At 38.2% G+C, this 115,343-nt stretch carries 108 protein-coding genes (2 of these 108 cut by a window edge); 42 read left to right on the top strand and 66 right to left on the bottom strand.

Annotation, left to right across the window (positions count from 1 at the left end; genetic code table 11):
- Positions 1-510, bottom strand: partial view of a DMT family transporter gene (locus AAEY62_RS03785; protein WP_101216735.1) — the 5' portion only. The gene continues 360 nt to the left of window position 1, outside the view; the window shows 510 of its 870 coding nt (coding positions 1-510); the start codon lies at positions 508-510; the stop codon falls past the left edge of the window.
- A gap of 515 nt (positions 511-1,025) precedes the next feature.
- Between AAEY62_RS03785 and AAEY62_RS03780 the strand changes: the two genes are divergently transcribed.
- The 4 genes from AAEY62_RS03780 (at position 1,026) to AAEY62_RS03765 (ending at position 4,102) form a co-directional block, all read left to right on the top strand.
- Entirely contained in the window at positions 1,026-2,390 is a 1,365-nt protein-coding gene (locus AAEY62_RS03780; protein WP_350634608.1) for a COG3014 family protein, read from the top strand.
- Between the two features lie 8 nt (positions 2,391-2,398).
- The gene (locus AAEY62_RS03775) at positions 2,399-2,824 is read left to right on the top strand and encodes a YcfL family putative periplasmic lipoprotein (protein WP_007582549.1); all 426 of its coding nucleotides are present in this window, start codon (positions 2,399-2,401) and stop codon (positions 2,822-2,824) included.
- Between the two features lie 11 nt (positions 2,825-2,835).
- The gene (lpoB, locus tag AAEY62_RS03770; protein WP_007375407.1) at positions 2,836-3,456 is read left to right on the top strand and encodes a penicillin-binding protein activator LpoB; all 621 of its coding nucleotides are present in this window, start codon (positions 2,836-2,838) and stop codon (positions 3,454-3,456) included.
- A 178-nt stretch (positions 3,457-3,634) separates the two neighbouring features.
- Positions 3,635-4,102 carry an outer membrane lipoprotein gene (locus tag AAEY62_RS03765; protein ID WP_008134100.1) on the top strand — a complete coding sequence of 156 codons (468 nt, stop codon included), beginning with the start codon at positions 3,635-3,637 and terminating at the stop codon, positions 4,100-4,102.
- Between the two features lie 73 nt (positions 4,103-4,175).
- Here AAEY62_RS03765 and AAEY62_RS03760 read toward each other — a convergent pair whose 3' ends face one another.
- Both AAEY62_RS03760 and AAEY62_RS03755 read right to left on the bottom strand, forming a co-directional pair.
- On the bottom strand, positions 4,176-5,393 hold the full coding sequence (locus AAEY62_RS03760) for a pyridoxal phosphate-dependent aminotransferase (protein ID WP_024608138.1): 1,218 nt from the start codon (positions 5,391-5,393) through the stop codon (positions 4,176-4,178).
- A gap of 105 nt (positions 5,394-5,498) precedes the next feature.
- Positions 5,499-5,843, bottom strand: a complete 345-nt coding sequence (locus tag AAEY62_RS03755) for an Hpt domain-containing protein (protein ID WP_002959674.1) — start codon at positions 5,841-5,843, stop codon at positions 5,499-5,501.
- 137 nt (positions 5,844-5,980) lie between these two features.
- Between AAEY62_RS03755 and AAEY62_RS03750 the strand changes: the two genes are divergently transcribed.
- Together AAEY62_RS03750 and AAEY62_RS03745 are read left to right on the top strand one after the other, a co-directional pair.
- Positions 5,981-6,577, top strand: a complete 597-nt coding sequence (locus AAEY62_RS03750) for a tRNA-uridine aminocarboxypropyltransferase (protein ID WP_350634607.1) — start codon at positions 5,981-5,983, stop codon at positions 6,575-6,577.
- A 24-nt stretch (positions 6,578-6,601) separates the two neighbouring features.
- Entirely contained in the window at positions 6,602-7,387 is a 786-nt protein-coding gene (locus tag AAEY62_RS03745; RefSeq protein WP_350634613.1) for a CLCA_X family protein, read from the top strand.
- Between the two features lie 16 nt (positions 7,388-7,403).
- On the opposite strand, the gene dcd is transcribed toward AAEY62_RS03745, so the two are convergent.
- A complete protein-coding gene (gene dcd, locus AAEY62_RS03740) occupies positions 7,404-7,988 on the bottom strand; it encodes a dCTP deaminase (RefSeq protein ID WP_007582539.1) in 585 nt (194 codons plus the stop codon).
- A gap of 6 nt (positions 7,989-7,994) precedes the next feature.
- Positions 7,995-9,071 (bottom strand): iron-sulfur cluster carrier protein ApbC, encoded by a 1,077-nt coding sequence (gene apbC / locus AAEY62_RS03735; RefSeq protein WP_350634606.1) that lies wholly within the window; start codon positions 9,069-9,071, stop codon positions 7,995-7,997.
- A 187-nt stretch (positions 9,072-9,258) separates the two neighbouring features.
- Here apbC and metG point away from each other — a divergent pair, with 187 nt between their 5' ends.
- Positions 9,259-11,280, top strand: a complete 2,022-nt coding sequence (gene metG, locus AAEY62_RS03730; RefSeq protein ID WP_350634605.1) for a methionine--tRNA ligase — start codon at positions 9,259-9,261, stop codon at positions 11,278-11,280.
- Between the two features lie 121 nt (positions 11,281-11,401).
- Positions 11,402-12,049: a bifunctional 4-hydroxy-2-oxoglutarate aldolase/2-dehydro-3-deoxy-phosphogluconate aldolase gene (locus tag AAEY62_RS03725; protein WP_101163616.1), complete on the top strand. Its 648-nt coding sequence runs from the start codon at positions 11,402-11,404 to the stop codon at positions 12,047-12,049.
- Positions 12,050-12,130: 81 nt separating this feature from the next.
- Here the strand turns inward: AAEY62_RS03725 and lepB are convergent, their stop codons facing one another.
- Entirely contained in the window at positions 12,131-12,781 is a 651-nt protein-coding gene (gene lepB, locus AAEY62_RS03720) for a signal peptidase I (protein ID WP_007582535.1), read from the bottom strand.
- A gap of 183 nt (positions 12,782-12,964) precedes the next feature.
- On the opposite strand from lepB, the gene AAEY62_RS03715 reads away from it, so the two are divergent.
- Complete coding sequence (locus tag AAEY62_RS03715; RefSeq protein WP_007582534.1) at positions 12,965-13,465, top strand: fasciclin domain-containing protein; 501 nt, start codon at positions 12,965-12,967, stop codon at positions 13,463-13,465.
- An 81-nt stretch (positions 13,466-13,546) separates the two neighbouring features.
- Here AAEY62_RS03715 and AAEY62_RS03710 read toward each other — a convergent pair whose 3' ends face one another.
- The 3 genes from AAEY62_RS03710 to aceK (AAEY62_RS03700) all read right to left on the bottom strand — a co-directional run bounded on the left by AAEY62_RS03710 (position 13,547) and on the right by aceK (AAEY62_RS03700) (position 16,660).
- A complete protein-coding gene (locus AAEY62_RS03710) occupies positions 13,547-13,798 on the bottom strand; it encodes a DUF2999 family protein (RefSeq protein ID WP_024590429.1) in 252 nt (83 codons plus the stop codon).
- Between the two features lie 62 nt (positions 13,799-13,860).
- The gene (locus AAEY62_RS03705) at positions 13,861-14,823 is read right to left on the bottom strand and encodes a zinc-binding dehydrogenase (protein ID WP_350602735.1); all 963 of its coding nucleotides are present in this window, start codon (positions 14,821-14,823) and stop codon (positions 13,861-13,863) included.
- Positions 14,824-14,887: 64 nt separating this feature from the next.
- Positions 14,888-16,660 carry a bifunctional isocitrate dehydrogenase kinase/phosphatase gene (gene aceK / locus AAEY62_RS03700; protein WP_350634604.1) on the bottom strand — a complete coding sequence of 591 codons (1,773 nt, stop codon included), beginning with the start codon at positions 16,658-16,660 and terminating at the stop codon, positions 14,888-14,890.
- Between the two features lie 381 nt (positions 16,661-17,041).
- Here aceK (AAEY62_RS03700) and AAEY62_RS03695 point away from each other — a divergent pair, with 381 nt between their 5' ends.
- From AAEY62_RS03695 to AAEY62_RS03670, 6 genes are all read left to right on the top strand, one after another.
- Positions 17,042-17,989, top strand: coding sequence for a LysR family transcriptional regulator (locus AAEY62_RS03695; RefSeq protein WP_008138369.1), 948 nt, complete (start codon positions 17,042-17,044; stop codon positions 17,987-17,989).
- Between the two features lie 306 nt (positions 17,990-18,295).
- Complete coding sequence (locus AAEY62_RS03690) at positions 18,296-18,628, top strand: hypothetical protein (protein ID WP_155945820.1); 333 nt, start codon at positions 18,296-18,298, stop codon at positions 18,626-18,628.
- Positions 18,629-18,715: 87 nt separating this feature from the next.
- On the top strand, positions 18,716-19,165 hold the full coding sequence (locus tag AAEY62_RS03685) for a hypothetical protein (RefSeq protein WP_350634603.1): 450 nt from the start codon (positions 18,716-18,718) through the stop codon (positions 19,163-19,165).
- Complete coding sequence (locus tag AAEY62_RS03680; RefSeq protein WP_024590424.1) at positions 19,149-19,592, top strand: GNAT family N-acetyltransferase; 444 nt, start codon at positions 19,149-19,151, stop codon at positions 19,590-19,592. Before AAEY62_RS03685 ends, AAEY62_RS03680 begins: the two co-directional genes overlap by 17 nt.
- Positions 19,593-19,621: 29 nt before the next feature.
- Positions 19,622-19,828, top strand: coding sequence for a hypothetical protein (locus AAEY62_RS03675; RefSeq protein WP_008169332.1), 207 nt, complete (start codon positions 19,622-19,624; stop codon positions 19,826-19,828).
- 436 nt (positions 19,829-20,264) lie between these two features.
- Positions 20,265-20,696, top strand: coding sequence for a hypothetical protein (locus tag AAEY62_RS03670; protein WP_007582519.1), 432 nt, complete (start codon positions 20,265-20,267; stop codon positions 20,694-20,696).
- Positions 20,697-20,708: 12 nt separating this feature from the next.
- On the opposite strand, the gene icd is transcribed toward AAEY62_RS03670, so the two are convergent.
- The gene (icd, locus tag AAEY62_RS03665) at positions 20,709-21,977 is read right to left on the bottom strand and encodes an NADP-dependent isocitrate dehydrogenase (protein WP_024590423.1); all 1,269 of its coding nucleotides are present in this window, start codon (positions 21,975-21,977) and stop codon (positions 20,709-20,711) included.
- Between the two features lie 187 nt (positions 21,978-22,164).
- On the opposite strand from icd, the gene AAEY62_RS03660 reads away from it, so the two are divergent.
- Positions 22,165-22,968: a M61 family metallopeptidase gene (locus AAEY62_RS03660; protein WP_197101918.1), complete on the top strand. Its 804-nt coding sequence runs from the start codon at positions 22,165-22,167 to the stop codon at positions 22,966-22,968.
- Here AAEY62_RS03660 and AAEY62_RS03655 read toward each other — a convergent pair.
- Entirely contained in the window at positions 22,965-23,516 is a 552-nt protein-coding gene (locus AAEY62_RS03655; RefSeq protein WP_350602725.1) for a hypothetical protein, read from the bottom strand. The genes AAEY62_RS03660 and AAEY62_RS03655 overlap by 4 nt on opposite strands.
- Positions 23,517-23,886: 370 nt before the next feature.
- Between AAEY62_RS03655 and AAEY62_RS03650 the strand changes: the two genes are divergently transcribed.
- Positions 23,887-24,054, top strand: coding sequence for a hypothetical protein (locus AAEY62_RS03650; protein WP_002961566.1), 168 nt, complete (start codon positions 23,887-23,889; stop codon positions 24,052-24,054).
- 139 nt (positions 24,055-24,193) lie between these two features.
- Positions 24,194-25,036 carry a transporter substrate-binding domain-containing protein gene (locus AAEY62_RS03645; RefSeq protein WP_101163609.1) on the top strand — a complete coding sequence of 281 codons (843 nt, stop codon included), beginning with the start codon at positions 24,194-24,196 and terminating at the stop codon, positions 25,034-25,036.
- An 84-nt stretch (positions 25,037-25,120) separates the two neighbouring features.
- Here the strand turns inward: AAEY62_RS03645 and AAEY62_RS03640 are convergent, their stop codons facing one another.
- The 5 genes from AAEY62_RS03640 to rnm form a co-directional block, all read right to left on the bottom strand.
- The gene (locus tag AAEY62_RS03640) at positions 25,121-25,702 is read right to left on the bottom strand and encodes a YceI family protein (protein WP_007582505.1); all 582 of its coding nucleotides are present in this window, start codon (positions 25,700-25,702) and stop codon (positions 25,121-25,123) included.
- 1 nt (position 25,703) lies between these two features.
- A complete protein-coding gene (locus AAEY62_RS03635) occupies positions 25,704-26,255 on the bottom strand; it encodes a cytochrome b (RefSeq protein ID WP_101163608.1) in 552 nt (183 codons plus the stop codon).
- Between the two features lie 145 nt (positions 26,256-26,400).
- On the bottom strand, positions 26,401-27,237 hold the full coding sequence (locus AAEY62_RS03630) for a segregation and condensation protein A (RefSeq protein WP_101163607.1): 837 nt from the start codon (positions 27,235-27,237) through the stop codon (positions 26,401-26,403).
- A gap of 6 nt (positions 27,238-27,243) precedes the next feature.
- On the bottom strand, positions 27,244-27,864 hold the full coding sequence (locus AAEY62_RS03625) for an L-threonylcarbamoyladenylate synthase (RefSeq protein WP_024590418.1): 621 nt from the start codon (positions 27,862-27,864) through the stop codon (positions 27,244-27,246).
- On the bottom strand, positions 27,861-28,715 hold the full coding sequence (rnm, locus tag AAEY62_RS03620; protein ID WP_350602724.1) for an RNase RNM: 855 nt from the start codon (positions 28,713-28,715) through the stop codon (positions 27,861-27,863). The genes AAEY62_RS03625 and rnm overlap by 4 nt, the downstream gene beginning before the upstream one ends.
- A 463-nt stretch (positions 28,716-29,178) precedes the next feature.
- Between rnm and AAEY62_RS03615 the strand changes: the two genes are divergently transcribed.
- Genes AAEY62_RS03615 through trpA form a run of 6 tightly spaced genes read left to right on the top strand, consistent with a single transcriptional unit; the run spans position 29,179 to position 35,767 of the window.
- Positions 29,179-30,747 (top strand): anthranilate synthase component 1, encoded by a 1,569-nt coding sequence (locus AAEY62_RS03615; protein WP_101163605.1) that lies wholly within the window; start codon positions 29,179-29,181, stop codon positions 30,745-30,747.
- Between the two features lies 1 nt (position 30,748).
- Positions 30,749-31,351, top strand: a complete 603-nt coding sequence (locus tag AAEY62_RS03610; protein ID WP_350602721.1) for an aminodeoxychorismate/anthranilate synthase component II — start codon at positions 30,749-30,751, stop codon at positions 31,349-31,351.
- Positions 31,352-31,362: 11 nt separating this feature from the next.
- Positions 31,363-32,400 carry an anthranilate phosphoribosyltransferase gene (trpD, locus tag AAEY62_RS03605; protein ID WP_350602720.1) on the top strand — a complete coding sequence of 346 codons (1,038 nt, stop codon included), beginning with the start codon at positions 31,363-31,365 and terminating at the stop codon, positions 32,398-32,400.
- Positions 32,393-33,757 carry a bifunctional indole-3-glycerol-phosphate synthase TrpC/phosphoribosylanthranilate isomerase TrpF gene (gene trpCF, locus AAEY62_RS03600; RefSeq protein ID WP_350602717.1) on the top strand — a complete coding sequence of 455 codons (1,365 nt, stop codon included), beginning with the start codon at positions 32,393-32,395 and terminating at the stop codon, positions 33,755-33,757. Before trpD ends, trpCF begins: the two co-directional genes overlap by 8 nt.
- A gap of 7 nt (positions 33,758-33,764) precedes the next feature.
- Complete coding sequence (gene trpB, locus AAEY62_RS03595; RefSeq protein WP_024590412.1) at positions 33,765-34,949, top strand: tryptophan synthase subunit beta; 1,185 nt, start codon at positions 33,765-33,767, stop codon at positions 34,947-34,949.
- Positions 34,946-35,767 carry a tryptophan synthase subunit alpha gene (gene trpA, locus AAEY62_RS03590; RefSeq protein ID WP_024590411.1) on the top strand — a complete coding sequence of 274 codons (822 nt, stop codon included), beginning with the start codon at positions 34,946-34,948 and terminating at the stop codon, positions 35,765-35,767. Before trpB ends, trpA begins: the two co-directional genes overlap by 4 nt.
- A 106-nt stretch (positions 35,768-35,873) precedes the next feature.
- Here the strand turns inward: trpA and AAEY62_RS03585 are convergent, their stop codons facing one another.
- Together AAEY62_RS03585 and AAEY62_RS03580 are read right to left on the bottom strand one after the other, a co-directional pair.
- Entirely contained in the window at positions 35,874-36,452 is a 579-nt protein-coding gene (locus AAEY62_RS03585; RefSeq protein ID WP_007582489.1) for a type 1 glutamine amidotransferase domain-containing protein, read from the bottom strand.
- Positions 36,453-36,751: 299 nt separating this feature from the next.
- The gene (locus AAEY62_RS03580; protein ID WP_007375441.1) at positions 36,752-37,021 is read right to left on the bottom strand and encodes an HU family DNA-binding protein; all 270 of its coding nucleotides are present in this window, start codon (positions 37,019-37,021) and stop codon (positions 36,752-36,754) included.
- Positions 37,022-37,212: 191 nt separating this feature from the next.
- Here AAEY62_RS03580 and AAEY62_RS03575 point away from each other — a divergent pair, with 191 nt between their 5' ends.
- Together AAEY62_RS03575 and AAEY62_RS03570 are read left to right on the top strand one after the other, a co-directional pair.
- Entirely contained in the window at positions 37,213-37,788 is a 576-nt protein-coding gene (locus AAEY62_RS03575) for an inner membrane-spanning protein YciB (protein ID WP_165742907.1), read from the top strand.
- Between the two features lie 66 nt (positions 37,789-37,854).
- Positions 37,855-38,496 carry a CPBP family intramembrane glutamic endopeptidase gene (locus tag AAEY62_RS03570; protein WP_350602716.1) on the top strand — a complete coding sequence of 214 codons (642 nt, stop codon included), beginning with the start codon at positions 37,855-37,857 and terminating at the stop codon, positions 38,494-38,496.
- 78 nt (positions 38,497-38,574) lie between these two features.
- Here the strand turns inward: AAEY62_RS03570 and AAEY62_RS03565 are convergent, their stop codons facing one another.
- The 8 genes from AAEY62_RS03565 to AAEY62_RS03530 form a co-directional block, all read right to left on the bottom strand.
- Positions 38,575-40,455, bottom strand: coding sequence for a hypothetical protein (locus tag AAEY62_RS03565; RefSeq protein ID WP_350602714.1), 1,881 nt, complete (start codon positions 40,453-40,455; stop codon positions 38,575-38,577).
- Between the two features lie 9 nt (positions 40,456-40,464).
- Positions 40,465-41,556 (bottom strand): hypothetical protein, encoded by a 1,092-nt coding sequence (locus AAEY62_RS03560; RefSeq protein ID WP_024590407.1) that lies wholly within the window; start codon positions 41,554-41,556, stop codon positions 40,465-40,467.
- Between the two features lie 62 nt (positions 41,557-41,618).
- Positions 41,619-44,651, bottom strand: coding sequence for a hypothetical protein (locus AAEY62_RS03555; protein WP_350634602.1), 3,033 nt, complete (start codon positions 44,649-44,651; stop codon positions 41,619-41,621).
- Positions 44,652-45,133: 482 nt separating this feature from the next.
- Positions 45,134-46,300, bottom strand: coding sequence for a 2-methylaconitate cis-trans isomerase PrpF (prpF, locus tag AAEY62_RS03550; protein ID WP_350634601.1), 1,167 nt, complete (start codon positions 46,298-46,300; stop codon positions 45,134-45,136).
- A gap of 11 nt (positions 46,301-46,311) precedes the next feature.
- Entirely contained in the window at positions 46,312-48,921 is a 2,610-nt protein-coding gene (gene acnD, locus AAEY62_RS03545; RefSeq protein ID WP_350602710.1) for a Fe/S-dependent 2-methylisocitrate dehydratase AcnD, read from the bottom strand.
- A 130-nt stretch (positions 48,922-49,051) separates the two neighbouring features.
- Positions 49,052-50,176: a bifunctional 2-methylcitrate synthase/citrate synthase gene (gene prpC / locus AAEY62_RS03540; protein ID WP_101163594.1), complete on the bottom strand. Its 1,125-nt coding sequence runs from the start codon at positions 50,174-50,176 to the stop codon at positions 49,052-49,054.
- A gap of 46 nt (positions 50,177-50,222) precedes the next feature.
- A complete protein-coding gene (gene prpB, locus AAEY62_RS03535) occupies positions 50,223-51,101 on the bottom strand; it encodes a methylisocitrate lyase (RefSeq protein WP_101163593.1) in 879 nt (292 codons plus the stop codon).
- Positions 51,102-51,233: 132 nt separating this feature from the next.
- A complete protein-coding gene (locus AAEY62_RS03530) occupies positions 51,234-51,926 on the bottom strand; it encodes a GntR family transcriptional regulator (protein ID WP_002962362.1) in 693 nt (230 codons plus the stop codon).
- A 265-nt stretch (positions 51,927-52,191) separates the two neighbouring features.
- Between AAEY62_RS03530 and rsmF the strand changes: the two genes are divergently transcribed.
- Complete coding sequence (gene rsmF, locus AAEY62_RS03525) at positions 52,192-53,643, top strand: 16S rRNA (cytosine(1407)-C(5))-methyltransferase RsmF (RefSeq protein ID WP_101163592.1); 1,452 nt, start codon at positions 52,192-52,194, stop codon at positions 53,641-53,643.
- Between the two features lie 209 nt (positions 53,644-53,852).
- Here the strand turns inward: rsmF and AAEY62_RS03520 are convergent, their stop codons facing one another.
- The 22 genes from AAEY62_RS03520 to galU form a co-directional block, all read right to left on the bottom strand.
- Positions 53,853-54,554: a VpsP family polysaccharide biosynthesis protein gene (locus tag AAEY62_RS03520; protein ID WP_024590399.1), complete on the bottom strand. Its 702-nt coding sequence runs from the start codon at positions 54,552-54,554 to the stop codon at positions 53,853-53,855.
- Entirely contained in the window at positions 54,547-55,275 is a 729-nt protein-coding gene (locus AAEY62_RS03515; protein ID WP_024590398.1) for a tyrosine-protein phosphatase, read from the bottom strand. The genes AAEY62_RS03520 and AAEY62_RS03515 overlap by 8 nt, the downstream gene beginning before the upstream one ends.
- A gap of 14 nt (positions 55,276-55,289) precedes the next feature.
- Positions 55,290-57,497 carry a GumC family protein gene (locus tag AAEY62_RS03510; protein WP_024590397.1) on the bottom strand — a complete coding sequence of 736 codons (2,208 nt, stop codon included), beginning with the start codon at positions 57,495-57,497 and terminating at the stop codon, positions 55,290-55,292.
- 22 nt (positions 57,498-57,519) lie between these two features.
- A complete protein-coding gene (locus AAEY62_RS03505) occupies positions 57,520-58,038 on the bottom strand; it encodes a polysaccharide biosynthesis/export family protein (RefSeq protein ID WP_010554202.1) in 519 nt (172 codons plus the stop codon).
- The gene (locus AAEY62_RS03500) at positions 58,038-59,252 is read right to left on the bottom strand and encodes an outer membrane beta-barrel protein (protein WP_350634600.1); all 1,215 of its coding nucleotides are present in this window, start codon (positions 59,250-59,252) and stop codon (positions 58,038-58,040) included. Before AAEY62_RS03500 ends, AAEY62_RS03505 begins: the two co-directional genes overlap by 1 nt.
- Complete coding sequence (locus tag AAEY62_RS03495) at positions 59,236-60,639, bottom strand: undecaprenyl-phosphate glucose phosphotransferase (RefSeq protein WP_350634599.1); 1,404 nt, start codon at positions 60,637-60,639, stop codon at positions 59,236-59,238. The genes AAEY62_RS03500 and AAEY62_RS03495 overlap by 17 nt, the downstream gene beginning before the upstream one ends.
- A 220-nt stretch (positions 60,640-60,859) precedes the next feature.
- Entirely contained in the window at positions 60,860-61,258 is a 399-nt protein-coding gene (locus tag AAEY62_RS03490; RefSeq protein WP_350634598.1) for a 3-phosphoshikimate 1-carboxyvinyltransferase, read from the bottom strand.
- A gap of 102 nt (positions 61,259-61,360) precedes the next feature.
- Complete coding sequence (locus AAEY62_RS03485) at positions 61,361-63,577, bottom strand: choice-of-anchor A family protein (RefSeq protein ID WP_101162732.1); 2,217 nt, start codon at positions 63,575-63,577, stop codon at positions 61,361-61,363.
- A gap of 700 nt (positions 63,578-64,277) precedes the next feature.
- Positions 64,278-65,006: a WecB/TagA/CpsF family glycosyltransferase gene (locus tag AAEY62_RS03480; protein WP_101162733.1), complete on the bottom strand. Its 729-nt coding sequence runs from the start codon at positions 65,004-65,006 to the stop codon at positions 64,278-64,280.
- 39 nt (positions 65,007-65,045) lie between these two features.
- Complete coding sequence (locus AAEY62_RS03475) at positions 65,046-66,224, bottom strand: glycoside hydrolase family protein (protein WP_101162734.1); 1,179 nt, start codon at positions 66,222-66,224, stop codon at positions 65,046-65,048.
- Positions 66,225-67,304: a glycosyltransferase family 4 protein gene (locus AAEY62_RS03470; protein ID WP_101162736.1), complete on the bottom strand. Its 1,080-nt coding sequence runs from the start codon at positions 67,302-67,304 to the stop codon at positions 66,225-66,227.
- A 22-nt stretch (positions 67,305-67,326) separates the two neighbouring features.
- A complete protein-coding gene (locus tag AAEY62_RS03465) occupies positions 67,327-68,382 on the bottom strand; it encodes a glycosyltransferase family 4 protein (RefSeq protein ID WP_350634597.1) in 1,056 nt (351 codons plus the stop codon).
- Between the two features lie 12 nt (positions 68,383-68,394).
- A complete protein-coding gene (locus AAEY62_RS03460) occupies positions 68,395-69,507 on the bottom strand; it encodes a sugar-transfer associated ATP-grasp domain-containing protein (RefSeq protein ID WP_350634596.1) in 1,113 nt (370 codons plus the stop codon).
- Positions 69,508-69,517: 10 nt separating this feature from the next.
- A complete protein-coding gene (locus tag AAEY62_RS03455) occupies positions 69,518-70,849 on the bottom strand; it encodes a phenylacetate--CoA ligase family protein (RefSeq protein WP_101162804.1) in 1,332 nt (443 codons plus the stop codon).
- Entirely contained in the window at positions 70,849-71,280 is a 432-nt protein-coding gene (locus tag AAEY62_RS03450; protein WP_101162805.1) for a serine O-acetyltransferase, read from the bottom strand. The genes AAEY62_RS03455 and AAEY62_RS03450 overlap by 1 nt, the downstream gene beginning before the upstream one ends.
- Entirely contained in the window at positions 71,267-72,478 is a 1,212-nt protein-coding gene (locus AAEY62_RS03445) for a VpsF family polysaccharide biosynthesis protein (RefSeq protein WP_350634595.1), read from the bottom strand. The genes AAEY62_RS03450 and AAEY62_RS03445 overlap by 14 nt, the downstream gene beginning before the upstream one ends.
- Positions 72,471-73,889 (bottom strand): oligosaccharide flippase family protein, encoded by a 1,419-nt coding sequence (locus AAEY62_RS03440; protein WP_232785083.1) that lies wholly within the window; start codon positions 73,887-73,889, stop codon positions 72,471-72,473. The genes AAEY62_RS03445 and AAEY62_RS03440 overlap by 8 nt, the downstream gene beginning before the upstream one ends.
- Positions 73,886-75,037: a VpsD family glycosyltransferase gene (locus tag AAEY62_RS03435; RefSeq protein ID WP_101162913.1), complete on the bottom strand. Its 1,152-nt coding sequence runs from the start codon at positions 75,035-75,037 to the stop codon at positions 73,886-73,888. The genes AAEY62_RS03440 and AAEY62_RS03435 overlap by 4 nt, the downstream gene beginning before the upstream one ends.
- Positions 75,030-75,575, bottom strand: a complete 546-nt coding sequence (locus AAEY62_RS03430) for a serine O-acetyltransferase (RefSeq protein ID WP_232785082.1) — start codon at positions 75,573-75,575, stop codon at positions 75,030-75,032. The genes AAEY62_RS03435 and AAEY62_RS03430 overlap by 8 nt, the downstream gene beginning before the upstream one ends.
- Before the next feature lie 5 nt (positions 75,576-75,580).
- Complete coding sequence (wecC, locus tag AAEY62_RS03425; protein WP_101162911.1) at positions 75,581-76,831, bottom strand: UDP-N-acetyl-D-mannosamine dehydrogenase; 1,251 nt, start codon at positions 76,829-76,831, stop codon at positions 75,581-75,583.
- Positions 76,832-76,854: 23 nt separating this feature from the next.
- Positions 76,855-77,991: a non-hydrolyzing UDP-N-acetylglucosamine 2-epimerase gene (wecB, locus tag AAEY62_RS03420; RefSeq protein WP_024609260.1), complete on the bottom strand. Its 1,137-nt coding sequence runs from the start codon at positions 77,989-77,991 to the stop codon at positions 76,855-76,857.
- 30 nt (positions 77,992-78,021) lie between these two features.
- The gene (gene galU, locus AAEY62_RS03415; protein WP_350634594.1) at positions 78,022-78,921 is read right to left on the bottom strand and encodes a UTP--glucose-1-phosphate uridylyltransferase GalU; all 900 of its coding nucleotides are present in this window, start codon (positions 78,919-78,921) and stop codon (positions 78,022-78,024) included.
- Between the two features lie 297 nt (positions 78,922-79,218).
- On the opposite strand from galU, the gene AAEY62_RS03410 reads away from it, so the two are divergent.
- The 5 genes from AAEY62_RS03410 to AAEY62_RS03390 all read left to right on the top strand — a co-directional run bounded on the left by AAEY62_RS03410 (position 79,219) and on the right by AAEY62_RS03390 (position 84,675).
- On the top strand, positions 79,219-79,914 hold the full coding sequence (locus tag AAEY62_RS03410) for a transglutaminase-like cysteine peptidase (RefSeq protein WP_024590376.1): 696 nt from the start codon (positions 79,219-79,221) through the stop codon (positions 79,912-79,914).
- Positions 79,898-81,901: a bifunctional diguanylate cyclase/phosphodiesterase gene (locus AAEY62_RS03405; protein ID WP_101162910.1), complete on the top strand. Its 2,004-nt coding sequence runs from the start codon at positions 79,898-79,900 to the stop codon at positions 81,899-81,901. The genes AAEY62_RS03410 and AAEY62_RS03405 overlap by 17 nt, the downstream gene beginning before the upstream one ends.
- A gap of 23 nt (positions 81,902-81,924) precedes the next feature.
- Entirely contained in the window at positions 81,925-82,476 is a 552-nt protein-coding gene (locus tag AAEY62_RS03400) for a hypothetical protein (RefSeq protein ID WP_101162909.1), read from the top strand.
- Between the two features lie 99 nt (positions 82,477-82,575).
- Positions 82,576-83,892: an O-antigen ligase family protein gene (locus AAEY62_RS03395; RefSeq protein WP_198551838.1), complete on the top strand. Its 1,317-nt coding sequence runs from the start codon at positions 82,576-82,578 to the stop codon at positions 83,890-83,892.
- A 411-nt stretch (positions 83,893-84,303) separates the two neighbouring features.
- Entirely contained in the window at positions 84,304-84,675 is a 372-nt protein-coding gene (locus AAEY62_RS03390; protein WP_024590372.1) for a GxxExxY protein, read from the top strand.
- A gap of 591 nt (positions 84,676-85,266) precedes the next feature.
- Here AAEY62_RS03390 and AAEY62_RS03385 read toward each other — a convergent pair.
- From AAEY62_RS03385 to yceD, 14 genes are all read right to left on the bottom strand, one after another.
- Positions 85,267-87,126 (bottom strand): alkaline phosphatase D family protein, encoded by a 1,860-nt coding sequence (locus AAEY62_RS03385; protein WP_101162996.1) that lies wholly within the window; start codon positions 87,124-87,126, stop codon positions 85,267-85,269.
- A 4-nt stretch (positions 87,127-87,130) separates the two neighbouring features.
- Positions 87,131-87,910, bottom strand: coding sequence for a TatD family hydrolase (locus AAEY62_RS03380; RefSeq protein WP_024590370.1), 780 nt, complete (start codon positions 87,908-87,910; stop codon positions 87,131-87,133).
- 115 nt (positions 87,911-88,025) lie between these two features.
- Complete coding sequence (locus AAEY62_RS03375; protein WP_002962367.1) at positions 88,026-88,352, bottom strand: PilZ domain-containing protein; 327 nt, start codon at positions 88,350-88,352, stop codon at positions 88,026-88,028.
- Between the two features lie 11 nt (positions 88,353-88,363).
- Positions 88,364-89,278 carry a DNA polymerase III subunit gene (locus tag AAEY62_RS03370; RefSeq protein WP_024590369.1) on the bottom strand — a complete coding sequence of 305 codons (915 nt, stop codon included), beginning with the start codon at positions 89,276-89,278 and terminating at the stop codon, positions 88,364-88,366.
- A gap of 1 nt (position 89,279) precedes the next feature.
- A complete protein-coding gene (gene tmk, locus AAEY62_RS03365) occupies positions 89,280-89,906 on the bottom strand; it encodes a dTMP kinase (protein ID WP_007585737.1) in 627 nt (208 codons plus the stop codon).
- Positions 89,907-89,912: 6 nt separating this feature from the next.
- On the bottom strand, positions 89,913-90,899 hold the full coding sequence (gene mltG / locus AAEY62_RS03360) for an endolytic transglycosylase MltG (protein WP_350634593.1): 987 nt from the start codon (positions 90,897-90,899) through the stop codon (positions 89,913-89,915).
- Positions 90,893-91,708, bottom strand: a complete 816-nt coding sequence (gene pabC, locus AAEY62_RS03355; RefSeq protein ID WP_024590367.1) for an aminodeoxychorismate lyase — start codon at positions 91,706-91,708, stop codon at positions 90,893-90,895. The genes mltG and pabC overlap by 7 nt, the downstream gene beginning before the upstream one ends.
- 59 nt (positions 91,709-91,767) lie before the next feature.
- Positions 91,768-93,006, bottom strand: coding sequence for a beta-ketoacyl-ACP synthase II (gene fabF / locus AAEY62_RS03350; RefSeq protein ID WP_007585731.1), 1,239 nt, complete (start codon positions 93,004-93,006; stop codon positions 91,768-91,770).
- A 216-nt stretch (positions 93,007-93,222) separates the two neighbouring features.
- Entirely contained in the window at positions 93,223-93,459 is a 237-nt protein-coding gene (gene acpP, locus AAEY62_RS03345) for an acyl carrier protein (protein WP_002962377.1), read from the bottom strand.
- A gap of 250 nt (positions 93,460-93,709) precedes the next feature.
- On the bottom strand, positions 93,710-94,456 hold the full coding sequence (gene fabG / locus AAEY62_RS03340; RefSeq protein WP_007585730.1) for a 3-oxoacyl-ACP reductase FabG: 747 nt from the start codon (positions 94,454-94,456) through the stop codon (positions 93,710-93,712).
- A gap of 11 nt (positions 94,457-94,467) precedes the next feature.
- Complete coding sequence (gene fabD / locus AAEY62_RS03335; RefSeq protein ID WP_007585729.1) at positions 94,468-95,394, bottom strand: ACP S-malonyltransferase; 927 nt, start codon at positions 95,392-95,394, stop codon at positions 94,468-94,470.
- Positions 95,395-95,446: 52 nt separating this feature from the next.
- Positions 95,447-96,487, bottom strand: a complete 1,041-nt coding sequence (plsX, locus tag AAEY62_RS03330; protein ID WP_197120176.1) for a phosphate acyltransferase PlsX — start codon at positions 96,485-96,487, stop codon at positions 95,447-95,449.
- A gap of 12 nt (positions 96,488-96,499) precedes the next feature.
- Complete coding sequence (gene rpmF, locus AAEY62_RS03325) at positions 96,500-96,670, bottom strand: 50S ribosomal protein L32 (protein ID WP_002962381.1); 171 nt, start codon at positions 96,668-96,670, stop codon at positions 96,500-96,502.
- 9 nt (positions 96,671-96,679) lie between these two features.
- Positions 96,680-97,204, bottom strand: coding sequence for a 23S rRNA accumulation protein YceD (gene yceD / locus AAEY62_RS03320; RefSeq protein ID WP_007585727.1), 525 nt, complete (start codon positions 97,202-97,204; stop codon positions 96,680-96,682).
- A gap of 131 nt (positions 97,205-97,335) precedes the next feature.
- On the opposite strand from yceD, the gene AAEY62_RS03315 reads away from it, so the two are divergent.
- Complete coding sequence (locus AAEY62_RS03315) at positions 97,336-97,935, top strand: Maf family protein (protein ID WP_350634592.1); 600 nt, start codon at positions 97,336-97,338, stop codon at positions 97,933-97,935.
- A gap of 9 nt (positions 97,936-97,944) precedes the next feature.
- Here the strand turns inward: AAEY62_RS03315 and AAEY62_RS03310 are convergent, their stop codons facing one another.
- A complete protein-coding gene (locus tag AAEY62_RS03310) occupies positions 97,945-98,607 on the bottom strand; it encodes an HAD-IA family hydrolase (protein WP_198551842.1) in 663 nt (220 codons plus the stop codon).
- Positions 98,604-99,563 carry a 23S rRNA pseudouridine(955/2504/2580) synthase RluC gene (rluC, locus tag AAEY62_RS03305; RefSeq protein ID WP_024590364.1) on the bottom strand — a complete coding sequence of 320 codons (960 nt, stop codon included), beginning with the start codon at positions 99,561-99,563 and terminating at the stop codon, positions 98,604-98,606. Before rluC ends, AAEY62_RS03310 begins: the two co-directional genes overlap by 4 nt.
- Before the next feature lie 772 nt (positions 99,564-100,335).
- On the opposite strand from rluC, the gene rne reads away from it, so the two are divergent.
- A complete protein-coding gene (gene rne, locus AAEY62_RS03300; RefSeq protein ID WP_024590363.1) occupies positions 100,336-103,467 on the top strand; it encodes a ribonuclease E in 3,132 nt (1,043 codons plus the stop codon).
- Positions 103,468-104,538: 1,071 nt separating this feature from the next.
- Here the strand turns inward: rne and yejK are convergent.
- A complete protein-coding gene (gene yejK / locus AAEY62_RS03295; protein ID WP_024599121.1) occupies positions 104,539-105,555 on the bottom strand; it encodes a nucleoid-associated protein YejK in 1,017 nt (338 codons plus the stop codon).
- 62 nt (positions 105,556-105,617) lie between these two features.
- On the opposite strand from yejK, the gene AAEY62_RS03290 reads away from it, so the two are divergent.
- The 8 genes from AAEY62_RS03290 (at position 105,618) to AAEY62_RS03255 (ending at position 113,466) form a co-directional block, all read left to right on the top strand.
- Entirely contained in the window at positions 105,618-105,830 is a 213-nt protein-coding gene (locus AAEY62_RS03290; protein ID WP_002961475.1) for a YejL family protein, read from the top strand.
- A 5-nt stretch (positions 105,831-105,835) separates the two neighbouring features.
- A complete protein-coding gene (locus AAEY62_RS03285) occupies positions 105,836-107,332 on the top strand; it encodes a DUF3413 domain-containing protein (protein WP_024590451.1) in 1,497 nt (498 codons plus the stop codon).
- An 86-nt stretch (positions 107,333-107,418) separates the two neighbouring features.
- On the top strand, positions 107,419-107,898 hold the full coding sequence (locus AAEY62_RS03280; protein WP_024590452.1) for a DUF4124 domain-containing protein: 480 nt from the start codon (positions 107,419-107,421) through the stop codon (positions 107,896-107,898).
- Positions 107,899-108,001: 103 nt separating this feature from the next.
- On the top strand, positions 108,002-109,720 hold the full coding sequence (gene aceK, locus AAEY62_RS03275) for a bifunctional isocitrate dehydrogenase kinase/phosphatase (RefSeq protein ID WP_024590453.1): 1,719 nt from the start codon (positions 108,002-108,004) through the stop codon (positions 109,718-109,720).
- Positions 109,721-109,739: 19 nt separating this feature from the next.
- Positions 109,740-110,678 carry a LysR family transcriptional regulator gene (locus AAEY62_RS03270; protein WP_002961484.1) on the top strand — a complete coding sequence of 313 codons (939 nt, stop codon included), beginning with the start codon at positions 109,740-109,742 and terminating at the stop codon, positions 110,676-110,678.
- 177 nt (positions 110,679-110,855) lie between these two features.
- Complete coding sequence (locus AAEY62_RS03265; protein ID WP_002961486.1) at positions 110,856-111,299, top strand: ferritin-like domain-containing protein; 444 nt, start codon at positions 110,856-110,858, stop codon at positions 111,297-111,299.
- Positions 111,300-111,613: 314 nt separating this feature from the next.
- The gene (locus tag AAEY62_RS03260; protein WP_024590454.1) at positions 111,614-112,009 is read left to right on the top strand and encodes an ExbD/TolR family protein; all 396 of its coding nucleotides are present in this window, start codon (positions 111,614-111,616) and stop codon (positions 112,007-112,009) included.
- A gap of 128 nt (positions 112,010-112,137) precedes the next feature.
- Positions 112,138-113,466, top strand: coding sequence for an IS4 family transposase (locus tag AAEY62_RS03255; RefSeq protein ID WP_010554630.1), 1,329 nt, complete (start codon positions 112,138-112,140; stop codon positions 113,464-113,466).
- Between the two features lie 53 nt (positions 113,467-113,519).
- Here AAEY62_RS03255 and AAEY62_RS03250 read toward each other — a convergent pair whose 3' ends face one another.
- On the bottom strand, positions 113,520-115,343 hold the 3' portion of the coding sequence (locus AAEY62_RS03250; protein ID WP_350634612.1) for a TonB-dependent receptor plug domain-containing protein. Its footprint extends 1,095 nt past the window's final position; the window shows 1,824 of its 2,919 coding nt (coding positions 1,096-2,919); the start codon falls outside the window, past its right edge; its stop codon occupies positions 113,520-113,522.

Below are 115,343 nucleotides of genomic sequence, written 5' to 3'. Positions count from 1 at the left end.
GCGAATACTGTAAATACCCCATGCCACACCACTGAGTGCCATAAGTGATGCACCTAATAATGACGGTACAGCAGCAGATGGCAGCATTAGATATACAAACCCACCTAGCGCTACTATAAACGCGCACCACTGAAGCACACTCAACTGCTCTTTTTGATATATGCCCCAGCCAATCATAGTGAGTTGCACGGCTGAAAACAAAATCAATGCACCGGTGCCTGTATCCAGCTCTACGTATGCAATCGAAAAACAAAGTGCATAAACTAAAAGGCTTATACTGCTTCGCCAGCTTCCTTTATCACTTAAAATAGCGGGGTTAAATGTGCCTTTTCGTTTTAAATTATGAGTATAGATAGCCATTATAATACCCAAACACGCAGCACCACTGAGTAAGCGAATAACTGTAAAGTTCCAAGCATCTATATAGCCTTCGGCTAAAGCCATTCTGCAAAAAAGAGAGTTTGCAGCAAACGCAATTAAAGCAATGATTGTGTACAACGTAGCTTTCAAAAAAATTCCTTAGCAATAAAAACAAATTACAGCGTTATTTCAATTAATTAACTAATTAACCTACTAAGCTCAAAACATTGTCATAAGCGCCAATAAAACAGCTTACTGAGCAGCACATTTAAACAGGATTGGTATAACTGTGCAAAGAGAGTATTTAGTTTTAATAAATTAGATCATTTATACTCAAACCTTAGCCGCATTTGCAAAATACGGTGTCTACAACACAAGATATCCTTTTAGTATTTTTCGTATACGACTTAGTGAGTAGCAATTACTTCATTTAAAAAATTCATTTATCGTTACGCTTTAGGGATCATTGTATTCAATAAGACCAATAAAGTACCTTAAGCATTTCAATATTGTTACCCAACAAGAAAATTCACACTTTGTTCACCAATGTCATTTTATATTTCTTTATTAGCAGGCAGTTTTACTCTACGATTTTTTACAATATTTCACACATTTAGCTAAAAACAATATGTTAATGTATACAGGTGAATTGAGAGGAGTGCGCAGTGCGCCTAAGTATAATTTTAAGCTTTTGTTGTATTTTAAGTGGGTGTAGCACAATGGGCTTTAATGACCTATTTAATGACTATGCCACGCAAATGACACCAATAAGAAATGCGATCGAGAAAAATAACATCGAAGAAGCGCAATCCCTTATTGCCGATAATAGCACCATGCACAGCAGCTACTTACTCAACCAACTTGAGCAAGCTCGCTTAAACGACTTAGCCAATACGCCACAAGAGGCACAAAGTAAATTTGAGAACGTGTATACGCAAATGCAAAAAAAACGTGAAGCCGCCAAAATACAAGTAAGTGCGGGGCTTGAGCAAAGCAATGCGTTATTTACTAACGACTCAGCCATAACTTATGTGCCACCGGCTTACGAAATGAGTATGCTTCATAGTTATAAAGCACTTAACTACGTGTATAAAAATGATGTAGAAGGCGCTTTGGTCGAAATTCGCCGCGCTAATAAAGTACAAGTTGATGCACTAAGCGAAAATAAAACAGATGGCGACTCAACAGTTAAGGAAGCGCAGCAGCACTACCCTAGCATGGGCAATGTGACCAGAGATGTAAAAAATGGCTTTCAAAATGCCTACACATTTTATTTATCTGCTTTGCTTTACCAAAGTGCTAAACAGTATGACGATGCTTATATTGATTATAAAAAAGCACTGGCTATACAACCTAACAATATTTATTTACAGCAGGACGTAATGCGCCTTGCTAAAAAACAAGGGTTTGACCAAGACCTAAGCGAATTTAAAAAACGTTTTAGTGATGCACCCACTATTTCTGCAACACAAGGCGAAGTAATTGTTTTATTTGAACAAGGCTTAGTACCAAAACAAGATGAATTTAAACTGCGCTTACCAATTTATTCATCACGCGGCGATGCACGCTTTTACAGCCTTGCAATGCCAGTATATAAAGATAATGCCTATGTGCACCGCCTTAATAATATAAACATAGATGCACAAAGCTTAGAGCTGAGCCCATTAGTACACATTGAAGCTCTTGCAGCAAAAACATTAGAAGATCAAATACCTGCAAAAGTAGCTCGCCAAGTACTTAGATTAGTAGCTAAAGAGAAAGTGCGTGCAGAACTTGCTCGCAGTGCCGGTGATGTAGGTAACATACTTGCTAATATTTATAATTTGGCGTCTGAGCAAGCTGATACACGTAGCTGGCTTACACTTCCAAATCAAATAAGTGTTGCAAGGCAAAGCCTAAATACAGGTGAGCATTCTCTGCATATAGGCACACAAGCACCTATAAATTTTACCGTTAGTAAGCAAGGGTTAACGTTAATTTACTTAACCTCCGCTAATAACTACTTTAATTACCACGTAGTTCAACTTTAGGAGCCATCATGAAATACATAGCGCCATTATTAGCAGTTTTAATGCTCAGTGCATGTTCCAGCAAACCGGTTACATCGGGTATTTCTGTTGAACAAAATAAAAACCAGTTTAATGAGCAATTACGTGTAGATAACCCAGAGCTTGGTAAAAAGCTGGCCATTACTGATGTGAAAACACGTCAAACCAACCAGTTAACCGATGTAGTAGTGACACTTTCGAGCCAGTATAAAAAATCACAATATTTGCAGTATCAGTTTAATTGGTTTGATAAAGACGGCTTTGTTATTAAAGGCAATCATTCACCTTGGCAAGCACTCACCTTATTTGGTTTTGCAAAAACACAATTACCGGGCTTAGCACCGAGCTCTGATGCGGTTACCTTTTCTTTAGCAGTAAGAGAAGTGTCTACCGAATCACAAGAATTTAAAGATTAAAGGAAACAACCATGATAATCAGTAACAAATTTAAAACAGCATCAACTTACGCTTTAGTTGGCCTAAGCGCTTTAGTATTAAGTGGCTGTGCTAATAAAGCCGTAGTAAGTTATGGCGATGCACAAGCAGTAGAAACAACAGATATTAATTTTGGTTCTACCGACTTACAAAAAGTAGCGAGCCAAATGACCGACTCATTACTCAGCTCACCTGTTGTTGGCACAATGACCGCTAATAAACGCCCTGTAGTATTTGTTGAGCGTATTAAAAATAAAACCAGCGAGCACATTGATACAGAATCAATCACCGATTCAATCTCAACACAAATGCTACGCAGCGGTAAGTTCCGTTTTGTAGATATGACCCGTGTTGAGTCAGTACGTGAGCAATTAACGTTTCAAAATGAAGATGCTCTTGTTAACCCTGCAACAGCCGTTGCATTTGGTAAACAAATTGGTGCGCAATATATGTTATATGGAAACTTATCAAGTATTGTTAAATCAAATGCCGATAAATCAGACGTATACTATAAATTTACAATGCGTTTAATGGATATGGAAAGCGGCCTAGTTGAGTGGGCCGACGAAACTGAAATTCGTAAAACGAAAGAAAAATCAACCTTTGGCTGGTAGCTAATACCAATCTGCTTATATATGGGGTCTATTTAACGTTAAGAAAATTACGCTAGTACTAGGCAAAAATTTTTGTATCTAGTTGTTCAAAATAAAAAATTTTTAACGACGTTATAGCGCAATTTAATTCGTTAAATTGATCAAAGATTTATGCAGGTTGGTATAAAAGGAGCAAGTTATGAAAGCAATTACTGTAATTATGTGCGCTTTACTTACAATAAGCGCGCCTACGTTTGCTAAATACGAGCGCAATAAAGCAGTCCCTGTGCAGCAAGTTTTATTTGGTGACGTAAAATCGGTACGCAATATTACCGAGCAAGAAATCATTCAAGACAAAAACAACGGCTGGAAAACCTTTGGCGGTGCATTACTCGGTGGCGTAGTAGGCAACCAGTTTGGTGGTGGTAGCGGCCGTACAGTAGCAACAATATTAGGTTCGGTAATTGGCGGCAGTGTTGCACATAATAGGCAGCAGCAAAGTCATTATCAGCAAAATCACTTTGTAGAGTTATTAATACAAGTTGAAAATGGCGACCAGTTTATGGTTGTTCAAGATCAGGACCAATCAATGCGCTTTAGCAAAGGCGATAACGTAAGATTAGTGTACTTGAACGACAACACAGTGCGTGTAGATAAAGCGTATTAAATAGTTATGTCTATTGACGTTTAAAACAAAAACGAGCCAAATTTGGCTCGTTTTTTTATTATTTTTTTAATAACTATACTTGGCGATAGTCTTTAAAAAAGCGCTTCATTTTTAACATCGCATCGGATAAATCATCTTTGCTTGGTAAAAATACCAACCTAAAATGATCCGGCTCGGGCCAATTAAACGCCCTGCCATGTACAAGTAATATTTTTTCGGCTTTTAGCAAATCGTACATCATCTTTTCATCATCTTTAACGTTAAAAAGTGCTGTATCAACTTTAGCAAACGCATAGAGCGCGCCTTTAGGTTTTTTACAACTAATGCCTTCAATAGCATTTAATCCACGCCATGCAATATCACGCTGCTCATATAAGCGCCCACCCGGGTTTATTAGACTATCAATTGATTGCACGCCACCCAACGCCTGTTGAATTGCATATTGTGCAGGTACATTTGCGCACAAACGCATAGATGAAAGTATTTCTAGGCCTTTGCGTAAATCATCCATTACCGAGGTACGACCGCTCAAAACCATCCACCCCATTCTCAGCCCCGCTGCACGGTATGTTTTTGCTAAACCATTAAAAGTAATAATAGGCACATCGTCGCAAAGTGAGCCGATTGAAGTATGCGTTATACCATCGTATAAAATCTTCTCGTAAATTTCATCGCTCAATAACAGTAATTTGTGTTCGCGTGCGATATCGATTAATTGCATTAACAAGTCGTCGCTATAAACCGCACCGGTTGGATTATTAGGGTTAATTAATACCAATGCTTTTGTTTTTGAAGTGATTTTACTTTTTATATCTGCAATGTCCGGAAACCAATCTTGCTCTTCATCACATAAATAATGTACCGGATTACCACCCGATAACGTGACCGAAGCAGTCCAAAGTGGATAATCTGGAGCAGGAATAAGCACTTCGTCGCCATTATTTAATAGCGCTTGGGTGATCATCTGAATAAGTTCGCTTACGCCATTACCAATATAAATGTTATCTACATCTAAATTATGTAATCCACGTTGTTGGTAGTGTTGATAAATAGCCACGCGGGCTGAATAGAGGCCTTTAGAGTCACAGTAACCTTGGGCTGAATATAAGTTGCGGATAATATCGCGGTGCATGTCCTCTGGCATATCAAAACCGAAGGCGGCCGGATTACCTATATTTAATTTTAATACTTTTTGACCTTCGTCTTCCATTTTTTTAGCTTGTGCTAAAACCGGCCCACGAATGTCATAACATACACCTTCTAATTTGTGACTCTTTTTAATATCAGACATTTTTACCTCGACTAGTGAATCTTTAGACTAACCTAGTAAAGGCATAAAATGCCAGTGTATTTAAGCGCTTAATACTGAAATAAATTCACGTTTCAGTTTCAATAATTAACGAGATGCTAACCATTCATTTAGCTTAGCTTGAGAGCCTGTTACTTGAGCCATTAAGCTATTAGATGCGTCGATGGCTTCAGCTAAGTTATCTAGGTTTAAATTTTGTTCAATAACGCGAGATACCTCAGCAAGGCTTGAAGCCCCAAACTGCGCTGCGTTAGATTTTAAGCTGTGAGAGTGGCGAATAGCCGCTTCTTTGTCTTTACCAATGGTTGCTAAAACTTCTGAGCCTAAACGTTCAAACTCTGAGCAGCAAAAATCAAGTGTATCAGCAAACTGCTCACCCAATAACGATTCCATACTCTCTAATGCTGATGTATCTATATTTATTTCTGTCATATTTTAAGCCCTTGAAACAATCCATGTAAATTACAGTTTAATAGTACTACTTTATATTGATGCGTAAAAAAAACCAACTTAATTACCTTATAAATGTATAATTATGAAGATCATACTGGCAACAAAAAGTTTATTAAATGGCACGCACACTTTGTAATCATTGTAACTTTGCACTAAACACCTGTATTTGCAGCGCAATTACAAACATAAACAACAACGTTACGGTTATTATTCTACAGCACCCAAGCGAAGAAAAAATAGCAAAAAATACCGCTAAGCTACTCAATTTATGTCTAACTGATTGCCAAATAATCAAAGGTGAAAATAATGATGACTTTACTATTCTTAAATCACTGCCAGTAAGCTCAACTGTTTTGCTCTACCCTAACGAACATGCTGTAAATTTAGACGATAGCGCTGAGCAATCTAATATAAAAAACATCACCCATTTAATCGTGGTTGATGGTACATGGAAAAAAGCCTACAAAATTTTGCAGCTCACCACATTGCTAAATCAATTCAAAACGGTCAGTTTTAAACAGTTACCTAAAAATCGTTATGCTATTCGTAAAGCCCCTAGGGCCGACAGCCTATCCACACTTGAAGCCTTAGCGCATAGTTTGTTTTTAATAGAGCAGTTAAATCCTGCACCACTTTATAATGTGCTTGATGAATTAATACAAAAACAAACCCAACACATGCCCGAGCACGTAAAAGCACGTTACTTAGATTAAATTCGTTACTATATGAAACTTGCAATGCGTAACTACCCTAACAGGCTAAAACGTGGCTTTACTCGCCAAGGCCCCGACTATCGCTTTGACGACCAAGTCGACTTTAGCGATATAAGAGATACCTTTGGCTTTAGGTCAATGGTCGTCGGTAAATGGGTAACTAAAGAAGAGCGCTACATTAGCGCTAATTTAATTTACGATGCACTGGCCGACCTTGCACAAATACTGCATTTACCGCCCAAAGCTATTGGTCTTCGTGGCAAACTTAATTTTGCATTTGGTCATGGCGGTCAAAAAGGTGTACAAGCGCATTATAATGCAGCCTCTCAAACGCTTGCCCTTGCAAAAAATGCAGGCGGTGGTGCACTTGCTCACGAATGGTTTCATGCGTTTGATCATCATATAAGCGAGCATTTATTTGCAGCAAAACCACGATTTGGTTTTGCCTCCAAATTATGGCTTTCAAACACGCCTAATTTATCGCACCCACTTAATAATGCTTTGAACAGTTTTTATAAAAATGTATTTTTAGATGAGCACGGCGTTGATGCAAATAGCTTTGTACAAACATGCATAGAACACGATAAGGCTCACAATATGAATTATATGAGTATGCCAGAGGAGTTAGCAGCACGTTGTTTTGAAGCCTGTATTGAACGGCATTCAAGTATAAAAAATAGCTTTTTGGTAGGCGGCTTACAAAGTAGTAATTTAATATACCCAAATATTGAGCATATTAATAAAGCAAATGAAGCGCTTAACCAGTACTTTGAACTACTGGGTTATGCGCTTCATAAGATAGACGAGTAAAGTCTATATTTGGTGATTACTTATCGTCACTAATACGACTTGCTACTGCGCTGTTTTGATCTTTATATTTGGCATCTTTACGGATGTTGTATGGGTTTTCGCATGGACCTGATAGCATTTCAAAGCTCATAGCACCAATTTTCATCAGTGGGCGAAGCGCCAGTGGTAATTTACCTGAGTTGTAAAACTCTAACACAATATTACCACTCCAACCTGGGTCTATTCGGTGCGCCGTTACATGCACCATTAAACCTAAACGCGCAAGCGATGAGCGTCCATCTAGCCACCCTACTATGTCTGCTGGCAGAGTTACTTTTTCGTGTGTTATAGCAAGTGCAAGCTCGCCTGGGTGTAAAAAGAATGCTTCACCTTCATCAAGCACTATTTCTTCACTCATGATTGATTCCATGGCTTTATTTAACTGATCTTTTGGGCCACTTAAATCAACGTATGCTGCGTTGTGCGCATTAAAGGTTCTAAATTTATTACCTAAACGTAAATCTGCAGTAACACCTGAAATCATATCGCTTGTTGGCGCAGGCTCAATAACAATGCGACCATCGCTTAGGTATTCATTAATATGTGTGTCTGAAAGTCTCATTATTTACTAATCTTCTGTAATCACAATTTCAATCGCATTGTGATGCTGTTGATAATAGAGCGTGCTGGCTATAAGCCTCGCTGCTGCGCTGTATGTTTTGCTTATTGCCGCGTCGTTATCGTTGGCAATAAGTTTTCCTTGCTCAGAATACTCGCGTATATCTATTGCAAGAGGAATATGGCTAAGTACAGGTACGCCGTGCTTGTGCGCAAGTTTTTGTGCGCCGTCTTTACCAAATACGTGGTTAGCTTCACCGCAGTGGCTGCAAATGTAATAACTCATGTTTTCAATTAAGCCCAACACTGGCACGTTTACTTTATTAAACATAGCAATGCCTTTTTGCGCATCGGCAAGGGCTAAGTCTTGCGGCGTAGTGACAATAACAGTGCCGCTCGCGGGTACTTTTTGGCTCATTGTAAGTTGAATATCACCAGTGCCCGGTGGCATATCTACAATTAAGTAATCAAGCTCGCCCCAATCAGTCTCGTTAAGCAATTGGCTAAGTGCGCCTGACGCCATTGGCCCGCGCCATACTGTGGCATCATCGCTTGGGACTAAAAAGCCAATTGACTGCGCTTTAATGCCGTTTGCATCAAAAGGCTGTAGCTGTTTGTTATCTTTAGTGACGGGCTCTGCGCCCACCAAGCCTAAAAGCATTGGAATAGATGGGCCATAAATATCAGCATCTAAAATACCCACCTTTGCGCCTTCGTTTTTAAGGGCGCCCGCCAAGTTAACAGCAGTAGTCGATTTACCTACTCCGCCTTTGCCTGAGGCAATAAGCACAATATGTTTAATCGCCTTAAACTTAGCTGCCTCTTTAATGATAACCTTGGCGCTAATTGTTACAGGCACATTTAAGCTTTCACTTACGTGTTGCTCAACTAAAGGTATTTCTGATTGCCCAGCAAATGGCAGGGTTAATTTAATGTGTAATGATTTATCGTCATTTTGAGTAATAGTATCAATGAAGCTTTCGTCAATACCGACGGCAAAAGCCGCACTACGATATGCCGCTAAGGCAGTAATAATCGGTTGTTTTTGCACCGATTTAGAAGAGAATAGTTTCGACAGTCCAAACATAGCAATTAAATAGCGTTTCTTTGATGAAAAGTGCCACGGAATTATGTAACATTCAGGGCATTAACACCAGTCAATTAATAAAAATCCATAAGCTGTGCGCACTCTAAGCAGATAGCTTGTAGATAAATTAATGATAATTGCCGTTTGTATAATAAAAACGGCGTTTTATCCTCAATTCGGAATGATTATGACGCAGCGAAAGATCCTGATTACCAGCGCATTACCTTATGCAAATGGCCCTACTCACTTAGGTCATTTATTGGAATATATTCAAACTGATATTTGGTCACGTTTTCAAAAACTACAGGGCCACGAAGCTTATTATGTTTGCGCAGACGATGCCCACGGCACACCAATTATGCTTAATGCGCAAAAGCAAGGGATCACGCCTGAAGAAGCGGTAAAACAAGTCAGCATAGAGCGCCAACGCGACTTTGCTGACTTTAATATCAAATTTGATAACTACCACAGCACACACAGCCAAGAAAATAAAGAATTAAGCGAGCTTATTTATAACCGCCTAAACGATGCCGGTCATATTAAAAAGCACACTATTTCGCAATTATTCGACCCTGAAAAAGGTATTTTCTTACCCGATCGTTTTGTAACAGGTACTTGCCCAACGTGTAAGTCTGAAAACCAAAACGGCGACAGTTGTGATTCGTGTGGTGCTACATACAGCCCTACAGATTTAATCAACCCACGTTCTGTAATGTCGGGCGCTGAGCCTGTACTTAAAGATTCTGAGCATTACTTTTTTGACCTGCCAGCATTTGAAGGCATGCTAAAAGAGTGGTTACACTCGGGCACTATTCAACAAGAAATGGCTAACAAGCTAGACGAATGGTTTACCGATGGCCTGCAGCAGTGGGATATTAGCCGTGATGCGCCTTACTTTGGTTTTGAAATTCCAAATGCACCGGGCAAATACTTCTACGTTTGGTTAGATGCACCTATTGGTTACATGGCGAGCTTTAAAAACCTATGTGATAAAAAAGGCATCAACTTTGATGAGTTTTGGGCTGAAGGTTCAGACGCTGAGCTTTATCACTTTATTGGTAAAGACATTATCTACTTCCACAGCTTATTTTGGCCAGCAATGTTAGAAGGCGCTAACTTTAGAAAGCCAACTAACGTATTCGCTCATGGTTTTGTTACTGTAAATGGCGAAAAAATGTCTAAATCAAAGGGTACGTTTATTAAAGCGCGTACTTATTTAGATAACTTAAACCCAGAGTACTTACGTTACTACTACGCAGCAAAATTAAGCAGCGGTATTGTTGACCTTGATTTAAACCTAGAAGACTTTGCACAACGCGTAAATTCGGACCTAGTAGGTAAAGTAGTAAACATAGCGAGCCGTTGTGCTGGCTTTATTACTAAAAAGTTTGATGGCAAGCTAAGCAGCACAATTATGCAACCAGAGCTGTTAGCAGAGTTTCAAGCGGCTGCACCTAGCATTACAACACACTACGAAAACCGCGATTACAGCCGTGCAATTCGCGAAATAATGGCGCTTGCCGACAAAGCAAACCAATTTATTGATGGCGCAGCACCTTGGGTATTAATTAAAGACGAAACTAAGCAACAAGAAGCACACGAAGTGTGTTCTCTTGGTCTTAACTTGTTCCGCGTTTTAATTACTTACTTAAAACCAGTGCTACCAGAAATGGCCGACAACGTACAAGCATTTTTAAATGACGACCTTGCATGGGACGGCGTTCAAAGTGCACTCGTAAGCCACCCTATCAATAAATTTAAACCGTTAATGCAGCGTGTTGAAATGGATAAAGTAAATAAAATGGTTGAAGAATCTAAAGAAAGCTTAGCGCCAAAAGTAACTATTGACCCTAACAGCCCACTTGCAAAAGAGCCGATTAGCGACGAAATAGAATTTGATGACTTTGCAAAAGTAGACTTACGCGTAGCTAAAATTGCTAAAGCAGAGCACGTAGAAGGCGCTGATAAACTACTTAAGCTAACACTTGATTTAGGCGGCGAAACTCGCCAAGTGTTTGCAGGTATTAAATCAGCTTACGCACCAGAGGATCTTGAAGGTAAGTTAACCGTTATGGTCGCTAACCTTAAACCTCGTAAAATGCGCTTCGGTATGTCTGAGGGCATGGTATTAGCAGCAGGTCCTGGCGGAAAAGAAATTTATATTCTTAACCCAGATGACGGCTCAGAGCCTGGTATGCGCGTAATGTAATATTACTCATACAATAAAAACCGCTGATACATCAGCGGTTTTTTTATGGGCTTCCCTATTTGCTTTATAAGCATTATTTAAATAATATCAGTGTATTAAAATATTTTTTAGATCAACAACCATGACCAGCAACCTTGATACCCAAAGACTAAATACCAGTGCGCTAATCAAGCAATATAAGTTACTCGCAATCTTACGCTTAAAACAACAAAGCGACGTAGCACCATTAATTGATTGTTTAGTTAATGCGGGCATAAACGCACTCGAGATCACCTCAAATACACCGGGCTTTGAGCAAGAAATAGCAAAAGCACGCGCAGCTCATAAAAACGCACTTATTGGTGCAGGCACAATAATTAACACCACCCTTGCTCAGCAAGCAATTGATGCAGGCGCGCAGTTTATTGTAACGCCAAATACCAACAAATCGGTTGTCGAACTTGCCCACCAGCACGGGTTGCCAGTATTAATGGGCGCGCTAACACCTACCGATGTAGCAAATGCAATTGAATATAAGGCAGACATTATTAAGGTATTTCCTGCAGGCAGTATGGGCGTTGGTTACTTTAAAGCATTAACAGGTCCATTTTCAGAAGCACAATTAATACCTGTTGGTGGTGTGAATTTAGATAATTTATCACAATGGTTTGAAGCAGGTGCTTGTGGCGCGGCAGTAAGTGGCGATTTTTGTAAGGTATTAAATACCGAACAAGAGCGTAGCCACCTTACCAAGCTTGTAAAAAAATATATAAGTAAACTGCCTAAATAGGCAGTTTATTTTATTTATAAAATAGCCAAATGTGCGCTCATAAAATTTGATTGGGCGCTATACAAAATTAATTACTACTAATTAATTCAGCTTTTTCAATACGCGATCTTTTCTTGGTAGGTAATAATTATCGTAATCAAGTGACACTATAACGCGCTCTGCTTTTCCTAATAACTCGTTACGCGGAATTAAACCTATGACACGCGAGTCAGCGCTATTGTCGCGGTTATCGCCCATTGCTAAGTAATAATCATCAGGAATTGTAATTGCATCAAACCCCGATAAACGTGAAGGAATATTTGCCACTCTTATCGAATGCTCTAATCCGTTTAAATCTTCAATTTTATCAAGCGAGTCTATGTTGCTTCGCTGATCTGCATAATTAAGTTTTTTACCATTAATAATGAGCTCATTATTTTCAAGCGCAACGGTGTCTCCTGGCACACCAATTACACGCTTAATTAAACGGTTATCGGCAGCTTGTGAGTCAAAAACAATAATATCACCAGCTTGTGGATCCGCTAATTTAAGTAATTTTATGTGCGTAAATGGGACGCGAATATCGTAGGCCATTTTATCGGTAAGTATTCTGTCACCTTCTTGAATGGTCGGTTTCATTGAGCCTGTTGGTACTTCGTACCAATCGGCAACAGCGCTTCTAAATACGCTCATCAGTGCAATAAATACGATAAGAGAGCGGTTATTTTTCCAAAACTTATAAACTAATTTCATGCCTATTCCCTTCAATTGAACAAGTCTTTAATTAAGTAACTGTTTATATGACTTTGCTAATTAGCTGCAGTTCAATCAATGATGTAACAAAACATGTTGACTACTAATTTTAATTGATCGATTAAATTTAGAGCGTCGTAACATTTAACGAAACCAACGGGTATTAACTTAAAGGAAAATAAAATGTTTAAGAAAATTACTACTGCATTATTGTTTACAACTGCAAGCCTTGGATTTACTACAATGGCTTATGCTGATCATCATGGTATGAAAAAAGACGTTGTTGAAGTAGCCGTTGAAAATGGTTCGTTCACTACTCTTGTTGCTGCTGTTAAAGCCGCAGGTTTAGTTGAAACACTGCAAGGTAAAGGACCCTTTACTATTTTTGCACCAACAGATGCTGCATTTTCTAAATTACCTGAAGGCACTGTAGAAATGTTACTCAAGCCTGAAAACAAAGATAAGCTAACGGCGGTATTAACTTATCACGTAGTGTCTGGAAAAGTGATGGCAGCCGATGTAATGAAGGTAGATAGTGCGAAAACACTACAAGGCCAATCAGTTATGGTTAAAGCCGACAGCATGGGCGTAATGATAAATGACGCTAAAGTTGTAAAAGCTGATGTAAAAGCAAGCAACGGCGTAATTCATGTTATCGACACAGTACTACTTCCAAAAGAGTAGTCATAAAAGAATAAGCCAACTAAAAAAGCATAAGTAAATACTTATGCTTTTTTATTTATTTTTGTTTCATGACATAACAAATTATTGATTTAGTTTTTCTTTCGCTTCTCTTACTTTTTCAAAATCTAAACCAAGTTCGTCAGTCGCTTCTTTAATAAGGTGCGGTTGAGTCATTACGACTGCCATTAGTTGCTGTAGTTTTTCTGGCGGAATACCAAGCTCTTGAACAAGCGCCATTGCCATCATTGGGTTTTGAGTAAACGCTTCAAACAATGCTTTTACTTTTTCGTCGCTTACATTGTGCTCTTTAAGTATTGCTAGTATTGGATTCATTATTAAACCTTAAGTGTTTTTTATAGGGCTTAGTATATGGGCTAAACCCTAAAATTAAAGAGTTACTCTACAAGTAAAACAACTTTACCAGCATTTTCATTACGCTCTAAAATAGCATGAGCTTCGTTTGCGTCGCTCCAAGGCAATGTTTTATACAGGTTAAAGTCGTACTTTTTAGTGGCAATATCATTGTAAAAACGCGCTACAAAGTCGTCGCGCACCTGGCGTTTAAACTCAATACTACGATTTCTAAGCGTTGAGGCATGAAACGAAATACGTTTGCGTAAAAGCGCGGCAAAATCAACCTCTGCAAAACGTCCATCTAAAAATGCAAGCATCACAATTTGGCAATCCATCGCTGCAATAGCGGCATTTTTATTTAAGTAACTACCCGAAACAGGATCTACAATTGCATTTGCTGTTAACTCATTTGCTTTCATATATTCTACAAAGTCGGTGGTTTTGTAGTTAATTGCATGATCGGCACCGAGTTCTTTTGCGTGTTGGCATTTTTCATCCGTACCGGCAGTAATAACTACGGTAGCACCTGCGCTTTTAGCCATTTGAATTGCTGCACCGCCCACACCACTGGCACCTGCATGAATAAGCGCTGTTTGCCCTTTTTGCAATTTACCAAGCTCAAATAACGCGCCAAATGCTGTTAGGTACACTTCGCTTATTGCAGCGCCTTCAGCCATTGTTACATCATCGGGTAATTCCATAAGCTGTTTTGCATCAACGGCTACATATTCACTGTAAGCGCCACCAGAACACAAGGCAAAAACACGTTTATTAAGCCAAACTCTATCGACTTTACCGCCAATATCGCTAACAACACCGGCACACTCTAAACCTAAAATAGGGCTATCTCCCGCAGGGGCCGGGTATTTACCTTGGCGCTGCATACTGTCTGCACGGTTTACACCTATTGCTGCAACTTTAACAAGTACTTCATGGCTCTTTAAAACCGGTTTTTCGGTTTCACTAAATGCAAGATTACCATCTTCATGAGAAATATATTTCATTGTTGCTCCAAGTTTAAAAACTGTAATAACATATAGATGGGGATGAACACAGATCCAAACAACCTCAAAAGCGCCAACTTTGTTTGTAAGGATAAACATCGGGTAGATAACCATTGTGTACTTGTTGCTGACAACCTTGCCAAAACTTCGCTAAAAACAAGTTACTGTGCTCATTATTAAAATAATTAAACGCAATCTCGTTGGCGCTAAAAAATACCTTAAATTGGCTCGGAAATATATCGTTTTCAGCTATATCAAAATACGAGTTACTACTTAGCTCTTCAAGTGCATTTTGGGTTTGTGGCACCTCTCTAAAGTTGCAATCGGTTAGTGGGCAAATTTCGTCAAAGTCGTAAAACACCACTCGCCCCCATCGCGTTACGCCAAAGTTTTTCATTAGCATGTCGCCCGGAAATATATTAGCACCGGCTAATTCTTTAATTGCTTTACCGTAGTCATGCATCACTCTCTCTAAGGTTTTGTTATCGCATTGGGTAATATATAAATTAAGCGGGGTCATTTTACGCTCAACATAAACGTGCTTTAAAATAAGTGCCTTGCCCGATATAACCATGCTGCTACCAATTTGGCTTTTCATCTGCTCAAGCAGCTCGTCGCTAAAACGGCTTAAATCAAACGCTAAATATCTAAATTCGTGTGTGTCTACCAAACGACCAACCCTATCGGCTTGTTTTACAAAGTTATACTTTTCTTTCACTTGTGCTTTGGTGGCTGTTTTTGGCGCACTAAATTTGTCTTTAATTACTTTATAAACGTAATCTAGCCCTTCAATAGTAAATACCAGCATTACCATACCTGGCGTCCCTGGTGCTGTGACATACTTGAAGTTGGCTGGACTATTTTTAGTCGTATCAACCTTGTGCCGATAAAACTCAGTTTTGGCGTGCTTTATAAAACCAATGGCGTTAAATAACTCAAAGCGTTGTTTGTGTGGCATTAACACACTTAAGTAATCTACATAACGTGCGGGCTTATCGGTATCAACCATAAAATAGGTGCGTGCAAAACCAAATAATAAACTTAATTGATCGGCGCCCATCATTACAGCATCAAGCTTTAGTCCCTCATCGGTATTTAAAATAGCGATAGCAAAAGGCATATTGTCGCCATTTTTAGCAATGCAGCGCCCAATTAAATAACAGGCTTTGTTTCTAAAAAATAATGAGTTGGCGTATTCAATATACCCATCGTTTAAATTTATAAGTTCGTACACCTGTTTGCATTGCTGCTTAGCGCCTTGCATTAACGTACTTTGTAATGTGGCTACATCGCGTTCTAAATGACTAAACGGCACTCTAAATACTTGATTAGTAATAAGCGTTTTAACGGCGTTATTAAACCCATTATGTAGCGATACCCTGCTCACTAAGCTTTCATAAGAGCGTGGCTCACTACGATACTTTGCTTTTAATACAAACAAATGCACAGTACGAATTTTTTTATCGTCCCAAATTGCCCCAAACGTTGAGTTAAAAAAGGTATGCGCAATGGGTTTATTTTCGTGATTTTGTACCATATCGCCGTAAATATTTTTAGCTAACTGCCACGTTTGCGGGCAAGTAAGTTCAGCGTAAGCAATAACTCTCACGGCTTCACTCACGTTTTTTACTTCGCGCTCATACACTTGTAAACGTTCACGCATAGCACTTTGTACACTGTGATACTGTCGTTGCTCAAACCGGCTTTGTGCACCCAGTGTAATATTTAAAAATTGCGAAAACATCGCCTCAAATCCAGCAAAAACAGATCGTGCAAGCTTACTGGCTACAACGTGTTGTAGCGCATTATTAGATTGATTTGTTAGCCTATTTTGCATAAATACAGCACTTATATTGATGCCAGTTATGGCGGTTATTTTTTATTAATTGTTTACACCTTAGCAAGCAGGCTTTAATTTAGATAATTAATAAAGCATATAAATAGAATTTATTGGGCGTATTGACCTTTCGAGGTTAATTTTTCAGCCGTGTATTTGGTTTTTAAGCAAGGCAAAGTACATGTAGTGTTGTGACTCCCCATAAATGTACTTTAACGCTGTATAAAGGCCAAATACACACTGCCCATAGGGTTCTTTCTAGGGACAATTAACTCTTTGTTGCTCGATTTTTACTTAGCCCACTAGGTGGCAAACCTCACGCCGCGATTAAATCGCCCCTAGATTGAACAAATTTCAACCCTGAAAGGCCAACACGCCCATATGAATATAAGAAATGTCGATCTTAACCTTCTCGTTTATTTAAATGTGTTAATAGATGAAAAAAGTGTGTCAAAAGCTGCAAATAAACTTGCTCTTACGCAACCGGCTATGAGTAACGCATTAAAACGTTTGCGCGATTTATTTGACGACCCGCTACTTGTGCGTGCCGCAGGCTCTATGACGCCAACGGCAAAGGCACTTGCATTAAAGCCCGAAGTTGAGGCCCTATTAAAAATGGCTGAAGCTATTACGCAGCCTAGTGAGCAATTTAACCCTACAACCGCTGAAGTTACCTTTAGAATAATGGCAAACGACTACATAGAGTCGACCTTAATAGCCCCTTTTATAACTGCGCAGCTTAGTAAAAATCCAGGTATTAATTTTGATGTATTAAGCCCAAGCGACGTAAACCTGCAAGACATGGAAAAAGGCACTATTGATTTAGCAATAAACCGCTTTAATGGCCTACCACGCTCGTTTCATCAAGCCAGTGTATGGCGAGATAACTACTGTTGTTTAACCCATCCTAAAAATACATTTTTACAACAATCAGGGTTAGACGACTACTTACAAAAAGAACATATTTGGGTAAACCGTGCAGGTTGGGGGCCGGAGGCCGCTGTTACTAATAAATCGGGAAAGCAAAAATTAGGCTGGGTAGACGAAGCGCTTTGGCAACTAGAACAAACCCGTAAAATACGTGTTTTTACTCGCCACTACATGGTCGCAAGCCTGCTTTGCCAATCAGAGCAACTTATTGCCACCCTACCGCGCAGGCAAGCTAAGCTATTAACCTCTCATACTGATTTAGTAATCAGCCCTGTACCATTTCAAATAGTGCCTATTGAAGTAAAAATGATATGGAGCCCACTGCTGCACCATGCCCCTGCACACCAATGGTTAAGACGTGAGTTATTAGCGTTTGCTAAAACGATTGCAGATAGGTAATTAAGAGCAAACCTTTAATTAGCACTCAAGAGCCTAATGCGAGTGCCTGTGCTATGTACTGAATCATCTGATTTTGAGCTAATAGCTTGGTTAGCATTTTAAATACATTGAGTTAAAAACTACCTAATGAAAAAGCTAGAACTCAAATACAATGTTCGCTAAAGAATTGAATCAAAATAGGTACTGCGTTATTCTTAATTAGTAATATAAAGCCAATAACTTTAGATACTCGTTATCAAGAACCTACGACATATTAAAAAATGGAATTATATGTACCAATACTTATATTTAAAGTGTTCACTTATAATGAGCAAGGCCACTAAAATTAGCTTTCTTCCTTTCTCTAAAGTTGAAACTGATAATTTAAAAACCCTCTTATTTACTGCACGACTTTTTGTTTATATAGCTCTTGCATACTTTTTGAATGGGTTAGGTACTTTTTTATATGATGTTCATGAAGTTGTTAATTTATACAACTTTGAACAAACTTGGAGCGTAATATTTACAAATATTCATCAGACTCTACTATTGAAAAAATTATTATGGGAGATGTTATTTAGCGCTGCTATATTAGCGACTGGAGGTATATTGGCTGCAATAGTTTCATTCGAGCTTAAATATGAAAGTAAAAGTGACTAACCTCAAGTCTTTGCTACATTAAAATAAACTTAATCGGATTATAAAAATACCATTAAATAACAACAACTTAAAAATCTTGCTGTGTAAATGTTATTTAAGAGCCTTTTAAGGAAGATTATTATAAATATTGATTACTCTGCTTATTCACTTAGTGAATTAAACGAAGCACTTGAAAGTATTGACTCACATAAATATCCAGAGAACTATAAACGACTTAAAGATGAATTAGCTAAACCAAATCGTAACGAGCCGAAATCTGCGCAACAAATAGTAATAGCTGAAAATAACACTAAGAAAATAAGTAAAGCGCTCCTGTGTATTGTTTTAGGTTTGTTTATTCTTTTACGCAGCTATTTTAATTACGAAAGTGGTGTCATTTATAAGAGATACAATGAGCCGGCAGTGGCATCTTTAGAAAGTAACCCGAAAAAGTTTTATTTATTTCTTTTTTTCACAATTGGTGCCGGAGGTTTTATTACGGCATATGGTATTCATACTTTATTTTCTAAAAAAGAAGACAATGATAAACAAACTTAATAATAAGAATACTGCAAATATAATTTTTGCTGTCTTTCAAAAATCCTATGCTATTGAGGCTAAACTGATCGGCGCGCATAACTTTCCTCCTTTAACACGTAATACTGAAGATATTAAAAAGTCAGAAACAACCTTTTATGGCTACAGCGAAAATGAATGCTTAGCAGCAGTTATAGAAGTAGATATAAACAACGAGTTTTTAGATATTTGTAGTTTAACCGTTGATCCTAGCTATTTTAAAAAAGGTATCGCAAGTAAGCTAATAAATTATGTTCTAGCAATGGGTGATTTATCTCATGCAAGAGTTGAGACTGCAGTTGCTAATACTCCTGCAATAAATTTATATAAAAAGCATGGTTTCGTGGAATTCAAAAGATGGACTCCTTCACATGGTATTGAAAAGCTGGCTATGTCGGTTGTAATTTAAATCAGTATTTCAAAATAGGTAATTTATAAATGGATAGTGCATCAATAATTGCGTGGAGTGTTTTGTTTGGCGGCATAGGTATTGGCTACCTTACTTACGGGCGAAGAAAAAAAGCCGTAGTGCCACTTTGTATTGGTTTGTCGTTATTGGTTTTTCCGTACTTTATGACCAGTGTTAGTATGCTGCTGATTGTAGGCGCTATTTTAGTGGCTATTCCCTACTTTATTAAAATTTAACATTGCTATTGCTATTGTTATTGTTATTGTTATTGTGACGGCTAAATAAAATACACGCGAAAAATAAAAAAGCGCCACGGTATTCAACTTTGGGAAAATACCGTGGCGCTTTTGGAAATCGTCGATATAGGAATCTACCTACAGTGTATTATTAGCAAGCTTAGTACCAACTTCATAAAATAATTAAAATTCAATGAAAACAATTAACTAAGATTCCTTCTTTATTCCTCAACTCCTCCCCTTGTTCCAGTTTTGTGCACACCTTCACCGCATTGCACCAAATTAATTAGTATTATTTAGATATGTTTTCTATTTTTTATTTAGTTTTTAAACTTACTATTGATAAAATCAATATCAGTTATTGAAAACAACAATTTTATTAATAATACACTTAGCGCTAGAGTGAAGTTAAGCCAACAAACTAAGAGTAATTATTATGACAACAACTTCTTTCACACGCCAAGACGGATTATTCATCGATGCTAACTTACATCAGTTCATTGAAGAGCAGTTATGCACTAAAGCTAACACCACTGAAACTTACCAAGCGTTAGCTACTTTAGTTGATGAGTTTGGTTGCAAATGCCGTAAAACAAAGCACCAACCAGATGATGTATTAGAAGTTGATACATTATTAAACGCATACCAACTTAAAAATCATCCACTTTGCCATGTTGATGCACAAACTACGGAAGCCGTTTTAGACGAATATTGCTGCCAGGTTCCTGCAATTATTGTTGTTGCGTTAATGGATACGCTTAGTGGTACGCAGTGCGATGAACCCCAAGCACATGAGATTTACCATCGTGCAGCGCAGTTAACCAACCGCCCTTGTATGCACAGAGTAAAAACTGCCTCAGCAGCTTAATAATGAATGTATTTAAAAGTGCTCGATAACCTTCTTTGCAAAGCCAGTACAAGTTAAGGTTGTCGAGTTATGAATACTTGAGTTATCGCTCTGCTCTTGCGCTAAATCAAAGGTTACTTCACCGCTTTTAAATGTTTGCTCTAACGCATTTTCTATGAGTAATGCGGCTTCGTCCCATCCCATAAATTTAAGCATTAATACCGCACTTAAAATACTACTGCTGGGGTTTGCTTTATTTTGCCCTGCTATACGTTCAAACGTGCCATGTGTAGGCTCAAAAAATGCGACATCGTTATTTAAATTTGCAGCGGGCATTATGCCAACACCGCCAACTTGTGCACTGAGCATATCCGCTAAAAAGTCACCATTTTGGTTAGTAGTCACCACTACATCAAATTGCTCTGGATGCATTAAACATTGTTGCAGCATGTTGTCGGCTATGACTTCTTTAATAATTAAGGGCGCTTGGTGTGTTCGCTCTATTTGCAACCAACGCCCATTTTCATGTGCGGTGGCATTAAACTCGTTTTGTGCAAGTACAAACCCCCAACGCTTAAATGCCCCATCGGTAAATTTAAGTACATTACCTTTGTGCACTAGTGTTAATGATTCATTATCGTTTTTAAGTGCATAGTTAATTGCAAAGCGCATTAGTCGCTCAGAGCCTTCTTTAGATATATTTTTAATACCAATTCCGCACTCTTGTGAAAACCTTAAGCGGGTTACGCCCATTTCCTCACATAAAAAATCGAGCATTTTTTCGCTTTCTACACTGCCTGCTTGCCACTCAATACCTGAGTACACGTCTTCGCTACTATCACGAAGCACTGTTATGTTTGTTAAAAAAGGGTTTTTTAAAGGAGAAGGGAGTGCACTAAAGCCTTTTATAGTGCGCATATTTACAAACAAATCCATTTCTTGCCTGAGTGCAACATTAAGAGATCGAAAGCCACCACCCAGTGGTGTGGTTAACGGCCCTTTTATGGCAATTTTACAGGCACGTACCGCGTTAATTGTTTCTTGCGGAAACCAATCACCGTCATACAGCTTTGCGGCCTGCTCGCCATTATAAACCTGCATCCAATGAATTTTCCGTGCACTTTTATAACAATACTCAATTGCACTATCAACAACATGGCGCATTACAGGCATAACATCTAGACCCACGCCATCGCCATCAATAAAGGCAATTATAGGTTCTAACGGTATTTGCCAATGTCCTTGTGCATCAATAGTGATATTTTGGCCGTGCTCAGGAACGTGAATATGCTGATACGTCATGGCTAAACCTAACTTAAAATAACGATTAATTGATTAAACCATGCTTAGCTAGGAGTGTCTGTATTTGTACTTTTATAGTTACTATCATTTTAAAAAATAAAGAATTAGGCGTGATTATTTATCCATTTAGTTGGTCTTGTATATTAAGCCTGGCGTACCAGTTATTAAATTACAGTGGAGCATTTTAATGAAATTCTTTTTTGTACTGCTACTATCAATCAGCTCTTTTAACGTATTAGCCGTTGAAGTGGTCATACATAACCTTAGCTCGCTCTCAAGTAATGCTCAAAATACGGTGTCTACATGGGTTAATCAAAGTGTTGAAAAAACACAAAATACACTGGGACCTTTAAAACAAACCACATTGCCTATTTATTTAAAACCGCAATACTTTGCTTTTGAGCCTGTACCTTGGGCTACAGTTAAGCGCAATAACCCCGATGGGCTTGAACTACATATAGATCGCTATGCCAGTTTAAATGCATTCACTAAAGATTGGACGCTATACCATGAACTTTCGCATTTATATTTGCCGCTACTTCCTTACTCCGGTTTTTGGCTAAGCGAGGGTTTTGCCAGTTATATGCAAAACGTAATAATGCGTGACAGCGGTATAATTACCCAGCCGCAATTTGTACAACGTTTAAATGCTGGATTTGATCGTGCCCGCCTGCAAACTAAAACTAAAACACAGCCACTTAATGAGCTCTCTGCCGATATGTGGAAACAACGCGCCCAGCAACGTGTTTATTGGACGGGTGCGGCTTTTTTTGCACAGGCCGATTTGGAGCTACAAAAACAAGGTTTATCTGTCGCGGGTATAATAAAACAATATCAAGTATGCTGTAGACCCGCTCGTTCTAGTGCGAAAACCTTTATAAAAGAGTTAGATAAGCTATCCGGTAGTAGCGTTTTTACAACGCTGTATGCAAAATATAATACCCGCACCGATTTTCCTGATATTAGTAAAGAGCAGCTAAACACGCTTTAACGGCTGCTCTGCTTTATATAGTTACTATATTCAACCAGCCCTTGCGCATCAAAATTGGTTGAGTACTCGTTCATAAAACCATGCAAAAAATTGGTTTTATAGCACTTAACATCCGCTTTGGTGCTTAAAGCTTTAATAACTTCATCAACATTAAAGTGACTCTCACTTGCTGGAAATATGAACTCACAGGGTACTTTTGCGCTTAAATTTAAATTATGTCTAATTTGCGACGGGTAAAAGCCAATTAACTTTTTAAGGTGTGTATTGCCTGTTAATAACTGTGCCCGCCATGCTGCACTTGCCCCTGCACTAAACGCAATACACGTCGTTGGCAATTTTAAACTCTCAAAGCATTTTTGAAGTTTGTCGGTGTATTTATCATGGCCACAGTGCTGTATGAAATTATTGTAACTATCTTGTTCACTTTCAATAGCTTGAAACTTGTTATTGTAAGGGTCAATAATCACTAAATTTGAACTAATTGCCTGTGATAACTTCCTTAAAGCAGGGGTTAAACCATAAATATCACTCACTATTAGGTAATTCATACTTATCCTTTGGTAACTAAAAATGGGCTTTGTAAGCAGTTGATAAGATTTATTATAAATATTTTTACAAAAATAGCTTGCACACAATTTATATATAAGTTACCTTCCCTCTCTGGTTTAAAGAAACCGCCGCGGTTAACCATTTACCCTGATCCAGTAAGCCCCGCAAAACGTATATTTGAAAGCTAAGTTATTGTACGGCGAGAACCCCTTGAATAATACCGAGATGATTTTTTACTATCATCGCAAAAGTGTCATAAAGATCGTCAACACTGTAATGAAGCTAAACACAACATCGTTAATTTATTAACTGCAATTTGCTATAAAAATATAGCGCAGAATAAATAACAAGAATAAAGTGAGTTTTATTATGTCTTATAAATATAATGGGTCTATGATCCAAATCGCACATCCAGTGCAATCAATTTCAGTAAACAAACATCGTGTAATCTTTAGTGATACACAAGGTTTAAAAAATGCATTGTTTCAAAAAGCGAGTGATGCACGCCAGTTTGTTAAGTGGCTAAAAGCTAACTAAGCAACACATAACTTTAATTGCCCTTTTATTATTGCAATTATTGATAAGATATTATGCCAGCCTCGTTGCTGGCATTTTACTTTTTAGCTCTTTATTGGTTACAATAGTTTTACAATAATAATTACTGGCAGCTGTTGTAATGCTCCGTATATTTTTAACTTTCTTACTTTTTTTCTGTCTGACCTCAATAGGCAATGCTAGAACCATAAACTGGCTAGCGCACGACTTTGCACCCTATTATATTTTAAATGGTCAATATCAACACCAAGGCCGTGACGAAAGCATAATTTCATTACTTGAAAAACAACTTCCTAATATTACCTTTAACCGCATGCTTATCCCTTCAGGTAAAGTAATCCAAGAGCTATCTAATACTTCAAATAATGTTTGTGCGTTATCGCTTTATAAAAATGATTACAGAAAAGAGCATATTTATTTTACAGAGGAGAGCTCAACAACGGGCCTCTCGCCTTCAATAGCAATGCACAAAAGACTCGCCAAAGCGCTAAATATAGCGGAATCAAAAGAAGTATCACTATTAGATTTAATACAAGATAAAAAACTAACTCTTGGGATCTCTATGAGCCGCTCTTATGGCCAAGAGATAGATACATTGATAAACAGTACGCCTAATATAGATTTAGTAATTAGACCCACTCGCGATAGCCTAGCGAGCCTCACATATATGCTTAACCTAAAACGAATTGATATTTTGCTGGGTTACCCAAGCGAGCATTACTATTTAGCTAAATCAATGCACTTTGAAGAGAACTTAACGCAGCGTCCATTAACCGAATCACCTGCGTTAAGTTATGGTTTTATTGGCTGTACTAAAAACAAGCAAGGCGCAGAAGACATTGCTATTCTTAATGAGCAGCTTAAAGTTATTAAAAAAACGCAGGCTTATAATGATTTACTCATGCGCTGGTTGCCCGAGCATTTAAGGCCGCTATTACAGTCACGTATTAATAGCGCAAAATAAGCAAATTCGAAGTCGCTTAATTTGAGTTTCTGTTAAGCAAAAAAAACGCCACAGTAAGTGGCGTTTTTATATTTAATAATGGTATTACTGACGAACGCCTTCTATTGATAAAATAATATCAACATGAGTAGATGCAGGTCCTAAGTTGTAATCAATACCGTAATCGGTAAGTTTAAGGCTGGTTTCGCCCTCAAAACCTACGCGGTAGCCGCCCCACGGATCTTTACCTTCGCCCACTTTATCTATTTCAAAGGTAATAGTGTTTGTTACGCCGTGCAGCGTAAACTCACCGGTTACATCAGCCTCTTCGCCGTCTTCATCAAATTTAATACTCGTGCTTTTAAATGTCGCTTTTGGGTATTTATCTACATTTAAAAAATCTTTACCATGTAAATGCTTATCGCGCTCTGCATGGTTAGAGTCAAGACTTGTGGTATCAATGTTTACCATAATTTTTGACGCATCAGGGTTTTTAGCATCGTAACTAAATGTGCCGTCAAAAGTATTAAAACGACCATATAACCAGCTGTAACCTAAGTGTTTAATTTTAAAGTTAACAGATGCATGCCCGCCTTTTGTATCAATTACATAATCAGCTGCATTGGCGGCTGTTGCCGATAACATCATTGCAGCCGAAACGGCTGTGCTTACTAATAATTTTTTCATTTTAATCATCCTTTAATGGTTTGATCATTCTAATTAAGGTTTTATCTTTATCGATAAAGTGATGTTTTAACGCCCCTAGTGCATGCAATACTGCAAACCCGATTAATGTGCACGCGCCGTAATAATGTACTTTTCCTGCAATATCGGCTTGGTCATCAAAGGCAAAATCAAGCGCTGATACATTAAATAAAGTAAATACTTCTATTGGACGCCCGTCTGCGGTTGATATTAAATACCCTGCAACAACAATAACAGCCAAAATAATATACATAGCAATATGCGCCGTATGCGCTAATTGGTTCATGCCTTTACTCTCACCTAATGGTTTAGGTTGTGTAGATAAAGCACGCCATAAAATTCTAAATAAAAATACGGCCACAAGCGTAATACCAATACTCTTATGTAAATCGAGTGAACCTTTATACCAGCTATCGTAATAAGTAAGCTCAACCATATATAAACCTAAACCAAACAGGCCAAAAATAGTCACCGCCATGAGCCAATGTAAAATAATAGCGACAAGTCCGTAAGATGAAGGTGTATTTTTAAACATGTGTAACTTCCTATAATGCTATGACGTTACAATATAGTGCACAGCCATAAATGAAAATAACATTTACAAACACTTTACGTGCGTATACGCACAGAACTTTGATAATTAAAGTTAGTTTTAGAAGTTGAGGATTAAACAGATAAGTTTATAGGGTGGATTGTTCGCTTAAGCTGACATAAATTAAGCTCTCAGGGCTCACTTGCAAACAGGTAACAAGCCCTTCTTTAATGAGCTCAAGCATAGCTATAAAACTAACCACTACACCACTTCGCCCTTCATTTGGGGTAAAAAGCGCATTAAATACCAATGCCGAGTTTGCTTGCGATAGTTGCTGTAATATTTGGCTCATTCTCTCTCGGGTTGAGAGTACTTCGGCAGTAATTTGATGATGCTCAAACGTTTTTGCTCGCGCCATTACATCACTCAACGCCAGCATTAAGTCTTTAAGTTCAATATCGGGGAGATTTTGACTTGTATCTTCACTTATTGGCATAGCGGCATGCGCTATAAAAATATCACGACCAACACGGGGAATATCGTCGAGGTTTTCGGCGGCTTGTTTAAACAGCTCATACTCTTGCAGGCGTTTAATAAGCTCAGCGCGAGGATCTTCTTCCTCTTCAAGCTCTTCGTGTACAGGTAATAATAAGCGCGACTTAATTTGCGCAAGTAACGCAGCCATTACTAAATATTCGCCAGCAAGTTCGAGTTGAAACTCGGTCATCATTTCTACATAACTTACGTACTGCTCTGTAATACTAAAAATAGAAAGCTCGAGTACATCAAGCTTATGCTTTTTAATTAAATAGAGCAGTAAATCGAGCGGGCCTTCAAAGGTTTCTAATATTATTTCGAGCGCGTCAGGTGGAATGTATAAATCTTCTGGTTTGTCTACAACCGCTTTACCATGCAAAAAAGCCAGTGGCAGCTTTTGCTGCACTGGCTTTTCACTATTTTTTGTATTCGCAGTGCTTTCGCTCACTCGCTATTACTCAAACGGGCTTGTATCACCACAGCCAACACGCAAAATCTTGACTTCATCTTCCGACAAATCGATTACCGTGGTTGCTTGCTCGGCTAAGTGGCCACCGTGAATAATTAAATCAACGTGTTTATCTAATCGCTCTAATATTTCATCAGGATCTGATTCTGTAAACTGCTCACCTGGTAAAATTAAAGAACACGACATTAACGGCTCACCAAGCTCGGCAAGTAACGCACAGGCTATTGGGTGCTCAATTACACGCATGCCAATGGTTTTTTTCTTGTCGTTTAATAAACGTTTAGGGACTTCTTTTGTGCCTTTAAAAATAAAGGTATATGGCCCTGGCGTATTATTTTTTATTAACCTAAATAGCTGATTATCTACACGTGCGTAAGTAGATAGCTCCGATAAATCACGACAAACTAGCGTAAAATTATCGTTTTTTTCAATACCACGAATACGCTCTATGCGCTCTTTGGCTTGCTTATTACCAATGTTACAACCGATGGCGTAACCCGAATCTGTTGGGTAAACAACAACGCCGCCTTGTTTAATAATATCAACGGCTTGACTAATTAGTCTCGGTTGCGGGTTATCAGGATGAATATGAAATAATTGACTCATGTTAATGCCCCTTCTTCTCCTTCCCAAGCTTGCCAAACACCTTGGCAGTCTTTTGGTAGGTATAAATTTTTGCCAAGCTCTAAATAGCTTGTCGGAAAATGAAAATCAGACCCTTGCGAGCAAAGTAGTTCGTACTCACGGCTGAGTTCACCTAAAAATTGACGTTCGCTTGGCGCCTGTTGAGGTTGTGCAACTTCCATTGCGTCCCCTCCTACACTTTTAAATTCTACTAATAATTTGCGTAGCCACTTGTTTGACATTTGATAGCTACTTGGATGCGCAAGTACAGCAACACCACCAGCGGCATGTATGGCCTCAATAGCGGCTTGCATGGTGCACCAGCAACTTGGTACGTAGCCTGTTTTGCCACGCCCTAAGTACTTTTTAAAAACACCCGGGAAATTTTTAGCAACACCGCGCTCAATAAGGGTGCGTGCAAAATGTGCACGCGTTATTTGCGCGTCTTTTGCCAGCTCTTTAGCTTGCTCGTAAATGCCATCAAAGCCATTTTTTGCAAGGCGAACACCAATCTCTAGTGCACGCTCTTCTCGCTTTTGCTGCTGAGCTGATAATAAAGAGGTAAGGTCAATATTATTAATATCAATATTTAAACCTACAATATGAATTTCGAAGCTTTCCCATTTGGTAGACACTTCGGTACCCGTTATTAATGAAAGCGGTAAGTTTTCGGTTTTAATAAATTGCTGCGCAGGCTTAATAGCCGCCACAGTGTCATGATCGGTAATAGCAAACACATCAATATTTTTATCAACAGCGCGATGCAATAATTCTTCAACCGTTAAACGCCCGTCTGAATGTGTGGTATGGCTATGTAAATCATATTTTATCAAAAGAAAACTGCTTAAAATTAAGGGTTACTGGTGTTTATGTAAGTATAACAACTTTTTTGACTAAATTGTTTTAAATAAACACTTGACACAAAAGCATAAGATACGTTTTACTGTAGCCACTTTCAGACACATTAAGAATTAACAATAATGATCAATTCAAACTTAAACACTATTTGGTGGTGGCACTCGTAATTATCGGGTGGTGAATTGTCGTGTCTAACAAAAATTCAAAACCCGCAACTATGCGGGTTTTTTTATAACTAAATTTTACGAAACGTATACGTTAAAAATATTTAATAAATTTTGAGGCAGAAAAACATGAATAACGGTCTTACTCTTACACATCGTTGGTGGTGGCGCCTGATATAGCGGGACGGTAATGATCTGTTTGTAATTTAGATATCGTTATTCAAACCCCGCATTGCTAAAGCATTGCGGGGTTTAATTTTTTGAGGAATGAGGTTTGATTTTTAGTCATATAACTACCACACCAGGCGAAGTAACAAGCATTACGCAAGTACGCGACTATATTAGTAGTCCACTTGCATTATACGCGGCACTTGATAAGCCTAACTCACTACTGCTTGAATCGGCTGAGATTGATTCTAAAGACAGTGTAAAAAGTTTAATTTTAGTCGACTGTGCATTGCGCATTGTATGCCAAGGTAAAACAGTCACTATTACTGCTCAATCTAATAATGGGCAACAGCTTCTAAGCTACTTGCAGGCAAATGTTAAAAGCTGTGATGCCACTTTAGACGGCGCAACGCTTACCCTGTGTTATTTAGACACTAGCGGCGATACTGACGAAGCGAGTAAACTAGTTGCAGATAATGCATTTAGCGCTCTGAGAACTTGTATTAACAGTATTAAAAGTACAACTAACAATCCATTTTCGTTATTTTTAGGCGGTGTATTTGCCTACGATATGGTAGCAAACTTTGAGCAGTTAAGTGATGTACCTGATGGCGAAAACACCTGCCCAGATTACGTATTTTATTTAGCCGAAACCTTAGTTGTTATTGATCATCAAAAACAAACAACCGAACTCATTGGTAATGTATTTAACGGCCCAGACGTACACGCTAACTGCTTTGAAGTAGGTAAAGAGCTAGAGCGATTAAATACACTGTGCGATAACGCCTCAGAATTTAGTGCGGATATGCAAAGTGGACAATGTGAGGTAAGCGTTGATATAGACGATGACACTTACTGCGAGCAAGTGGTTAAGCTTAAAAAGAATATTGTAGATGGTGATATTTTTCAGGTAGTGCCGTCGCGTACATTTTCACTACCTTGTCCTGATCCTCTGCACGCTTATAGCCAGCTTAAAAAGCAAAATCCAAGTCCGTATATGTTTTATATGCGCGATGAAGACTTTGCTTTATTTGGCGCATCGCCTGAATCAGCACTTAAATACACAGTGCAATCTCAGCAAGTTGAAGTATACCCAATTGCTGGCACTCGCCCACGTGGCAAATTTGCTAATGGGCAAATAAATCCAGACCTAGACAGCCGCATTGAGCTTGAACTTAGAAACGATCAAAAAGAGCGCGCCGAGCATTTAATGCTTGTCGATTTAGCCCGTAACGACGTAGCCCGCATTAGTGTTGCAGGTACTCGTTTTGCCAAAGAGCTATTAAAAGTAGACCGCTATTCACAAGTAATGCATTTAGTGTCACGCGTTGTTGGCACACTAAAACCCGAGCTTGATGCACTGCATGCTTACCAAGCGTGTATGAACATGGGCACGCTTGTTGGTGCACCAAAGGTTCGTGCTGCTGAGCTTGTTCGTCAAACTGAAGGTAAGCGCCGTGGCAGCTATGGCGGCGCAGTAGGTTACTTAACCGGTGATGGCGCAATGGATAGCTGTATTGTTATTCGCTCAGCTTTTGTTAAAAATAACAAAGCGTATGTGCAAGCAGGTGCCGGTGTGGTGTTTGACTCAGATCCTATTTCAGAAGCAAACGAAACTCGCGCTAAAGCACAAGCGGTTATCACCGCCATAAAATCTACGTATAAGGCGGTATAAAATGAGTAAAGCGAATCCTATTAAAATCTATTTTTTAGATAACTTTGACTCATTTACATATAACCTTGTTGATGAGCTTACGATGCTTGGCTGCGAACTGGTTGTTTACAGAAACAACATTAGCGCTGAGGTTATTTTTAACAAAATGCGCCAAGAGCAAGGCCAAGTGCTATTAGTACTTTCGCCAGGTCCTGGCACACCAAGCGATGCAGGCTGTTTAATGGAGCTTATTGAGCTCTCTAAAGGTCACTTCCCAATGCTAGGCATTTGTTTAGGCCAACAAGCGTTAACCCAAAGCTATGGCGGAGTAATCGGTCACGCGGGTGAAACCGTACATGGTAAGTCTTCAATTATTAATTTAGGCGAGCATCCTGTATTTGATGGTATGGGCAATACAATGCCTGTAGCACGTTACCATTCATTAATGGCAACAAAAGTGCCTGATAATATTGAGGTTATTGCCCAGTACGAAGATATCCCTATGGCTATTTATCATCATAGTGACAACGCATTGGGTTACCAGTTTCATCCAGAATCAATACTAACGCCAAACGGCGCAATGCTACTCCAGCAAAGTGTCGCTTACTTAACACGCGCTAAATAAAAGAGGACATTATGAGTACACAACCAGAACAACCCATAAATGTTCAACACGCTATTGAGCAACTAATTACGGGGCAATCATTAAGCTACGCAGACGCCAAAGCGCTGTTTGATGAAATAATGCAAGGTAATATGAGTGAAATTGAGCTAACAGCCCTACTTATAAGCCTTAAAATTAAAGGCGAAGTAAGCGACGAGATTGCAGGCGCTGCAGCCTCAATGCGTGAAAACGCCGTTGCTTTTACTACCAGCAGTACGCAACTTGCCGATAGCTGTGGCACTGGTGGCGATGGTTCAAACACAATTAATATAAGTACAACGGCTGCAATTGTTGCCGCTGCTGCCGGTATTAACATGGTAAAACATGGTAATCGCAGTGTATCGAGTAATTCAGGCTCAGCCGATTTACTCAAAGCCCTGGACATTAATATAGATATGAGCCCAGAGCAAGCAGCAAAATGTCTTGAGCAAACCAATTTTACCTTTTTGTTTGCACCGCACTATCACAGTGGCGTACGCCATGCGATGGGCGTACGAACATCGCTTAAAACACGCACTATTTTTAATATTTTAGGTCCGCTTGCTAACCCTGCAGCACCTGAAGTGCAATTGTTAGGTGTGTATAACGAAGCGTTGTGTATGCCAATGGCACAAACACTTAAAACCCTTGGCACAAAGCGCGCTATGATTGTTCACGGCTCGGGCACTGACGAAATAGCCCTACACGGCCCAACAACGGTAGTTGAGCTAAATAATGGCGAGCTTACACAGTACACACTAAACCCAAGCGACTTTGACCTTGCAAACTATTCACTTGAACAACTCGCTGGTGAAGGCCCACAATACAACGCAAATGCTAGCCTCGCCATCTTGCAAGGCAAAGGCACAGATGCACATAATGCTGCTATTGTGGTTAACGTAGCTGCTCTTTTATACCTAACAGGTAAAGCAGAAACGTTAAAAGAAGGGGCAAAACAAGTACAAACATTATTAAGTTCAGGGCAAGCCATGAACACACTAAGTGCAATTATTGAGGTAAGTAATGGCTAATGTATTAGACAAAATTGTTGCTGATAAAAAATTAGAACTAATTGAGAGAAAAGCTGCGCGCCCGCTTGAAAGCTTTAGGCATCTTGCAGTGCCTACAAGCCGTAGCTTTTATAAAGCACTTGCAGCACCTGGCACACAGTTTATTTTAGAGTGTAAAAAAGCATCGCCTTCAAAAGGGTTAATTAGAGAGCCTTTTGATTTAACTGAAATTACTTCAGTTTATAAAAAATATGCTACATGCATGAGTGTGTTAACTGATGCTAAATATTTTCAAGGCAGCTTTGACTACCTCGAATTTGTGCGCAGCCAAGTAGAACAACCGCTTATCTGTAAAGACTTTTTTATAGACGAGTACCAAGTGTATATGGCACGTATTTATGGTGGTGACGCTATATTACTGATGCTTTCGGTACTCGATGACGAAAGCTATAAAGCACTGCATGCTGTTGCCGATTCACTTAATATGTCGGTTTTAACCGAAGTAAGTAATGAAGAAGAAGTACACCGCGCACTTGCGCTTGATGCACAAATTATTGGTATTAATAACCGCGATTTACGCGATTTAAGCACCGATTTAGCCACTACTGAAAAACTACGAAAGCTTATTCCGGCTGATAAAGTGGTTATTTCGGAATCGGGTATTTACACCCATCAAGACGTAAAACGTTTAGCTCAATTATGCGATGGCTTTTTAATTGGCAGCTCACTTATGGGCGAGCGTGATTTAGAGCAAGCATGTCGCCGTGTTATTTTAGGCGACAATAAAGTATGTGGTTTAACACGTAGCCAAGATGCACAAGCGGCATATCAAAACGGTGCTGTTTATGGTGGTTTAATTTTTCATCCTAAATCGCCTCGCTATGTCGATTTAGATTGTGCAAGAGAGCTGAGCCAAAGCGCACCACTTAACTTTGTTGGTGTATTTGTAGATGCTCCCATTGAGCAAGTTGCTCAATACGCAAGTGTGCTAAAATTAGCGGTAGTTCAATTACATGGCCAAGAAAGTGACGATTACATTGCTGCGCTGCGTACACAACTTCCAACTAATTGCGAAATTTGGAAAGCCCAAGCAATAAAAGATGCATTGCCAACGCCTGTAAATGGGGTTGATCGACACCTTTACGATACGCACAGTGATACACAAGCTGGCGGTACTGGTAAAGCATTTGATTGGTCGGTGCTTAGCGGCGCAACTACACCATTTATGCTCGCTGGAGGCTTAAATCCAGACAATATTAAAGATGCGCTTTTTAAAGGTGCCTTAGGCCTTGACTTAAACTCAGGCGTTGAAGAATCTGCGGGTAAAAAGTGCCCTAACAAATTACATAATGCTTTTACAAGCATCAGAAATTATTGAGGTTAAAATGCAAAATCCAGCTTATTTTGGCGAGTTTGGCGGTATGTTTGTACCTGAGTTACTTGTCCCTGCGCTTAAGCAGTTAGAAAACGAATTTAACAAAGCACAAAAAGATCCTGAGTTTCAGGCAGAGCTAAGTAAATTATTAAACGAGTATGCGGGTCGTCCTACCCCACTTACTTTAACGCGCAATTTAGTTAAAAACCCAAAAGTAAAACTGTATCTAAAGCGTGAAGACTTACTACACGGCGGCGCACATAAAACGAACCAAGTACTTGGTCAGGCGTTACTTACTAAGCGTATGGGTAAAAAACAAGTTATTGCTGAAACAGGTGCCGGTCAACACGGCGTTGCAACAGCGCTAGCGTGTGCCTTACTGGGTTTAAAATGTCGTATTTATATGGGTGCAAAAGACGTTGATCGTCAGCAACCTAACGTATTTAGAATGAAGTTAATGGGCGCAGAGGTTATTCCAGTAACAGCGGGTTCTGGCACATTAAAAGATGCAGTAAATGAAGCGCTGCGTGACTGGTCAGCAAACTACCAAGACGCACATTACCTACTAGGTACAGCTGCGGGTCCTCACCCATTCCCAACAATTGTACGCGAGTATCAAAAAATTATTGGTGAAGAAGCCAAACAACAAGTACTTAAAGCAGAAGGTCGTTTACCTGACGCTGTTATTGCCTGTGTTGGTGGTGGTTCAAACGCGATTGGTATGTTTACCGACTTTATTGACGAGCCAGGCGTTAAATTAATTGGTGTTGAGCCTGCTGGTAAAGGGCTTGATACAAATGAGCACGGTGCAACAATTTGTAAAGGCACAAAAGGTATATTACACGGTACTTATACGTACATTATGCAAAATGATGATGGCCAAATTGAAGAGTCTTACTCTGTATCAGCGGGTCTTGATTACCCAGCTGTTGGTCCTCAGCATGCATTTTTACACGAAACTGGTCGCGCTCAATACGTTGGTATTACCGATACAGAAGCGCTTGATGCGTTTCAATCGCTTGCTAAAAATGAAGGGATTATTCCGGCACTTGAATCAAGCCATGCGTTAGCTTATGCGCTTAAGTACGCAGAGGAGCTAACCGAGGAGAGTGTTATAGTGATTAATTTAAGTGGTCGTGGCGATAAAGATTTAGCACACGTTCACAATGTACTAACTGAAAGAGGTCAGCTATGAGCCAAGTAAAAACGGATCGTTACGGCAAAATGTTTGCAGCGCTTAACGAGCAAAAACAAGGTGCATTTGTACCATTTGTAACGATTGGCGACCCAGGTAAAGAGCAAAGTATTGCGATTATTAAAAGTCTAATTGACGGCGGCGCTGATGCGCTTGAGCTTGGTATTCCGTTTTCAGATCCAATTGCAGATGGTCCAGTAATTCAAAAAGCTAATATTCGCGCGCTCGATGTGCACATTAACACACAAGATTGCTTTGATATTATTAAAGAAATACGTGAGTATAATGCTGATATTCCAATTGGCTTATTATTGTATTCAAACCTTGTGTTTAAACGCGGTATAGAAGCATTTTATAAAGATGCAAAAGCGGTAGGCGTAGACTCAATTTTAGTGGCTGATGTGCCTCTGCATGAATCTAAAATGTTTAGAAAGTCAGCAATGGATAACGGCGTAGACCCAATTTTTATTGCAACACCAAATGCGGATGACGACACACTTCGCCAGTGCGCCTCTTACGGTCGTGGTTACACATATTTACTATCGCGCGCAGGTGTTACCGGTACCGATACTAAGGCACAAATGCCAGCGGGTAACATTGTTACTAAATTAAAAGAATACCATGCAGCGCCTGCTCTTTTAGGGTTTGGCATTTCAACGCCAGATGATGTAAAAGCGGCTCTTAATGCAGGAGCAGCCGGTGCTATTTCAGGTTCTGCCGTGGTTAAAATTATTGAAGCTAACCTTAATGATTTACCAACAATGACCGCTCAGCTAAAAGCATTTGTAGCTGATATGAAAGCAGCGACATCGCTTTAAGCTAACTAAGGCGTGTTTTATACGCATTAAAAAAGGGCATTTAAAATGCCCTTTTTTGTTTTTTAAAAATCAAACGCTATAGCAATATCCAAACGTTTTAAAAAAATTAGTGAGCTTGGTGTTTACCCTCTAAAATCTCTTCAATAAATTTAGCATTAAATGCTTCTAAATCGGCTGGGCTACGGCTTGTTACTAGGCCTTTATCTACACATACTTCTTGGTCAACCCAATTGGCACCTGCGTTAATTAAATCGCTTTTAATACTTGGAAAAGAGGTAATGGTACGGTCGCGCAATTTATTAATTTCAGCTAACAACCACGGAGCATGGCAAATTGCAGCAACGGGTTTGTTTTTTTCTGCGCCAAAAAAGCCATCAATAAAGGCTTTAGCATCTTTATCTTGGCGTAAACTGTCTGGGTTAAATAAACCACCAGGGAGCATAAGCGCGTCGTAATCGGCGGGGTCTGCGTTTGTAACTAGTTTATCTACTGTTACTTTATCGCCCCACTTATCTTCATCCCAGCCCGTAATTTGGCCTTCTTTAATTGATACTATTTCGATGTTTGCACCGGCATCAAGTAATGCGCTGCGTGGAGATAAAAGCTCACTTTGCTCAAACCCATCAGTGGCTAAAATTGCAATTTTTTTGCCTTGTAAACGTGTGCTTGTTTGTAATGTACTCATTGAGATCTCCTTTTTCTTGAAAAATATATTCGAAACACACAGTTAAACAGCATAATGCATGCCGATAACAAACCATTGAAAATTAAAGAATAAATTAGAGTAGAGTTTGTGATGCTATGTAAATTATTTAGAGATTATGAATAATGTACATAAGTGCGAATTTATTTCCAGCTCATATAATTTAAAGCCACCAAACGCGAGGTGTAAAACCTCACCTACAATATATACCCGTAGGTGCGAATTTACTTCGCGCTCATGTAACTTATCTATCAATACGGGGTTTAAAACCTTAAATAGAATTAAAGTAGATCTTTTAACGCCTTAGCCGGTTTAAAAACCGCTTTATTTGCGCCTTCTATTTCAATTGCAGCCCCTGTTTGCGGGTTACGCCCAGTACGCGCTGGGTAGTAACTTAGTGCAAACGTACCAAAGCCATTTATTTGAACCTGATCGCCCTCAGAAAGCGATTTAGTAATTACTTTTTGCAAGCTTGAAAGTGCCGCTTGAGAATCTTTTTTTGTTAATTCACTTTTGTGTGCAATGGCAGCAACGAGTTCTGCTTTATTCATTTTAGGCTCCTAAATACACGCCAAATCAGTGTTGGTTAAGCGTGGGAATATGATGATATGAAAAATACCAAACCAAATTGGTAATAAAGCCACGCAGGCTAAGGGTTACAGGGCAACAAGTCAACCTTGTAGTTGCTAAGCTTTATGTGGTAAAAAGCCTTTGACTCTTTTTTGTATAATTTAGGTAGTATATGCACGCATTAATTGAATACATCCCACTCATACTGTTTTTTGCAGTTTTTAAGCTAGTCGATATTTACTGGGCTACCGGTTTATTAATGGCCACTACGCTTATTCAAGTTGCTTATAGCTACTTTAAACATGGAACTGTGCCTACTCGTCAGTGGATATTTTTTGGCATTGCTGCTGTGTTTGGTACGTTAACGCTGGTACTTCATGATGAGCAATACATAAAATGGAAAGCAACACTCATATACGCAGGTTTAAGCTTAACGTTACTTGTTAGCCGTTATGTACTTAAAAAAAATCTCGTTAAAAAAGCGCTTAGTTCAATTCTCGAAAACGCTAACGATACAAAACAAGCCATTGTAGTCCCAGAACCATTATGGGATAAGCTTAACCTAATGTGGGTTGTAATTACTGCTGGCATCGCAGCACTAAACATTTATATTGCATATAATTTTTCGCTCGACTTTTGGGTTAACTTTAAAGTATTTGGTTTAATGGGTATTACCTTTGTAAGTATTTTTGCCACTATTATTGCCTTGTACAAATACCTCCCTAGTGAAGAAGAACCAGCAAAGTAAGCCCCCTCGTCATAAAAGTGTCGTCTTAGCTTGTTAGCTTATTAAAAAAAGCAAGTTGAGACGATCTTGAACGCTAATCAATACCGCTGGTTTGAATTTACCCTCATTTTTGTATTTCTGCCTTTATTGGGCTTTGGATTACGTGAGCATTTAGCTAACTGGCTTATTCCTGCGCTTATTATACTTATGAGTGTGTGTTGTATGTTGCTACTGGGCGATCCCCATTTTAAACGGTTTAGACTCACAAGCCTTGGGCAATTTTCTGCTGTTAAAAAACGTGTGTTTAGCTTCTTTTTTTTAGGTGCGCTGTTCTCGGGTATGTTTTACGGGATTATTCATCAGGGCAACTGGTTTACCCTTCCCCGCAACTCGTTTAATGATTGGCTTTTACTGTTGTTGCTCTACCCAATACTGTCGGTTATTCCTCAAGAGTTAATATTCAGAACGTATTTTTTTCATCGTTATAAACGCATCATGCCAAAAAAAGCAGTGCGTATTATAGTTAGTGCGAGTGTATTTGCATTGGCTCATATTGTGTATGCAAATTGGATTGCAGTAGCCTTAGCATTTTTAGGTGGCTTACTGTTTGCTTATACCTATGCACAAAGCCGCTCAACCGTCGTGTGTGTTATTGAGCATAGTTTATGGGGGATATGGATGTTTACACTCGGGATCGGCAGCTACCTTGATTCAGGCGCATTTAACTAATATAACAAGCATTAAAAAATCCGATACTAGAAAACTAATATCGGATTTTGAATATTTCTAAAACCACTTAACTAATGGTTAAAATAACGATTCAAACTCACCATTTGGAAATAAAACACCAGGAATACCACGTACTGCAGTAACATCAGCTAGTTTAGTATCACCAAAATATAAACCGCCACTGTAATTACGGCCCTTTTGCTTTACATCTAACCAACGTCCATTTTCGCCTTTCGCTATTAGATTAATGTTGCCACTAACATCACGAATACGTAAATCTAACGCACGGTTTTTTATGCTAACAAATATATCTGTAGAGGTAAGTTCTGATAAGTTTTCAACATCGCCCACGTAAGCAAACTTAAAATCGCTTGCACCACTCAACGGAAAATCTAATTCAAAAGTAAATGCTAAATCGTCATTATCTTCACCAATAAAAGGCGAAGCCTCTACTGCAGTGATATGAAATGCAGTGTCTTGAATGTCACTTACGTAATCACCATTAAAATCAAAAGTAGATAACGTCGTAGACTCCTCACCTAATGAATTAACAAAGCGATTTAAGTTTAGTGATAAGTCACCTTCAAGTTTACCAGCGGCTTTATTGATAATTACATTGGTAGTTACCTGTGTAATACCTGTGTCGGCTTCTGGATTTAATTCACTTTGAGCATCTATACCATCAAACTGAATTAGCAACTCACTTACATCTACACTTAATACCGTAGCACCATTTGTGACCGTTGCACTCATTACACCTTCAATTTTATTACCTAATACACCACTTACTCTAAATGTTGGAATTGATAAATCAATTGTTATAGGTAAATCATCATATGTGCCAGTTATAGCCCAAGTATAAGGTGATTGGCTGTAATCAATATCTAAGTCACGAAGTTTATATTGTCCTGATGGTGTAGAGCCATCAGCTAGTGGTGAATAATTTGTAATAACTTCGTTTAAAGCATTAGTAAGTGCATCAAGGGTTCTTTGTGTGTCTTCATCAAACGCACTTTCAAGCTCAGCAAATTTTACGTCTAATTCATCTGAATAGCTTTTTTCTTGAAGTCTTGCAGCACCTATAATATTTCGTGTATCAACAAGTAACTCTCTTGAATCTAAGCTTTGAACTTCTGTTGAGCGAGCCTGCCAATTTGTAAATGTAGTTACACTTGCAATCGTTTGCTTAACTTGACCAGCTACATTTTGCAGTAAAGCATTACCTTGGTCGCTAAATAAGTTATCTGTAACATACTGCGCTGCTAAATCGCTATAATCTTGCCATGCCTGTTGGTCAGTCTCTAAGTTAGTAAATGCATTAAAAGCACTTTCAACACTAAACGAACTATCAGCAACACCAGCTAAAATTGCCGCGTAAGTAAATGCATTAGTAACCATTTCTGCTTCAACACTTGCATTTAAATTGCTGTGCGTTAAATGATAAAAAGGCGTGGCTGATAAACTAGCTTGCGTAGCACTAAAGCCTTCATCTGTAATTGCTTTACTCAATGGCGATAAATAAACCGTATTTACACCTGGTGCACTAAATGCATCTGCTTTGTAATTAAGAGTAACGGCTGTCAATTCTTGGTAGTCTATTAAACGGTTTGCGTTTAAGTCATTTACATCACCACGGACTGTTCTGCCACAACCTGTAAAGCGCGGACAAGGTAGAGCAGTATCACTCGGTATAAACTCAAAACTATTAAAAGTAAGTGGAGTTACACTTACACTCGCAGTATTGATGTTTTCGACTTCAATTGATTCTTGCACCACCCCATCGCCATCTAAAACATTAAGCGTACCCTGCGGTGATTGCCAATTAGATACATAAAAACTCACAGAAGAAGATGTAGCAATCTCACTCACTGCAACAGATTCTGAACTGTCACTCTCTGATGAAGAACCACAACCTACCAATGCAATAGCTACCCCTAAGGGTATAATTTGTTTTAACATCTTCATTCCTTAAAACTTAATGTTCACGTACCAATTCACATTCGCATAATAGGCTTTATCTAAATCTAGGCTATCAGTTTGTAAATTAAGACCAAAATACTCGTTTTCTATACCAACTAAAAATGCTTCACTTTTTGTCTCGTAGCCTGCCTGTACTTTCCAATGATCCCAAAAGTGTATACGGCCTTTTAATTGGCTGAACGTGTCTTTGTCGTAACGTTTTAAAGTTAACTGAGTCGAAAATCGGTCGTTTATTCTGTAATCGGCAAATGCTTGTAGTCGCATTTCCATTTCGAAATCATGAGATACCGTATTTCCAAATGCAGATGTTTTTAATGAAACTGTTGGCTGAGTAATAATATCGCCGTTGTCATCTTCGCTAAATGGAATTTCAGTAGTTTGACCCTTTACAGAGCCGCTGTCTTCGTACTCTGTTTTATAGAGCAAATCTTTTACGCTAAAACCAACTTGAAGCTCATCATTTACTTGCCAATCAGCAAAAATATCTAGGCTATATCCAAGTCCTTCAGGTTTTTGTGACGGTGAAAACTTTTTAAATAATATGTCTTTTGAAAAGTTGTAATCAACAGTTACAGCGCCTTCAACTTCATCACTATAAATTTCACCATTTACAGTGGCATCTTGATAGTGTGAGCTGGCAAAAACAGAAAGTTTAGGTGTTATTGTTAATGCATTTTTATCTAAAAATTTAAAATCATAAGATACAAATACACCGTTAGACGTTGCTTGTTTAGCATCAAGGTAATATGTATAAAATCTATCTTCAAACTCTAAATCATTTTTTTCGGTATGAGTATATTTAGCTGTATCAGGATCAAAGTTAAGAACATAGTCGTAACGACTTTGTAAACCTACCTTAAAATTACCGTAGCCAACACCTACTTCAAATATATTATAGGTAAATGCACTGTCACCCGATTTTAATGGAGCATCAAAATCATCTACAAAAGCTTGTACTGGTTGTGCTTCTGTATAAATTTCTGCGTCAAAGTGGGTAAAAATTTGAAATTGGTTATCTGCGGAAGCAAGAGGAGAAATAAAAGCTGTTGAAAATCCTAACAAGAGAATTTTTTTTTTCATAATTTAATCGCTTTCTATAAAAAAAGGGAAAAGCGCTGCTTTCCCCTTTTATAGTTTAAATATTACTTAGATGAATCAATTAAATCAACATCAGTGTAATCAACTACGTCACCATCAATGTAAGTAATTGAAAGACCGTTTGTTGTTTTAGCTGCAGTACCAAAAGACATCATCATCTCATTGTACATAGCCATAACGTCACCAGTGTAACCTGCACTTTCATTACCAGTAATAGACAACGTGTAACCCATTGCATTATTTACTGTAATAGTTAAAGCACTTGCTTCTTCCATGTCGCTGTCAAGGTATGTAGTCATTACTTTAAAGTCTACATCACCAGAAACACCCTCTAATGTAATAGAGCCTGAATCTGTTGCATCATCAGCTGTAATACTTAACATACCAGTGAAGCCAGAATCACCATCCATAATTTCAACATGGTTAGCCGTTTCAGTCATTATGATTTCTGCATCATCTACATTGTCAGCAGTTACTGCGCCATCAAAAGTAAATACTAAACATGAATCGATTTGAGTAGCATCAATTGTACCTGCTGCAAAATCAACACAATCTGTAAGTGCTTGTGTTTGTGTAGCAGCAGTAACAAGCTCAACAGATACGTCATTCTCACCTTTTAATGTAGCGCCCCAAGCAACAACAAGCTTGTCGCCTTCATAAGAAGCCGCTGCATTAATCATCTCACCTGTAGTAGCATTGCTAAGCATTAGCGTAAGATCATCTAAGCTGTAAGCATAGTCCCAATCAGCATTGCGAGTTGATGTGCCTGTACCTGAGTTATTACCCATTTCAGCTAATTCATCAATTACGTCTGCAAGAATATCTGCTGCATCAGCAACTGCATCAGCACCAGTGCCTGTAAGCACAGTCATAGTCGATAATGACTCTGATGTAGCTTTAACAGAAGTTAGTACTTCAAGTTTTGCAACTGCAGTTTCAGCAGCAAGCTGTAGATTATAAGCTGTTACAAATTGCTCGCTAGCTAGTTCACCTTGAGCTACAGCAGCTGTTTGCATAGCTGTAAGCGCATCAATCATTGCTTGTGCGCCTTCGCCTTCAAGAGCTAAGTATTCATTCGCAGCAACAAGTGCTTGTGCAATAGCAATTTCAAGTGCATCTACAGCAGCAGCAAAATCAGACGCAGCAGTAACTGCAGTCATCGCAAGCTCTTTTGCTTCAGCAGCGTTTGCAGCTGTATCTACCATTGCATTTTCTGCGTTAGCAAGTGCGCTAGTAGAAGCCGCTTCAGCTGTGTCTGCTAGTGATTTTTTCTCATCGGCAACGTCTGCAGTGTCTTCAGCAACTAGTTTTGCAGCAGCAAGAGCCACATCAAACTCTGTAATCGCTGCTTCAGCTTCAGCTACTAGTGCAGCTAGTGCCGCGTCGTATGCAACTGTGTCAGTTACAGCAACAGATGCATCTGTTTGCAACGACGTTGCAGAATCAAAAACTTGCTGGTAATCAGAGCTTTGAGTAACTAACGCTTTTGCAGCAGTTACATAACCTTGTGATTTAACGAAAATAGAAGCCGCTTTAGCTGTTAAATCAGCTGTAGTAGCTTCATTTTTTAGTAATGTAACAGCACTTACAAATGCAGCTGCGTTATCAGCTGTAAGAGCATCGCCACCCATTGCTTGAACATCTGCAAGTGAGCTTTGAGCTGTTTCAATGCTCATCTCTAATGCAGTAAGTGCAGTTTGAGAAGCAGTAACTTCTACTGTTAAAGCAGCTGCTAGAGCTGTATAAAAGTCATCTCCAACTGTACATTCTTCGCCAGTACAACCAATTACTTCTAGTGCTTTTTTAATTTTCACTGCAGCGGCTGCAAGACCAGCATCAGTTGCTGCACCATTTTTAACAGCTTTATCTTTAGCAGCTTTTGCTTTTTTGGCAATACCTACTGAATTAGCGGCAAACGCATCAATTTGTGCCTGTGTTGCGCTAGGGTTGTTAGCAGTGAATGCCGCTTTTAAAGCGTCTTCAATTGCAGTTTCATCGCCCGTTGCTATAGCAACAAAAATATTTGCAGTGTTTGTAATAGCTGTTTGTAACATTGTAGCTATTGCAGCAATACCAGCATCAGTATTACCTTTAAACTGGCCTGATTTAATACCAGCTTTAATGCTGCTCATTACATCACCAATTGAAGGTAAACCTTGAATTGAAGATGAAAGCTGTGCAATTGCTAAAATACCGTCAGTAAGTTCTTCTTCGCCATCAACATCACTTAAATCTACAGCGCCGCCGTTAGATAAATCACCAATAATAGCTGCAAGTAAAAGTGCAGCGTCTTGACCCATTACTTGTACAACAGTATCTAAGCTTGCTTTAGCAATTGCGTCTTCATCTACACTTGAACCTGAGTCAAGAAGAAGAGCCGCCACTAACGATGTTAAGAAAGTAACATTAGCTTTATAAAAACCTGCAACATTAGGACCGCCAGCAGCACCGCTTGCACCAGATGTATCTGCTTCAACAGCTGGAATAAATTTAACAACTGAAAGCTCTAGGTCAGTTTTGTACCATTCGCCAAACTCAATCGCAGTATCGCCATCATTTACGTCATCTTCTTCTGGCGCTACATCGTAATCGCCACAACCTACGTAAGCATCACAACGTAAAAAGCTATCATCGCCTTCTGCAGACGTTTTAACAGTAATGTAAACTGGTCCAGTAAAGTCATCATCTAAGTAGATGCTGTAACGGCCGCTTTCATCAGTTAATACTTCAGGGTTAGCAGCAATTTTACTTGCTTCTACTGCAGCATCAGCAGCACTTTGTGATAGTGCTTCTTCAGAAAAAGACTCTGCTTCTGCTGAAGCAGCTGAGCGAAACGCAACAGGAACGCTTTGACCAGATGCATCTAAAGTCATTACAGTTACTACTGCACTTTTCATTGAACCTTTAACAGCTTTACCTGTTACTTCAATGTTGAACTGTGCATCACCTGTTGCAGTAAAAGATTCTACAGGTGTAACAGGAATGTTTCTGTCATTGTCCGAACCACATGCTGTTAAGCCTAATGTAAGTGCAACTGAAGCTGCAATAGGTGTAAATTTGATCGTACGCTTTACCATTTATTTCTCCTTGATAGCCTGGAATGAGTATCAGAAATTAGTTTAGTTGATAGTGGCTTGTGTAAGCTTTTATGTTTGAAAAGCATTAAAAAAGTACACAATCATAACCTTTGTTACCAGAACATTAAAAATACCATTAAGCTATATAGTTATGCTACATATTTATACGTTTTATAGAAGTATTTATCTTTATTCTATGAGCTACTTCTTTATCAGCATCTCTATTATTCAACAACCTATAGACACTCATAAAGAACCAGCACATATTGATACGATATATTCACTTTATTAAATGAATATTACATACAATTTAGTTTGTTAATTATATTCTTCAAGTAAATGCGATGGATGAGAGCTAAAAAAGAGGATAATTCGAAAAATTAATAAAAAAGGATTGTTTATATGGAGGGTTAGTTGAATGTACTTTAGCTAAGCAAACGTTTATAAAACTTGTTTACTCAACTAAAGTAAATGTTTAGTAATTACTGAGGGACTCTTACAACCCCTTCCATTAATACCCGTGCACTTCGACTCATACTTGCTTTGGTAACTAGCCAATTACCTTCACTACTTTTAGCCTCTGCACCTACTTTTAGCGTGCCCGACGGATGACCAAAGTTAACTTCACTTAATGCGCCGCCACCAGCGGCTATATTTACGAGTGTGCCTTCAATTGCTGCGGCCGTGCCAATAGCAACCGCAGCTGTACCCATCATGGCATGGTGCAGTTTACCCATCGACATAGCGCGTACTAACAAGTTGATATTTGCAGCTTCAATAATTTTACCGCTAGATGCTTTGTAATCTAAAGGTGATGCAACAAACGCAACTTTAGGCGTATGTTGCCGAGCTTGCGCTTCACTAATATTAGTGATTAAGCCCATTTTAACAGCGCCGTAAGCACGAATGGTTTCAAGCTTTTCAAGCGCTGCAACATCGTTATTTATATCGTCTTGCAGCTCTGTGCCGGTATAACCAATATCAGTGGCGTTAATAAATATGGTAGGAATACCTGCATTTATCATCGTGGCTTTTAGAGTACCAACACCCGGTACTTCTAAATCATCAGCTACATTACCTGTTGGAAATAACGCGCCATCGCCATCAGCGGGGTCCATAAATTCAAGTTTTACTTCAGCTGCAGCAAAAGTAACACCATCGAGATCAAAGTCGCCGGTTTCTTGAACTTCGCCATTTGTCATAGGGACATGCACTAATATGCTTTTTTTTATATTAGCCTGCCACACACGCACAATAGCAACACCGTTATCGGGCACTCTGCTTTTATCGACCAAACCATTACTAATGGCAAAAGCACCCACTGCTGAGGTTAAGTTGCCGCAGTTACCGCTCCAATCTACAAAAGGTTTATCTATCGCCACTTGACCAAACAAGTAATCAACATCGTGGTCAGTTTGCTCACTTTTACTTAAGATTACGGTTTTACTGGTACTTGATGTAGCACCGCCCATGCCATCCGTTTGCTTAGCATACGGATCGGGGCTGCCAATAACGCGCAGTAATAAATTATCGCGCGCCTCGCCTGCTACTTGAGCAGGCTTTGGCAAGTCAGTTAAATTAAAAAATACACCTTTACTGGTGCCGCCACGCATATAGGTTGCAGGCACTTTAATTTGCGGTTTAAACATAATGCTTGCCCTTATGCAGATTGTGTTGCTTCTAAAAAGTCTTGTGCAAAGCGTTGTAGCACACCACCAGCCTCGTAAATAGAAAGCTCTTCTTGGGTATCGATACGGCACTTCATAGGCACAGTGAGTACTTCACCGTCTTTACGGGTAATACTTAAATTAACGGTGGTACCTGGTTTTAACTCGCCTGATACATCGTACGTTTCGCTGCCATCCAGCTCTAGAGTTTTACGCGTTGTGCCTGCTTTAAACTCAAGCGGTAAAACCCCCATACCAATTAGGTTAGTACGGTGAATACGCTCAAAACCTTCAGCTGCTATTACTTCAACGCCTGCAAGTCTTACGCCTTTTGCGGCCCAATCGCGCGACGAACCTTGCCCGTAATCGGCACCGGCTACAATAATAAGCGGTTGTTTACGCTCCATGTAGGCTTCGATTACTTCCCACATACGAGTATTAGTACCTTGTGGCTCTAAGCGTGCGTAGGAGCCTTGCTTAACTTCGCCGTTTTCATCAAGTACCATTTCATTAAGTAGTTTAGGGTTTGCAAATGTTGCACGCTGCGCTGTTAAATGATCGCCCCGGTGCGTTGCGTACGAGTTGTAGTCTTCCTCTGGGACGTTCATTTTGGTCAGGTATTCACCAGCAGCACTACTTGCCATAATTGCGTTTGATGGCGATAAATGATCGGTTGTAATGTTATCGCCAAGTAAAGCAAGCGCACGCATACCACTCATTGTACGCTCACCCGCAAGCCCACCTTCCCAATAAGGAGGGCGACGAATATACGTACTTTCTGGGCGCCAGTCGTAAAGTGGGTCGTTATCTTCTCCGTAATCTACGGTTAAATTAAACATCGGCTCGTATACTTTTCTAAATTGCTCCGGCTTAACACTTTGCTTAATTACTGCATCAATCTCTTCATCTGATGGCCATAAATCTTTAAGCGTAATATCGTTGCCTTGTTGATCTTGCCCTAGTATCCCTTTTTCAATATCAAAGCGAATAGTACCCGCAATGGCGTAAGCAACAACCAAAGGAGGTGACGCTAAAAATGCTTGCTTAGCATAAGGGTGAATACGCCCATCAAAGTTACGATTGCCCGAAAGCACCGCTGTAGTATATAAATCGCGTTCTATTACTTCTTTTTGAATAACAGGGTCAAGGGCACCGCTCATACCGTTACACGTTGTACACGCAAAACCAACAATACCAAAGCCAAGTTGCTCAAGCTCTGTTAGTAAGTTTGCATCTTCAAGGTATGATTGCACCGCTTTTGAGCCTGGTGCTAATGAAGTTTTAACCCAAGGTTTACGCATTAAACCCTTAGCATTTGCGTTACGGGCAAGTAGTGCAGCGGCAATTACATTGCGTGGATTACTCGTATTAGTACAGCTAGTAATAGCGGCAATAATACACGCGCCGTCTGGCATTAAGCCTTCTTCATTTTCAACAACGCCCGAAATACCTTCTTTAGCTAAATCGCTTGTCGATACACGGCGGTGTGGATTCGATGGACCCGCTATATTGCGCCCCACGCTTGATAAATCAAACTTAAGCACACGCTCATATTTTGCGGTTTTTAAGCTATCGCTCCAAAGGCCTGCTGTTTTTGCGTAGTTTTCTACAAGGGCAATTTGTTCTTCTTCGCGACCTGTTAAACGCAAGTAATCTATTGTTTTATCATCGATATAAAACATGGCTGCAGTTGCGCCAAATTCAGGTGTCATGTTTGAAATGGTTGCTCTGTCGCCAAGTGTAAGCGCATCGGCACCTTCACCGTAAAACTCTAAATAAGTAGATACAACACGTTGCTCACGTAAAAATTCAGTAATAGCCAACACAATATCGGTTGCGGTAATACCGGGTTGGCGCTTGCCTGTTAGCTCAACACCGACAATATCGGGCAAGCGAATATAAGAAGCACGACCAAGCATCACGCTTTCAGCTTCAAGCCCACCTACGCCCACAGCAATAACGCCCAGCGCATCAACATGTGGCGTGTGGCTGTCGGTACCAACTAAGGTATCTGGGAATGCAATGCCATCTCGGTTTTGAATAACCGGCGACATTTTTTCAAGGTTAATTTGATGCATAATGCCATTACCCGGTGGAATAACGTCAATATTTTTAAACGCAGTTTTTGTCCAGTTTATAAAGTGAAAACGGTCATCATTTCGTCTGTCTTCAATCGCGCGGTTTTTTTCAAATGCGTCAGGATCAAAACCGGCATGCTCTACCGCTAACGAATGATCCACTATTAACTGCGTGGGTACCACAGGATTCACTTTTGCCGGGTCACCGCCTTTGGCTGCAATTGCATCACGCAAACCGGCTAAATCAACAAGCGCTGTTTGGCCTAAAATATCGTGGCATACTACGCGCGCCGGATACCACGGGAAATCTAAATCTTGCTTGCGCTCAATTAGCTGATTAAGTGCATCGGTTAACATGGCAGGGTCGCATCGGCGTACTAGGTTTTCGGCAAATACACGTGATGAATAAGGTAGCGTGGCGTATGCACCTGGCTTAATTGCATCTACGGCTTCTTGGGTATCGTAATAGTCGACATTTGAGCCCGGTAGAGGTTTTCGGTATTGGGTATTATTAATTATGGTCATGGTAAGGGTTCGCTAATTTGGTGACGGTGTTTGCTCACAGCTAGCGTGTTTAATGAAAAGTTTGAGAAAAACTGCTCGCTAGTGGCTATGTGCAATAAAAAAAGTGAGCACATGCGTGCTCACTCATTTTTTAACGTGACTCTATTGGTGTGTAACTACGTGCATCAGGGCCTGTGTAATCGGCACTTGGGCGGATAATACGGTTGTTAGCGCGTTGCTCTTTTACATGCGCAGTCCAACCAGTAACACGGCTCATTACAAATATTGGCGTAAATAATTTAGTCGGAATATCCATAAAATGATAAGCAGATGCATGGAAAAAATCGGCATTACAAAACAGCTTTTTCTCGCGCCACATAATCTCTTCACAACGAACAGACACAGGGTAAAGCACGGTATCGCCTACCTCTGCCGCTAGTTTTTCAGACCATTTTTTAATAATTACATTGCGTGGATCAGATTCGCGATAAATAGCATGGCCAAAGCCCATAATTTTATCTTTACGTTCAAGCATACCCATTACTTCTTGCTCAGCATGCTCAGCACTTGTAAAACCTTGAATCATATCCATAGCGGCTTCGTTAGCACCACCATGTAATGGACCACGCAGCGTGCCAATCGCACCTGTTACACAAGAGTGAATATCAGAAAGCGTTGATGCACACACACGACCCGCAAATGTAGAAGCATTAAACTCATGCTCTGCGTATAAAATTAGTGATACATTCATCACTTGTGCAAATAACTCGCTAGGTGCTTTGTCATGTAACAGTGTTAAAAAATGTGCGCCAACAGAGTCGTCATCTGTTTGTGTTTCAATGCGTACGCCATCATGTGTAAAGCGGTACCAGTAACAAATAATACTTGGGAACACAGCAACCATACGGTCGATTGCATCATTGGCTTGGTTAAAATCAAACTCCATCTCAAGGTTACCCAACATTGAACAGCCCGTGCGCATTACATCCATTGGATGCGCATCTTTAGGAATATTTTCAAGCACAGTTTTAAGTGCATCTGGTAAGCCGCGTAAGCTTTTAAGTTTAGCTTTATATTCAGCCAATTCGCTAGTTATTGGTAACTCACCGCGTGAAAGTAAAAAAGACACTTCTTCAAACTGCGCTTTTTCGGCAAGTTCGCTAATATCGTAACCACAATACGTTAAACCAGAACCACTTTGTCCAACAGTACACAATGCTGTTTGACCAGCCACTTGTCCGCGTAAACCTGCGCCGCCTAATGCTTTATCTACCATGATCTTCTCCTATCTTAAATTTGTGTGTGATTTATTTTAATAGTTTTTATTTGTCAGATTTTGATGAAAAAAGGGTGTCGAGTGTGTTCTCGTACGTGTGGTAATCTAAAAAGTCGTAAAGCTCAGAACGCGTTTGCATATTTTCAATTTGGCTTTGTTGTGAGCCTTCATTTAAAATTGCTGAATACACGTTTAATGCTGCTTTGTTCATGGCTCTAAATGCACTTAGTGGGTAAAGCACCATTTCAACGCCTACATCGCTTAACTGCTCTTTAGTGTAAATAGGTGTTTGGCCAAACTCAGTAATGTTTGCCAAAATTGGAACGTTAATCGCTTTTGCAAATGCTTGGTAATCAGCAAGGTCGTGTACGGCTTCTGCAAAAATAGCGTCAGCACCGGCTTCAACACAGGCAGCTGCACGGTCAATAGCAGCATTTAAACCTTCTTTTTGAAATGCATCGGTACGGGCCATAATATAAAAATCGCTGTCGGTTTTTGCATCAACCGCCGATTTAATGCGGTCAACCATTTCACCTTGGCTTACAATTTCTTTATTAGGACGATGGCCACAGCGCTTTTGGGCTACTTGATCTTCTATATGAAAACCAGCTGCACCCGCTTTAGTCATTTCTTTTACTGTGCGTGCAATATTAAATGCCCCACCCCAACCGGTATCGGCATCAACAAGTAGTGGTAAATCGCTCGCACCCGTAATACGACGAATATCTTCAAGCACGTTATCAAGGCTTGTCATACCTAAGTCAGGCATACCAAACGAGGCGTTTGCAACACCGGCACCTGATAGGTAAATAGCTTGGTGGCCCATTTTTTCAGCCATCATCGCGGTGTATGCGTTAATAGTACCTACCACTTGTAGCGGGCGGTTATTGGCAATAGCGTGTTTAAATTTTAATCCTGCTGACATTACTTTATCCTCACTTTGAACGGTTGCTACGTGGAGTAACTTATAGTTTTAATCTGTAATTATGACTGTTTAACTGCTTTTGCTAGCTTTTAACTTTTAACTTTTAACTTTTAACTTTTAACTTTTAACAGCTTATGCTTTTTGCTTAGCTAATAAATCAAATTTGGTTTGGATATTTGCTTGCGATGCGCTTATATGGCGCTTCATAAGCATTTCGGCCAGCTCGCCATCGTGGTTTTCAATGGCGTTAATAATCGCTAAATGCTCATCAAACGCTTTTGATACACGCGGCCCTACCATGCCCATTTGCACACGGTACATCCGTATTAATTGATAGAGCTCATTACACAGTAAATGAATTAAATGCGCGTTTTTACTGCCTTGAATAATACGGTAATGAAAATCTAAATCGCCGGCTTCTTGATAATAAGATTCGCCCTCTTTAACACGTTGTGTTTGTAGGTGCTGATTAAGTAATTGCTTTAAGCCTTTTACTTCTTCGGGTTCCATATTGTCGGCAGCAAGTCTACATGCCAAGCCTTCAAGCGAACTACGAACTTGATAAACTTCAATCAAACGCTCAGCAGTAAGGGCAACTACTCGGCAACCTACGTTAGCTTTGCGCTCAACAAGGTAGCAACTTTCTAGGCGATTTAACGCCTCTCTAAGCGTTGCACGGCTTACACCATAACGTTTGGCAAGCTCAGGCTCTGATATTTTACTGCCTTGAACTATACTGCCTTCAACAATCTCACGGCGCATATCTACAAATACTTGATCTGATGCGGTAGTTATAGGCGCTTCGTTTAAAAATGTGTGTGTCATAAGTTATTTTTTAGATTGTCGACAATTAATGTGGTTACTATGGGCTTATTAAAAAATCATGTCAACCCTTAAACACATCACAATGGCTAAAAAACACGCTTATTGTCGACACTATTAACCTAAAGTCGCATAAAAACGGGTTTAAAATGGACTAAAACAGTGAAGTGTCGACAGCGTAATAAATCAGATGTTACGCTTTTTAGCGCTGAAAACACCTCGCATAAATGCTATTATCGCGCTTTATTTTTATAGTATGAGCTAACGCGTGAACGCCAACACCTTTATTCCTGAGCACTTTATTGATGACGTAAAAACCTATTTACCAGCGCATCTAAACTTAGATGACTTTTTAAATGCGTGTCGTAGGCCCCTCAGAAAATCTATCCGCGTTAATACATTAAAAATTAGCATTGAAAAATTTGTAGAACGTGCAACTGAAAAAAATTGGCTGCTAACCCCCATACCTTGGTGCAGTGAAGGTTTTTGGTTAGAACGTCCCGAAGATGAAGAGCAAAACCTAGCCCTTGGTAATACCGACTTACACCTAAGCGGTGCGATGTACGTACAAGAAGCAAGTTCAATGCTGCCGCCTATCGCATTAAAGCAAAGTATTAAACTCGCTAACTCGCAAAATAACACCGTGCTTGATATGGCATCAGCGCCAGGTTCTAAAACATCGCAGCTAGCAGCTCTTATGGATAACCAAGGCGTGCTTGTTGCAAACGAGCTTTCGTCATCTCGTTTAAAGGTACTCAGCGCTACATTAAAACGCATGGGGGTTGGTAACTGTGCACTTTCGCACTTTGATGGCGTTATATTTGGCAACTACATGTTTGAATGCTTTGATAGCATACTCCTAGACGCGCCATGCTCTGGCGAAGGCACAGTACGTAAAGACGCCGACGCACTAAAAAATTGGTCAATAGAATCAAATATCAAAATAGCCCAAGTACAAAAAGACTTAATTAAAAGCGCTTTTTATGCATTAAAACCAGGTGGCACATTAGTGTATTCAACCTGCACACTTACCCCACTCGAAAACCAACATGTGTGCGATTATTTACTCAGTGAATTTAGCGACTATATAGCGCCTGAGTCACTCAGTGATTTATTTGAAGGTGCAAGTAAAGCAACAACAAGTGAAGGCTATTTACATGTATGGCCGCAAACATTCGATAGCGAAGGCTTTTTTATTGCTAAATTTAAAAAGTACGCAAGTTGCGATAACTCAAATCAAACTGTTAAAAAAGGCGCGTTTCCGTTCAACGAGTTTGATAAAAAGCAAAGTGCCGCGTTTATGCAATCGCTTAAAAAACATTTTGGGATAACCACCTTGCCAGGTAATTTAATGCAGCGTGATAAAGAACTGTGGTTATTTCCACAAGGGTTTGAAGCCGTGCAAAATAAAATTAAGTACGCACGTTTAGGTATTCAAATTGGCATCATCCATAAAAACGGCGTAAGACTAACGCACGAATTTGCTACAGTGTTTGGTAACAAGTGCAAAACGAATATTTACGCGCTAAATAACGAGCAAGCCAATGATTATTTTCAAGGTAAAGATATACGCTTAGCTGAAGCAACTCAAACAATAGGTGAAGTAGTTTTAACGCTGTGTGGTTGCCCTATCGGGCTGGGTAAATGGCAAAAAAATAAGATCAAAAACTCACTACCACGCGATCTAGTGCAAAATACGCAGTTAATAAGCTGGGGTTAAACTAAAGTACAAATTACGCATAATTAATCTAATCCTTTGTTATCAAATGTAACTAGGTGGCAAAATTAGTTATGCTTTATTGAGTAGCTTTACTATAGTTTTAAGTACTTTCTTCTTCTCCCTAACGAACCAGAAAGTTTTTAGTTAACGCTAGGCTCAATTTAGAGTCACTTTATAGCCCAGAGGTTTTTACAAGCCTTTGGGCGTTTTTATTTGCAGTTTCTTCTGTAAACAGTACTACTTCTTACTTTTTCAAACGCCTTACCAAATTGTAAAGATAAACAAAGAATTGGCAAAGCATCAACTTGCTTAGCCACATCAAAAACTTGATAAAATTTATAACCATATTTAACGGCTAAATTTAGTTCAGCAACATACAATGCTTTATACTTTGGAGATAGTTTCTGCCAGTTCATTAGAGCTATTTGAATAATACCAAGCTGCACATCAAACTTGTACGGCCCAAATTTTTTAGCCTGCTGAATATACTCATATACTCGTTCTGTAGGCCCTTCTTGATAACTAACTACTTGTGCTAGTGCAATCCACGTTTCTGACCATGTTTGCCTTAACCCTAATGACTTTAATAGATCTTTCTCTGCTTGTTGATAAACCAAAAGCTTATTGTTATTTTGCTCGCTATTCACAGCTAGGTTTAGCATTTTTATATATGCACTAAGTTGCCAGTAATGTGGCTGTGAAGGGTCCTGGCTTGTTGCAAATGTAATTGCCCTATCTACAAGCTCTAGCTCTTCAGGAGTAATTGTCCTTTCAGGCTGCTTTAAAATATTGAGTGCATTAAAATACCATGTATTTGCACGCATACTTTGTAAGCTTTGATAACCTATAGCTAATGTAATAACTGCAAGTATAGCAATTTGTGTGAGGCGGTTTGTATTTAAATTACTCATTAAACAACGACTCAGTTAAACGCTTAGGATTAGTAAAAAACAAATGATGTGCATCATTTTGACCTATCAACTCCTCGACTATTTTTTTAGCTTTACTTAAAATAGGAGGCCTACGCTTAACTGAATGAGCATCAGATGCAACATAAGTTACTAAACCCTTTTCTAGCATATCTATACTAATATTTTTTGCAGTTTCGCCCCATGCACCTTCAATGCTTGAAGCCGTTAATTGAAACTCACATCCTAATTGCTTTAAACGCTCAATATAAAAAGGATTTGCTTGAATATCGCGATTACGCTCAGGGTGAGGAATAATCACCTTTATATTTTGTTTAGCTAGCCAATTTATAAACTTATCGTAACCTTGCGGTACATGCGAGTGCGGGAGTTCTAATAATAAATAATTTACTGAATTAAGTGTACCAATAAACGGGAGTTTATTACTAAGCACTAAACTCATTAGCTCTACATCAAGCCTAACTTCAGCGGCCACAGCTAGTTTAATACCAATATTATTTACTAATGCCTGTGCTTTTAAATTAGCAAGTTCGCTATACAATTGCGAGGCCGAGTTATTAAATCGCCCAATATGTATATGTGGCGTGGCAACCATATGGGTTATTCCATCATTTTGTGCAATATTCAATAGCGCTAAAGAATCACTTAAATCTTTAGCGCCATCATCTATTCCTGGCAAAATATGAGAATGAATATCAATCATAGATTTGCATTTAACTATGCATTAGGTTGTTCAGGTTTTTGCGAGTAATCATAATAGTCGTAATAACCATGGCTATGCTCGTCTTTACTTTTACTCATATCTACTTGGTTAAGCACAATACCTGCAACATGAGCTTTAGATTCAAACAGACGTTCAATACCCGCTTTAATCGGTTTAATTCGTGTAATATCCGACTTAACAACATAAATTACCGAGTCTACACTCTGTGCAATAACTAAAGCGTCACTCACAGCCTGTGTTGGTGGTGTATCTATAATTATATGGTCATACTTAGTTTTTAATATATCGAGTACTTCACTAAAGCGCGTGTTAGATAAAAGCTCTAATGGATTACCTGGGATCTGCCCGCTTGGCATAATAGCAACACCCGACTGCCCATCTACATGAACACACTCACTTAACTGCTCAGTACCTACGATTAAATTACTTAACCCCGGATGAAATACCGGTATATCGAAGCGCTTAGCTATACTTGGTTTGCGCAAATCGGCGTCAATTAGCAATACTTTACCCATTTGAGCAAGCGACATAGCTAAATTAGCTGAGGTCGTTGTTTTACCCTCACCCGGAGCACTTGATGTTACGGCTATTACTTTATGATCGCGCTCTAACTGAGTTAATAGCAAACTAGTTCTGAACGTTCGTACCGACTCTGCAAAACGCCTATAGTTATCATCCAGATAAGCATGTATCGGAAACACGCTATTTTTGGGTGTTTGTACATGCGGTAAAAGCCCAAGCATACGCTGTGCTAACTTACTTTCGACATCACTTTTAGTTTTAACGGTATCGTTAAGCGCGTCAAATATAAAGCTCATGACTACTGCAAAACCAAAACTTGCCACAAAAGCTAAAATAACAATTAATTTTTTATTTGGTTTTGCTGGATCATTTGGGGCATAAGCTCTATCAGTAAAACGTGCAGCAGCAGAGCTAAAATCACTCGTTACTTCTGTTTCTTTTGAGCGAGATAAAAACGTGTTAAATATACTGCGATTTGTTTCTACTTCACGTTTTAATTGGTTGTATTGAGTTTCTTTGCGGGTAATATCTTGATATTCGGCACGAATTTTAACTAAATCACGTTCAAGCGCGCTAACGGTACGTGTTATCCGGTTTAGCTCTTTTTCAATACCCGTAATAAGGCCTTTAATTTGTTTGTTTAAATTATTTTTTACCGTTGCTAACTCTGCTTTAGCTGAGATCATACGCGGATGTTTAGGGCCGTACACTTCGCCTAAATCACTGAGTTTACGCTCTACTAATATAACTTCGCGCTTTACGTCCTGTATTACTTTGTGGGATGTAATTTCAGGCATACTCCCTAATAACTCCAAGTTATTATTGCCGTACTCAGTTATTACGCGATTTATACTCTCAAGATTATTTTTTTCATTGCGCGCTACAATTAACTGTTGTGATATTTGCTCAAGCTCTTGTGTGGCGAGCCCAGCTATACCTTCAATATCAACTAGTTTTTGCTTCTCTCTGTAGTTTTGTAAGCGCACTTCTGAGTCATCGAGTTGAATTCGTAATTGCGATAAACGCGTATTTAACCAGTTAGAGGCTTGTTGAGTAATCCCCATTTTTGCACGCATTTGGCTATCTATATAAACTTCACCAACGGTATTCGCTACAAGCGCTGCTAGTTTAGGATCGCTCGATTCAAAGCTAACTCTAACGAGTTGAGTTTTAATAATAGGCGAGACTGAAAGACGTGACTTAAATACAGCTAATAAACCAAGCATTTCTCGTTCTGCTTGTTCTTGTGCATCATATACCGTTTCTTCCTTTTTATTTAAAAAAGGGAGTTGCTCTTTTATCGCTGTTTTAAGTTCACCCAACGCAGACGGCTTAGCTATAAAGTCTGTATGCGCTTTTAAATTAAGCTTAGTGATTACTTCGCGGGCAATACTGTCCGATTTAATCACCTCAAACTGCGTCAGATAATATTCTTTTTTTGTCGAATCAAGACCGTATATCTCTTCAAAGCTTACTGCCTTAGTTTGCTCAGCTTCTATAAGTAAAGTAGCAGTTGCAATGTATTTTGGCACTAAGGTCAAAGCCACCATAATAGTTAACAAAGTAACTACAATAGCAAACCCTAAAATACGCCATTTAGCGAGTTTAATTACATTAAGGTAAGATCCTAAATCAATAATTTCTTCATTATTACTTAGGTTTTCATTTGTTTGGTTCATTAAATACTGCCCTGTAAACTGCTTAAAACAACCGTTGTTCAATTTTTATGGTATCGCCCGCTGCAATTTGGCTATTTAAACTACCTTTTTGTTGCTGCTGTTTAGTTTGCTCTTTAAATATGTATATTTTATCAATAGAGGCGCGCTCAGTTAAACCACCGGCAAGCGCAATCGCTTGATTAACTGTCATTGCGGGTTGATAAGGATAAGCGCCTGGCTCTTTAACTTCACCATGAATATAAAAAGGTCGGTATTCAATTACCTGCACATATATATTTGGATTTACTAAATAATCAGGTTTTAAACCTTGTGTTATAACTTGTTCAACTTCAGAAGTGTTAAGACCAGCTAATTTAACTTTACCTAAAAAAGGATAATTAACTTCCCCACTATTACCTAAAAGTGCAGTAACCTCTAAATCGGGTTGGCCAAATACTTTTATTTCTACCTTATCACCAGCACCAATTACATAACTTTGCGCTGTTTGCGCAAAGCTAACACTACTAAATATTAGTAGTGTTAAACTAAAAATAAACTTCATTAGTTAGCCTTTAAAGCAAACGTAAAATTAACACCTACAACTACTCGATCGAACTCAATTGCATTTTGTGTAGAATTTTTATCAATAAAATCGACATAAGTAGAAACCATACCAAATCTACTCGCAATATAATTTAAACCTAAGCGTGCACTTTTAGTTTTATCTTTTCGGCCAATATCACCTGTGTATTGCTCGTCAATATAAGTAACTCCTACAAGCGAACTTAAATAATCGCTCCAGCTATGTGTCCAATTAATACCGTAAAAACTTTCTTTAATATAATCGCCTTGTACTAGCGGATCTTTAGCTGAGCGACTTGTTGTTAATTGCACTGTAGAATAACTAAGTGGCTGCCAGTTAACCCCAGCTTCCCAACTTAAACCGCTAAAACTCTCACGTTCATTGGCACTAAAATCTTTATTTTGATAACCCAATTTAAATGAGCCTGAGGTAAGCGCGGTTGCTTCCCACTCCATACCAAGCAGCACCTTTACGTCGTCTGAGTCACGTGATATGCCGCTACTTGCTAAAAAATCGTAACGGTAATTTTCTTGCTTAACTTCTAAAAATGTACGTGTGGCAGCTTGAGTATTGTAATAACCGGTAATACCAACTAACGATTTATCATAATCACGAAACTGTGACACGGCTCTAAAATTTTGATATTTTTTACTATAAAAACCCGCGTTTAAAGCAACTTGTGCTTTTGAGCTTTGCGCACCATATTCATAGCGTGCTGTAATATTTTGCTGCTGGTATTTTACAAGCTCATTTACTGCATCCCCAAGGCCCTCAGTTAAACCACTGCCACGCGGCTCATAAAGCCAGTCGGCTTTACCATTAACATCTAGGCGATGCTGGCTGGTAAACTCTTTATGTACACCAACACCAATATTTACTTGGGTAAAATTATCAACGCTCTCCTTATTATGCAAAGAGCTACTTGTGCTTAAATCAAGGTTGTAACTATCGGGGCCGTCTTCAATAGCTGCCTTTATATTAGGGGTAATGGTCCAAATTGTACGCGACTCTTCATCCGTTGGAGTGCTAAAAAAGTTATTATTACTGCTTATACCCGTTTGTAACGTTGGCGTGATTTCGGCGCCATCTTTAGTTATAAAACTACCTGGTTTTAAATTAGCAGCCGCAGGTGCTGCGACCCCTACACTTAACAAAGCAAATATAGGTGCAAGTGTTTTAGTATGCATTCGCATTCTTAAATCCTTTAAAAATTGTCATAAAAATAATTTTTATATCAAACCATAACGACCAGTGCTTAATATAATGTAAGTCAAATTCAACACGTTTTTCCATTTTGTTCAGCGTATCAGTTTCGCCGCGCCATCCGTTAATTTGAGCCCAGCCTGTTATACCTGGCTTTGCTTTATGTCTAAACATATAAAACTCTACTTTTTTACGGTATTCCTCATTATGGGCAACCGCATGAGGCCTTGGCCCAACTATCGACATATCGCCTTTTAAAACATTTATAAATTGCGGTAACTCGTCAAGGCTTGTGCGGCGTAAAAAGCCACCTAAAGGTGTAATACGCACATCATTTTTTGTGGCTTGCGTTACCACTGCACTGTTTTCTGTAACACTCATTGAACGAAACTTCCATACTTTAATTTTACGTCCATCAAGCCCGTACCGGTCTTGCTTAAAAATCACAGGGCCTTTTGAGGTGAATTTAACAGCAAACGCAATTGCAACAAGTACTGGAGAAATCAGCATTAAAATAATAGAGGCAACAATTATATCTTCAGTACGCTTTATAAATTCACGAGCACCTATAAACGGTGATTCAAACACACTTAATGTGTCAACATCCCCCACATGCTCAATACGAGCATGTATTAAGTTAGATATTAAAAAGTCAGGAATTATATGCACATCAACCGTTGTATCACCCAGTTGACGCAAAATATCAGCTATACGCTTATCAGCTTTCATAGGTAAAGCAATATATAAAACGCTAATTTCACCATCACGGGCTGCATCTACTGCATTTTGAATTCGTCCTGCAACATCGTGTTTTGTTGAGTTTTCAAAAAGTCGCTCTGGTTGCCTGTCATCATAAAAACCTAAAAACTTAAAGCCAAGTTCGTCATTTTTAGTAATCTCGTTATATAAATGTACTGCTGACTCGGTAGCCCCAACAATGGCAACATTGCGTAAATTTAACCCTAGTTTACGTCTACTTCTTTTAAATAAGTATGCAGCAAGGCGCCAAGCATATAAAAAAGTTACGCTTAACAAAAACCACAAACCCAGACCAATACGCGAAAGCGACTCAGTAAACTTAAATGCAAACGATATAACTAATAAAACAGAAAATGCAGCAAATAAGGAGCCCCAAGCACAAAGCACCATAGTTCTAAATTTACCAGCACGCCAAGAGCGATAAGCGGAGAATATTTCAGCACAGTATAAAAAGCTTAAAGCAACGGTTAAAACCGAAACCATATAAATAGGAGTGAGCTCAAAGCTATAGAACAAAGCCGAGCACTGAAAGGCTAAAAACAATGCAAAAATATCGAATAATCGATAAAAATTCGCATCAGACGAGCCATTAGGCTTAAACGTCCTTGAAGATGTCATACTATGTATCCCTATAGATATCTTAAAAGTGAAATAAGCTCCACAAAACTGTGCGGCAAATGTTACAGTATCATACTAAAGTATTCAACATTAAGGATGACTTTATATATAGTAATATTATGTAAAATGTCTTTAAGTAGCGAGGAACTTACACAAAACAAAACAAATATAAACTTACATAAACATTTATAAACCACCTCCAAACAGAAGCATCTTATTTTTATTTAAACAAATCTTTAAACCAAGCCCATACCCCAAAAGAGTAATTACTAAATATATCAATACCTAAAGCCGACTTAACTAAATAAATAATAAGCAGCAAAATTGTAATAACAAAAAAACTAAACATAGATATAGTGATTGCCTGCGATATAGCTGCTATTTTTTGCTCTTTTTTACTAAGTTCTCTTCTGTTACGACCAGCCAGTAAAACAAAATAGTATCTGTATTTTAAAAATTTAATTACACCTCTGCAATCCACAGCATGCTTACCCCACTGCCTTGCACCTATAGCCACTTTTAAATGAGCTAGCTGCTCTTCAGTAAAGCTCTTTTGCACATTACTAGGCATACGATTTAGTAAACTGCGTATAGCTGGATCTGCTTTTAATTTCGACAAACGTAAATCCTACTTATTTTTGAAATACAAAATGTTAATAATATAAACAATAAAAAAAGCCAATTAAAAACTTAATTGGCTTTTTAAATAAAAAGTAAATATTTACTTAATTGTACTTGAGCGATATGTATTATTATTTAACCAACTAGGTTTTTCGACTTTAGGAATTTGACCATCTTGAGATATATTAGTTTGATGGTAAGAATGCTGATTCCATATTCTAGTCGCATTTTTCCATGGTTTACTACTATCAGCAGCGCCATATACAGTTACACCGTTGTTAATTAACCAGCGAGAATCATAGTTATTAGAAACAACAACTAACTCAGCGTTATTATCGCCTTCTAAATCTACTACTATTGGATATTCCCAAAGTGATGCCGTTGAATTATCAACGGTTGATAAAACTTCACCATTAACACCATTAAGCACTCTAACAGTAAGATGATCTTGAACTATTACTTCATCAATACCATCGCCATTAAAGTCATAAGCGCTTACGCCTATTTTACCACTCCACTCGTCATCGTTAGCCACAGACCACACTAACTGCCCATCTTTATCGTACATAGTAACAGCTGTGTAACCCGCGTTTACAATGCCCATACGAGTTGAACCTAAAAAGTTTGATATGGCTTGTGCACCACCACCTGAGTTAACCTCAGTATTAACTTCCCATTTAACGTTGCCATTATGTTCAAGTACTACTACTCGACTTTTTTCTTGTGATAAAGTACCAGAAGGAATTGACAATATAATCTCAGGCTTTTTATCATCATCGATATCGGCGACAGATGAGAACCATACGTCATTTTCACCCTTATATGACCAAAGAACAGCGCCATTTTCATCTAGTAACTTACCATTGGTAAATACTTCCTGGATACCATCATTGTTTGAATCAAAAATAGTAGATGTTGGTGACCTATTAAAATTGAATAACGAGCCAGTATCATAATTATAAACAGCATCTCCAAGCGTAAACTCTAAAGAACCATCGTTATTAATGTCTGCTATAGCTATATCACTGGTGGTTCTCCAGCCAGAATTGATCTTGCCTATTTGTTTTTTTGCTACTCCAGTATTATCAATCACAGATACAAAATCTTCAAACCTACTCGTAGCAATAATTTCAACTATACCATCATTGTCGAAGTCAGCCGCCCCCACCGAGAATGCCGCATCAGCCATAATCGCACCTTGAGAGTAATCCCATAACTCAGTGCCATTAATACCGCTCAGCGCTCTTACAACTCCGTGTGAGTAATCTCCATTTTTAAAGGTAACAACGACTATATCAGCCACATCACTATTATTGATAACACCGTCATTGTTATCATCATTTAGCTGAACAATAACTGGAGTGCTCATTACTTGATTGTATTGCGGCATAAAGTCACTAGAATTCCATTGCCATTTTGGTTCCATTGCAAATGGAGCAATTGGTTCAGCAACAGATGGTAGGTTCCCTTTAAACTCACCACCTAATAATGCCATCGAACCACGAAAACTCTGGCCAATTACAGGCATTTTTGCGATACCAAAAGAGGCTTTAATATCAGCATAAGGAGCTAAAATCACCCCTTCCCAGCGGCTACCTTTAATATTAAGATTTTGAGCATCAACAAAATTAAATACAGTTTTAGAAGTATGCTTTCTTAACCTAGCAAAGCTTTTACTTCTTACATTTACATTTTGATCGCCTGTTATATTAAAAATAACAGTAGCGCCTTTAGGTATACCACGAACTTTAAAAGTATGAGCTTTAGCAAATCGCTCAGCATCTACATTAAATACTTGAGTTTCAGATGTACTATCACCTTTTAGGTAAAGCCCACCCCACGTCCATTTAGCTGTACCTGTTTCGTCAAGCTGATTGAGTTCTGAGCTTAAACTTTTATAGTATTCTTCTTGCTCATCAAAGCTAAACGGGAATGCAGATTCATCTTGGTGGCTTTTAATGCTTGAACCTTGCTCCATGCTCCAACGCACACTCCAATGGGTGTCAATACCACCACCGGCAAGCATGCTACCAACAAACTGGCGACCGCGCTCAAATTCAATGCCTGTTTCGCTGATTAAGTAATATTCATTAGGGCTCGATGAGCGGTTATAGCCAACACTGTAAACACCTTTTAAATTAATATCGCCAGCAGCAATAGCGCCATCAGCACGGCCTACGTGAGACTTAAACTCGTCAAATACAAATGCAGAAAAGTTATTTGCAACACCTAAGTCTGCTGCTAATGTTTGCGAGCTAGCTAAAGTAAGTGCAATCATTGCGCTTAATTTTTTAAATTTTGTTAATGTTTTAATCATTTCTTCCCTCGAAAATAAAAAGTCCATTATCATGCATCAAATTTAAAGTAACCTTTATTAAGGTTACTATTCCTATTATTAATTCAGGACATTATATATACAAACAAGATCAAAAAAAACAAAAAACACTACAAAAGGATTACTTTATTACTAAAATAACAATGTAAAACAACAAAAAAAGCTAAAAGCAATGATAAACAAAGAAATCAGGGTAAAACTTCAATACCAAATAACTAGAAAATGTTTAATTTAAGTTTATAAAGTTGAGCAAGGGCTTTCTAGTTAACCTCTTATACTGAAGCAATTTACTGTACGAGGTATCAAGAGAAAATTTAAATAGCAAAAATAAATTCATTGTTATAAAACCTAGCTTACATAACTAAGCCAATCATAGGGCGACGACACTTTTAAAGTTTTACCATAACCACAATTAACAAACAAAGTAGTATTACAAAAATTATCATACTTAAAATTAAAACTTGAAATCATCCAAAATAAAACACCATCCTTGTGCGTATACTAATATGTCTTTAGGCAATCATTATTAATAGCACTTTAGTATTGAAGTAAAATAATACTCTGAATAATTAGTGCAAAGAATTATTTGCTTTGATAATTTCAATATTAAATGTTGCCTGCAACTATAAAAACACAACTATAGCTCTGAAGTACTCTAAGGATTTAATCATTCATATACTTATTATTTTGATTTATCTTTAAGTAGTAAATATGCAAATTTAGAGTTTGTAATTAAGTAACGCTTCCACATTCTGCCAGGTTCTTGCATAACTCTATAAAACCATTCTAAGCCTGCGTTTTGCATCCACCGTGGTGCACGATTAACTTTTCCAGCTACTACATCAAATGTACCTCCTACGCCCATAACAAAATCAACACCTAATTTGTCTTGCCACTTATTGATAAAGTTTTCTTTTTTGGGTGAGGTAATTGCTACAAATAATAACTTTGCACCTGATTCACGTATTTTATTAACAACAGCTTCCTCATCATCCCAAAAATAGCCATCGTTATACCCAGCGATTATTAAATTAGGATTTTGCGCTGTCACTTTATCAACGGTTTTAGTAACTACATCTTCGGTAGCACCGAGTAAAAACACAGGGAAATCTCGTCTTGCACTCATTGTTAATAGCTCATGGAATAAATCAACACCAGCAACACGTTCTGGTACATCATGACCTAAAAAGCGGGCCCCAAACACGACGCCCATACCATCTATATTTATTAAATCGCACGCTCTTACTGAATCAGCTAAAACAGGATCTTTTTGCATGTTCACAATTTTTGCCACATTAACTACCACGTGCTGTAAAAATTGCTTTTTCTCTATTCTACTTTCAATAAAAGAAACTGTTTCTTCCATTGTTGCTATATCCATTGGTGCTTTTAGAAATTCAATTCGTTTCATTTTTATATCCGTTTTAAAAGTGGTTCAGCTTCTACTTTGTTAACTAATTTTTTGGCTATGTTTTTGACTATGAAAGTAAGCAAATGAATAATAAACCCACGCTTGGGTCCAACGTATGTAGTTTATTTTATTAGTAAAAAGCTTATTTTTTTGATAAATAAAACGCTGCTCTTTTGATAGGTACAGTGTTTCAATAGATCGGTTTATTATTTTTTCAGCCATAGCAAAGTCATCGGCTGTTTTACCTACTTTTAATAACGTAAAAATAGCTTGCGACACACTATGCATGTCTAATGGATAACGGTTGTTATTATAATATTTAGCGGTACCGTCTTTTTCGAATAGGTGCTCTTTATAATATTGTAATCCTAGCTTAATAGGCTCTTCAAATTCATCTGTATTTAGAGCATCACTTAATAAGCGTAATGCTTCTAAATTGTAGCCTGTGTGAAAACCGTCTATAAATTGATGATGATGGCGAGCGCCATAAACCCAAGAGCCATCAGTTCCCTGACCTTTTACTGACTGACGCGCAGCATTTAAAGCAAGCTGCTTATAATTTTCATTGCTTGTAAGTGTAGCCACTTTTGCTACCCATGCAGCGCCCCATAGACTTGCGTTATGTACAAATGTATTTTCACCTGGTATGTAGCCAAAAAACTGTTTATCATCACTTTCTTTGTATAAAGTTTTAACTATAAAATGAGCACTATCAAGCGCTGGTTCTCTATATTTATTTTCGCCGGTCACTTCACTTAATGCGTATAAAGCTTGTGCCACATAAATAGTGGTAATAACGTTGGGCTTACCCTTTGGCACAAAAAAAGCGCGGGCATTCCAGTCAAAATGATATCCCCAACAACTATGTAACCAAGTAGTTTTATCGCTTTGTTGGGTAAGCAACCAGTCAGCAAGTTCTTTGGCTTCATCTAAATATATTTTCTCATTTGTTGCTTTATAGTCTTCCAATAAACCTAAAATAAATAAACCAATGCCTTTTGGGTTTCGCATTCTAGGTACACCCAGCAAAGGCCTAATATTTATTGCTAATCGCTTATTAAGTTGAATAAATGCGAGGCCAAATATGCCAGTTTTTAGTTTTGGGAAAAAGTTAAATAGACTACTATTCAGCCCATCAAATGGGTCCTGACCAGCATAACTACTTTCCTGCGCAGACTTTAAAATTTGCTTTTTACATTCAGATAAATTTTGGTTCATTTAAATAGCACCTAAATCTTTGTAAATTTTTATTATTTGAGGAACAACCGTATTTGGACTGAAGTTTTCTAAATACTTTATAAAAGCCTTGTTTTGCATGCTTTCAACTTTTTCTGGTGATTCAATAGAAAAGAGCATTGCCTTAACTAACGCATTTGTGTCACCTGCATCAATTAATATACCTTCCTCATTAGATGTAATTGCGTCAGGTATACCACCCGCCCTTGAAGCAATTACAGGGATTTTACAAGACATTGCTTCAAGAACACCCATAGGAAAACCTTCGTTGTAACTTGGAAGTACATATGAGTTAGCTTTTTTCAAAATCTCAAGCTTTTCATTTCCAGAAATCCAGCCCAAAAATTTCACTTCATTTTCAATACTTAAATCACGAACAATTTGTTTATACTTATTTAAATCACCATCACCGCCAAGCAAAAGTCTGGCGTTTGGATGTAACTTTAAAACTCGAGAAAAAGCAGATATAAGATCAGCTACTCCTTTTCGCTCTCCTAAGCGACCTAAAAAAACAAAGTTAAAATGTTTTTCTACTTTTGTTTCAAATATAGGAAGCTCAGGTACTGCATTATAGACCACAAGACCTTTACTTTTATCTAACAAAATAGAGTCAATCCAATCTAACCATTGTGTAGATAGTACAATGACTCTATCAGCCATATTAAAGGTGTTTTTAATATGATTTTTTTTAGCATCATCACATTCATTATTATAAAACTCTTTAAACTCAGCGCCATGAAGGTGTATTATAATTTTCACTTTAAAAAAGCAAACAATACGGGTCAAGATAGACTTTCTTTTATAGCTACCTCTTGAAGCTAAATGAATATGAACTAGAGTAATATTAAAAAAAACTAAATTGTATAATAATTTTAAAATACAAAAAGAAAATGTGACCAGTTGAAAAAACAAATTAAAATTATTATAGTTACTATGACTAGTTATCAACTTTGTATTCGTATCTTTATAAAAGCCAGCCTCATCTAAAACTTTTAGAACACTTGAAACTCCACCTTTACCCTTTATATCAGTGGCTATTGTTAAATTGTACTTCTTATTCAATGAAACTCTCCAAAATACTCTACTAATTATTTGTTGTAAGCTTTGCATAAAAAGCTGAGAGCTTCTTAGCTACTACATCATCTTTAAAACACTCTAAAAACTTACCCTTGGCAGCCTTTCCAAGTTGGATTCGCTTGCCTATGTTATGTGTGAGCTCATTTAATGCATCAGAAATTTGCTCTATGTTACCTGGTTGTACTAACAAACCATGAACATTGTGTGTAATTGCATCTTCTACTGCACCTACGGGTGTTGTTATAACAGGCAAACCTACGGACATAGCTTCGAGAATGCTCATAGGTAGGCCTTCAGCATAACTTGGTAGTACAACGACATCAGTGCGAGATAGTAGCTCCAGTTTTTGTTCTTTATCGATCCAGCCCAAAACTTCAACTTTGTCTGCAATTTTTAATGTGCTACATAAATCGTGGATTTCTTGAATGTTGCCATTACCTGCAATTAGTAAACGAGCATTATCGCAAGGTGACAATGCAAAAGCATTTAACAAATCTTTAATGCCCTTACGCTGTGATAACTCTCCCATAAAAGTAAAGTTGCAAGTATCGTGCTGTACTTTATTTAATTTAATTTCAGGAACTGGGTTGAATAAAATATTCCAATTTCTATCCGTTAATCGCTCAAATTTTTTTACCCAACTAGATCCTAAACACAAGCATAATTCATACTTTTTAAACGTATTAATTACTCTGCTTTTTTGTTTACTATTTAAATTATCAAAAAATTTATCCACTTGCGCTGCATGGCATTGATAAATCGTTGGTATGGAAAAAAGTCTCAACCAAAATAAAAAATAACTTTTACGCTGAAAACTTCCTTTTAACGAACCATGTATATGCGCAACATTAAATCGTTTAAATAATAGTAAGAAAGGAAAATATATTGCCGAAATTAATAACGAAAAGTACTTATTACCCCACCCACTTGGGTTGTGGGAGTGAAAATACTCTATATCATGCTCTTTATTTAAAAAATCATTATTCATAAATGTGGTAACTACTGAGGCAACACCACCCTTAGCTTTATTAGAAACACTAATGACTAAAATTTTACTTTTCAATTTTATAATCCCTTACAGTTTTACTGTATAATTTTCCATAAACTTATTTTTCAAGCCCCCTAATGCGGACTGTAATCCGTCAATACCAAATAATGTATTGATTTCAATCACTACAATTCCATTATTTGTTATAGCAATATCCCAGCCGGTTAAATTCAAAATTATATTTTTATTCGCAAGTTCTAATATTTCATTTTTAATATTTAACCAATTAGGAATTATTAAATCTTTAAATTTAAAACCGGAGTCTGGGTGCTCATAAAAACGGGATGAGCCATATTCATGTGTTGCATAATCTCTAAAAGCGTGACCGGTTAGTAAATCAATACCTATAACAAGGCCTCCTGCAGATGTATTGTCTATTTCACTACCCTTCGACCCCATTCTTAGCGTTGTAGCTATTATCTCTACTTGCCCTTGAGTATTTCTTTTTGTAATAACCCTAAGAGTGTTTACACTGTGAGCATAGACGGCTGCAATATCCAAATGTTGAGCAATGGCCTCTTCAATAACAAAATCGCCAATCAAGCCTCTTACATAACTGAAATTTAGACCCATACCTTTAATTTTATAAGTCTTGTCTTGTTTTTTAGCAATTAAAATTCCGCTACCCCCGCGCCCATTTGCAGGTTTAATAAATAATTTAGCACTATGGGAGGAGCTTAATAACTCTGCAAAACTATCGTTATTTAGTGCAATACCTTTTGAATTAAAAATGTAGCGAGTCTTTTTCTTAGCTATGACATTTGCCGTTGGGAAGTTCATTCCATCAAACAACACATCCATTACTATTTTATCTTCTACAATATTAAGTAATGCTTTAGAGTTATCATACTGCGGAAATATAATCTTATAAAAATAATAACTAGGTATAAATTGCTTCATCTCATCGATGGTCAACGTACAGTTAGCTGAGTAAAAATCATGATTGAAATATTGCAAAGGAAAACACCCCCAATACTTTTTCAATGCTTTAATTTCAGACTTAATTACAGCAATATCTTTTTTATCCGTAGATTGCTTAAAACGCTGCACATTTGCTTTGTACCTATAATTAAATTTAATTAAATAAAGGCACCGAATTTTTTCCATAACTGTATGTTTTAATAACTGTAACATTTTCATATTGCTACCTTTAAAATTCACAAATAGCTTGTCTCATTTTGCCATTTTTAGTTCTAATAAAATCATTAACTACAGTTATAGTGACTTCCATTTTATGGCCTAACCGCTCTTTAATATTAGTAATTAGCTTTAAGCGTTCAGAGTCGATAAAATCTGAATTACAAGTGACTAAAACTTCTATTTTCATTAACTCTTTTTGGATGAATTGAGTACCTAATAAACCATTAACCCCTTTAGGTATATGATTTAGTATATGTACCTTTTGACCATCTTCAGCGACTAAGTAATCGCCAACCCGACCTTCTATACTCTCAACAATAGGGAATACTCTTCCACAAGCACATGAAGTTTTATCCGATAAAATTACATGATCACCCGTTTTATAGCGTATTAATGGGTAAAGTGAATTATTGTAATTAGTGCCTATTATTTCTGCTCTTTCCTTACCTTCTTCAGTTTTTCCTGCAGGGACTAATTCTACATGGGAATAGTCTGTTAATATGTGATAACGGCCATACTCACAACTGCCAATAGCCGCAACACGTTCAAAAAGGCCATACCAATCAAATACTGTACATTTAAATCTTTTTTCGACTAATATTTTATCTTCTTTTGCCAAAGACTCCGATGAGGTAACTATCGACTTCAATACACCCGGATAATATAAATCATTAGTATCTAAGTATTTTGCGAGTGTAACTATTGAAGATGGGTATGCTTGAATTATTTGCGCATCAAAATCAGCCATTGCTTTAATATAACTAGATAAATGCTGCTGACTCATATGAAATGAAGAAAGCATAATCATGTTTTCAAAATAAGAGTAACGCCAAAATGGCGCTTTTTTTTGATTTAAAGGAACAATCATATCCCCTCTTATCCATGCTCTTTTATCACCATCCTTAAAGCCAGCCCAAGCCATCATCCTGTTGACGAATGCTTGCTCAATAACTACAGACTCCATATTCTGTAAGATTGTCAAGGGAGAGCCTGTAGTCCCACTAGTTGCACCTTTAATTATTGGTCCATTTCTTTTTGAAGATAAAAACTGGTCTTTATTTTCATTAATAGTTTTTTTATCTATAAAAGAAAAATCGTTTATTTCTTTTGCATTCGTTTTATAAAACTCAGTATTTTGGGTCGCTTCATTAATTATTTTTTTTTGCATTTTAGTTTGGTAACTACTTAATGCGTTAATATCAAAATCGTGAGTCATCAGTTCACTAGTAAGCTTTGCGCACTCTTTATTCTCACGTAGTTTCTGCCTTATGAGAGCTCTAATACTTAATAAAACATTTTGAACTAAAATAGGGCTTGATTGATATATTTTATTCGTAAACATTAATAGTAGTCCTTTGGATTAACGTTCGATTTAATTATTCTACCCGGTATACCAGCAACTACACTATTGTCTGGGACGTTTATAACTACAACGCTATTAGCTCCAACAACACAATTATTGCCAACTTTTACTTCTCCCAAAATTTTAGCACCTGTAGCTATAAAACAGTTATCACCAATAATGGGAACATTTTTCGATTTAGATTTCCCGCCAATAGTAACATTAGATCCTATGACACAATTTTTGCCGATAATGGATCTTTTATGTATTACTACCCCTATTCCACCATAAGCGAATATAGTGTTACTACCAATTTCGCACTCTGAAAAAACAGCACTATTGTGGAAAATACGAATTAAAGCATTAAATAACTTTGGTAAAAGTGGGATTTTGTTTTTATAAAACCAAGAACCTATTTTATATAACTTCATTTTTATACTTCCTTGAATAAACTAGATATAAACACGAAAAAAACAACATAATGACGGGCGTTTTAGTGGTCAATGCATTATTTGTTAACGATACCGCAAACAATACGAGCAGAGAAACCTGCATATAAATATCATTCCTCCAAACCATTTTTATTGATATTAAAAAACTAGACAGAAAAAGTAAAACAGTGCCAAATAAACCAAAGCTGACTACCCACCCTATTACATAGTTTTCTATTACATTAATACCAATATAAAACTCTATATTATTCATAATTGAAGCTGAAGCACCTAGCAGCCATTCACTGATACTTAATTGTTCTAAAATAATAAATACATCAAAACGCGCTTGTGCGCTGCCATCTATATACAGTTTACTTATAATCCGCTCACCCACTGGTGTAAGTGTAAGAATTAAGATTATTGCTATCAACGTGAGTAAAAAAAATGCCTGCGCTAATGCAAATTTAAGTTTTGACATTTTAATGCCTGCTGAAAAAAAACGCATCGAGCTTGGTAGCGTCATTATTACGAAGCCGGCCAAAAACATTCCTGCGGCTCCTCTTCCACCAAAAGCAAATAGCGCGATTAATATAACTGTAAAATAAATAAAGACAGGGATCTTCGTTTTATTTAATAATAATAAAGCTAAAGAGGCAGTAATTAATGCATTATTTAATGGATGTGTTAATAGGGCAGTTGAACGAAAATGTGAAAAGCTTGAAAAACTAACATCAACCAAAGTTTTGCCTAATATAAATTCTAAGATAGCAATTACGGCATTAATAAATAACAAATAAGCTACTAGCTTTAATAGCTTGTCTTTATGTTCGTTTGTTAATTGGCTTAAAATATATATAGCCAACAATGCAGACACTATTGTATCTATTAAATAGGCCATACCTGAAGTACCAAATCGATATAATCCATATAATACAACAATAGAAACACTCAGCGAACTTATTAGCCAAGTGCTCTTTAGTTCTTTTAAATTACCTAACGGTTTACTGATACCTTTTTTAAGCGTAAGCAATACAGTAAAAAACAATAAAACATAACTATATATATGGATTTTTACTAAAGGGCTACCGCCATCAGAAACATATTTAACACCTAAATCTTCCAGCAGATACCCGCCTAAAATAAAAGAAGATATAAAAACGAAAAACATCGCTCTATACATGGTTTGGCTATTCATGATTGCGAATCCAGTGTCGGCATTTTTTATAGTTTAATAAAACCATTACTACTAAAAATGTTAATATTCCGAATAATACATTTATGGCTAAATATAAAATTGGAATATCTATATATAAGAATTGCTTTGTATAAAAAACACTGAGCAAATAGCCCATACAAGCAGATGAGAAAATTATTTTATATACTTGTCTAGGAATGATGAATTTATAATCTTTTTTAAGTGATACAAATAAACTTAGAAAAAAAGATATCAAGCTAGTTATTAAAAAAGAGAATGCTGCACCGGTTAACCCATATTTTGGTATTAATATCGTTAATAATACTAAATTTAATAGCAATGATATTAAGCTTATTCTCGGTATATACTTAGTACTTAATGAAAATTGAAGACCATGATCTATATAATGCGCTTTTACATTCAAGATAAAAACTGCTGCACATAATATGTAAATTATAGTCGTTCCTTGCGACAAATATTCTTCGCTGAGCAGTAATTGAGTAATCGGTTGAGCTAATACACAAAAGCCTAATAGTCCTGGTAACGTAATAAACATTAGAAGCGTTAAATACTCGCTATGGGCTTTATATAATTCAGTCTTGTTATTAATTTTTTTTGTGAGTTCAGGGTAGCTCGGCAAAGCAACAACCATAAAAATTAATGCGCCTATCCCCAAAAGAATGTTCGAAATAGCCGCATAGATGCCCGTTTGAGCCAAACTCAATGAATCAGCGATAAAGTAACGATCTAAACGACTTGATATGGACGCTACGAGGCCACTTACCATTAATGGTATTCCATAAGTATAAATAATATTGGCATCAACTGAAAAAAGTTCTTTTATACTTATCTTTAAGCTCTTAAATACAATTATACCTGCTATAAAATTACTTAAGGCTAAAGCAAATAGAGCCAGTAATAAATCTGCTTTAATTATTAGAAAAAACCAGGTAAATATTATCGCCAATACAGATTGAACTAAAACAGCGAGCCGATACGGATTCAAGCGTTCCATAACTCGTGCTAACTCTAAATAAAATAAGTACAACGCTTTAGTTACAAAAAGTATAAATGTAGTAACTAAAATATTTAAACTTAATAAATCGGTTAAATACAGCCCTAAAACCACCAAAAAAAATGCAGGTATGGTACAACACAAAATTATAGAACACGCTATAGCAGCAAAACGTGAGTGTTGCTCTTTAATTTTACTTGGTAATAGACGTAGCATGCTCGAGTTGACCCACTGAGCAGCAACTGCTCTTACTATTTCAACGGTAAGCAGCATTAGTGACAACATACCATATTCAGTAGTTGTTAATAGCTTTGTATGAATACTAATTAAAGCGAAAACACTTATTGCTGCAAATATTTGAACAGGTGCATATTTTAATAGTTGTTTAAGCATCATTTAACTTCATCTATAACTTTTACATATAAATCACTGTATTGCTCAAAAATGCATGTAATATTAAATTTAGTTTCGAGAGCGCGTTTCGAGTAGTCTACGTTATGCTTTAAAACAAGATTATTAATTTTGTCGGGGCTCAACGAGTCTGAGTAATATAAAACCCCCATTTTTTCAAAGAAAGCTTTCTCATCTTCAAGTATGCCAACCTCAGTGGCAACTAGAGGCAGACCAACAGCTAACATCTCTAAAGGAGCTAAGCCAAAAGTCTCTTCGCTAGAAGTAAAAACACCTAAATCAGCATTAAGGTATTGCTCAACAATTTGGGTTTTGTTTAGCTTACCTAAAAAGCTCACTTTTCCTTCTAAGCCCAAAGAAGTCACCTGCTTTTTAAGTTGCTCAGTGTATAGTCTATCGGCGGCTGGCCCGATAATAATTAGAGAAGACCCAAGACCACTTTTGACTAATTTATTAAACAAAACGATAGAATCTTCGACTCTCTTTCTTGGTGTTAATAATGCACAGGTCACAACCTTTATTTCTTTTCGTTCACGTTTTATATAATCAGCTTTAAAATATTCTTGATCAATTGGGTTATGAACCACTTCTGGTTGAAAACCATCTTTTAGTAATGCTTTCTCTAACTGCTTACCAACAACAACTACATAATCCTTTCGGTTTTTCACTATTTTAGGAATAACTTTTTCATGTAATAAATTGTTTATTAGACCAACATTACGACGGGCTATTTTTTTATAACTATGAACAGTTACAACAGCCTTTCCTTTGTAGCCGCAGCCCAATAAAAAGCTCCAAAGATGTGTATGAACTAAATCTGGCTTGAGTAATTTTAATAATTTACGAATATGCCAATTTTGCCAGAGAATACCTGGAATTTTTAAACCAGTTTGCTTACTAGATGCTGGCAACCAAATAAAATCCACGTTATCGGCTAAGTTAATAACTTCACCTGTGTAGGATGTTTTACTCTGCGGATCGAGCCCAATGATAGTAAACTTAAAGTTCGTGTCAGAATGATTAACCAAGTATTCGGCAAACATTTGGCAAACACTGTCTACCCCACCACAGTTTTCTGTACCCCACTCATAAGTTGAGAGGGGCATAATTAGTGCTATATGTTTTTTATCCATAATACTTATTCATAATATAACGACCGGGATCATTTTGGTTTACTACACGGGAAGGATTACCTACAGCCGTTGCATTTTCAGGTATATCCTTAACCACTACTGCACCAGCACCAATAGTAACGTTATTGCCTATAACAATATTTTCTACAATACATACCATAGGCCCTATGTATACATTATTACCAATAGAGGCAGCTTTGCCGTGATTGCTGCCTATATTTACAAATTGACTGATATTGCAGTTAATTCCAATTTCTACTGATGGGCTAATAACGATTCCAGTTGCATGCCCTAAATAAAGTCCGGCGCCAATTTTTGCTTCTTTAGGTATTTGAATTTGATATTTAATTGAAAGATGAGTATGCATATATCGAGCAAAAAGTTTTAATATCGAATTACTGGAGCTAGTAAGCCTTAACCAAAATGTATATTTAAAAGATCGATTATTGTTTAACAAATTTTTTATTAATAAATTATTTGAATAACGGCCAGTTTGACGGCTTAAGTCACTTTTAATTAGCTCAAATGGAGTCATCATTTAACTTACATTATCCCGCGCGTGTCTATAACAACTTTTGAGGCAAATTCTGTTTTATCTGCTGCTTTAAATTGTTTGTGATCTACTAGCACTACTATAATATTAGCTTGCTCTAATGCTGTTTCTAATGTTGTAAGCTCTACACCTTTTGATGAAAGCTTTTCAGGTAATTCTTGTATATTAGGTTCTACTGCTAAAATTTTACCTACGTTTTGTGTGGCTAGCTCTTGTACTATTTGTAATGCAGGGCTTTCACGCAAGTCGTCAATATCGGCTTTAAATGCAAGCCCTAAACACGCTATAACTGGGCGTTTAAACTCGTCAGCGGCTTTAGCTATTTTACTTATTACGTAATGCGGTTTTGCATCATTTGTTAAACGCGCTTGTTTAATTATTTTTGCTTCGTCTGGGCAGCTAGCAACAATAAACCACGGATCAACAGCAATACAGTGTCCTCCAACACCCGGGCCTGGGTTAAGTATATTTACGCGAGGGTGGCGATTAGCTAATTTAACTAATTCCCACACGTTAATTTTAAGCTTGTCGCAAATTACCGATAGTTCATTAGCAAATGCTATGTTTACATCACGAAATGAGTTTTCTGTTAGTTTTGCCATTTCAGCTGTACGTGCGTTTGTTACGATGCATTCACCACGCACAAATGTTTCATATAATTTTACTGCTTTTTCGCTACACGTTTTACTCATACCACCGATAACACGGTCGTTAGATACCAGCTCTTGTAGTACATAACCTGGTAATACGCGTTCAGGGCAATGTGCGACGTTAATGTCGGCAGCATCGCCTTTATCTTGTGGGAACGATAAATCAGGGCGAGCTTCACTTAGCCATTGTGCTAGTTGCTCTGTTGCACCTACTGGCGAGGTTGATTCTAAAATGACTAAATTGCCTTTTTCGAGTACTGGGGCAATAGTTTTAGCTGCAGATTCTATGTAGCTTAAATCTGCTTTATGATCACCGCTTTCGCTATGGATAAATGGTGTTGGTACTGCAACCATAAATACATCCGCTTTTTCTGGAACCGTTGTGGCTCGTAAGTTACCTGTAGAAACAACACCGCGTACAATAATATCTAAATCAGGCTCTACAATATGTATTTCACCAGCGTTAATTGTATCAACCGCTTTTTGATTTACATCTAAACCAATAACGTTGATCCCTCTTGAGGCTATTACAGCTGCTGTTGGTAGTCCTATGTAGCCTAAACCTACTACTGATACTGTTTTAATTGTCATTACAAAATCCTTTAAAAAACGTTTTATTGCACGTTAAAGTGTTGTTTAATTTTTGAAATAATACGCTCACACGCTTTCCCATCACCATATGGATTATGTGCTCGGCTCATTGTTTGGTAATCAGCTTGATTTGTTAGTAGGTTTTTAACTTCATCTATAATTCGATTTTTATCGGTGCCTACTAATTTAACTGTACCTGCAGCAACTGCTTCTGGACGTTCTGTTGTATCGCGCATTACTAGAACAGGTTTACCTAAGCTTGGTGCTTCTTCTTGTACGCCGCCTGAATCGGTTACTATTATGTGGGCTTTACTCATCAGGTATACAAATGGCAAGTAGTCTTGAGGTTCTATAAGCTGTACGTTTTTAACGTCTTTTAAAATACGATTTACAGGCTCACGTACATTTGGGTTTAAATGCATAGGGTAAAGTACTTGCGCCTCTGGATGTGCAAGTGCTATTTCTGCTAGTGCTTCGCAAATACGTTCAAAACCACCACCAAAACTTTCTCGTCTGTGGCCTGTTACTAAAATTAACTTTTTACTTTCGTCTAATTCTGGAAACTTTGCTTTTAGTGTGTTTATTAATACTTTATCTGTTTTTACTTTATCAACAACTTGTAATAGTGCATCTATTACGGTGTTACCCGTTATAACTATGTCGCTTAAATTAACGCCTTCGTTAAGTAAGTTTTGCTGTGAAGTATCTGTTGGCGCAAAGTGAAGTTTTGTAATCGCACCTGTTAATTTGCGATTTCCTTCTTCTGGCCAAGGAGACCCTAAATTACCTGTGCGTAAGCCAGCTTCTACATGCCCTACCGGAATTTGTTGATAAAATGCAGCAAGGCTTGCTGAAAGTGTTGTACTTGTATCGCCATGAACAAGTATTAGGTCTGGCTTAAACTCTTCCAAAATAGGTTTTAAACCTAAAAGAATATTGGTGGTTACATCGTATAAACTTTGGCCTGGTTTCATTATGTTTAAGTCGTATTCTGGTACAATTTCGAACAGGTCTAAAACTTGATCTAGCATTTCTCTATGCTGCGCGGTAACGCATACTTTAGCCTCGAAACCATCAGTTAAATTCAATGCTTTGACTAATGGTGCCATTTTAATAGCCTCAGGACGCGTACCAAATATGCTCAATATCTTAATAGCCATTACTTTCCTTAATTTGAATAATTCAATCTATTAGTTGCTTACAGCAAATAGCTTTTTAACTTGTTGGGTAAATTCCTGACCCATTTGACTCGATTGCATTGCATATTCGACATTAGCAAGCATATAACCTAACTTAGAACCACAATCATGTGACTTACCTCTTAGATGGTATGCTTCTAGAGTTTCCAAATGGCGTAATTGTAATAATGCATCAGTAAGCTGTATTTCACCGCCCGCACCTGGTGGGGTGTACTCAAGCAAATCCCAAATAGCGGTAGATACAACATAGCGCCCTGTAATAGCTAAATTACTTGGCGCTTCGTCGTTATTAGGTTTTTCGACCATGTTTTTAATAGCAGTATTTTCGCCTGCATTTATTTTTTTACCGGCTAAATCAACCACACCATATTGATGCACTTGCTCTTGAGGCACTGGCTCTACCATTACTTGGTTGAAGCCTGTTTTATCGAATCGGTCGATCATTTGGCTTAAATTGTCAGTTTTTGAATTTGATTTATATTTATCGATAATTACATCGGGTAGCATTATCGCAAATGGGTTATTACCAACAATTGGACGCGCTGCTAATACCGCGTGGCCTAAGCCTAGTGGTGCTGATTGGCGCACAGAAATTACCGTTACATCTGTTGGCACTATTGAGCGAACCTCTTCTAGTAGGCTACGTTTTACACGTGCTTCTAGCGTGGCTTCTAGCTCAAAGCTAGTATCAAAGTGATTTTCTATCGAGTTTTTTGAAGCGTGTGTAACCAATACTATTTCTTTTACGCCAGCGGCTACAGCTTCGTTAACTACATATTGAATTAAAGGTTTGTCTACCAGAGGGAGCATTTCTTTAGGGATGGCTTTTGTGGCTGGTAACATACGCGTACCAAGGCCTGCTACAGGTAATACTGCTTTTAAAACTTTCACTTTAATTCCTTTCATTATTTTGCTAACAGCAAAAAAGGGATAACTAAAGCTGAATCCCTTTTAAGCGCTTCACAAGCCTTGTGAGATTGCTATTATACACAACACAATAATGCACTCAATAATTAAAGAGTACTTTTTGATTGTTTTTTTGTTAAATTTATGTTGCATCAAATTCGATTTCATCACACTATTTCAGTACTCCCATACTTTTTGGTGATCTACCTTTTCAAAGCTAGCAATACTATACTAGGCTTAGCTTGTTTGGTTATTTGGAAAAACAGACTTAAAGGAACATTTGTGCGTTTAGGGTTTTGCATTTTATTATTAGTGTCTTTGTTTGTATGCGCACAAGATATGCTTTTGCATTTACGCAATAGCGATATAATTGCGCGCGCTCAAAAACAGTATGGTGATGAGGGCCATAAACGCATTAAAAACTGGTTAAGTTTTATTGATGAATCGGCTGACAAAAGTGAATGGCAAAAAATCCATTTGGTGAATGACTTTTTTAATAAGCACATTAAATACAAAACAGATGATGAGCTTTGGCACCAAAAAGATTATTGGGCCACCCCGCTTGAAAGCTTAGGCGTTGGCATGGGTGATTGTGAAGATTACGTAATTGCCAAATACTTTACGTTAATAGCACTTGGGATTCCCGAAGATAAAGTACGTTTAATGTATGTACGTCAAAAAACAGTTAATCAACCTCACATGGTGCTGATATATATTGAAACTCCTAATCAAATCCCCTTTGTTTTAGGTAACTTTAATACTAAACTACTGCCCGCTAATAAACGCCCTGATTTAACACCTATATATAGTTTTAATGGCCAAGGTTTATGGTTAGCCAAATCAAAAGGGTTAGGCAATAAAGTAAAAAATAGCCGTGGTGTTTCTGCGTGGAACACCATGCTAGAGCGAATTGAACAAGGTGAGCTTGCGCCCGCCAAAAGTGATAAAGGAACACCGAGTTATGTCTCGACTTTTTAAAAATGGATTAAGTTTAAAAACCCAAGTATATGGTCTTATTATATTGATTTCGGTACTTTCGTTTTTTGTACGCGTAATTACTGACGTTGATACCACTCGCCAATACTTACAAACGCAAATGGGTAGCCACGCGCAAGATACAGCAACAAGCTTAGGGCTTTCTATTTCACCCTACCTTGAAGAAGATAGCTTAATGATTGCCCAAACCATGGCAACCGCTATTTTCGACTCAGGTTATTACAAACAAATAAAATTTACTAACGCCGATAGTAACGTGGTATTTAACCTAACAAGCCCAAAACGCGTTGAGTCTGTACCTAATTGGTTTATTACAGCAGTAAAGCTCAACGCCCCTACTATGCAATCAGAATTAAACAATGGCTGGATCATGGCGGGAGTGCTTGAAGTAACAAGCCATGTTGGGCAATCGTATTTAACGCTATGGGAGCATACTAAACGCAGCTTTTATGGTTCTTTATTATTATTAGTAGCGTCGCTTGCTGTAGCATATTTAATATTACGTGCTGTATTTAAACCTTTAAAAGCAGTAGAAAACCAAGCACACTTGGTAACGCGTAAGCGCTTTACATTAAACGACGAAATACCTGTTGCGCGCGAGCTACGTACTGTGACTAAAGCCATTAATAATATGGTAATGAACCTACAAAGCACCTTTGACTCTTTAACAAAGCAAACACAAGCACTTACCGACGAGGTATATGTAGACTCACTCACAGGACTGGGTAACCGCCGTTCGTTTGAAAATCACTTTAACTCAGTGGTTGACACCATTACTAGCGATACTCCAATCACTGCAATGATGATTACTCTCCCCTCACTTGCTAATATTAACCAAACTGTAAGTTACCAAGATGGTGACGAGCACGTACATGATGTAAGCGTTACTTTACAAAATGTAATTGGTGCTTTAACTAATTCTAAAATATTTAGACTTAACGGTAGTACTTTTATTGCTTTAGCACCATTCGATATGCAATTTTTAAATAGAACACGCCTCGATATAAATGATGCTTTTAGTAAACAAAAAAACAGCTTACACGTAAATGGTTTTGCTAACTTAGCGTTAGTAATTGTTGATAAAGGCTCGTCTATTGGGAGTGTACTTTCAGCGCTTGATACTGGCTGTACTATTGGCGATTCGGCTGTAAATAAAGTAGATAAAGATACTTTGTTTAGTGTTAAAGAGTGGCGTTCGCTTATTAAATCAATTATTGCTACTGGTGAAGTTAGTTTTTCGGTGCAGCCAGTTAAACGCACTAAATCAGAAAACAAGCAGTGCTACTTTGAGGTGTTTGCTCATTTTACACATGAAGGCGAAAAGGTTAATAATGGCCATTTATTTGCTATGGCCGAAAAGCTTAACTTAACCGAAGAGTTAGACAAAAAAATAATTCGTAACTTTGTAAATGTTAAAGAGCAACACCCAGACGATACATTTGCGTTAAATATTAGTAAAGCTTCGTTGTATTCAACTGACTTTATTGAATGGCTTACTCTTTATGCTCACACTAAACCAATTATTAAAACAAACTTGGTTTTTGAATTGCATGAAATTAGCTTACTTTATAACGTGCATGTTGCCTCTTTACATATAGATACAATAAAAGATATTGGCATAAGTGTGTGTGTTGAACACTTTGGCACTAGTTTAACCTCGTTTAGATACTTGCAAGGGTTAGATATAGAATATATAAAAATAGATGGTAGCTATATTCAAGATTTGTTAGATAACACCCAAAGCCAATTTTTTATTCAAACAGTTAATAATATTTGTCATGGCTTTGGTATTAAAGTTTTAGCTTGTTTAATTGAAAAACCTGAAACTTTAAAGGTACTTGAAGGTTTAGGTTGCGATGGCGTACAGGGCAATTTAATAATGCCCCCCTCTAAAATACTAAAAACTAATAATAATGGCGTAAATAAAGAGTTTACTTTTTGCACCGATACGCTAAAATTTTGTAATTAGATAATTTCTTAAAGGGACACAAGATGAAATCACTTTTATTTGCTAGTTTATTTGTTAGCGTATCTGCATTTGCAACGTTTCCAGTTTATGCACAATCAGACAATGATGTAATAGTACAGACTGATAACCTTAATACGTTAATTAATATTTTAAATAATGCATCTGCAGATATACCTTCTGAAGAACTACAAAAAAAATTAGTTGCTGCTATTGAACAACTATGTCAGAACACTGCTCCATTGGATTTAGACTCCCCAATAGCTAATGGAACTTGCTCGTCTGAACAACTTGATATAATAATGAATGCAGTAATTGCCGCAATTGGCGTAGATAGTCCATTTATTTCAGACTTTTTAGCTGCGTTAGTAACTGCAGGTGTTGATAGCGATGCAGTAACGCTTGCCGCGATTACTGCTGGAGTTGATGCCACAATAGCTTCGGAGGCCACTGCAGCTGGCCCAACTGAGCCTACAGCACCAACTGGCCCTGTAATTGTAAACCTACCAACAATCCCACTACCGCAAGGTGCTGGCGGTACTGGTGGCGATGCAGGTATATCTGAAGTCGGCAACTAACAGTTATCTAAATAATAATAACGCGGCCTTTGGGCTGCGTTTTTATTTTAGACCCATTACTTTAAGCTCCTACCTTTTAGCTCCTTGTTTGAGAATCCTGTGAATCGTTTTATATTTTTTTTACTATGCGCTATTTTATTTTTGCTGCCCTTACCATTAGGGAGTTACCGCCCTTGGGCAATTTTAGCAATGGGGATCTTAATTAGTGCTACCTTTTTCATCCATTTAGTTTACAGCAGTATTAATAACGATCAGCCTTTATACCCACCTTTATATTCTTGGCCCTTATTTACTGTACTCAGTATAGTGGCGGGCGTATGCGCAGTACAAATATTTACCGTAAGTGTTGACCCGTTTCAAACTAAACAAATGCTTATTAAAACAAGTTTTATGATTTTATTTTGCTGGCTATTATTTATTTATTGTAATACTGAAAAGCGTATTAAAAATTTAATATATGCAATTATAAGTGCCGGTGTGTTTCAGGCTTTGTATGCCACTTATTTAAATTTATCGCCAGATATAATTAGCCCGTTATTTGGCTATAAACATACCGAACGTGCTATTGGTACGTTTACTTATTCTAACTTTTTAGCAAATTTTTTAGCTTTATGTTTATGTTTGGGTATTGGTGTTTTAGTTAGTGAGCTAAAACGCTCTACTAGCGATTACAAACAAACATTAAAACAAACGCTTCGTGCGTGGACAGAAATACTTTTAAGCTCAAAAATAATTTTACGTATTTCGTTAATTATTATTATTGTTGCGTTAATTTTAACGCGTAGCCGTATGGGTAACTCTGCATTTTTTATTGCATTAATGGTTGTTAGCTTACTCGCGTTTTTTATTTACAGGCAAAAACCTAAAGCGTTTAAGCTACTTATAGTTAGTTTTTTTATAATCGATTTAATTATTATTGGCGCTATATTTGATGTAGAAAAAGTTAAACAGCGTATTAGCGAAACCAGTATTTCATCAGAAACCCGCGACGAGGTTGTACGTGATTCAATACCGCTCATTTTAGATAAACCTTTGTTGGGCTCTGGTGGTGGTACATTTTATACTGCGTTTCCGGCGTATCAGTCTGAGCCTTATTCGGGTTATTACGATAATGCTCATAACGATTACATACAGTTTGCAGTAGAGCTGGGTATACCCACTACAGCGACACTGGGCTCACTTATACTTTATTGTTTATGGTTATGTATAGCGACTATTAGAAAGCGTAAAACAGCGTTGTTTCAGGGCGTTGCTTTTGGTTGTGCCATTGCAATTATAGATATGCTGCTGCATTCGTTGGTAGATTACTCTTTACAAGCGGGTGCAAACTCTATGTTGTTTATGACTATTTTATGCTTGGCAATATTAAGTAGTAAATTACCCGCGTCTAAACGAAGCCGAAAAGAGCATGGTTAAATACAAAGCTAAGTAATTACCTAATATAGTGATTAGAGGCTGCGCTTCTCACGCGAGCAAGCTCTGCTTCTACCGCCGAGGTTCAATTTACGGTTAACTTGTTAGCGTGACAAGCAAAGCCTGTAATAAGTAATTTATGCACTAAGAGGTTAAGAGGCGCTGCGCTTTTAGAGAAGGGAATGAACACAAAATGCAGTTTTGCTGGTATTCTGCCTTTTCATCTACCCCCTCTTTGTGCAAATAGACCTTTGATTGATTTTATTAGTAAATAGATCAACAAACGAGTGACAACTTAATAGATTGCTTCATATAGTCTTCAATTTTGCTATTTTATTTGTACTACACTTAATTCTTATTTTAAAACTGTTTCTTAGTTAATTAAATGCTTGTAGATTAAGCAAAAGGATACCTATGGATACTGATACATTAACAAAAACGGTAATAGGTTGCGCTATAGAAGTACACAGGAATTTAGGGCCTGGCTTATTAGAATCAAGTTACGAAGCTTGCTTAATATATGAATTAAGTAAAATTGGCTTATCTGCTAAAAACCAAGTTGAGCTACCGATATATTATAAAGATCAATATATAAATACAGGTTACCGGTTAGATATTTTATTGCCTAATAAATTAATAATTGAACTAAAGGCGGTTGATAAGCTTCTTCCAATTCACTCTGCACAATTAATAACTTATATGAAACTTTCAGAAATAAGTACTGGTTTACTAATAAACTTCAATGTTCTAAAGCTAGTCGATGGCATAAAGCGCTTTAATTCATAAAAATTATTTACTTAGGTTTTAAGTCGTTATCCAAAGGGCTATAAGTAACTGTACATTAAATTTTTAAGCGATTTATTCACAAAGAGATTATGAGGCGCTGCGCTTTTAGAGAAGAAAATAAACACCGAAACTGTATTCTGATTGGCATTGTGTCTTCTCATTTACTCCTCTTTCGCTTCTCTTTGTGCAAATAGATTTTTAGCTGATTTTTAAATAAATTAAGCGTTGCTTTCGTAACAACCTTACCCCGTGTAAGTAATTTATTCACTAAGAGGGTATGAGGCGCTGCGCTTTTAGAGAAGAAATAAAACCGATAATATATCCTGATTGGCATTATGTCTTCTCATTTACTCCTCTTTCGCTTCTCTTTGTGCAAATAGGTTTTTAGCTGGTTTTTAAATAAATTAAGCGTTGCTTTCTTAACAACCTTACTCCGTAATTAGTAATTTATTCACAAAGAGGTTATGAGGCGATGCGCTTTTAGAGAAGAAAATAAACACCTAAACTGTATTCTGATTGGCATTGTGTCTTCTCATTAACTCCTCTTTCGCTTCTCTTTGTGCAAATAGGCCTTTAATTATTGATTAAAAATTACTGTTCTTCTAAATCAAACTCAGTTAAATGACCATCGCCGTGTATAAGCTGGTAGCGGGCTAAATTTCCTTGTTCTAGTATTATTAAACTAATAGCTGAGTCGCTTACTAAGTATTTTTGCCCTTCACCTATGGTTTGATGCTTATCTACTTCCATATGCCAGCGTTTGGTAAAAAAGTTTAAGGGACTTTTTGGGCCGTATAGAATTGAATCTAGTTTATCGAGTATGTTTATTAACTTACGCGGAAACTCGTTTTTAATACCGCTGGCGGTAAGTTGCCAAATTCGATTGGGATGATCGCCAAAACGCTTTTGCACCGAAAAGCAAAATGAGTAATGCACGTCTCCCGATAAAATAAGGGTTTCGTTTGGGGTGTCGGTTCGTCTAAAAGTATCGAGTAGCTTTTTGGCTGAACCTTCGTGCGCCATCCAGTTTTCTACGTCTACCATGAGTGGTTGGCCACATATGTTAAACATGGCTTGAATGGCTTCTATTGATTTAACACCAAATACAGGAGCTGGCGATACAATAATAACTTGGTCGTGGCTTAATAGGCTTTCCTCAAGCTCTGTGAGGCGTTCCCAATCAAGTAGACCTGACGGCTCATTAAAGTTTTGCTCATTTCGCCAGCGATGCGTGCGCGTATCAAGCACCACTACTTTGGGTATTGTAGTAAGTTCGTAATGCCAAAAGCTAAAGTCGTTTAATGGTTTATCAAATGCTTTAAACTGCCATAAATTATTAGCAGTACGGCTTTGCTTAAAAGGTGTCAGTAGCTCGCCTGTTTTATTTAGTGCATCGTTCCCCATTCCCTGAAAAAGCCAATAACTAATTAAACCGTTATTAATGATTCGTTTACTACTTGGGTTTTCATTTATAGCTTGCTCCCACCCAGCGGTGAGGTTCCAATCATCGGTTACATCGTGATCGTCAAACATCATTAGCGTCGATACATTGGCAAACAACCGCTCTACTTCACTTAAGCCTTTTGCATAATCAATCAATGCTGTTTTTTCAGCGTTAAAAATAGTTTTGTTTTGCTCGCTTTGACCTAAATACGTTGTTTTTTGTATATCGACGCATTGCCAAGCAGCAGCACTAAAATTTAATAAATAAAGTGCTATATATTCTTCAAAATGGATGAGGTGGTTATACGCTTTAACACTTGAAAAGTGAGGTTCGTCTTTTTTTAGCCAATAACCTATACCTAACTTTGAGCGTTTTTGCCACGGCGTTTTTGGTAAGAACAAATGGCGATTATAAAGTTGCTCATTTATGTCGGCGGGTAGCTCAATGGCAAGTGGTTGCTCTTTATAGATACCTAACGCTTTAATTAACTGATGAATAGCTAATAACATGGGCCCTGCTACATCATCGGCATAAACCTGATCACCGCTCAGTAATAATAACTGTGCGCCTTGGTTATTATTACCGCGCTGAGTATTTTGCCAGTGACTTGCAGACACTAAGCTGTCTTTTGCTGGATGATGTGCATTACGGCACGAGCCATGCAAAATATCGCTGAGTTTATTAGGGATTACAAATGCAGGCGTTGTTTGATTGCTATAGCACCAAGGCGATAAATCCATTGCTGTATCGTCAATTACAAGCTTATAGCTTAATAAGCTATCGACAGGGAGTTTGTTGTCTATTGGCTTTATAATGACGAAATGCAGGTATAAATGTTCGCCTAAAGAAACAGTGTGTTGATCGCTATAACATTCATGATTTATAAGTGTAATTTGGCAATTTGCAGGCTTGGAGGTAGCAAACTGAATGCAGACTCCAGTTTGATCTGCACGGCGCACCATTGGCCCCATTAGTAAAATAGGAAGGTTTGCCGTGTGAGAAATCATGTATTTAGCCTTTAGCTGCTAATTTAAATAAAGAATAAAAGTTCTCGGTAGTGGCTTTAGCCAGTTCATTAAAGCTAATGCCTTTAAGCTCGCTAATGTAATAAGCAACATCTTCTACGTACGCTGGCTGATTTGTTTGCCCACGATACGGTACCGGTGCTAAATAAGGCGAGTCGGTTTCTATTAGTAATCTATCTAGCGGTATTTGTTTTACTACTTCTTTTAGCTCAATAGCATTTTTAAAGGTCACAATGCCCGAAATAGAAATATAAAAACCCATGTCTATCGCTTTTTTAGCCATATCCCAGTCTTCAGTAAAACAATGTAGTACACCACCGCAGTTTTCGGCCTTGTGCTCACGCATTAAATTAATGGTGTCGGCGCGAGCATCACGAGTATGAATAATTAACGGTTTTTGTAATTCGTTAGCTACTTCAATATGTCCAACAAAACTTGCTTGCTGCACTGCGTGAGTATCTTTTGAATAGTAGTAATCAAGGCCCGTTTCGCCAATAGCGACGACTTTTTCGTGTGAGGCTAAGTCGATTAGTTGCTGTTTATTAAGGGCGTCTTTTTGATCAAGTGGATGTACACCGCATGAGGCTGAAACATCGTCGTAGTGCTTAATTTTATCGAGCATGCTTGGAAACTGATCAAGCGTTACGCTTACACATAAAAAGTGCTCTATTTGCTTTTCACGCGCTTTATCAAGAACTTGGTCAAGGTTTAAGTCTAATTTATCAAAATCAAGACGATCTAAATGGCAATGAGAATCTACAATCACTATAAGGCCTGTATTATGTTCAGGGTTTAAATTTGTTCGTTTAATTTATTATGTTAGAAATTAAAAGAACCCAATATAGGGCGGCGTTAATCTCAATGAAAAACCGACCCTATAACTACATGGTATATGTTTGATCGCCTGAGTTTAACATAGTCCCAAGTAGCTTTTCGATTTTAGCGTTTAGGTTTGTTTTATCGTCTAAAAAGCTAATACCAATACCTGGAGGGTTAGAGCTTTGTGCCCCTTGTGGCGTGATCCACGACACTTTACCTGTTACTACATCATCTTCTAAGGCATCGGGCAAGGTAACTCTAAGCGCTAATGAATGCCCTGCTTCGTAACGCATATTAGTGCGTACAAATAAGCCACCTTTTTTTAAGTAAGGCATATAACAACGGTATAACTCGTCTAAATCGTCTATGTCTACTAGTAGTTCTTGCATGATTAATCCTTTTAAGAATTTCGCAATGTGTATGCTAATCGTGATACAGCAAGCGGTAAATTAAGGCCAAGTACTTGTGTGTTATTTTGTAAAAACTCGCCTAATGCATTTTGCGCACTTTGATAAGCGTCAAAACTCATACCTTGCAGTAATTGCTGCTTTAGTTGCACGCTTAAAAACAAAGTAAATATGCGAACAAGTTCAGGCTGTTTATTTATTATATCGACTAACGCTTTGAAATTATGGCTTTGTTTAAACTCAGTTGCAAACTTATAAAGTGTATCAATATTTTTTAGCTGGTCTTGCTGTTGCCAATGCTTTACTTGCAGCGGTTGGTTATAAAAAAGTGCTAGCCAACTATAGTTAGGAATATCTAATGTTTCTAGCCATTGCTGAGCAAGTGCTGTATTTGTTATTTTTACGTCACTTTTAGCGCATCGACTTAAAATAGTTGCAGGGAGCTGTGCTGGTTGACTTGTAGTTAATATTAAAAAGCGGCTATTAGTTGGCTCTTCAAGTGTTTTTAATAATGCGTTAGCTGCTGCTGTGGTCATTTTTTCGCAATTTTCGATTATCGCGACTTTATTGCCATTTTGCGCTGCTGAGTGGTTCATAAAATCACTAATGCCGCGTATATCATCTACGCCTATGCTTTGCCCATCAACTTGCGTTAAGCGCTTGTCGGGATGAGTACCCGCAAGAGTAAGTAAGCAGCTTTTACAGTGTCCGCAAGGTTTTAGCATACTGTTTTGCGCAGCTACCTGCTTAGCTATATTTTGGCATAACAAAGCATTACCAAGCTCATCACTTAACTCAAACTTACCTACGCCAACAGGCCCACAAAATAATTGCGCATGATGAAAACGCTCTGCACGATAACTTTGCGCTAAACGTGCTTGGGTATCATGTAGCCACGGCAATGGCATATTATTTTAGGCCTTCAAAAAATGAATGCAGTACATTGGTTATATCGCGATGTACTTTATCAATACTTTGGTTTGCATCGACCGTTTTAATTGTGTTGTCGTCATTAGCAAGTTCAACATAACGCATACGTGTACGCTGAAAAAACTCAATGGCTTCTTGTTCAATACGGTCAAGCTCACCACGTCCTTTTGCACGTTCAAGGCCTATCACTGGATCAATATCAAGGTAAATAGTTAAATCAGGCTTTAAGCCCTTTAATACCATTGACGAAAGTGAAGCTAATGTATTTGAGCTAATACCACGCCCGCCACCTTGATACGCCTGAGACGATAAATCATGACGATCGGCAAGTACCCACTGGCCTTTATCAAGCGCTGGGGTAATAACATTGTGCATTAACTGCGAGCGTGCTGCGTACATAATAAGCAACTCGGTTTCAAAGGCAATTTCTTCTTCGTGCTCTGCTTTTACAAGCGTACGAAGCGATTCAGCCAATGGCGTGCCGCCAGGTTCGCGGACGTTAATGAAGTCTATTTTTTGTTTGTTTAAAAAGTCTTGGCATAACGAAATCGCGGTTGATTTACCTGCGCCTTCTAGCCCTTCTATTACTATAAATTTTGATTTCATAAAATATTAATTCTTTTTATTTAATATATACGTTTTAACTGCCGCGTTATGCTGCTTTAACGTGGTTGAAAATTGGTGGCTACCATCGCCTTTTGATACAAAGTAAACGTATTCACTTTGTGGCGGATTAACTGCAGCTAAAATAGCGGCTTTTGATGGCATTGCAATCGGTGTTGGTGGTAAACCATTAATACGGTACGTATTGTAAGGCGTATAATCGCGTAAATCTTTGCGTTTAATATCGCCATCAAAATCAGCACCTAGCCCATATATTACGGTTGGATCGGTTTGCAGGCGCATATTGGTGTTTAATCGATTAACAAACGCTGATGCAATTAACGGACGCTCGCTGGCAAGGCCTGTTTCTTTTTCAATAATTGAAGCCATTATAAGTGCTTCGTATGCTGTTTTGTAAGGTAGATTAACAGCGCGTTGCTGCCATGCATCGTCTAACGTTTGCTGCATTTTTTGCGCTGCACGTTTTAATACACTACTTGCAGTATCGTTATTATGATAATGGTAAGTGTCGGGAAATAACCAGCCTTCTAAGTGCGTATTATTGTCCAGTATTTGTGTACTTAGCTCATCACTTTTTAAATCGTTTTGTAAATTATCGGCTTTTTTAATAGCACTTAGTACTTCACGTAAGTTTTGCCCTTCAATTATGGTAAAACTAAAGTTGATTTGCTGGCCTTGATTAATTTTTTTTACGTTGTTGATAACGCTATCGGCTGTTAGCTCGTAAAGGCCCGCTTTTAAGTCGGTAAGTGTGGGATCTAATTTGGCAATTACTTGATAACGCCAGCAGCCTTCCACCCAGTTATTAGCTTGCCACTGTTGACAGAGCTTATTAAAGCCAGTGCCATGCTTAACTTCAAATTGTGTGTTTTCAGTTACTTTTAGCGGGCTATTTATTGTTGCTTGTAATTGCTGGTAACCAATAGCAGTGGTTATAACAGCTAAAAAAAGTACCAATAAAATAACTTTTAACACTCAGCCTCCTTGGCTAATAATTTAGTTAGTAATGCGTGGCTGTCGTCTGTATTAAATATCTGTTGCTCAATACTTTTAACAGGTACTGCTCCCATTAAGCTATTACACACAAATACGGCGTCTGCTTGGATTAAATCTTCTACTTTCACGCGTTTAAATTCAACAGGCAATTTATCACATAACGATTGTAGATAAACGCCCTTTATTCCGCACTCATCAAGCAATGGCGTAAACACACGCTTATTTTTAATCGCAAAAATATTAGCTGCAGAAGCTTCAATTACATTGTTATTGTAATCAAGCACTAACACATCGTCGCAGTTTTGCGTTTGCATCGCTTTTTTAATTAGCACTTGTTCAAGTCGGTTTAATGTTTTAAGGCCCGCTAAATATGGCTGTGCTGCTAATTTAATCGGGCTTATTTCGAGATTTACACCTTTTTTAGTAAGCGCTTCGTAATTACTAGGGTAGTCCAACACACTCAATAAAATAGTGACATTACACTCACTTGGCAGCCCATAACCACGTCCGCCTTCGCCTCGCGTTACAAGTATTTTAAGCACGTTTAGTGGTGCAGCGTTTATATGCAAAGCAATTTGATTTTCAAGGCTATTAAAGTCTAACTCAGGAAAACCCAAACGCTGTGCGCATTCAATCAAACGCGCTTTATGATGAGCCCAATACTGTACTTGCCCATCAACAACCTTAGCGGTTGTAAAAAAGCCATCACCATAATTTAAGCCCCTGTCACGCGTGCTTAAAGTGCTGTTTTGATCTGCTGCTATTATTGTTTGCATTTTGTTTGGCATATAAAAAAAGCCCAGTTAAACAACTGAGCTCTTATAATTTGATTCGTTGTTAAAAAAGATTATACCTTTTTAAATAGCAACGAGCCATTAGTACCACCAAAACCGAACGAGTTACACAGTGCAAAGTCTAACTTTGCATCACGTGCAGTGTGTGCAATATAATCTAAGTCGCACCCTTCGTCTGGGTTATCAAGGTTGATAGTTGGCGACACTTTTTGATCTGTCAGCGATAAAATCGAAATAATCGATTCAACCGAACCTGCAGCACCTAACAAGTGACCCATCATCGATTTAGACGAGCCTACCATTACATCTTTAGCTGCATTACCAAAAATTGACTTAACAGCGGCAGTTTCTGCTTTATCGCCTGCATTTGTAGATGTCCCGTGTGCGTTAATGTAACCAATTTGCTCAGCGTTTACTTGCGCATCGTTTAGTGCGTTTTGCATTGCAAGGGCAGCACCCGCACCATCCTCTGGTGGTGATGTCATATGGTACGCATCGCCACTCATACCAAAGCCTACTAGCTCAGCATAAATTTTAGCACCACGTGCTTTAGCATGTTCGTACTCTTCAACTACAACAACACCTGCACCATCAGAAAGCACAAAGCCATCGCGGTCTTTATCCCAAGGGCGAGAAGCCGCTTGTGGATCGTCGTTACGTGTTGAAAGTGCACGTGCAGCATTAAAGCCACCCATACCAATTGGGGTACACGCTTTTTCTGCACCGCCAGCAACCATTGCATCTGCATCACCGTAGGCAATCATGCGCGCTGCATGGCCAATATTATGCAAACCAGTAGTACAGGCAGTTACAATTGAAATATTTGGACCACGAAGTCCATGCATCATTGATAAATGACCTGAGATCATATTAATAATGGTAGACGGCACATAAAATGGCGATAACTTGCGCGGACCACTATTTAATAGCTTAATGTGGTTTTCTTCAATTAACGTAAGCCCACCAATACCTGAACCTACAGCTACACCAATGCGTGCTGCGTTTTGCTCAGTGATTTCAAGGCCTGAATCTTTAAAGGCTTGAACACCCGCTGCAATGCCGTACTGAATAAACAAGTCCATTTTTTTAGTATCTTTCGCTGACATGTATGCAGTTGCATCAAAATCATTTATTAAACCAGCGAATTTAGTACCAAATTTTGATGTATCAAAGTGCGTTATTGTTTGAATGCCACTTTTACCATCTAATAAGCCTTGCCAGGTTGATTGAACATCATTACCTAGCGGCGTCAACATTCCTAAGCCAGTTACGACGACTCGACGTTTAGCCACGGTTTGCCTCCAATAAGGGATATTTTACAAGGGGATGATCATACCCAAGCTACCTCAAAGTGCTAGTCCCAAAATAGATTAAAAACGCATAACACAATCAAAATTAATTTTTAACTAAAATTGAGCATAGAGATTTAAGTTTTGAATCACGAACTTTGAGGTGGTTTGGATATAAAAAATTAAAGGCAGCGGATGCTGCCTTTAACGTGCGATTAATTACTCAGCGTGTGCTGTAACGTAATCGATAGCAGTTTGTACTGTAGTGATCTTCTCAGCTTCTTCATCTGGGATCTCAGTATCAAACTCTTCTTCAAGAGCCATTACTAGTTCAACAGTATCAAGAGAATCTGCACCTAGGTCATCTACGAAAGAAGATTCATTTTTAACTTCTTCTTCTTTAACACCTAGTTGTTCAATGATAATTTTCTTTACGCGTTCTTGGATATCGCTCATTCTTCTTTCCTTTATTAAAAACGCCAATGCGTTATTTTCAGATTGCGGCGTAGTTTACGCCGCATAATTCTCTGATTCAATGATTTGACCATAAATAATTGTCTGGTCAAACCTCTGAGTGTGTGTTTTGTCTTTTATCGCTTATTTTCGCAGCGATTTCAAGTATGTTTAAAGCAAGTTCACAAATAATTCAATGTTTTTGAGGTAACTTACTTAACTTTATCAAGTAGCAATCTAGATACAATGGCGATTAAACCATGTACATCGCGCCATTTACATGCAAAGTTTCGCCTGATACATACGCAGCCGCGTCAGATGCTAAATAACATACTGCAGCAGCAATTTCGTCTGGTTGGCCTAAACGCCCTGCTGGAACATTTGCAAGTGTTGCAGCTTTTTGCTCATCAGTTAAATTATCAGTCATGTCTGTTTGAATAAAACCAGGAGCGATTACGTTAACTGTAATACCACGTGATGCAACTTCGCGCGCAAGTGACTTAGAAAAACCAATTACACCTGCTTTAGCCGCTGCATAATTAGCTTGACCTGCATTACCCATAGTACCCACTACTGAGCCAATGTTAATAATACGGCCTTTCTTTTTCTTCATCATTGGACGAAGTACCGCTTTAGATAAACGGAAAACTGAGCTTAAATTAGTGTCGATAATATCGTCCCACTCAGTTTCTTTCATACGCATTAATAAGTTATCGCGTGTAATACCTGCGTTATTTACAAGTACGTCAATATCGCCTAAATCAGCTTTTATTGCAGCAAGTGTTGCTTCAATAGATGCAGGATCGGTTACGTTTAATGCATAACCTTTACCATTGTCACCTAGGTATTCACTGATTTTAGCAGCGCCTGACTCACTTGTCGCAGTACCTGCAACTTTTGCACCTTGTGCAACTAATGTTGTTGCAATTGCTTTACCAATACCACGGCTGGCGCCAGTAATTAGGACAATTTTGCCCTCTAATGAAAATAAATTAGACATTTTATATACTCTTATTTAGCTGCATCAATTGAAGCGGCGTCGTTTACTGAGCCACAGATCATTGCTTTATCAATTCGTTTAGCAAGTCCTGTTAATACTTTACCAGGACCAAATTCGTAGCTTTGTGTTACATCTTGCGCAACCAAGGCTTGTACTGTTTCTGTCCAGCGAACTGGGCTATAAAGCTGGCGTACTAGTGCGTCTTTAATTGCATCAGCTGACGTTTCAGCTTTTACATCAACATTATTAATTACATCACACTTAGGTGTATTAAATGTTAAAGCGGCTAAGTCTGCTGCTAGCTTGTCAGCTGCTGGCTTCATTAACTCACAATGTGAAGGTACGCTAACAGAAAGTGGTAATGCACGTTTAGCACCGGCATCTTTACATGCTTGCGATGCTCTATCTACTGCCGCTTTATGGCCTGCGATAACAACTTGACCAGGAGAGTTGTAGTTAACTGGAGATACAACCTCACCTTGCGCTGAGGCAGCACAAGCCGCTTTAATTTCTTCATCGCCTAAGCCAATAATAGCAGCCATTGAACCTACGCCTGCTGGCACGGCTTCTTGCATGTATAAACCACGGTTTTCAACAAGCTTTACGGCTTCGCTCAAGCTTAATACATCGCTACATACTAACGCTGAGTATTCACCTAAGCTGTGACCCGCCATAACAACGTCTGCATCAGGGTTAGCTGCTAACCAATCACGGTAAATAGCAACACTTGCAGTTAGTAATGCAGGTTGTGTGCGGTGGGTTTGATTTAATTTTTCTTCTGGGCCATTAAGAACTAGCTCTGCTAAGTCGTAACCCAGTGCATTTGACGCTTCTGCAAATGTTGCTTTAACAATGTCAGAACTCTCTAGTAGTTCTTGTAACATACCAACGCTTTGCGAGCCTTGACCTGGGAATAGAAGTGCAATTTTTTGTGCCATACTTTGCTCTTTTTAATTAAACAAATAAATAATGAAATACACGGCACATCAATTATTGATTAACCGCCGTGTCTTTAGAATGTGTTTTTTCGAAAATAGCGGCTATTTTATCAGGAAGTTGACGTTCAACCTCTTTTACCGCTTCATCAATTGCTGCTTGAAATGCTTTAGCTGACGCATTTCCATGACTTTTAACGACAATACCGCGCAATCCTACCAGAGAAGCACCGTTATACTGGTCGGGGTTCACCCTTTTATAGAGTTTTTTTATTATTGGGCGCAATATAAACGCCATACATTTATATAAAAGGTGCTTTTCGAGTGCGGTTGTAAACTTATTCATAATAAGCTTGGCAATGCCTTCACATGTTTTAAGTGCTACGTTACCAACAAACCCTTCGCATACTATGACATCAGCCTTACCCGAAAAAATATCACTTCCTTCGCTGTAACCAATATAATTTATGTGTGGGCTTTGCTGCATTAATTGTGCAGCTTGTTTAATGTCGTCGTGGCCTTTAATGTCCTCAGCGCCAATATTTAATAAACTAACGCGAGGATTATCCAAACCAAGTGCTTGTCCTGCAACAATAGAGCCCATAATGCCAAACTGATAGAGCATTTGCGCATCACAATGCACATTAGCACCTAAGTCGAGTAAATATACTGGGTTTTGGCTTTCTGTAGGAACAGATGAAATGAGTGCGGCACGTTTAACACCTGGCAGCATTTTTAATACATAGTGAGCCATAAAAAATAGAGCGCCGGTATTACCTGAGCTAACACATGCTTGAGCCTCGCCCGATTTAACTAAATCTAGGGCAACACGCATAGATGAATCTTTTTTTGAACGCACAGCAATTGCAGGTTCACAGGCATTGGTGACTATTTCACTACAGTGACGAATTATTAGTCTAGGATGAGGTAGAGAATCAAGGGATTCGAGTTCTTTAGATATAACATGTTCATTGCCGCATAAAATGAGAGTTAAATTGGCATGAGCATTTACTGCACAAACGGCAGCAGGAATAGATGAACGGGGGCCGTAATCGCCCCCCATCATATCTAACGCTATGGTTAGATCTTTCAGCATATAAGTAATCTCTTATTTAGAAATTACTTGAACGCCTTTGTAGTAACCATCTGCAGTCACATGGTGACGACGATGAGTCTCACCAGATGTTTGATCTACAGTTAAAGTTGGACCACTGATCGCATCGTGTGAACGGCGCATGCCGCGTCTTGCACGAGACTTTTTGCTTTTTTGTACAGCCATAGTCTTCTCCTAAGAATCTTTCTTAAGTTGTTTCAAAATATCAAATGGATTAGGTTTATCATCTTCCGCCTTTAATACACCAAAGCTGGCAGGCTTTGCTGAATAACTGCATGAAGCTTCGTTGTGGGTAGCCACTAATGGAATTGCTAAAATTAGTTCGTCTTCAATTAAATTAAAGACGTTAACTTCACCATTTTCATCAAGCGCTACTTCATCGTAGTCTTCTGGAAAAATATCTAACTCTGTATCTTCACCTACTGGTGAATATGCAAAGTCTTGAACCAAATCCAACCCTAAATCACCATTACAACGTTGACAAATGACAGTAACGTGTGTGGACAAATTGCCTCTAATCACAGCGAAACCTTGATCATCGTTTTTGCAATGTATTTTTACCGCTATTTCACCTACTTCTTCCTGCACAACTTTCTCTAAACGAGTAAGTTTTTCAAGCGGTACAATTCCGTCATACTTTAAACGGTGCTGCGCTGCTTTGCCTGGATGAAGAGTGATGGGAATTTTCACCTTTTGCATAGGGGCTGCATCATATAGATAGTTAGTTTGTTAGTCAAAGTAAAAAACCATTTTTACTTGGTTTTTAACGTGTTTTACTCTCGGATCTGATTTATCCTAACTCAATCTGAATTATCGTAGGAAAACAGTCCGTGAAGCATCCACTCATTTTAGCGTCAAGCTCGCCTTTTAGGCAGTCTTTATTACAAAAATTTAATTTACCATTTGATACGTTTTCACCAGACGTTGACGAATCAGCACTTGAAGCCGAAACACCTACTGAACTGGTTAAGCGTTTAAGTGAATTAAAAGCCTCAGCGGCTAATAAACACTTTAACAAAGGGTTAGCTATTGGATCAGACCAAGTCGCTGTGTTTAATAATCAAATTTTAGGTAAACCACATAATAAACAAAATGCCGTAAAACAACTAAATTTATTTAGCGGTAATACTGTAACATTTTTAACTGGGCTTTGTGTTTACGATATTGTAACTGGCACTAAAAAAACCTGCGTAGAACCTTTTAATGTGACGTTTAAAACTCTCAGTGATGCACAAATTAGTGCTTATTGCGACGCAGAGCAGCCTTATAATTGTGCTGGCAGCTTTAAAAGTGAAGGGTTGGGTATCTGTTTATTTGAAAAACTAAGCGGAGACGATCCTAATAGCTTAATTGGGTTGCCATTAATTAAACTCAGCCAGCTACTGGCTGAGTTTGGTATTGATGTACTTACTGCTCAAAACAAGTTCTAGTTAAATAAATTAGCCAAGCAAAACCTGTTGCAGCTGCAGATAGTTATCTACTGTTGCAACAGGACTAAGCTTATTTAACTGCTGTGCGTTGTGTACACCCATTGTTACGCCAATTCTATCCATGCCAGCAGCTTTTGCCATAGTCATGTCTATTTGAGTGTCGCCAATCATTACAGCGTCTTGAGCACTTATGCCGAGTTCTTCAAGCAATTGATACAACATATCCGCAGACGGCTTAGACAGTGCTTCGTCGCTTGTACGTGTTGCACTAAAAAAGTGGCGCAATTGACTTTGTTCAAGCAAACGCTCTAACCCACCCCTACCTTTACCTGTTGCAACCGCTAAAACAATGCCCTGCTCTTTTAAGGCATTTAAAACGCTGACAACATTAGCAAATACAGGCGTGGGAGTAGTATCCACACTGTATTGATATTTATAACCTGAAATTAACGCTTGGTGCTGCGCTACATTATCAGGAAATAAAACGTCAATTGCTTTTTCAAGCGACATACCAATAATGTTTTTAATGGCTTCGTCACTAGGTGGCACTAAATTAAGTGACTCGGCGCTACTACGAATACAGTTAACTATTTTAGTGACTGAATCCATAACAGTGCCATCCCAATCAAAAATGACGAGCTTATATTTTTTAATTGGAGTCACTGCAATCACAGTTTTGCATCTCGTAATTTTAGTAATGTATTTTTAAGCGTTTTATCTAGCGGTGCTTCAATACGCATGGTTGTTTCGTTTTTAGGGTGATAAAAACTTAAATCATGTGCGTGTAAAAACAATCGGTTTAACCCAACTTTACGCATAGAATCGTCAAAACCCTGATCGCCATATTTATCGTCGCACGCTATTGGGTGACCTTTACATTGCGTATGCACACGAATTTGGTGCGTACGCCCTGTAACAGGCGATGCTTGTACAAGTGAGCAATCGTTAAAACGTTCAAGTACTTTAAAACGAGTATGTGAAGGTTTTCCCTCAGCGTTATCTACGCGTACTACGCGCTCGCCCGATTTAAGTGTATTTTTACGCAGCCCTTCAGTAACGTTTTTAGTTTTAGAGTCCCACTGCCCTTCTACAAGTGCCCAGTAATTTTTTTCCATTGTTTTTTCACGAAGTTGTTCATGCAACGCTGTTAACACCGAACGACGCTTCGCTATAAGTAAACAACCCGATGTATCACGGTCAAGCCTATGAACTAGCTCAAGGCTACGTTCCTCTGGGCGAAGTGCTCGCAAAGCTTCAATTAAGCCATAACTTAAACCACTGCCGCCATGAACAGCCATACCTGATGGTTTATTTATTACGATAAGGTATTTATCTTCAAATAAAATATCGTTTTCAAGGCGAGTTACTTTGTCTAATTTTGATGGAACAAATTCTTCACGCTCAGCAACTCTGATAGGTGCAATACGAAGTACATCTTCAAGCTGTAGTTTATATACAGGCTTAATACGCTTTTTATTAACGCGTACCTCACCTTTGCGCAAAAGTTTATAAATAGCGCTTTTAGGCACCCCTTTTAAATGGGTAATAAGAAAGTTATCAATACGCTGACCTAAATGGTCTTCGTTGATCGTGACATAAGTTACTTGTAAGTCGTTTTTTTCTGACATTGCCTAATCACTAATTTAAGTAAAATAATTTAGTTGCTAACACTGTAATAATAGTGGGATAATCAGCAGCGCAAATATTTAGTATTTGCAAATAACAACGGTGCTTTTTAACACATTAAAACATTCGTGATGCACATTCTGGGTAGCCGATCATACAGATCCGAGTTAAGTTTTCCAAAGCTTTTATGCCTCCTCAGTTAACACGTGCGATCAATTAACGGCAATGCGCGTAATATATTGCTGGTTAAGTTTGAACATGAAGCGATTTTTAACGTGCTAGAGAAAGCAATGAACAGATAATTTGTCTGATAGTGACGACGTAAAAAACGTCGTTCAGCACTAGCTCAATTATTGTAGTACCGTATAGCAGCTTATTTAGAACTAAAAAAATCTAATAAATAAGCGTTCATTAACATCGGCAGCGATTTTTGCTCTTAAAACGGATATTAGCGATACATCAGTATGTATTGCTCACCAACTTAATGAGCCCTACGCGCCTAATATGAATGATATTTAGTAAGATTAATATGACAGGCCGACTTCTGGGTAAAACTTGTAAACGTAGCTGAAAAGCCGACAGTTTTAGCACCATTAAGAATTTAATAGCGATAATAATTGCTATTGTTTGCCAGCATTTAAAATACTGCATACGAGAAACAGAGCCGTTCCGTTAAAGACCCAGTCGTGAGGCTGCACATTCTAAAAATAGGGACAACTGAACAGGCGAGAAAAACATCGTCATGTCAGCGACATAAATAAGTAGAGTAACAATATGAAACGTATGCTAATCAATGCAACGCAGCAAGAAGAAATGCGCGTAGCACTGGTTGATGGCCAGCGCCTTTATGATTTAGATATCGAAAGCCCAGGTCACGAACAGAAAAAAGCCAATATTTATAAAGGCAAAATCACTCGCATTGAACCATCTCTTGAAGCAGCATTTGTTGATTACGGTGCTGACCGCCATGGTTTCCTTCCTTTAAAAGAAATTGCCCGTACTTACTTCCCTGCAGGTTACACTTTTCATGGTCGCCCTAACATCCGCGACGTAATAAAAGAAGGTCAAGAAGTTATAGTACAAGTTGATAAAGAAGAGCGTGGCCAAAAAGGCGCTGCGTTAACTACTTTTATCAGTGTTGCTGGTAGCTACTTAGTGCTTATGCCTAACAACCCTCGTGCTGGCGGTATTTCTCGTCGCATTGAAGGTGATGAACGTACTGAACTTAAAGAAGCATTGGGTCGTTTAGAACTTCCTAAAGGTATGGGCTTAATTGTTCGTACAGCGGGTGTTGGTAAATCGTTTGAAGAATTAAACTACGATTTAAAAGCATTATTAGTACATTGGGAAGCAATTAGACAAGCAGCCGATAGTGCTAAAGCGCCATTTTTAATACACCAAGAAAGCAATGTAATATTCCGTGCGATACGCGATTATTTACGTCGTGATATTGGCGAAATTTTAATTGATAAACCACGTGTTTTTGAAGAAGCTAAAGCGCACATTGAGCGTTTTCGTCCTGACTTTATGAGCCGTGTTAAGCTTTATCAAGGTGACACTCCTTTATTTACGCATTACCAAATTGAAAGCCAAATTGAGTCTGCGTTCCAGCGTGAAGTACGCTTGCCTTCTGGTGGTTCAATTGTAATTGACCCAACTGAAGCACTAACGTCTATCGATATCAACTCGTCTAAAGCAACTAAAGGCGGCGATATTGAAGAAACAGCACTTAATACTAACTTAGAAGCGGCCGATGAAATTGCACGTCAATTACGTCTTCGTGACTTAGGTGGTTTAATTGTTATCGACTTTATCGATATGACGCCTCCACGCCATCAACGTGAAGTAGAGAATCGTTTAAAAGATGCTGCTCGCCCAGATCGTGCTCGTGTTCAAATTGGTAAAATCTCACGCTTTGGTTTACTTGAAATGTCGCGTCAGCGTTTGCGTCCTTCATTAGGTGAAGCAAGCCAAGGCCCATGTCCACGTTGTAGTGGCCAAGGTACTATTCGTTCAAACGAATCAATTGCGCTTTCTATTCTTCGTTTAATTGAAGAAGAAGCAATTAAAGACAACACAGCACAAGTAAATGCACAAGTGCCTGTTGCCGTTGCTGCTTATTTATTAAATGAGCAACGTCGAAGTGTTCACCGTATTGAAAAGCATCACAAATGTGACGTAGTGATTATTCCTAATCAACATATGGAAACACCACATTACGAAGTTATGCGTTTACGTAAAGACGAAACACTTGAAACGGTAAGTTACGGACAAGTTGTTGCGCCAGAACCTGAAGCATTTGAGATGTCAAAATCACCAAGTGCACCAGTACGTGAAGAGCCAATGCTAAAAGGTGTTGTAATGCCTTCTACACCGGCTCCACAAGCAGCGCCTACACCAGTAGCTCAGCCTGTAGTAACAGAGACTAAAACTGAAGGTGGCTTGTTTGAAGCAATCACTAAATGGTTTAAATCGTTATTTGCAAGCGAAACAGTAGAAGAGAAAAAAGAAGCTGTAGAAAAAGAGCAGCAAGAAGCGCGTAATAACGCTCGCCGTGGTAACGATAATCGTCGTCGTAATAACAACCAACGTCGTCGTAATAATAACCCGCGCACTAATAAACCACGCAATGAGCGCCCTGCAGCTGAAGAGGAAGTTAAAACAGACTCAGCAGCAACAAGTACCGAGACTCAAGAGAGAAACGAGAACCGCAATAAGCGTCGTCGTAACCCTAACTCTCGTAAGCGCCCAGAGCATAAAAGCGAAGAAAAAGATCAAGTTAAAACTGAAGCCCCTGTAAAAGCAGAAGTAGAAGTAGAAACTGATTCTAAGCCAGCTCAAGCTGTAGAGCCTAAAGAGCAAAAGCCTAAAGTTCGCCGTCAACGTCGTAACATACGTAAAAAAGTACGTCTGCAAGATGAAAACGCTGAGCAAGCTAACTCAACAGAGCAAACACCTGAACAAGCGGTAGTTACTGACACTCCACAAGTTCAAGAGCAAGCACCTGTTGTAGAAAAGCAAACACAAGCTCCGGCAGAAAAAACAGCTCACATTAAAGAAGAGAAAGTTGACGTTGTTGATTCTAACGATGAAGCAGCAACTACTGAAGACGAGCAAGAGCAAACACGTACGCGTTCACGCCGTTCTCCTCGTCATCTTCGTGCATCAGGTCAACGTCGTCGACGTCCTGAAGGTGAAGCAGAAGTTAAATCTGACGAAGCCCCTGCATTTGTTCCAGTAGCTGATCAAGCTGCTGCAGAATATGAAGCAGAACTTAAAGCTAAATCTGAAGAAACACCTGTGGATGCAGCGCAGCAAATTGAACAAGCCGTTGCAGTTGAAGACTTAGCAAAAGTTGAAGCTGTAGAAGAGCCAGCTAAAGTTGGAGCGCCTGTAGTAACTGAAGAGCCAGCTAAAGTTGAAACTCCAGTAGCAACTGAAGAGCCAGCTAAAGTTGAAACTCCAGTAGCAACTGAAGAGCCAGCTAAAGTTGAAACTCCAGTAGCAACTGAAGAGCCAGCTAAAGTTGAAACTCCTGTAGTAACTGAAGAGCCAGCTAAAGTTGAAGCGCCAGTAGCAACTGAAGAGCCAGCTAAAGTTGAAACGCCAGTAGTAACTGAAGAGCCAGCTAAAGTTGAAACGCCAGTCGTAACTGAAGCTCCAGCAAAAACTGAAACTCCTGTTGTGACTAAAGCACCGCATGTTAAAACAGCGGTTACTCAAGGGTCTGCAAGTGCGCCAATGGCACAGCCTACTCCTGTAGCTGATAGCGAAGTAAAACATACATCTGTAGCAATGGCTCACGATAAACGTGAACTAGTACCAGACAGTGGTTTACGTGCGGGTTCTATCAAACCTGCTGGTCGTGCAAGTTCTGCAATGACTAAAACATTGAGTGTTGATTAATTACTAACACTTATTTAAAAGCCCCGCTATTTAATAAATAGCGGGGCTTTTTTGTTTACATACTTTGAATAATTATTAAAGTTTCTTCACGCCCATAATAAGCGATTTATTCACAAAGAGATTAAGAGACGCTGCGCTTTTAGAGGTAGTAATAAGGCTAAGTCTTGCTAATAAAGCATGGCTTGTGTTTTCTCATTTACTCCTCTTTCACTTCTCTTTGTGAAATAGATCTTTAAGTGGTTTTGTTAGCAAAGAAATTAAATAAACAGAAGCGGTGCTTCTTGCGTAAGCAAGCTTCACGCCTACAGCCGGAATTAAATATCCAGTACAAATTAACCTGTAGAAGCACAACTTATTGTCGTGACGAGTAACGTCCGTAATAAGCGATTTGTTCACAAAGAGGTTAAAAGACGCTGCGCTTTTAGAGGTAACAATAAAGCTAAATTGAAAAAGCTCCGCTAATAAACCATCGCTTGTGTTTTCTCATTTACTCCTCTTTCACTTCTCTTTGTGAAATAGATCTTTAAGTGGTTTTGTTAGCAAAGAAATTAAATAAACAGAAGCGGTGCTTTTTGCGTAAGCAAACTTCACGCCTACAGCCGGAATTAAATATCCAGTACAAATTAACCTGTAGAAGCACAACTTATTGTCGTGACGAGTAACGTCCGTAATAAGCGATTTGTTCACAAAGAGGTTAAAAGACGCTGCGCTTTTAGAGGTAACAATAAAGCTAAATTGAAAGAGCTCCGCTAATAAACCATCGCTTGTTTTTTCTCATTTACTCCTCTTTCACTTCTCTTTGTGAAATAGATCTTTAAGTGGTTTTGTTAGCAAAGAAATTAAGTAAACAGAAGCGGTGCTTTTTGCGTAAGCAAGCTTCACGCCTACAGCCGAAATTTAACACCGTGAATAAGATTAGCTTGTGTTTCTCACTTACTCTTCTTTCACTTCTCTTTGTTCAATAGATATTTTAGTGGCTCTGTTCCGATTCAATGAATTTCGATACCAGTAAAAAAAAGCGCAATATAAATATCGCGCTCTTGAATCAACTTTCAACTCGCTCAAATGAGTTTACTCTTTTTCATTTTCCATAAAACGTTGTAGCTGATCTTTTAAGTTTGGCGGAATACCTTTAATCACTAGTGTATCGGTTGCTTCGTTGTACGTTACGCGCTCACCTAAGTGTTTACGTTCAAAACTTACACTTACACCACCACCAAGACCTGAAAACTTAACCATACTGGTTACTGTTTTTTTATCAACGGGGAAAGTTTCTTCCAAGTCATAGCTTTGCTCTTTGCAAAAACTATCAAACGGGCTGTCATCGCCTTTTGTAAGCGTTGCAGATAGATCGCTCACACTTGCATCTTCGCCTGTGGTTACGCAATCATTACAGTAATCAAATACTTGTTTACGTAAATCGTCTTTTTCTGATTTATCAAACTGTTGCTCTGATAAATAATCCTCTACTGCGCTAAGCATTACTTGGCTTTGCTGTTTTGAATCAATACCCTCTTCACAGCCTAAAAAGTCTAAGAAAAAGTCAGCAACTTTACGACCCGCACGTCCTTTGATAAACGAAATATAACGATTATCTTCTGCTTGCGTATCCCACGCTGTTAAATCGATACGAGCAGCGAGTTGCATGCGAGATATGTCTAAATGGCGAGAAGCCGCTAAATCAAGCTCAGACGTCATAGAGTAATGCTCTTTAATGTTAATCATCGCAATTAACATGTAATCGGTAGCAACATACTGATAATGACAAAATACTAAATAGCCTGTTTCACTAAATGCATACTTATCAAGTTCTTCTTTTAAAACCGTTGAGGCTTGCTCGGTCATATGCCAAAAGCCTAGCTCATCGTTACGGTAGCTTTGCATTGCAGATGCTACAACACTGTTTTTATCACCACTGAAAGCACAGTAACCTTTACCTGGCTTACCATTGTATGCATGATGTAATTGTTCGATAAAAACGGCTACTTTATCGTTAATTACCATCTCATCATTTCGAAGGTGAATTTGCGTATCGCCGTCTTTTTTGTCTACATAATGAACGACTAATTTTTTAACGTCTGTTGTCATCTTTGTTTTTCACGCCTCTAGTGTTAAAATACGAGAATATAACTATTCTATTGAACCAACTAATGCCAATCTTATCAAAATACTCTAATGAAGAAGTAGAACAAATCGTCGATCAGCTTATTGATGTGCTAACTAAACACAATGCGCCGGTTGATTTAAGTCTTATGTGTTTAGGAAATTCTATCACGCATATCTTAAAAGAGCATGTACCAACAGGGAAAAGACAAGCTGTAACCGAGAACTTTGCAAAAGCGCTCGCGCAGTCGGTTAAGTAAAATTTATGAATTTATCGCAGCACAATCAATTTTCATCAAAAGCGAGTCAGCTGCTAAGTTGGGGGCATTGGTTTACCTTTGCCAATATCGGCTTAGCCCTACTTATTAGCTTAAGTTATTTATTTGCAGACTCGCCACCTACAAGCTTTTTAGGCATTACTTATATGCTAGTTACTTGGCTAAGCCACACTAGTTTTATAGCCTTTTTAGCGTTTGTGCTGACGGTATTTCCGCTTAGTTTAATATTTCCCTACCCACGGCACATTCGTGGCATGGCCGCTGTTATAGCCACTGTAGGTGCTTCATTGCTTACTCTTGATGCTTATGTTTATGTTAATTTAGGTTATCACCTAAGTATATCTGCCTTACCTGAAATCATTTCATTGTTGTGGCATCGTTTAACAAGCTCTCCTGCTTTAACAACCATTTTAGCCAGTGGGATTGTTATTGTTATTTTAGGCTTTCAGCTACTTGTCAGTAATTACACATGGCACCACCTTGAGCGTTTAAAGCAATATAAATTTGCACGTTACGCAATTTCTTTCTTAATCGTGTGTTTTTCGCTTAGCCACAGTATTCATATTTGGGCTGACGCCAATTTAAACTTTGACGTAACAAAACAAGATAATGTTTTGCCACTTTCATACCCTACTACCGCTAAAAGCTTGTTAGCTAAAAATGATCTGCTAGATATAGAAAGCTACGAGCAAGCACACAACGTAAAAATTAACAACCAAAATATTAGTTATCAAATGCCAAGCCCGCTTGAAAAATGCGAGGACTACACACAAGCCAATGTAGATATATTTGTATTTGAAACCCAACAACAACTCGAAAAGTTTGTTGCCGAGAATAAAAACATGCACAAAACAGAGCAGTTTTTACAGCCAACAAATCATGACGATACGTTATTTAGCTTAGTGTATGGTTTACCCGCTTTTTATAAAGCAGCAATTTTAACCGAGCAGACACTCCCAGTTTGGCAAAGTCAGCGCCGTAGCATTGAAGTAACTGGCATTGAAGAACTAAGCTTTATTAATGATCAAGCACATAGCTCTAGTGCTATTCGAGTAATTAAAGCGAGTGATACCCCTACTGTTCGAGATGATGAAACACAGGTTTTTGCTTTTAGTCTTGCCAATAACAAGCAAGAAGTAGTAACCACCTCAACTTTATACAGCTCTGACAAACGTATTTCTAAAGTAGATGGGCTAATTCAACCTAGCGATTTAATTGCAACAAGCGTTGGGCAATATTTAAATTGCAAAGCTATTGCCAAGCAAACAATGCTAGGCGTTAATCTATACAAGAAAAAAGACGATATGGGCGTGAACTACTCTCAGGGTGTTGTTATAGCCTATAAAAAAGATAGGATTACCTTAATAGATTCAGATGGTAACTTTAAAAACATTTCCGCCGCTGAAGGTTTTTCTATTGAACAAGGTTTAGATATACCATTTTTAGTACAGAGTATTAAAAAGCTCAAAACCTTTACCCAATAACAGTTATCCTAACCTAGCTTGATATACCACCAAGCTAGGTTATAGTTTTATATTGTTGTTAGATATAAAAACCAAGGATGACATGTATGTTTAAAACTTCTCGTTATATTCTCCATTCTAGCTTTTTACTTATCAGTTTTTTTAGCTTTAGCGATACCACTTACTACAAATGTGTAACAGAAAAAGGCACTGTCTTTTCTCAACTCCCCTGTGACGACGAAGCAACGACTTATAAAGTTAACACAACGGGTAATCAGTATTCTGGTCCTAAGGTTGACTACACTAAACAACTAAACGAACTTGAGCGTGAAAGGCTTCTATCTGGCTTAGAGGCAGAGCTTCGCAGTAATAACCATAAACTAACAATACTTGATCGTAATAAAGAGCGTGCTGAATACAAACAACAAGAGCGGTTAAATCATATCTTAGCCATTGATGATAAAAAGCGTATTACTAAAGACATTACTAAGAAACTAAAAATAATCAATAAAACATATAAGAAAAACGTATCGGCTGTGACTAAACAAATTAAAATTCTCGAAAAAAAGATAGCTCAATTCCAATAAGTTACTCTTAGTTAGTAAGTAACATTTATCTTGGTTTTAAACTTAAAATAACATACCCTTAACACAATAGAGTATAAACTCTAGGGACTTTTAAGGAGTGCAAATGCAACCTCGCCATATTGCTGAATTAATTTTAACGGGTTTTAAAAGGCACTATCAGTTATTTCAAAAAACAACAGCCAAAGCCCCTCTTGCCTTTGCAAAAAAAGATTGGCAAGCAATTAATGATATCAGCCGTTTGCGTATCAGCTATTATGATGATCGTGTTAACGAAACCACGCAAGCGCTAAAAAAAGAAACCCCAACCGAACAACTCGATGAAAGCATATGGCTTGAAGTTAAAAAGATATATCAGCATTTTTTATGTTTTCATCCCCAAGCAGAGCTCGCCGAAACTTTTTATAACTCTGTATTTTGCCGGCTGTACCATAGGCGCTATTTTCATAATGACTTTATATTTGTAGAAGCAACCTTAAAAGATGCTCCTTCAGTGCCTGTTGAGGCCGAATATAGAACATACTTTCCAGTAGTTGATGGCCTCAAACCAACAATAAAACGCATTATTAGTCATTTTGATTTTAAGGCCCCATTTGTAAATTTAGAGCGTGATATTCGCCTCCTTGTTAAAGCTTTTTATAAACAAGCCCCCGATACACATCACCAACCTTGGCAAATGCGCTTTGATATTTTACACACGCCTTTTTATCGAAATAAAGCAGCCTATATTGTTGGTCGTGTTGTTTCAAAAAGTGGGGTTCAGCCCTTTATAATCGCTGTATTACACGATGAAGATAACGGATTATATTTAGACGCACTTTTAACTAAGTCATCTCAAATGCGTGTTATTTTTGGCTTTGCCCGCGCTTATTTTATGGTAGAAACTCACGCACCGTCAGCACTTGTCCGGTTTTTAAATCAACTTATGCCAAACAAAACACTTGCTGAGCTCTATAACGCAGTGGGTTTTCATAAGCAGGGGAAAACTGAGTTTTACCGAGAGTTTTTAAATCACTTATCTCACTCTAGTGATGAGTTTACAATTGCACCGGGGACTCCCGGTATGGTGATGATGGTATTTACTCTCCCCTCATTTGGTTATGTTTTTAAAGTAATAAAAGACAAATTTGGTGAGAGTAAACCCTTCGGCCGTGATACCGTATTAAAGCGCTATCAACTGGTAAAAAACCATGATCGCGTTGGGAGAATGGCCGATACCATAGAGTATTCTAACGTCGTATTTCCTTTGGCGCGTTTTGATAGTAATTTACTTGCGCAATTACATAAAACAATTGGCTCATCAATGGTAATTGAGGGCGATTGGTTGATCATCAAGCATTTGTATATTGAACGGCGAATGACACCTCTTAACTTGTTTTTAGAAAATGCTGATGAAGAAAGTGTCGCCGACGCGATTGAAGAATATGGGCAAGCCCTAAAAGAAATGATTGCTGTTAATATATTCCCTGGTGATATGCTCTTAAAAAACTTTGGTGTAAGTAAGCACAAACGTATTATTTTTTACGATTACGATGAAGTTCAATATCTAACCGATATGAACTTTAGAGCATTACCAAAAGCAAAGAGCTATGACGACTATTTAATGGATGAACAAAGTTACTCTGTTGCACCACAGGACGTATTTCCTGAGCAACTTTGTACATTTGTAATGCCAAACCCTATGTATAAGAAGTTTTTACTCAGCACTCATCCTGAGCTTATAGATGTTAGCTTTTGGAAGCAGGCACAACAAAATATAAAAAATGGTCAGGTAAGTCATATTTACCCATACCCGACAGCACAGCGCTTTATTCACCACTGGTAAGCGCTAAAGGACACACACAATGAATATAAGTAAAATAGATTTAAATTTACTCGTTTACCTCGATACATTGCTTCGAGAATGCAACGTAACACGCGCTGCTAATCAATTGAGTATAACTCAACCTGCAATGAGTAATGGCCTTAAACGTCTTCGTAACTTATTTAACGACCCTATTTTAGTTCGTACCAGCGATGGTATGGTGCCTACCGAGCGTGCTTTGGAGTTACAACCCGTTATTCGTGGCATATTAATGACCCTTGAAGAAACTCTAGCTCCTAATCGAGAATTTGAGGCAAGCCAGAGTAAGCGTGTGTTTAGAATAATGGCCAGTGATTACGCTGCAAGTACATTAGCACCAAAGCTTTTAAGTAAATTGCACGAAGAAGCCCCCGATACTACTTTAGATATACTCACACCAAGTGATGTCACCTTTCATGATGTAGAAAACGGTAAAGTAGATATGGCAATCAACCGTTTTGAAAACTTACCGCAGTCTTTTCATCATAAACGTATTTGGAAAGATAGTTTTTGCTGCTTAGTAAAAGCCGATAATCCTATAATTGAAAACTTTAGTCTCGACAGCTATTTAAAAGCGCGCCATATATGGGTAAGCAAAACAGGTTTTGGTGTAGGTGTAGGCATGGACCCTAAAGATGTGCAAAAACTTGGCTGGGTTGACGAAGCACTTGCGCACTTTGGTAAGCATCGTAATATTGCCACTTTTACGCGTAACTACCATGTGGCAATTCATTTAGCTAAAGAGAAAAATTTAATTGCGACCCTTCCTTCAAAAGCCGCAAATATATATTTAGATGATCCGGGGCTTAAAATTTTAGAGCCACCATTTCCAATCCCTCCTTTTGAGCTTGATATGATTTGGAGCCCACTGTTACATCGCGATGCGAGTCACATTTGGTTACGTCAAAAAGTAGCTGAAGTAGCTGAAGAGCTAAAATAACTTTATTACACAATATAATGTAAAAATTGCTAGGTTAATTTTTTGCCTGTTAACTTAGCATCTTACTGAAACAAAATTAAACCAATAAAATCAAATAACTACACAACCATTGAAACGTGGAACATACATTGCTTTTATTAAATTGAACTATACATTCATTTAATTAAAGAGGTCATTATGAACACCCATCAAGGATCAGAAGTAAATCATATTACTGACATCATTCAAGTTATGAACAGCGGCATCGATTTTTATCAAAAAGCACAGGAAAAAGTTGAAGACCCTGCTATTGGTGCACTTTTTCAGCGTATGATAGATGCCCGAAAAGTGAGTGTTGAGCGCTTGCAGCCATATGCAATTAATGAAAAAGGCGAACGCGAAGATGGCTCATCTTTCGCAGTTGAAGCACGACGTGCGTACACAGCCCTATTGACTACTTTCACCTCACACAACGACAGCACGTATGTAAAAGAGCTTGAAGAGGTAGAAGATAAAACCCTTGAAGAAATTAAAGCAGCAATGGATAAACCGCAACCAGCTGACTGCGAAGCTGCACTGGCTAAAACATTATTAACAATGCAAAGCTGCCATGCAGAAATGAGCCGTATGCAAAAGCATTAAGCTGACATAGTGCATAACTAGAACCCAGCCTCGAGCTGGGTTTTTTATTGCCTCTAATACCAATCTACATAGTTTTTTAAGCAATTTAACAAATTGCATTACATTATAACGATACTAAATAGACCCCATATATAAGCAGAACGGTATAAACACCACCTTATTTCACCACATTTTAAATACATAATTAATACAAATATTTAATGTTATTAGAATATTTATTTAACCACGCTTTATTTTTGCTGTGCTAATTTTGTTAATATGTACCTAAAACCTTGCTGTGGCGCCGCAGCATTTAATTAAAAGTAAGGTCCAATATAAAAAACAAACTAACCAAACTACAAAATAATGCTGATGTAGATATGACCCCGATGTTAGACATAGTGTTCATTTTACTAATTTTCTTTATTGTAACTACATCTTTTGTAAAACCTGTGGCTATTGAATTAAACCGACCACTCGACAGCCCTCAAATAGATAAGCCTGTTAAAAATGCTTTATTTAGAATTGATGAAAGTAACGGAATATATTTTTCGGGGAGGTTAATTGATTTAGAGCAAGTTGCGACTAATTTAGCGATGTTCGCGGCTAAATATGAAATAAGTTCGGTACTTATAACCGCAGACGAAAACAGTACACATAATACTTTAATGAGTGTAATGAATAATATTAAGCAATACGATGATTATTCAATAAGTTTGATTTCTAAATAAAACAGCCCAATATAAAACCAAAAAAAGGGCCTTACGGCCTAATGCCGATCAGTTAAGAAAATGACCGATTGACCGATCCAAACGATCATGCAAAATCCGTAGTTAGGAAACTAACTACGGATTTTTTTGTGAATATAGAACAAGCACTGCAAGCAACACTTGAAGAAAGCAGCCGATACCATACCTTTGAAAAATTATCAGAAATTCTTGACCCTGAAATCATTGAACAAGGTTTTCAACAAGCTGGGATTGCAACCGTTCGTAAGCGAAGGTTACCGCTTGAGGCCGTTTTGTGGTCAGTTATTGGCATGGCATTGTTTCGAAAAGAATCGGTTTGGAATATCGCTAATAAGCTAGATATCATGTTACCTGGCAAGAACCAACTCGTTGCTCCAAGTGCGATGGTACAAGCGAGACAAAGGTTAGGTGATGATTCCGTTAAACACGTTTTCAATAAATCTGCTCAATCAATGTATAAGCAACAGTCATTCGAAACATGGAATGGCTTGAACCTATTAGCTGTTGACGGTGTTGTGTGGCGAACAGCCGACACGCCTGATAATCGTAAAGCCTTCTCTTCTGGTAGCAACCAATACGGTGATACAGCCTTTCCTCAAATACGCATGGTCTGTCATATGGAATTGACCAGCCATCAACTGCTCAGTAGCGAGTTTGATAACTATAAAACCAACGAGATGAAATTAGCTGAGCGTTTAATTGAACGTACACCAGATAATTCACTGACTATGTTTGATAAAGGATATTATTCTTTAGGCCTGTTAAATCGTTGGCACCAAACTGGGAAGATGAGGCACTGGCTGATACCAGCAAGGCCCGACTTACAGTATGAAATCATCTCCAGCGCGGGTAAAAATGACCATATCATTGAATTGAAAACAACAAAGCATGCACAAAAAAACTTTCCCGATGTTCCTGAAACGATTAAAGCGAGATTAATCAGTAAAACAATAAAGGGCAAAAGCTACCGTATATTAACCTCGATGACGGATAGATTGCGTTATCCAGGTAATGAAATTGTTGAATTATATTGTCATCGTTGGGAGATAGAACTTGGGTTTAGAGAAATCAAACAAACCATGCTTGATAGCGCATACCATTTAAGAAGCAAGCGTCCAGACATGGTGCGTCAGGAGCTATGGGGCGTGTTACTCGCCTATAATTTAATACGAAGAATAATGACGATGGCGGCGACAGTTACAGGGATATGGCCTAACCAGCTTAGTTTCTCTAGCAGTTCGATGGCTGTCATTCAGTATTTCTCGTCAGTATCTATAATGAGTCCAGGGAACATTCCAATACACTGGCAGCACTTACTCAATACACTGGTCTTATTTAAGCTTCCAGCTAGACGAGAGGATAGAAGATACCCCCGATGGGTTAAGCCAAAACCATCTAAGTATCCCCATAAAAAGAAAAATGCCAGTCAGCTTAACTGACTGGCATTAGCCTTACGGCCCTTTGAGTTAAATAACGAAAGGGAGGTTATTAATTAAAAACGGTATTCTGCGCCTATGTAGTAGTAAGCACCGTTAAATCCAAATGGAGCAGAACGACGTGAGTAGTCAAACACACCTGAGCTACTTATTACTGTGTTGCCACTAGCATCCACAATAGTACCTGAGCGAGAGTTACCTATTTCATTTTTATCTGGGTAAACATCGAACAAGTTATTTGCACCAATGTTTACCGACAAATCTTCAGTAACGAAGTAGTTAACTTTAACGTCAGTTAAAATTTCTGCGCCATACGTTTGACGACCACCATCTTCTACTGTGTACTCACCAAAGCGATTAAGTGACAGGTTAACTGTCCAATCATCACGTTGATAAAGTGCACTTAAGTTAATACGATCCTCTGGTTGCCACTCTTCAATAATAGAGATGTCTTCAGCTGAAAATATATCTTCTACGTTTACTGTCTCAAGGCTTGAGCCAGCAGGCGAAAATAACGATACAACATCTGTTTTAGTAAAGTTAGCTGCAAGTGTAAAATCAAGCGTGCCGCCTAAACCTTCAGTGTTCCACGTTGCTACAAAATCAACACCACGAGTTTCTGTATCAGCACCATTTAAGAAGAACTGACCTACGCCAGCACCCGCACTATTTAGTGCAGCATCAAGGCTTGTAGATAAACCTTTACCTAAGCGGTCACTAATTACAATACGGTCGTCAATATCAATTGAGTAGTAATCAACGGTTACATTAATATTATCTGTAACGTTATATACAATACCTAAACTACGGTTTTGTGATTTTTCTTCTTTAAGCTTTGGAATACCTAAGCTTTGCGCAAGTGTTGAATCATTTCTAAATGTACCAACCTCTTCTGCAACTAAATTACCATTAGTACCAACAACAAATTGCGTACTTACGTTATTAAAGTAAAGCTGTTGCATAGAAGGCGCTCTAAAACCTGAGCTTAATGCACCACGTAGTGAAATATCGTCGGTTACAGACCAGTTACCAGCAAGCTTAAAGTTTACTGTATCACCGAAGCCTTTGTAGTTATCGTAGCGAAGTGCACCCGATAAAATTACATCTTCAATCACATAAGCTTCTGCATCTATGTAAAATGAAATTACATCACGCGATTCATCAACTGATGACGCAGGAGCTGAACCACCAAAACCTTGTGAACCACCTGATGCATTTTCAGAACCAACACCACCACTTAAGCCGTTGTAAATACTTACACCGTTGGTTGTATCGTAATCGCGGTATGCGTACTCATTACCTTCTAAAATGCGATATTCGTCAGTACGGATTTCAGCGCCCATTGCTAAAGAATAATCATCAAAGTTTTGCGTAAAATCAATATTGATTGTTTGCAGTGATAATTCCATGCCGTAAGCGTACGCTTCACGTGGGATTGTTGTACGAATATCAGCAGCACTTAAACCTTGGTCATAACGTAAAAAGTTAGCGTATGAGGCATTGATAGTGTCACTTGTCGTGTAATCAATGCTGTTTTCACCATAGGTGTATGATAAATCAAGGCTTGCATCGTTATCAAACTCAGTTTTATAACCAAAGTTGTACGAGATATCGTCGATAGTTGTATTAATTTTTGGTAAGAAACCTAGCGGAATCGTCGCATCATTATCTTGTAGTACTGGGTTACCACCTGCATTTGCATTATGACGGAAAAATGCAGCCGACTCATTTTCACGTGTTGAGTAAGTAATAAAGCCGTAAAGCTCGCCATCACCTAACTCGTAACCGGTATTAATTGTTAAACCAAACTGCTGAGAATCAGCATCACCAATTCTGAATGTATCACGATCGGCTGTCAGCTCACGCGGATCGCCAGCAAG

Origin of the sequence: Pseudoalteromonas sp. GW168-MNA-CIBAN-0100, assembly GCF_040309225.1 — a bacterium.
In the GTDB taxonomy this organism is placed as follows: Bacteria; Pseudomonadota; Gammaproteobacteria; order Enterobacterales; family Alteromonadaceae; genus Pseudoalteromonas; species Pseudoalteromonas arctica.
Note: the sequence above shows the minus strand (reverse complement) of the source record. Positions and strands in the feature narration are given on the sequence as shown.

Coding starts and splice junctions, on each gene's coding strand:
- AAEY62_RS03760 (WP_024608138.1), bottom strand. CDS start 5,393: ATGTCTGATATTAAAAAGAGTCACAAATTAGAAGGTGTATGTTATGAC.
- AAEY62_RS03370 (WP_024590369.1), bottom strand. CDS start 89,278: ATGCCATTGCCGTGGCTACATGATACCCAAGCACGTTTAGCGCAAAGT.
- rluC (WP_024590364.1), bottom strand. CDS start 99,563: ATGTCAGAAAAAAACGACTTACAAGTAACTTATGTCACGATCAACGAA.
- tmk (WP_007585737.1), bottom strand. CDS start 89,906: ATGAAATCAAAATTTATAGTAATAGAAGGGCTAGAAGGCGCAGGTAAA.
- trpCF (WP_350602717.1), top strand. CDS start 32,393: ATGGCTAATGTATTAGACAAAATTGTTGCTGATAAAAAATTAGAACTA.
- AAEY62_RS03710 (WP_024590429.1), bottom strand. CDS start 13,798: ATGAATCCAATACTAGCAATACTTAAAGAGCACAATGTAAGCGACGAA.
- AAEY62_RS03445 (WP_350634595.1), bottom strand. CDS start 72,478: ATGAATAGCCAAACCATGTATAGAGCGATGTTTTTCGTTTTTATATCT.
- AAEY62_RS03290 (WP_002961475.1), top strand. CDS start 105,618: ATGCCAATCTTATCAAAATACTCTAATGAAGAAGTAGAACAAATCGTC.
- acnD (WP_350602710.1), bottom strand. CDS start 48,921: ATGACCATAATTAATAATACCCAATACCGAAAACCTCTACCGGGCTCA.
- AAEY62_RS03520 (WP_024590399.1), bottom strand. CDS start 54,554: ATGAGTAATTTAAATACAAACCGCCTCACACAAATTGCTATACTTGCA.
- AAEY62_RS03280 (WP_024590452.1), top strand. CDS start 107,419: ATGTTTAAAACTTCTCGTTATATTCTCCATTCTAGCTTTTTACTTATC.
- yejK (WP_024599121.1), bottom strand. CDS start 105,555: ATGACAACAGACGTTAAAAAATTAGTCGTTCATTATGTAGACAAAAAA.
- rpmF (WP_002962381.1), bottom strand. CDS start 96,670: ATGGCTGTACAAAAAAGCAAAAAGTCTCGTGCAAGACGCGGCATGCGC.
- AAEY62_RS03265 (WP_002961486.1), top strand. CDS start 110,856: ATGAACACCCATCAAGGATCAGAAGTAAATCATATTACTGACATCATT.
- AAEY62_RS03450 (WP_101162805.1), bottom strand. CDS start 71,280: ATGAAGTTATATAAAATAGGTTCTTGGTTTTATAAAAACAAAATCCCA.
- prpB (WP_101163593.1), bottom strand. CDS start 51,101: ATGTCAGCAGGATTAAAATTTAAACACGCTATTGCCAATAACCGCCCG.
- AAEY62_RS03580 (WP_007375441.1), bottom strand. CDS start 37,021: ATGAATAAAGCAGAACTCGTTGCTGCCATTGCACACAAAAGTGAATTA.
- AAEY62_RS03680 (WP_024590424.1), top strand. CDS start 19,149: ATGATAAACAAACTTAATAATAAGAATACTGCAAATATAATTTTTGCT.
- AAEY62_RS03285 (WP_024590451.1), top strand. CDS start 105,836: ATGAATTTATCGCAGCACAATCAATTTTCATCAAAAGCGAGTCAGCTG.
- AAEY62_RS03560 (WP_024590407.1), bottom strand. CDS start 41,556: ATGAAAAAAAAAATTCTCTTGTTAGGATTTTCAACAGCTTTTATTTCT.
- AAEY62_RS03505 (WP_010554202.1), bottom strand. CDS start 58,038: ATGAAGTTTATTTTTAGTTTAACACTACTAATATTTAGTAGTGTTAGC.
- fabG (WP_007585730.1), bottom strand. CDS start 94,456: ATGTCTAATTTATTTTCATTAGAGGGCAAAATTGTCCTAATTACTGGC.
- fabD (WP_007585729.1), bottom strand. CDS start 95,394: ATGGCACAAAAAATTGCACTTCTATTCCCAGGTCAAGGCTCGCAAAGC.
- AAEY62_RS03460 (WP_350634596.1), bottom strand. CDS start 69,507: ATGAAAATGTTACAGTTATTAAAACATACAGTTATGGAAAAAATTCGG.
- trpA (WP_024590411.1), top strand. CDS start 34,946: ATGAGCCAAGTAAAAACGGATCGTTACGGCAAAATGTTTGCAGCGCTT.
- AAEY62_RS03565 (WP_350602714.1), bottom strand. CDS start 40,455: ATGTTAAAACAAATTATACCCTTAGGGGTAGCTATTGCATTGGTAGGT.
- aceK (WP_350634604.1), bottom strand. CDS start 16,660: ATGCAAAATAGGCTAACAAATCAATCTAATAATGCGCTACAACACGTT.
- AAEY62_RS03745 (WP_350634613.1), top strand. CDS start 6,602: ATGCGTAACTACCCTAACAGGCTAAAACGTGGCTTTACTCGCCAAGGC.
- icd (WP_024590423.1), bottom strand. CDS start 21,977: ATGACGTATCAGCATATTCACGTTCCTGAGCACGGCCAAAATATCACT.
- AAEY62_RS03750 (WP_350634607.1), top strand. CDS start 5,981: ATGGCACGCACACTTTGTAATCATTGTAACTTTGCACTAAACACCTGT.
- AAEY62_RS03405 (WP_101162910.1), top strand. CDS start 79,898: ATGTCTCGACTTTTTAAAAATGGATTAAGTTTAAAAACCCAAGTATAT.
- AAEY62_RS03485 (WP_101162732.1), bottom strand. CDS start 63,577: ATGATTAAAACATTAACAAAATTTAAAAAATTAAGCGCAATGATTGCA.
- AAEY62_RS03695 (WP_008138369.1), top strand. CDS start 17,042: ATGAATATAAGAAATGTCGATCTTAACCTTCTCGTTTATTTAAATGTG.
- metG (WP_350634605.1), top strand. CDS start 9,259: ATGACGCAGCGAAAGATCCTGATTACCAGCGCATTACCTTATGCAAAT.
- trpB (WP_024590412.1), top strand. CDS start 33,765: ATGCAAAATCCAGCTTATTTTGGCGAGTTTGGCGGTATGTTTGTACCT.
- acpP (WP_002962377.1), bottom strand. CDS start 93,459: ATGAGCGATATCCAAGAACGCGTAAAGAAAATTATCATTGAACAACTA.
- AAEY62_RS03515 (WP_024590398.1), bottom strand. CDS start 55,275: ATGATTGATATTCATTCTCATATTTTGCCAGGAATAGATGATGGCGCT.
- AAEY62_RS03765 (WP_008134100.1), top strand. CDS start 3,635: ATGAAAGCAATTACTGTAATTATGTGCGCTTTACTTACAATAAGCGCG.
- AAEY62_RS03640 (WP_007582505.1), bottom strand. CDS start 25,702: ATGAAAAAATTATTAGTAAGCACAGCCGTTTCGGCTGCAATGATGTTA.
- AAEY62_RS03625 (WP_024590418.1), bottom strand. CDS start 27,864: ATGAGTCAATTATTTCATATTCATCCTGATAACCCGCAACCGAGACTA.
- AAEY62_RS03635 (WP_101163608.1), bottom strand. CDS start 26,255: ATGTTTAAAAATACACCTTCATCTTACGGACTTGTCGCTATTATTTTA.
- AAEY62_RS03440 (WP_232785083.1), bottom strand. CDS start 73,889: ATGATGCTTAAACAACTATTAAAATATGCACCTGTTCAAATATTTGCA.
- AAEY62_RS03385 (WP_101162996.1), bottom strand. CDS start 87,126: ATGATTTCTCACACGGCAAACCTTCCTATTTTACTAATGGGGCCAATG.
- AAEY62_RS03510 (WP_024590397.1), bottom strand. CDS start 57,497: ATGAACCAAACAAATGAAAACCTAAGTAATAATGAAGAAATTATTGAT.
- AAEY62_RS03610 (WP_350602721.1), top strand. CDS start 30,749: ATGAGTAAAGCGAATCCTATTAAAATCTATTTTTTAGATAACTTTGAC.
- AAEY62_RS03430 (WP_232785082.1), bottom strand. CDS start 75,575: ATGATGACTCCATTTGAGCTAATTAAAAGTGACTTAAGCCGTCAAACT.
- AAEY62_RS03715 (WP_007582534.1), top strand. CDS start 12,965: ATGTTTAAGAAAATTACTACTGCATTATTGTTTACAACTGCAAGCCTT.
- rne (WP_024590363.1), top strand. CDS start 100,336: ATGAAACGTATGCTAATCAATGCAACGCAGCAAGAAGAAATGCGCGTA.
- lpoB (WP_007375407.1), top strand. CDS start 2,836: ATGATAATCAGTAACAAATTTAAAACAGCATCAACTTACGCTTTAGTT.
- AAEY62_RS03690 (WP_155945820.1), top strand. CDS start 18,296: ATGAGCAAGGCCACTAAAATTAGCTTTCTTCCTTTCTCTAAAGTTGAA.
- AAEY62_RS03755 (WP_002959674.1), bottom strand. CDS start 5,843: ATGACAGAAATAAATATAGATACATCAGCATTAGAGAGTATGGAATCG.
- AAEY62_RS03675 (WP_008169332.1), top strand. CDS start 19,622: ATGGATAGTGCATCAATAATTGCGTGGAGTGTTTTGTTTGGCGGCATA.
- dcd (WP_007582539.1), bottom strand. CDS start 7,988: ATGAGACTTTCAGACACACATATTAATGAATACCTAAGCGATGGTCGC.
- AAEY62_RS03555 (WP_350634602.1), bottom strand. CDS start 44,651: ATGGTAAAGCGTACGATCAAATTTACACCTATTGCAGCTTCAGTTGCA.
- apbC (WP_350634606.1), bottom strand. CDS start 9,071: ATGTTTGGACTGTCGAAACTATTCTCTTCTAAATCGGTGCAAAAACAA.
- yceD (WP_007585727.1), bottom strand. CDS start 97,204: ATGCAAAAGGTGAAAATTCCCATCACTCTTCATCCAGGCAAAGCAGCG.
- AAEY62_RS03530 (WP_002962362.1), bottom strand. CDS start 51,926: ATGACACACACATTTTTAAACGAAGCGCCTATAACTACCGCATCAGAT.
- AAEY62_RS03660 (WP_197101918.1), top strand. CDS start 22,165: ATGAAATTCTTTTTTGTACTGCTACTATCAATCAGCTCTTTTAACGTA.
- AAEY62_RS03495 (WP_350634599.1), bottom strand. CDS start 60,639: ATGACATCTTCAAGGACGTTTAAGCCTAATGGCTCGTCTGATGCGAAT.
- prpF (WP_350634601.1), bottom strand. CDS start 46,300: ATGTTTAAACCGCAAATTAAAGTGCCTGCAACCTATATGCGTGGCGGC.
- AAEY62_RS03455 (WP_101162804.1), bottom strand. CDS start 70,849: ATGTTTACGAATAAAATATATCAATCAAGCCCTATTTTAGTTCAAAAT.
- trpD (WP_350602720.1), top strand. CDS start 31,363: ATGAGTACACAACCAGAACAACCCATAAATGTTCAACACGCTATTGAG.
- AAEY62_RS03435 (WP_101162913.1), bottom strand. CDS start 75,037: ATGGATAAAAAACATATAGCACTAATTATGCCCCTCTCAACTTATGAG.
- AAEY62_RS03655 (WP_350602725.1), bottom strand. CDS start 23,516: ATGAATTACCTAATAGTGAGTGATATTTATGGTTTAACCCCTGCTTTA.
- AAEY62_RS03650 (WP_002961566.1), top strand. CDS start 23,887: ATGTCTTATAAATATAATGGGTCTATGATCCAAATCGCACATCCAGTG.
- AAEY62_RS03575 (WP_165742907.1), top strand. CDS start 37,213: ATGCACGCATTAATTGAATACATCCCACTCATACTGTTTTTTGCAGTT.
- AAEY62_RS03725 (WP_101163616.1), top strand. CDS start 11,402: ATGACCAGCAACCTTGATACCCAAAGACTAAATACCAGTGCGCTAATC.
- AAEY62_RS03670 (WP_007582519.1), top strand. CDS start 20,265: ATGACAACAACTTCTTTCACACGCCAAGACGGATTATTCATCGATGCT.
- plsX (WP_197120176.1), bottom strand. CDS start 96,487: ATGCTGAAAGATCTAACCATAGCGTTAGATATGATGGGGGGCGATTAC.
- wecC (WP_101162911.1), bottom strand. CDS start 76,831: ATGACAATTAAAACAGTATCAGTAGTAGGTTTAGGCTACATAGGACTA.
- AAEY62_RS03585 (WP_007582489.1), bottom strand. CDS start 36,452: ATGAGTACATTACAAACAAGCACACGTTTACAAGGCAAAAAAATTGCA.
- AAEY62_RS03500 (WP_350634600.1), bottom strand. CDS start 59,252: ATGCGAATGCATACTAAAACACTTGCACCTATATTTGCTTTGTTAAGT.
- AAEY62_RS03775 (WP_007582549.1), top strand. CDS start 2,399: ATGAAATACATAGCGCCATTATTAGCAGTTTTAATGCTCAGTGCATGT.
- AAEY62_RS03685 (WP_350634603.1), top strand. CDS start 18,716: ATGTTATTTAAGAGCCTTTTAAGGAAGATTATTATAAATATTGATTAC.
- AAEY62_RS03375 (WP_002962367.1), bottom strand. CDS start 88,352: ATGCAAGAACTACTAGTAGACATAGACGATTTAGACGAGTTATACCGT.
- AAEY62_RS03645 (WP_101163609.1), top strand. CDS start 24,194: ATGCTCCGTATATTTTTAACTTTCTTACTTTTTTTCTGTCTGACCTCA.
- pabC (WP_024590367.1), bottom strand. CDS start 91,708: ATGCCAAACAAAATGCAAACAATAATAGCAGCAGATCAAAACAGCACT.
- AAEY62_RS03400 (WP_101162909.1), top strand. CDS start 81,925: ATGAAATCACTTTTATTTGCTAGTTTATTTGTTAGCGTATCTGCATTT.
- AAEY62_RS03390 (WP_024590372.1), top strand. CDS start 84,304: ATGGATACTGATACATTAACAAAAACGGTAATAGGTTGCGCTATAGAA.
- AAEY62_RS03480 (WP_101162733.1), bottom strand. CDS start 65,006: ATGAAACGAATTGAATTTCTAAAAGCACCAATGGATATAGCAACAATG.
- aceK (WP_024590453.1), top strand. CDS start 108,002: ATGCAACCTCGCCATATTGCTGAATTAATTTTAACGGGTTTTAAAAGG.
- AAEY62_RS03270 (WP_002961484.1), top strand. CDS start 109,740: ATGAATATAAGTAAAATAGATTTAAATTTACTCGTTTACCTCGATACA.
- prpC (WP_101163594.1), bottom strand. CDS start 50,176: ATGGTAGATAAAGCATTAGGCGGCGCAGGTTTACGCGGACAAGTGGCT.
- wecB (WP_024609260.1), bottom strand. CDS start 77,991: ATGGCTATTAAGATATTGAGCATATTTGGTACGCGTCCTGAGGCTATT.
- lepB (WP_007582535.1), bottom strand. CDS start 12,781: ATGAAATTAGTTTATAAGTTTTGGAAAAATAACCGCTCTCTTATCGTA.
- AAEY62_RS03475 (WP_101162734.1), bottom strand. CDS start 66,224: ATGAACCAAAATTTATCTGAATGTAAAAAGCAAATTTTAAAGTCTGCG.
- AAEY62_RS03705 (WP_350602735.1), bottom strand. CDS start 14,823: ATGAAATATATTTCTCATGAAGATGGTAATCTTGCATTTAGTGAAACC.